Origin of the sequence: Marinobacter bryozoorum (assembly GCF_023156245.1) — a bacterium.
Taxonomy (GTDB): Bacteria; Pseudomonadota; Gammaproteobacteria; order Pseudomonadales; family Oleiphilaceae; genus Marinobacter; species Marinobacter bryozoorum.
The window spans coordinates 1-115343 of record NZ_JAKZAH010000004.1 but is presented as its reverse complement, the minus strand read 5'-3'; the positions used below and the strand labels follow the sequence as shown (position 1 = coordinate 115343).

101 protein-coding genes and 4 tRNA genes (1 of these 105 running past the window's edge) are annotated in these 115343 nt (G+C 60.4%); 39 read left to right on the top strand and 66 right to left on the bottom strand.

From position 1 onward, the window contains the following. From MLC59_RS03920 to apbC, 4 genes are all read right to left on the bottom strand, one after another. On the bottom strand, window positions 1-700 hold the 5' portion of the coding sequence (locus MLC59_RS03920) for a valine--pyruvate transaminase (protein WP_248231030.1). It extends 566 nt beyond the left edge of the window; the window shows 700 of its 1266 coding nt (coding positions 1-700); the start codon lies at window positions 698-700; the stop codon falls past the left edge of the window. A gap of 37 nt (window positions 701-737) precedes the next feature. Then, window positions 738-1352, bottom strand: coding sequence for a YjaG family protein (locus tag MLC59_RS03915; protein ID WP_248231029.1), 615 nt, complete (start codon window positions 1350-1352; stop codon window positions 738-740). Window positions 1353-1451: 99 nt separating this feature from the next. Beyond that, window positions 1452-2018: a dCTP deaminase gene (gene dcd, locus MLC59_RS03910; RefSeq protein WP_091848417.1), complete on the bottom strand. Its 567-nt coding sequence runs from the start codon at window positions 2016-2018 to the stop codon at window positions 1452-1454. 147 nt (window positions 2019-2165) lie between these two features. Further along, window positions 2166-3266: an iron-sulfur cluster carrier protein ApbC gene (gene apbC, locus MLC59_RS03905; protein ID WP_248231028.1), complete on the bottom strand. Its 1101-nt coding sequence runs from the start codon at window positions 3264-3266 to the stop codon at window positions 2166-2168. A gap of 161 nt (window positions 3267-3427) precedes the next feature. Here apbC and metG point away from each other — a divergent pair, with 161 nt between their 5' ends. The 8 genes from metG to nth are packed head-to-tail and all read left to right on the top strand — an operon-like array spanning window position 3428 to window position 11601. Then, entirely contained in the window at window positions 3428-5467 is a 2040-nt protein-coding gene (gene metG / locus MLC59_RS03900) for a methionine--tRNA ligase (RefSeq protein ID WP_248231027.1), read from the top strand. A gap of 33 nt (window positions 5468-5500) precedes the next feature. Next, window positions 5501-6082 carry an electron transport complex subunit RsxA gene (gene rsxA, locus MLC59_RS03895; protein WP_091848420.1) on the top strand — a complete coding sequence of 194 codons (582 nt, stop codon included), beginning with the start codon at window positions 5501-5503 and terminating at the stop codon, window positions 6080-6082. 14 nt (window positions 6083-6096) lie between these two features. Next, window positions 6097-6675, top strand: a complete 579-nt coding sequence (gene rsxB, locus MLC59_RS03890; RefSeq protein WP_248231026.1) for an electron transport complex subunit RsxB — start codon at window positions 6097-6099, stop codon at window positions 6673-6675. Then, window positions 6675-8483: an electron transport complex subunit RsxC gene (rsxC, locus tag MLC59_RS03885; RefSeq protein ID WP_248231024.1), complete on the top strand. Its 1809-nt coding sequence runs from the start codon at window positions 6675-6677 to the stop codon at window positions 8481-8483. The genes rsxB and rsxC overlap by 1 nt, the downstream gene beginning before the upstream one ends. After that, window positions 8480-9526 (top strand): electron transport complex subunit RsxD, encoded by a 1047-nt coding sequence (gene rsxD / locus MLC59_RS03880; RefSeq protein ID WP_248231021.1) that lies wholly within the window; start codon window positions 8480-8482, stop codon window positions 9524-9526. The genes rsxC and rsxD overlap by 4 nt, the downstream gene beginning before the upstream one ends. Window positions 9527-9530: 4 nt before the next feature. Further along, window positions 9531-10217 carry an electron transport complex subunit RsxG gene (gene rsxG, locus MLC59_RS03875; protein WP_248231018.1) on the top strand — a complete coding sequence of 229 codons (687 nt, stop codon included), beginning with the start codon at window positions 9531-9533 and terminating at the stop codon, window positions 10215-10217. A 1-nt stretch (window position 10218) separates the two neighbouring features. Next, window positions 10219-10935 carry an electron transport complex subunit E gene (locus MLC59_RS03870; RefSeq protein ID WP_248231016.1) on the top strand — a complete coding sequence of 239 codons (717 nt, stop codon included), beginning with the start codon at window positions 10219-10221 and terminating at the stop codon, window positions 10933-10935. 24 nt (window positions 10936-10959) lie between these two features. Then, window positions 10960-11601 (top strand): endonuclease III, encoded by a 642-nt coding sequence (gene nth, locus MLC59_RS03865; protein ID WP_248231013.1) that lies wholly within the window; start codon window positions 10960-10962, stop codon window positions 11599-11601. Window positions 11602-11655: 54 nt separating this feature from the next. Here the strand turns inward: nth and MLC59_RS03860 are convergent, their stop codons facing one another. From MLC59_RS03860 to MLC59_RS03780, 17 genes are all read right to left on the bottom strand, one after another. After that, window positions 11656-12228: a chalcone isomerase family protein gene (locus MLC59_RS03860; protein WP_248231012.1), complete on the bottom strand. Its 573-nt coding sequence runs from the start codon at window positions 12226-12228 to the stop codon at window positions 11656-11658. A 168-nt stretch (window positions 12229-12396) separates the two neighbouring features. Continuing rightward, complete coding sequence (gene rpoS, locus MLC59_RS03855) at window positions 12397-13311, bottom strand: RNA polymerase sigma factor RpoS (RefSeq protein ID WP_427901696.1); 915 nt, start codon at window positions 13309-13311, stop codon at window positions 12397-12399. A gap of 377 nt (window positions 13312-13688) precedes the next feature. Beyond that, a complete protein-coding gene (locus tag MLC59_RS03850; RefSeq protein WP_248231010.1) occupies window positions 13689-14459 on the bottom strand; it encodes a peptidoglycan DD-metalloendopeptidase family protein in 771 nt (256 codons plus the stop codon). 317 nt (window positions 14460-14776) lie between these two features. After that, complete coding sequence (locus MLC59_RS03845; RefSeq protein ID WP_427901695.1) at window positions 14777-15691, bottom strand: DUF368 domain-containing protein; 915 nt, start codon at window positions 15689-15691, stop codon at window positions 14777-14779. Window positions 15692-15729: 38 nt separating this feature from the next. Next, the gene (locus MLC59_RS03840) at window positions 15730-16383 is read right to left on the bottom strand and encodes a protein-L-isoaspartate(D-aspartate) O-methyltransferase (protein ID WP_427901693.1); all 654 of its coding nucleotides are present in this window, start codon (window positions 16381-16383) and stop codon (window positions 15730-15732) included. Then, window positions 16383-17132: a 5'/3'-nucleotidase SurE gene (gene surE / locus MLC59_RS03835; protein ID WP_248231155.1), complete on the bottom strand. Its 750-nt coding sequence runs from the start codon at window positions 17130-17132 to the stop codon at window positions 16383-16385. The genes MLC59_RS03840 and surE overlap by 1 nt, the downstream gene beginning before the upstream one ends. A gap of 140 nt (window positions 17133-17272) precedes the next feature. Next, window positions 17273-18319 (bottom strand): tRNA pseudouridine(13) synthase TruD, encoded by a 1047-nt coding sequence (truD, locus tag MLC59_RS03830; protein ID WP_248231008.1) that lies wholly within the window; start codon window positions 18317-18319, stop codon window positions 17273-17275. After that, window positions 18316-18795, bottom strand: a complete 480-nt coding sequence (gene ispF / locus MLC59_RS03825) for a 2-C-methyl-D-erythritol 2,4-cyclodiphosphate synthase (protein WP_248231007.1) — start codon at window positions 18793-18795, stop codon at window positions 18316-18318. The genes truD and ispF overlap by 4 nt, the downstream gene beginning before the upstream one ends. Before the next feature lie 25 nt (window positions 18796-18820). Further along, window positions 18821-19531, bottom strand: a complete 711-nt coding sequence (gene ispD / locus MLC59_RS03820; RefSeq protein WP_248231006.1) for a 2-C-methyl-D-erythritol 4-phosphate cytidylyltransferase — start codon at window positions 19529-19531, stop codon at window positions 18821-18823. A gap of 27 nt (window positions 19532-19558) precedes the next feature. After that, entirely contained in the window at window positions 19559-19831 is a 273-nt protein-coding gene (gene ftsB / locus MLC59_RS03815; RefSeq protein ID WP_248231005.1) for a cell division protein FtsB, read from the bottom strand. 138 nt (window positions 19832-19969) lie between these two features. Next, window positions 19970-21265: a phosphopyruvate hydratase gene (eno, locus tag MLC59_RS03810; RefSeq protein ID WP_248231002.1), complete on the bottom strand. Its 1296-nt coding sequence runs from the start codon at window positions 21263-21265 to the stop codon at window positions 19970-19972. Between the two features lie 70 nt (window positions 21266-21335). Next, window positions 21336-22181: a 3-deoxy-8-phosphooctulonate synthase gene (gene kdsA / locus MLC59_RS03805; RefSeq protein ID WP_248231001.1), complete on the bottom strand. Its 846-nt coding sequence runs from the start codon at window positions 22179-22181 to the stop codon at window positions 21336-21338. A 31-nt stretch (window positions 22182-22212) separates the two neighbouring features. Further along, window positions 22213-23838 (bottom strand): CTP synthase, encoded by a 1626-nt coding sequence (pyrG, locus tag MLC59_RS03800; RefSeq protein ID WP_248231000.1) that lies wholly within the window; start codon window positions 23836-23838, stop codon window positions 22213-22215. Between the two features lie 103 nt (window positions 23839-23941). After that, window positions 23942-25270 carry a tRNA lysidine(34) synthetase TilS gene (gene tilS / locus MLC59_RS03795; RefSeq protein ID WP_248230999.1) on the bottom strand — a complete coding sequence of 443 codons (1329 nt, stop codon included), beginning with the start codon at window positions 25268-25270 and terminating at the stop codon, window positions 23942-23944. Next, complete coding sequence (accA, locus tag MLC59_RS03790) at window positions 25254-26207, bottom strand: acetyl-CoA carboxylase carboxyl transferase subunit alpha (protein WP_248230998.1); 954 nt, start codon at window positions 26205-26207, stop codon at window positions 25254-25256. Before accA ends, tilS begins: the two co-directional genes overlap by 17 nt. A 161-nt stretch (window positions 26208-26368) precedes the next feature. Beyond that, window positions 26369-29851 carry a DNA polymerase III subunit alpha gene (gene dnaE, locus MLC59_RS03785; protein ID WP_248230996.1) on the bottom strand — a complete coding sequence of 1161 codons (3483 nt, stop codon included), beginning with the start codon at window positions 29849-29851 and terminating at the stop codon, window positions 26369-26371. Window positions 29852-29916: 65 nt separating this feature from the next. Next, window positions 29917-30387: a TlpA family protein disulfide reductase gene (locus MLC59_RS03780; RefSeq protein WP_248230995.1), complete on the bottom strand. Its 471-nt coding sequence runs from the start codon at window positions 30385-30387 to the stop codon at window positions 29917-29919. A 79-nt stretch (window positions 30388-30466) separates the two neighbouring features. Here MLC59_RS03780 and arsC point away from each other — a divergent pair, with 79 nt between their 5' ends. The 4 genes from arsC to tfpB are packed head-to-tail and all read left to right on the top strand — an operon-like array spanning window position 30467 to window position 33650. Next, window positions 30467-30823, top strand: coding sequence for an arsenate reductase (glutaredoxin) (gene arsC / locus MLC59_RS03775; RefSeq protein WP_248230993.1), 357 nt, complete (start codon window positions 30467-30469; stop codon window positions 30821-30823). Window positions 30824-30861: 38 nt separating this feature from the next. Further along, entirely contained in the window at window positions 30862-31467 is a 606-nt protein-coding gene (gene wrbA, locus MLC59_RS03770; protein ID WP_248230991.1) for an NAD(P)H:quinone oxidoreductase, read from the top strand. A 40-nt stretch (window positions 31468-31507) separates the two neighbouring features. Then, on the top strand, window positions 31508-31858 hold the full coding sequence (locus MLC59_RS03765; protein ID WP_248230990.1) for a DUF2069 domain-containing protein: 351 nt from the start codon (window positions 31508-31510) through the stop codon (window positions 31856-31858). 16 nt (window positions 31859-31874) lie between these two features. Further along, entirely contained in the window at window positions 31875-33650 is a 1776-nt protein-coding gene (tfpB, locus tag MLC59_RS03760; protein ID WP_248230987.1) for a type IV pilus assembly ATPase TfpB, read from the top strand. Window positions 33651-33662: 12 nt separating this feature from the next. Here tfpB and MLC59_RS03755 read toward each other — a convergent pair whose 3' ends face one another. The 6 genes from MLC59_RS03755 to smrA are packed head-to-tail and all read right to left on the bottom strand — an operon-like array spanning window position 33663 to window position 37443. Next, window positions 33663-34721, bottom strand: coding sequence for a DUF3080 domain-containing protein (locus MLC59_RS03755; protein WP_248230985.1), 1059 nt, complete (start codon window positions 34719-34721; stop codon window positions 33663-33665). Further along, window positions 34699-35394 (bottom strand): acireductone synthase, encoded by a 696-nt coding sequence (gene mtnC / locus MLC59_RS03750; protein ID WP_248230984.1) that lies wholly within the window; start codon window positions 35392-35394, stop codon window positions 34699-34701. The genes MLC59_RS03755 and mtnC overlap by 23 nt, the downstream gene beginning before the upstream one ends. Then, a complete protein-coding gene (locus tag MLC59_RS03745; protein ID WP_248230982.1) occupies window positions 35394-35951 on the bottom strand; it encodes a 1,2-dihydroxy-3-keto-5-methylthiopentene dioxygenase in 558 nt (185 codons plus the stop codon). Before MLC59_RS03745 ends, mtnC begins: the two co-directional genes overlap by 1 nt. Next, window positions 35948-36580: a methylthioribulose 1-phosphate dehydratase gene (locus MLC59_RS03740; RefSeq protein ID WP_248230980.1), complete on the bottom strand. Its 633-nt coding sequence runs from the start codon at window positions 36578-36580 to the stop codon at window positions 35948-35950. Before MLC59_RS03740 ends, MLC59_RS03745 begins: the two co-directional genes overlap by 4 nt. Continuing rightward, complete coding sequence (locus MLC59_RS03735) at window positions 36577-36816, bottom strand: membrane lipoprotein lipid attachment site-containing protein (protein ID WP_248230978.1); 240 nt, start codon at window positions 36814-36816, stop codon at window positions 36577-36579. Before MLC59_RS03735 ends, MLC59_RS03740 begins: the two co-directional genes overlap by 4 nt. A 45-nt stretch (window positions 36817-36861) precedes the next feature. Continuing rightward, window positions 36862-37443: a DNA endonuclease SmrA gene (smrA, locus tag MLC59_RS03730; RefSeq protein WP_248230976.1), complete on the bottom strand. Its 582-nt coding sequence runs from the start codon at window positions 37441-37443 to the stop codon at window positions 36862-36864. A 176-nt stretch (window positions 37444-37619) separates the two neighbouring features. Between smrA and MLC59_RS03725 the strand changes: the two genes are divergently transcribed. The 9 genes from MLC59_RS03725 (at window position 37620) to MLC59_RS03685 (ending at window position 50095) form a co-directional block, all read left to right on the top strand. Further along, window positions 37620-39533, top strand: a complete 1914-nt coding sequence (locus MLC59_RS03725; protein ID WP_248230975.1) for a putative nucleotidyltransferase substrate binding domain-containing protein — start codon at window positions 37620-37622, stop codon at window positions 39531-39533. Between the two features lie 12 nt (window positions 39534-39545). Continuing rightward, window positions 39546-40253, top strand: a complete 708-nt coding sequence (locus MLC59_RS03720) for a 3'-5' exonuclease (protein WP_248230971.1) — start codon at window positions 39546-39548, stop codon at window positions 40251-40253. 327 nt (window positions 40254-40580) lie between these two features. Further along, window positions 40581-40847, top strand: a complete 267-nt coding sequence (locus MLC59_RS03715) for a DUF4212 domain-containing protein (protein ID WP_248230970.1) — start codon at window positions 40581-40583, stop codon at window positions 40845-40847. Window positions 40848-40851: 4 nt separating this feature from the next. Further along, window positions 40852-42621 carry a sodium:solute symporter family protein gene (locus MLC59_RS03710; RefSeq protein ID WP_248230969.1) on the top strand — a complete coding sequence of 590 codons (1770 nt, stop codon included), beginning with the start codon at window positions 40852-40854 and terminating at the stop codon, window positions 42619-42621. A 154-nt stretch (window positions 42622-42775) separates the two neighbouring features. Next, window positions 42776-43279 carry a hypothetical protein gene (locus MLC59_RS03705; RefSeq protein WP_248230968.1) on the top strand — a complete coding sequence of 168 codons (504 nt, stop codon included), beginning with the start codon at window positions 42776-42778 and terminating at the stop codon, window positions 43277-43279. A 26-nt stretch (window positions 43280-43305) separates the two neighbouring features. Further along, window positions 43306-46818 (top strand): hybrid sensor histidine kinase/response regulator, encoded by a 3513-nt coding sequence (locus MLC59_RS03700; RefSeq protein WP_248230967.1) that lies wholly within the window; start codon window positions 43306-43308, stop codon window positions 46816-46818. Beyond that, the gene (locus MLC59_RS03695; RefSeq protein WP_248230963.1) at window positions 46815-48467 is read left to right on the top strand and encodes a response regulator; all 1653 of its coding nucleotides are present in this window, start codon (window positions 46815-46817) and stop codon (window positions 48465-48467) included. The genes MLC59_RS03700 and MLC59_RS03695 overlap by 4 nt, the downstream gene beginning before the upstream one ends. Then, complete coding sequence (locus MLC59_RS03690; protein ID WP_248230959.1) at window positions 48460-49176, top strand: sensor histidine kinase; 717 nt, start codon at window positions 48460-48462, stop codon at window positions 49174-49176. Before MLC59_RS03695 ends, MLC59_RS03690 begins: the two co-directional genes overlap by 8 nt. Before the next feature lie 175 nt (window positions 49177-49351). After that, a complete protein-coding gene (locus MLC59_RS03685) occupies window positions 49352-50095 on the top strand; it encodes a response regulator (protein WP_248230955.1) in 744 nt (247 codons plus the stop codon). Between the two features lie 23 nt (window positions 50096-50118). On the opposite strand, the gene ttcA is transcribed toward MLC59_RS03685, so the two are convergent. After that, window positions 50119-51030, bottom strand: coding sequence for a tRNA 2-thiocytidine(32) synthetase TtcA (gene ttcA, locus MLC59_RS03680; protein ID WP_248230953.1), 912 nt, complete (start codon window positions 51028-51030; stop codon window positions 50119-50121). 157 nt (window positions 51031-51187) lie between these two features. Between ttcA and MLC59_RS03675 the strand changes: the two genes are divergently transcribed. Together MLC59_RS03675 and MLC59_RS03670 are read left to right on the top strand one after the other, a co-directional pair. Next, a complete protein-coding gene (locus MLC59_RS03675) occupies window positions 51188-51892 on the top strand; it encodes a DNA-J related domain-containing protein (protein WP_248230952.1) in 705 nt (234 codons plus the stop codon). Continuing rightward, a complete protein-coding gene (locus tag MLC59_RS03670; RefSeq protein ID WP_248230950.1) occupies window positions 51886-52905 on the top strand; it encodes a polysaccharide deacetylase family protein in 1020 nt (339 codons plus the stop codon). Before MLC59_RS03675 ends, MLC59_RS03670 begins: the two co-directional genes overlap by 7 nt. Window positions 52906-52940: 35 nt before the next feature. On the opposite strand, the gene MLC59_RS03665 is transcribed toward MLC59_RS03670, so the two are convergent. Both MLC59_RS03665 and MLC59_RS03660 read right to left on the bottom strand, forming a co-directional pair. After that, entirely contained in the window at window positions 52941-54392 is a 1452-nt protein-coding gene (locus tag MLC59_RS03665) for an SLC13 family permease (protein ID WP_248230947.1), read from the bottom strand. 101 nt (window positions 54393-54493) lie between these two features. Then, window positions 54494-54823 carry a TraR/DksA family transcriptional regulator gene (locus tag MLC59_RS03660; protein WP_248230946.1) on the bottom strand — a complete coding sequence of 110 codons (330 nt, stop codon included), beginning with the start codon at window positions 54821-54823 and terminating at the stop codon, window positions 54494-54496. Window positions 54824-55069: 246 nt separating this feature from the next. Here MLC59_RS03660 and MLC59_RS03655 point away from each other — a divergent pair, with 246 nt between their 5' ends. From MLC59_RS03655 to MLC59_RS03645, 3 genes are all read left to right on the top strand, one after another. After that, entirely contained in the window at window positions 55070-56827 is a 1758-nt protein-coding gene (locus MLC59_RS03655) for a diguanylate cyclase domain-containing protein (RefSeq protein WP_248230944.1), read from the top strand. A 17-nt stretch (window positions 56828-56844) separates the two neighbouring features. Further along, entirely contained in the window at window positions 56845-57618 is a 774-nt protein-coding gene (locus MLC59_RS03650; protein ID WP_248230939.1) for an SDR family NAD(P)-dependent oxidoreductase, read from the top strand. Window positions 57619-57834: 216 nt separating this feature from the next. After that, on the top strand, window positions 57835-59085 hold the full coding sequence (locus MLC59_RS03645; RefSeq protein ID WP_248230938.1) for an ABC transporter substrate-binding protein: 1251 nt from the start codon (window positions 57835-57837) through the stop codon (window positions 59083-59085). A 21-nt stretch (window positions 59086-59106) separates the two neighbouring features. Here the strand turns inward: MLC59_RS03645 and glpK are convergent, their stop codons facing one another. Both glpK and edd read right to left on the bottom strand, forming a co-directional pair. Beyond that, window positions 59107-60588: a glycerol kinase GlpK gene (gene glpK, locus MLC59_RS03640; RefSeq protein ID WP_248230936.1), complete on the bottom strand. Its 1482-nt coding sequence runs from the start codon at window positions 60586-60588 to the stop codon at window positions 59107-59109. Window positions 60589-60629: 41 nt separating this feature from the next. Next, window positions 60630-62453 (bottom strand): phosphogluconate dehydratase, encoded by a 1824-nt coding sequence (gene edd / locus MLC59_RS03635; RefSeq protein ID WP_248230934.1) that lies wholly within the window; start codon window positions 62451-62453, stop codon window positions 60630-60632. Between the two features lie 95 nt (window positions 62454-62548). Here edd and pyk point away from each other — a divergent pair, with 95 nt between their 5' ends. Then, window positions 62549-64006: a pyruvate kinase gene (gene pyk / locus MLC59_RS03630; RefSeq protein ID WP_248230932.1), complete on the top strand. Its 1458-nt coding sequence runs from the start codon at window positions 62549-62551 to the stop codon at window positions 64004-64006. On the opposite strand, the gene MLC59_RS03625 is transcribed toward pyk, so the two are convergent. The 13 genes from MLC59_RS03625 to MLC59_RS03565 all read right to left on the bottom strand — a co-directional run bounded on the left by MLC59_RS03625 (window position 64003) and on the right by MLC59_RS03565 (window position 76448). Further along, window positions 64003-64674, bottom strand: coding sequence for a bifunctional 4-hydroxy-2-oxoglutarate aldolase/2-dehydro-3-deoxy-phosphogluconate aldolase (locus MLC59_RS03625; RefSeq protein WP_248230930.1), 672 nt, complete (start codon window positions 64672-64674; stop codon window positions 64003-64005). The two genes, pyk and MLC59_RS03625, sit on opposite strands and share 4 nt — an antisense overlap. Before the next feature lie 19 nt (window positions 64675-64693). Then, window positions 64694-65413 (bottom strand): 6-phosphogluconolactonase, encoded by a 720-nt coding sequence (gene pgl / locus MLC59_RS03620; RefSeq protein ID WP_248230929.1) that lies wholly within the window; start codon window positions 65411-65413, stop codon window positions 64694-64696. Further along, window positions 65400-66872, bottom strand: coding sequence for a glucose-6-phosphate dehydrogenase (zwf, locus tag MLC59_RS03615; RefSeq protein ID WP_248230924.1), 1473 nt, complete (start codon window positions 66870-66872; stop codon window positions 65400-65402). The genes pgl and zwf overlap by 14 nt, the downstream gene beginning before the upstream one ends. A 199-nt stretch (window positions 66873-67071) precedes the next feature. Further along, on the bottom strand, window positions 67072-68919 hold the full coding sequence (locus tag MLC59_RS03610; protein ID WP_248230922.1) for a SurA N-terminal domain-containing protein: 1848 nt from the start codon (window positions 68917-68919) through the stop codon (window positions 67072-67074). 235 nt (window positions 68920-69154) lie between these two features. Beyond that, on the bottom strand, window positions 69155-69448 hold the full coding sequence (locus MLC59_RS03605; RefSeq protein WP_282450838.1) for an HU family DNA-binding protein: 294 nt from the start codon (window positions 69446-69448) through the stop codon (window positions 69155-69157). A 216-nt stretch (window positions 69449-69664) separates the two neighbouring features. Next, window positions 69665-72079 carry an endopeptidase La gene (gene lon, locus MLC59_RS03600; RefSeq protein ID WP_248230921.1) on the bottom strand — a complete coding sequence of 805 codons (2415 nt, stop codon included), beginning with the start codon at window positions 72077-72079 and terminating at the stop codon, window positions 69665-69667. Window positions 72080-72277: 198 nt separating this feature from the next. Then, complete coding sequence (gene clpX, locus MLC59_RS03595; RefSeq protein WP_248230918.1) at window positions 72278-73561, bottom strand: ATP-dependent Clp protease ATP-binding subunit ClpX; 1284 nt, start codon at window positions 73559-73561, stop codon at window positions 72278-72280. A 113-nt stretch (window positions 73562-73674) separates the two neighbouring features. Next, complete coding sequence (clpP, locus tag MLC59_RS03590; protein ID WP_248230916.1) at window positions 73675-74310, bottom strand: ATP-dependent Clp endopeptidase proteolytic subunit ClpP; 636 nt, start codon at window positions 74308-74310, stop codon at window positions 73675-73677. 109 nt (window positions 74311-74419) lie between these two features. Beyond that, entirely contained in the window at window positions 74420-75727 is a 1308-nt protein-coding gene (gene tig / locus MLC59_RS03585; RefSeq protein WP_248230914.1) for a trigger factor, read from the bottom strand. Window positions 75728-75912: 185 nt separating this feature from the next. Further along, window positions 75913-75997 (bottom strand) — tRNA-Leu (locus MLC59_RS03580). Window positions 75998-76097: 100 nt separating this feature from the next. Beyond that, window positions 76098-76173: transfer RNA gene (locus tag MLC59_RS03575), tRNA-His, on the bottom strand. A gap of 86 nt (window positions 76174-76259) precedes the next feature. Then, a tRNA-Arg gene (locus tag MLC59_RS03570) sits at window positions 76260-76336 on the bottom strand. A gap of 35 nt (window positions 76337-76371) precedes the next feature. Further along, window positions 76372-76448 (bottom strand) — tRNA-Pro (locus tag MLC59_RS03565). Window positions 76449-76640: 192 nt separating this feature from the next. On the opposite strand from MLC59_RS03565, the gene folD reads away from it, so the two are divergent. Then, window positions 76641-77498, top strand: coding sequence for a bifunctional methylenetetrahydrofolate dehydrogenase/methenyltetrahydrofolate cyclohydrolase FolD (folD, locus tag MLC59_RS03560; protein ID WP_248230911.1), 858 nt, complete (start codon window positions 76641-76643; stop codon window positions 77496-77498). Window positions 77499-77860: 362 nt separating this feature from the next. Here the strand turns inward: folD and MLC59_RS03555 are convergent, their stop codons facing one another. The 3 genes from MLC59_RS03555 to MLC59_RS03545 form a co-directional block, all read right to left on the bottom strand. Further along, window positions 77861-80041: a malate synthase G gene (locus MLC59_RS03555; RefSeq protein ID WP_248230909.1), complete on the bottom strand. Its 2181-nt coding sequence runs from the start codon at window positions 80039-80041 to the stop codon at window positions 77861-77863. Window positions 80042-80176: 135 nt separating this feature from the next. Beyond that, window positions 80177-81559, bottom strand: coding sequence for a cysteine--tRNA ligase (cysS, locus tag MLC59_RS03550; RefSeq protein ID WP_248230906.1), 1383 nt, complete (start codon window positions 81557-81559; stop codon window positions 80177-80179). Between the two features lie 140 nt (window positions 81560-81699). Beyond that, window positions 81700-83376 (bottom strand): glutamine--tRNA ligase/YqeY domain fusion protein, encoded by a 1677-nt coding sequence (locus MLC59_RS03545; RefSeq protein WP_248230904.1) that lies wholly within the window; start codon window positions 83374-83376, stop codon window positions 81700-81702. 139 nt (window positions 83377-83515) lie between these two features. Here MLC59_RS03545 and MLC59_RS03540 point away from each other — a divergent pair, with 139 nt between their 5' ends. The 4 genes from MLC59_RS03540 to MLC59_RS03525 are packed head-to-tail and all read left to right on the top strand — an operon-like array spanning window position 83516 to window position 88430. Then, entirely contained in the window at window positions 83516-84025 is a 510-nt protein-coding gene (locus MLC59_RS03540; RefSeq protein WP_248230899.1) for a peptidylprolyl isomerase, read from the top strand. Next, window positions 84022-84747, top strand: a complete 726-nt coding sequence (gene lpxH, locus MLC59_RS03535; RefSeq protein WP_248230898.1) for a UDP-2,3-diacylglucosamine diphosphatase — start codon at window positions 84022-84024, stop codon at window positions 84745-84747. The genes MLC59_RS03540 and lpxH overlap by 4 nt, the downstream gene beginning before the upstream one ends. A gap of 30 nt (window positions 84748-84777) precedes the next feature. After that, entirely contained in the window at window positions 84778-86634 is a 1857-nt protein-coding gene (locus MLC59_RS03530; RefSeq protein ID WP_248230896.1) for an LTA synthase family protein, read from the top strand. Beyond that, window positions 86634-88430, top strand: coding sequence for a glycerophosphodiester phosphodiesterase (locus MLC59_RS03525; protein ID WP_248231154.1), 1797 nt, complete (start codon window positions 86634-86636; stop codon window positions 88428-88430). The genes MLC59_RS03530 and MLC59_RS03525 overlap by 1 nt, the downstream gene beginning before the upstream one ends. A 39-nt stretch (window positions 88431-88469) precedes the next feature. Here MLC59_RS03525 and MLC59_RS03520 read toward each other — a convergent pair whose 3' ends face one another. Then, window positions 88470-89336, bottom strand: a complete 867-nt coding sequence (locus MLC59_RS03520) for a hypothetical protein (protein WP_248230894.1) — start codon at window positions 89334-89336, stop codon at window positions 88470-88472. 153 nt (window positions 89337-89489) lie between these two features. Beyond that, entirely contained in the window at window positions 89490-90260 is a 771-nt protein-coding gene (locus MLC59_RS03515; protein WP_248230892.1) for a ferredoxin--NADP reductase, read from the bottom strand. A gap of 127 nt (window positions 90261-90387) precedes the next feature. Here MLC59_RS03515 and MLC59_RS03510 point away from each other — a divergent pair, with 127 nt between their 5' ends. Then, a complete protein-coding gene (locus MLC59_RS03510) occupies window positions 90388-91269 on the top strand; it encodes a LysR substrate-binding domain-containing protein (RefSeq protein ID WP_248230890.1) in 882 nt (293 codons plus the stop codon). 364 nt (window positions 91270-91633) lie between these two features. Here MLC59_RS03510 and MLC59_RS03505 read toward each other — a convergent pair whose 3' ends face one another. Next, complete coding sequence (locus MLC59_RS03505; RefSeq protein ID WP_248230884.1) at window positions 91634-92248, bottom strand: MiaE family protein; 615 nt, start codon at window positions 92246-92248, stop codon at window positions 91634-91636. A gap of 196 nt (window positions 92249-92444) precedes the next feature. On the opposite strand from MLC59_RS03505, the gene MLC59_RS03500 reads away from it, so the two are divergent. After that, entirely contained in the window at window positions 92445-95039 is a 2595-nt protein-coding gene (locus tag MLC59_RS03500; RefSeq protein ID WP_248230883.1) for a bifunctional aconitate hydratase 2/2-methylisocitrate dehydratase, read from the top strand. 252 nt (window positions 95040-95291) lie between these two features. On the opposite strand, the gene putP is transcribed toward MLC59_RS03500, so the two are convergent. The 11 genes from putP to MLC59_RS03445 form a co-directional block, all read right to left on the bottom strand. Continuing rightward, the gene (gene putP, locus MLC59_RS03495) at window positions 95292-96782 is read right to left on the bottom strand and encodes a sodium/proline symporter PutP (RefSeq protein WP_248230882.1); all 1491 of its coding nucleotides are present in this window, start codon (window positions 96780-96782) and stop codon (window positions 95292-95294) included. 384 nt (window positions 96783-97166) lie between these two features. Then, the gene (locus MLC59_RS03490) at window positions 97167-97940 is read right to left on the bottom strand and encodes a helix-turn-helix transcriptional regulator (protein WP_248230881.1); all 774 of its coding nucleotides are present in this window, start codon (window positions 97938-97940) and stop codon (window positions 97167-97169) included. A 43-nt stretch (window positions 97941-97983) separates the two neighbouring features. Further along, the gene (gene tmk, locus MLC59_RS03485) at window positions 97984-98607 is read right to left on the bottom strand and encodes a dTMP kinase (RefSeq protein ID WP_248230880.1); all 624 of its coding nucleotides are present in this window, start codon (window positions 98605-98607) and stop codon (window positions 97984-97986) included. After that, window positions 98604-99662, bottom strand: a complete 1059-nt coding sequence (mltG, locus tag MLC59_RS03480; RefSeq protein ID WP_248230879.1) for an endolytic transglycosylase MltG — start codon at window positions 99660-99662, stop codon at window positions 98604-98606. Before mltG ends, tmk begins: the two co-directional genes overlap by 4 nt. Continuing rightward, the gene (locus MLC59_RS03475; RefSeq protein WP_248230877.1) at window positions 99659-100492 is read right to left on the bottom strand and encodes an aminotransferase class IV; all 834 of its coding nucleotides are present in this window, start codon (window positions 100490-100492) and stop codon (window positions 99659-99661) included. The genes mltG and MLC59_RS03475 overlap by 4 nt, the downstream gene beginning before the upstream one ends. A 79-nt stretch (window positions 100493-100571) precedes the next feature. Further along, on the bottom strand, window positions 100572-100805 hold the full coding sequence (acpP, locus tag MLC59_RS03470) for an acyl carrier protein (RefSeq protein WP_091848505.1): 234 nt from the start codon (window positions 100803-100805) through the stop codon (window positions 100572-100574). Between the two features lie 115 nt (window positions 100806-100920). Next, complete coding sequence (gene fabG, locus MLC59_RS03465) at window positions 100921-101664, bottom strand: 3-oxoacyl-ACP reductase FabG (protein ID WP_248230876.1); 744 nt, start codon at window positions 101662-101664, stop codon at window positions 100921-100923. A 62-nt stretch (window positions 101665-101726) separates the two neighbouring features. Further along, window positions 101727-102665: an ACP S-malonyltransferase gene (gene fabD / locus MLC59_RS03460; protein WP_248230875.1), complete on the bottom strand. Its 939-nt coding sequence runs from the start codon at window positions 102663-102665 to the stop codon at window positions 101727-101729. A gap of 122 nt (window positions 102666-102787) precedes the next feature. Then, window positions 102788-103789, bottom strand: coding sequence for a phosphate acyltransferase PlsX (gene plsX / locus MLC59_RS03455; protein ID WP_345799745.1), 1002 nt, complete (start codon window positions 103787-103789; stop codon window positions 102788-102790). Between the two features lie 58 nt (window positions 103790-103847). After that, window positions 103848-104027, bottom strand: coding sequence for a 50S ribosomal protein L32 (rpmF, locus tag MLC59_RS03450; protein ID WP_248230872.1), 180 nt, complete (start codon window positions 104025-104027; stop codon window positions 103848-103850). A gap of 55 nt (window positions 104028-104082) precedes the next feature. After that, entirely contained in the window at window positions 104083-104649 is a 567-nt protein-coding gene (locus MLC59_RS03445; protein WP_248230869.1) for a YceD family protein, read from the bottom strand. A gap of 161 nt (window positions 104650-104810) precedes the next feature. Between MLC59_RS03445 and MLC59_RS03440 the strand changes: the two genes are divergently transcribed. Then, a complete protein-coding gene (locus MLC59_RS03440; RefSeq protein ID WP_248231149.1) occupies window positions 104811-105410 on the top strand; it encodes a Maf family protein in 600 nt (199 codons plus the stop codon). Here the strand turns inward: MLC59_RS03440 and MLC59_RS03435 are convergent. Genes MLC59_RS03435 through rluC form a run of 3 tightly spaced genes read right to left on the bottom strand, consistent with a single transcriptional unit; the run spans window position 105395 to window position 108129 of the window. Continuing rightward, window positions 105395-106423, bottom strand: coding sequence for a S49 family peptidase (locus tag MLC59_RS03435; protein WP_248230867.1), 1029 nt, complete (start codon window positions 106421-106423; stop codon window positions 105395-105397). The genes MLC59_RS03440 and MLC59_RS03435 overlap by 16 nt on opposite strands. A gap of 40 nt (window positions 106424-106463) precedes the next feature. After that, entirely contained in the window at window positions 106464-107111 is a 648-nt protein-coding gene (locus MLC59_RS03430) for an HAD family hydrolase (protein ID WP_248230865.1), read from the bottom strand. 22 nt (window positions 107112-107133) lie between these two features. After that, window positions 107134-108129 carry a 23S rRNA pseudouridine(955/2504/2580) synthase RluC gene (gene rluC / locus MLC59_RS03425; protein WP_282450835.1) on the bottom strand — a complete coding sequence of 332 codons (996 nt, stop codon included), beginning with the start codon at window positions 108127-108129 and terminating at the stop codon, window positions 107134-107136. Window positions 108130-108858: 729 nt separating this feature from the next. On the opposite strand from rluC, the gene rne reads away from it, so the two are divergent. Both rne and MLC59_RS03415 read left to right on the top strand, forming a co-directional pair. After that, window positions 108859-112242: a ribonuclease E gene (rne, locus tag MLC59_RS03420; protein ID WP_248230864.1), complete on the top strand. Its 3384-nt coding sequence runs from the start codon at window positions 108859-108861 to the stop codon at window positions 112240-112242. 93 nt (window positions 112243-112335) lie between these two features. Then, window positions 112336-112875 carry a YecA/YgfB family protein gene (locus tag MLC59_RS03415; RefSeq protein ID WP_248230863.1) on the top strand — a complete coding sequence of 180 codons (540 nt, stop codon included), beginning with the start codon at window positions 112336-112338 and terminating at the stop codon, window positions 112873-112875. A gap of 25 nt (window positions 112876-112900) precedes the next feature. Here MLC59_RS03415 and MLC59_RS03410 read toward each other — a convergent pair whose 3' ends face one another. After that, a complete protein-coding gene (locus MLC59_RS03410; RefSeq protein ID WP_248230862.1) occupies window positions 112901-113782 on the bottom strand; it encodes a PHP domain-containing protein in 882 nt (293 codons plus the stop codon). An 83-nt stretch (window positions 113783-113865) separates the two neighbouring features. On the opposite strand from MLC59_RS03410, the gene MLC59_RS03405 reads away from it, so the two are divergent. Together MLC59_RS03405 and MLC59_RS03400 are read left to right on the top strand one after the other, a co-directional pair. Further along, window positions 113866-114165 carry a YciI family protein gene (locus MLC59_RS03405; protein WP_248231145.1) on the top strand — a complete coding sequence of 100 codons (300 nt, stop codon included), beginning with the start codon at window positions 113866-113868 and terminating at the stop codon, window positions 114163-114165. Window positions 114166-114346: 181 nt separating this feature from the next. Next, window positions 114347-115054 (top strand): TIGR04211 family SH3 domain-containing protein, encoded by a 708-nt coding sequence (locus MLC59_RS03400; RefSeq protein WP_248230861.1) that lies wholly within the window; start codon window positions 114347-114349, stop codon window positions 115052-115054. Window positions 115055-115343 lie beyond the last annotated feature (289 nt).

Sequence of the window (115343 nt, the reverse complement as noted above, 5' to 3'; positions counted from 1 at the left end):
CCACATACAACAGGCTCGGGAACGGCGTGCCATAGGCACCGTCCACGATCAGCGGGATATCATGCTGGCGGGCAAGGGCTTCAAGGCGCTCCATTTCCTGGTCGGTCACCACGTTACCGGTGGGGTTGGTCGGCCTGGAAACGCAGATTGCACCGGTATCCGGCGTAACATCCACCGCGTCGAAGTCGACCCGGTATTTGAACTCATGGGGTCCGGTAAAAGTGATTTCCGGCTGCACCGCCCGGAACAGTTCCGGCGCGATGCCGGCATCGGCGTAGCCGATGTACTCCGGTGCCAGCGGCAACAGGATGTGCTTGTGGCTGCCGTCGCCAAAATCCCCGGCGAACATGTTGAACAGCATGAAGAATGCTGCCTGGCTGCCGTTGGTCAGCGCGATGTGGTCTTCGGTCAGCCCCCAGTCATACTCCCGGTTGAGCAGCTCCACCAGCGAGGCAATAAACCGCTTCTCCCCCTGGGGCGGGTCATAGATACCCACCAGCCGTTTCATGGCCTCCGGATCACGGGTCATATCCCCCAGCACTTCGGTGAGCCGTTCCTGGATGACCGGGACCTGGCCGGGGTTGCCGCCCCCCATCATGATCATGTCATCGCCGCTGGCGAGGGCATTGCCCAGGTCATCCATCAGGGAGGTAATGCCGGCATCGGCGGTGAACTTGCGTCCAAAAGCTGAGAGTTTCATGGCTGGGTCGTCTGCTATTCGATCGTTATGGGGGCCTTCAGGCCTCCGGTTCATCGTCCGCGAGGGTTATGCCGAGGTTGCTCACTCCGTCGTTGGCTGCCAGGACCTGGAGCTCTCCAATATAGCGCTCCTTGGGTACCCGCTGCCGCTTGAGGCTGAGAATCAGGTCCCGCTGGAACATCTTGTCTTCCTTCATCAGCGGATGGCTGTCCAGCAGCCTGACGAGTTCATCCTCGTCCAGGTCCTCACCCTCGGAGAAGGTAATGAAGTTCATCACCGTACCGGTAGCAATGCCCGATGCTTCCAGCGCCCGGTGCTTCGACGGATTCAGCCGGCTCAGCAGCGCCGCTTCCAGCAAGCGGCAGAAATCGAACGCGGGATAGACCCCGTAGGCATCGTAGGCATCCACTTCCGGGCTCAGGCTTTCGAGCTTGGCCAGCAACTGGGGAATATGGTTCTCGGTGGCCTTGTCTTCGAACAGGGCCCAGCCCGTGTCCAGCAACTGGCGCATCTTGCCACCAGCCTTGGCACCAATGGCTTCACTGAACAGGGCATAGTTGGGGAAGGCCCGCTCGGCGAGGGCCAGCAGGAAGGCGGTCTGGCGCCACCCCTGGAGCTGTTCGACCGCTTTCAGAAACTGGTTGGCGTTCACGTACGGCTCCTGCGTTTATTTCCGGTAAGGTCCATCGTGTGATGGGTCCGGCAACCAAAAAGCGGGACATGAGTGTCCCGCCTGTATGCACCCGACCTGTCAGGTCTTGGGCAGCGTCACCCCGGTCTGCCCCAGGTATTTGCCGCCCCGATCCTTGTAGCTGGTCTCACACTCCTCGTCGGATTCGAAGAACAACATCTGGGCAACACCCTCGTTGGCGTAGATCTTGGCCGGCAGGTTGGTGGTGTTGGAGAACTCCAGCGTCACCTGCCCTTCCCATTCCGGTTCCAGGGGGGTGACGTTCACAATGATACCGCAGCGGGCGTAGGTGGACTTGCCGAGACAGATGGTCAGCACCTGGCGTGGAATCCGGAAGTATTCCACCGTGCGGGCCAGGGCAAAGGAGTTCGGCGGGATAATGCAGACATCGCCGGTGTAGTTGACGAAGCTGTTTTCATCGAAGTTCTTCGGGTCCACCGTGGCCGAATGCACGTTGGTAAAGATCTTGAACTCGTTGCTGCAGCGCACGTCGTAACCGTAGCTGGAGGTACCGTAGGAGATCACACGGCCACGGGAGGTTTCCCGGACCTGGCCTGCTTCGAAGGGCTCGATCATGCCTTCCTGTTCCGCCATGCGGCGAATCCACTTGTCGGATTTGATGCTCATTGATGTGATCTCTCGTTGGTCCGTCGGCGCCGGTCGCGCACCGGGTTGAAAATCGGGGCGCCATAGTTTACCCGCGGCGAGCCATTGTCGCAAAGCCACCCGCCCTCCCGGCCGGGCTTTTGCGTAAACCAGGCCGGGTGGCGGTTTTCAGTCGTCGCTGATGGAGATACTGGGAATCGGGGCGCTGTCGTTGCGGGCCCGTGTAGACAGGCCTGCAGACAACCGTCGGGCAATGTCCCGATAACGACGTGCCACTTCCGAATCCGGCTCGGCAACCACGGTGGGATTGCCGCCGTCGGTCTGTTCGCGGATGGTCAGGTGCAGGGGCAGCTGGCCGAGCAGCTCGGTCTGATAGTCTTCCGCTACCCGCTCGCCGCCGCCCTCACCGAACAGGGGTTCCTCGTGGCCGCAGTTGCTGCAGATATGGATGCTCATGTTCTCCACCACCCCCAGGACCGGGATATCCACCTTACGGAACATCTCTATGCCTTTCTTGCAGTCCAGTAACGCAATGTCCTGGGGCGTGGTAACAATAACGGCACCGGTGACCGGCACCTTCTGGGCGAGGGTCAGCTGGATGTCCCCGGTACCCGGTGGCATATCCACCACCAGGTAATCCAGGTCATTCCACAGGGTCTGGGTAAGCAGCTGCTGGACCGCACCACTGACCATGGGACCGCGCCAGACCATGGGGGTCTTGTCAGTTACCAGGAAGGCCATGGACATGGCCTGGATGCCATGGGCCTCCACGGGAAGGAAATACTTGTTGCCCTCGGTTTTCGGGCGCTGGCCCTCGGGAATGCCCAGCATCATGCCCACACTGGGGCCATAGATATCGGCATCGAGGATACCCACCCGGGCCCCCTCGGCGGCCAGTGCCAGGGCCAGGTTCACGGCAGTGGTGGACTTGCCAACACCGCCCTTTCCGGAGGCCACGGCAATAATGTTCTTCACCCCACCCATGGACTCCAGGTCGCGCTGGGCCTTGTGGGCATGGATCTTCTGACTGACGGTTACCTCGGCGGCGGTCACCCCGTCCACGTTTTCGAGGCTGTTGCTGACGATCTGCCGCAGGGCTCCGGCAATGCCGGCGCTGGCATAGGGCAGCTGTACGCTGAGGCTGACCCGCCCCCGGGCATCCACGTCCAGGGCCTTGACGGCGTCCAGTTGGTACAGGTCCTTGTCCAGGTAGGGATCGCGGTATTCGCGCACGGCAGCCTCGAGGGCTGCCCGGGAAATCTCGGCCATGATTACTCCGTGAATCAGATATCGGGGAGAATACGGCAAAACGCCGTCCGGGAAGATGAAAAATATTGCCTTGGAAGGTATCATTTGTGCCCGTTTCTGACCATAAGGAGCTGCCCCGACGGCAGCCCCTCCGACAAGTTCACCGAGGTTCGGACATCACCATGACGCAAGCGAGCGACAAACAGCGCGATATTCTGGTTACCAGCGCCCTGCCCTACGCCAACGGCCCGATTCACCTGGGTCACCTGCTGGAATACATTCAGACGGATATCTGGGCGCGGTATCAGAAGATGCGTGGCCACAACTGTTACTACGTTTGCGCCGACGACGCCCATGGCACCGCCATCATGCTGCGGGCCGAGCGGGAAGGTATCTCCTCGGAACAGCTGATCGACCGCATCCGGGACGAGCACCAGGAGGACTTCGCGGGCTTCAACATCCGCTTTGACAACTATTACTCCACCCACTCCGAGGAGAACCAGCAGTTTTCCGAGTACATCTACCGCAAGATCAAGGAAAACGGCCACATCGCTACCCGCCAGATAACCCAGTTCTTCGACCCGGAAAAGGAGATGTTCCTGGCGGATCGTTTCATCAAGGGCACCTGCCCCAAATGCAAGGCGGAAGACCAGTACGGTGACAACTGCGAGGCCTGCGGTGCCACCTACACCCCGGCGGAACTGATCAACCCCCGTTCTGCCGTATCCGGCGCCACCCCCGTGGAGAAGCAGTCCGAGCACTATTTCTTCAAACTGCCGGATTTTGACGGTTTCCTGAAAGAGTGGACCCGCAGCGGCACCCTGCAGGAGCAGGTGGCCAACAAGCTGGCCGAGTGGTTGGACGCGGGCCTGCAGGAGTGGGATATCAGTCGCGACAAGCCCTACTTCGGCTTTGAGATCCCCGACGCCCCGGGCAAGTACTTCTATGTCTGGCTGGACGCCCCCATCGGCTACCTGGCCAGCTTCAAGAACCTGTGCAACCGGACCGATATCGATTTCGAGCATTTCTGGAAAGCGGATTCCACTGCCGAGGTCTATCACTTCATCGGCAAGGACATCATCAACTTCCACGCCCTGTTCTGGCCTGCCATGCTCCACGACGCCGGCTTCCGCACGCCGACGGCAGTCTGGGCCCATGGCTTCGTGACGGTTAACGGCAAGAAGATGTCCAAGTCCCGGGGCACCTTCATCATGGCCCGCACCTACCTGGATCATCTGAATCCGGAATACCTGCGTTATTACTTCGCCGCCAAGCTGACCGCCGGCGTGGACGACATGGACCTGAACCTGGAGGACTTCGCCGCCCGGGTGAACTCGGACCTGGTGGGCAAGGTGGTGAACATTGCCAGCCGCAGTGCCGGTTTTATCACCAAGCGCTTTGACGGGCGCCTCGGCCAGGTGACCGAGACCGACCGCCTCAACACCTTTATCGAGGCCGGCGAGGAAATCGCCGACTTCTACGAGGCCCGCGAATTCGGCCGCGCCATGCGTCGCATCATGGAGCTGGCGGATATTGCCAACCAGTATGTGAACGACGAGCAGCCCTGGGTCATTGCCAAGCAGGAAGGCCAGGACGAGAAACTCCAGGCCATCTGCACCAACGCCATCAACATGTTCCGCCTGCTGATGACCTACCTGGCGCCGGTACTGCCGAAGACCGCCGAAGGCGCCGAGAGTTTCCTGAATTTGCGGCTGGACTGGAACAACCGGGCCGAACTGCTCGAAGACCACCCCATCGATAAGTTCAAGCCCCTGATGAACCGGGTGGACATGGCCCAGATCGAGAAGATGATCGAAGCCTCAAAGGAAGAACTGCCGGCGGCTACCGGCCAAAAGGCTGAACAAGCCCCCGCTGCCGACCTGGAGCCCATCGCTGACGAGATCGAGTTCCCGGACTTCGCAAAGGTGGATCTGCGGGTGGTGAAGATCATCAAGGCAGAGCATGTGGAAGGCGCCGACAAGCTTCTTCGGCTCACTCTTGACGTAGGGCATGGCGAACGCAACGTGTTCGCGGGTATAAAGTCTGCCTACAAGCCGGAGGATCTTGAGGGCCGGCTGACCGTCATGGTGGCCAACCTCAAGCCGCGCAAGATGAAGTTCGGGCTTTCCGAGGGCATGGTCCTGGCCGCTGGCCCCGGGGGCAAGGATATCTTTATCCTCTCCCCTGACTCCGGCGCCACCCCCGGCATGCGGGTGATGTAACACCGCGCACCAACAATCGGAGCACGCGTACCGATGACGGAATACCTGCTGATCCTGGTCAGCACCATACTGGTCAACAACTTTGTGCTGGTGCAGTTTCTCGGCCTGTGCCCCTTCATGGGCGTGTCGGGGAAGCTGGAAACCGCCATGGGCATGTCCCTGGCCACCACCTTTGTGCTGACCCTGGCATCGGTATGCAGCTACCTGGCCTATACCTGGCTGCTGGAGCCGCTGGACCTGACCTTCCTGCGGACCATCACTTTTATCCTGGTGATCGCGGTGGTGGTCCAGTTCACCGAAATGGTGGTGCGTAAGACCAGCCCGCTGCTCTACCGGGTGCTGGGCATCTTCCTGCCCCTGATTACCACCAACTGCGCAGTGCTGGGTGTGGCGCTGCTCAACATCAACAAGAACAACAACTTCGTTGAATCAGTCCTGTACGGCTTCGGTGCCGCCGCCGGTTTCTCGCTGGTGCTGGTACTGTTCGCCGCCATGCGTGAGCGCATTGCCGTGGCCGACGTGCCGGTTGCCTTCCGGGGTGCGGCCATCGGCATGGTGACCGCCGGACTGATGTCACTGGCATTCCTGGGCTTTACCGGCCTGGTCAGCGTCTGACGGAGCTTGAAGCTATGTGGACAGGCATCCTGATTGCAGTCGCAGTCCTGCTGGCCCTTGCGGTGGTGTTCGGTGCCCTGCTGGGTTTCGCCGCCGAGCGTTTCCGCGTCGAAGGCAACCCGCTGGTGGACCAGATTGACTCGCTGTTACCTCAAACCCAGTGCGGCCAGTGCGGCTTCCCGGGGTGCCGCCCCTATGCCGAATCCATTGCCAATGGCGATGCCATCAACAAGTGTCCCCCAGGTGGCGAAGCCACCATCAAGGCCCTGGCCGACCTGCTGGACGTGGAACCCCAGCCCCTGGATGCCGAACATGGCGTGGAACAGGCCCGCCGCGTGGCCGTCATTCGCGAGGATGAATGCATCGGTTGCACCAAGTGCATCCAGGCCTGCCCCGTGGATGCCATCCTCGGTGCCGCCAAGCACATGCATACGGTAATCGAGAGCGAATGCACCGGCTGCGACCTGTGCGTGGAACCCTGCCCGGTGGACTGCATCGATATGGTTACCATCGAGCCCGACATTCGCCACTGGACCTGGCAGCCACCGCGCCCGTCCATCATCGCCACCGATCGCCAGGGGGCCAGTGCCTGATGACACAGCTGTGGAACTTCCCCGGTGGCGTCCATCCGCCTGAGAACAAGCACCAGTCCACCGCCCGCCCGATCCGCAAGGGGGGTATTCCCGAACGGCTGGTATTACCGCTGCAACAGCACATCGGAGCACCGGCGGAGCCCCTGGTGCAGCCGGGAGACAAGGTCCTCAAGGGCCAGAAGCTCGCCGATGTCACCTCCGGTATGGGCGTGCCGGTCCACGCCAGCACCTCCGGCACCATAGCGGGCATCGAGTTGCTCCCGGTCCCTCACCCTTCCGGCATGTCGGACTGGTGTATCGTGCTGGAGCCGGATGGTGATGATGCCTGGTGCGAGCTGTCACCCGTAGCGGATTACCGCAAGCTGCACCGCGATGACGTCCTGGACCTGATCCGGGAAGCCGGCATCAGCGGCATGGGCGGCGCCGGCTTTCCCACCAGTATCAAGCTCAGGCCCCCCAGTGACCGCAAGGTCAGTACCCTGATCATTAATGGCGCGGAATGCGAGCCCTACATCACCGCGGACGACATGGCGATGCGGGAGCGCGCCGACCAGATCCATGGCGGCATCAAGGTCATGTCGTGGATTCTGCGTCCGGAGCGTTGCGTGATCGCCATTGAGGACAACAAGCCGGAAGCCATCGAAGCCATGCGCAAGGCGTCCGAGGGCACCCAGGCAGAAGTGGTGGTGGTGCCCACCAAGTACCCCTCCGGCGGGGAGAAACAGCTGATCCAGATCCTTACCGGTATGGAAGTCCCCAGCGGCGGCATCCCCGCCGATATTGGCGTCATGTGCCAGAACGTGGGCACCGCCATGGCGGTTTACCAGGCGATCAACCGGGGCGAACCACTGGTTTCCCGCATTACCACGGTGACCGGCGCCGGTGTGGATGACCCGGGCAACTTTGAAACCCTGATCGGTACGCCGGCCCGGCACCTGCTGGACCAGGCCGGCTTCCACCCCGAGCGGATCAATCGCCTGATCCTCGGCGGGCCGATGATGGGCTACACCCTGGAAGACACATCGGTTCCGGTGATCAAGACCACCAACTGCCTAGTTGCCGCCACCGAGAACGAACTGCCCACGCCTCCGCCGGAACAACCCTGTATCCGCTGCGGTATGTGCGCCGAGGTGTGCCCCATGGAGCTTTTGCCGCAGCAGCTGTTCTGGCATGCCAAGGCCCAGGATTTTGATCGGGCAGAACACCTGAACCTGTTCGATTGTATCGAATGCGGGGCCTGCTCCTATGTGTGCCCCAGCTCGATTCCCCTTGTTCAGTACTATCGCTACGCCAAGGGTGAGATCCGCACCCAGAGGGCCGAACAGATCAAGGCAGACCGGGCCCGGGAACGTTTCGAGGCCCGCCAGGCTCGGCTGGAGCGTGAGCAGGAGGAGAAAGAACGCCGCCGCGAAGAAAGGGCCAGGGCAGCAGCCGAGGCCCAGAAGAAAAAAGAGGCAGAGGCAGAGAAAGCGGTTGCCGAAGGCGAAGCCACCGATGAGCGCTCTGCCCGGGCAGCCATGGTGCAACAGGCCCTGGAACGCAAGAAGGCCAAGCCGGCTGCGGCAGCCGCAGCCACATCGGCAACCACGACCGACAAGCCCGATATCGAGTCGCTGGAAAAACAGCTCAACCAGGCCAAGGGCAAACTCGAAACCATGGAGAGCATGCTAGACGACGCCAGGGCCGCCCAGGCCGATAATGTAGAGAAGCTGGAGCGCGCCGTTGCCAAGAACCTGGACCGGGTAAAACGCGCAGAAGATGCCCTCGCCGAGGCCCGCAAGCAGCTTGAGACGGAGGCCGGCCAATGAGCCTGGTACAGCAGTCCTCACCCCACGCCCATGGTGCGCGCCCCACCTCCCGGGTCATGCTGATCGTCATCCTGGCGACCCTGCCCGGCCTGTTGGCGCAAACCTGGTTCTTCGGCTGGGGCAACCTGATCAACGTGGTCTGGTGCGTACTGCTCGCCCTCGGCGCCGAGGCCGCCATGCTCAAACTCCGGCACAAGCCCGTTGCCTTCTTCCTGCGGGATAACACCGCCGCCGTTACCGGCCTGTTGCTGGGCCTGTCGCTGCCCCAGTTCGCCCCCTGGTGGGTATCGGCGGTTGCGGTCATTTCCGCCATTGTGTTGGCCAAGCAACTCTATGGTGGCCTGGGAGCCAACCCCTTCAACCCGGCCATGGTGGGCTATGCGCTGGTACTGGTCTCGTTTCCGGTGGCCATGACCACCAACTGGGCCGGTGCCGTGACACTGCCAGACGCTCCCGGGTTCGGCGAAACCCTCAGCACCATCTTCGGCGGCCCGCAGGCCGGCATCGACGGATGGACCATGGCCACCCCGCTGGATGAGTACAAGCACAAGGTTGCCAGCCACACGGCAATCGAGGTGCTGCAGCACCCCACCTTCGGTGCCGGTGTGGCGAAGGGCTGGGAATGGGTCAACGGCGCCTTCCTGCTGGGCGGACTGGCGCTGGTCGCCCTGCGCATTATCACCTGGCACACTCCGGTCAGCCTGCTGGCGGCGCTGGGCCTGATGAGCCTGGCCTTTGGCAGCAACCCGGACCAGTACGCACCGCTGTCACTGCACCTGCTGGCCGGCGGCACCATGCTGGGGGCCTTCTTTATCGCTACTGATCCGGTGTCAGCGGCGACCAGCCATCAGGGCAAGCTGATCTACGGCGCAGGCATCGGCGTGCTGATCTATACCATCCGCAGCTGGGGCAACTACCCGGACGCCGTGGCCTTCAGTGTGCTGCTGATGAACTTTGCGGTGCCCTTCATCGACCACTACACACCACCGCGTACCTACGGGCACCACAAGCCCCGGCGCGGTATTCCGGGCAAGACGGGGTAGACCTATGGCGGCACTGGCACAATCCATCCGGCGCAGCGCCATTGGCCTTGGGCTGTTTGCCGTTATCACCGGCGGCACCATCGCCTTCACCCAGCAACTGACGGCGGACCGTATTGAGGAGCAGCAGGCACGTGCCGAGGCCGCCGCCCTGTACCAGATCATTCCGGAAACAGAGCATGATAACGACCTGCTGAACGATATCGCCACCCTGCCCGCCAGCGACCGGATTGCCATCCAGGGACCGGTAACCGCGCGGGTCGCCCGCCGGGATGGGGAACCGGTGGGCCTGATCCTGCCGGCTGTGGCGCCTGATGGCTACTCCGGCGACATCCACCTTCTGGTAGGTATCGACCTGTCCGGCGAAGTGCTGGGGGTGCGGGTCACCAGTCACCGGGAGACGCCCGGGCTTGGCGACCGGATCGAGCTGAAGAAGTCCGACTGGGTGCTGTCCTTTGAGGGACGGTCGCTGGGCAATCCGGAACCCCGCAACTGGAACGTGAAGAAGAACGGCGGCGTGTTCGACCAGTTTACCGGCGCCACCATCACCCCCCGGGCCGTGGTGAAGGCGGTGCAGCATACGCTGATCTACTTCCGCCAGAACCGACCGGCAATCCTCGACGCCATCGGAGCTGATAGCACAAGTCAACGGCAAGGCCCTGGCCGCCGACAGCCCAACAGGGAGCAACGCTGACATGAGCACGAAGAGCAGCAGCGAGATCATCCGCGACGGCCTCTGGACCAACAACCCGGCCCTGGTCCAGGTGTTGGGCCTGTGCCCGTTGCTGGCCGTGACCAGTACCGTGGTGAACGCACTGGGCCTGGGCATCGCCACCCTGATGGTGCTGATGGGCTCCAACCTGGCGGTATCCCTGATCCGCAACTTTGTATCGGACTCGGTTCGCCTGCCCGCTTTCGTAATGATCATTGCCTCTTTCGTGACCTGCGCCGAACTGCTGATGCAGGCCTTCACCTACGAGCTTTACCAGATCCTGGGCATCTTCATTCCATTGATTGTCACCAACTGCGCCATTCTCGGGCGTGCCGATGCCTTTGCCTCCAAGACCGGTCCGGCCCCTGCCCTGCTGGATGGTGCCATGATGGGCCTGGGGTTCCTGGCGGTGCTCCTGGTGCTTGGTGGTATGAGGGAGCTGATCGGCCAGGGCACACTGTTCGCCGACATGCACCTGCTGCTGGGCCCGGTCGCCGCTGACTGGACCCTGCAGGTGTTCCGTGACTACCCGGACATGCTGTTCATGGTGCTGCCACCTGGCGCCTTCGTGGGGCTGGGGCTGCTTATCGCCCTGAAGAACGGCATCGACAGCCAACTGGAGGCCCGTCGGAAGGCAGGGTCTGCTGAGACCGTGACCGCTGGCAGCAAGCGGGTCCGGGTCACCGGCAACATTTCCTGATGACACAGCAACCAATCGGTCCCCATGAATAAACAGAAACGCATCGAGATTTTCAGCCGTCTGCGGGACGCCAACCCGGAGCCTACCACCGAGCTTAACTACAGCACCCCGTTTGAACTGCTGATTGCGGTGATTCTCTCGGCCCAGGCAACGGATGTGGGCGTCAACAAGGCCACCGCCAGGCTTTTTCCGGTCGCCAATACCCCGGAGGCCATCCTCGCTCTGGGTGTCGACGGACTCAAGGAGTACATCAAGACCATCGGCCTGTTCAACAGCAAGGCGGAGAATGTTATCAAGACCTGTCGCGCGCTGATCGAACAGCACGGCGGTGAGGTGCCGGATACCCGGGAGCAGCTCGAAGCACTACCCGGCGTGGGACGAAAAACCGCCAATGTGGTGCTCAACACCGCATTCCGGCAACCGGCCATGGCGGTTGATACCCATATCTTCCGGGTATCCAACCGCACCGGTATTGCCCCGGGCAAGAACGTGCTGGAAGTGGAAAAACGACTGATGCGGCTGGTGCCGAAGGAGTTCCTGATGGACGCCCATCACTGGCTGATCCTCCACGGGCGTTATACCTGCACTGCCCGCAAGCCCAAATGCGGATCCTGTATGATCGAGGACCTGTGTGAATTCAAACAGAAAAGGGATTACCTGGATTAGGGTATCAGACCCCTGGTGTCCCGCCCGGCAAGTCCGGGCGAGACACCAGGGAGCTCAGTCTCCCAGCATGTCATCCTTCAGACTACCCTGGGCGGGGTCATCGCCGATCCAGATACCGAACAGGGCTTCCTTGAAGGCCCGGTCGCCGATGGTGTCACCCAGCTGACCATTCTTGATGACCTGGACACCCTCTCCTGGCACATAGACCAGGTCGAACACGTCACCTTCATTGATTTCGTCCGCAAAAACCTGGAGCAGCTGATCCACTTCACCCTGAATCGGGGCCAGGTTGCCGTCGGTGGACTTCTCGAAGCCTTCAAGGGTGGCTTCGGTCATGTTGTCACTGTTGATACGGCCGGAGGTCACATGGAGGGCGATAGCCTGGTGTTCGTCCGCAGCAAGGATGGCCTGGTTGTCAGACGAGCTTTCAGGCAAGTACAAAGCCGCCACGTACAGCTCGATAAAAAACTTGGAACGCGTACCAGCGCCATTCAGTGTCAGCTGCTCACTGCCGGCTTCGAACGAATCCCTGACGTCGACACCGTCCACCTCGATGGCAGTCGCTGTGGCCGCCAGGGTCATGGCCACGCAGATTCCCATAACGGCACCCGCAACTCGCTTCAGCATTGAATACTCCTGTTTCTGGTTATTATCGCCCCACCTGTCGGGACTCCGAAATAGTACCGGAGAAAGCCGGCTTACGGGCAGCGCGGTTTCGGACCGGATCACACTTTACCGTAAACATGAAAAAGCCGACTACGGGAGCCGGCTGCTTCACAGGTATTTCCAGGCGGGTTACTTGAACAGCAGACCGCTGGACAGGCCTTCCTTCTCGAGGATCTCCCGCAGGCGACGCAGGGCCTCCACCTGGATCTGCCGTACCCGCTCGCGGGTAAGCCCAATTTCCTGGCCCACTTCTTCCAGGGTGCAGGTGGGATATCCCCGTAACCCGAAACGGCGCGCCAGGACTTCCTGTTGCTTGTCGCTGAGCTGGTCAATCCACTGTTCCAGGCAGGCACACAGGTTATCATCCTGCAGCAGGTCCGCGGGGTCCGTGGCGCCCTCGTCCGCTACGGTATCGAGCAGGGATTTCTCACCACCGGCACCGATGGGGGTATCCATGGAGGCCACCCGCTCATTGAGTCCCAGCATGCGCTCAACGTCACTGATCGGCTTGTCCACCATACGGGCGATTTCTTCTGCCGATGGCTCATGGTCCAGTTTCTGGGTCAGTTCCCGGGCCGCCCGCAGGTAGAGGTTCAGTTCCTTGACCACATGGATGGGCAGGCGGATGGTGCGGGTCTGGTTCATGATGGCCCGCTCGATGGTCTGACGGATCCACCAGGTGGCATAGGTGGAAAAGCGGAAGCCCCGCTCCGGGTCAAACTTCTCCACTGCGCGAATGAGGCCAAGGTTGCCTTCTTCGATCAGGTCCAGCAGGGTCAGGCCGCGATTAACGTAGCGCCGGGCAATTTTCACCACCAGCCGAAGGTTACTCTCGATCATACGCTTGCGTCCGGACTCCTCTCCCTTGCGGGCCAGACGCGCAAAATAGACCTCTTCTTCGGGGGTAAGCAACGGCGAAAAGCCGATCTCATTGAGGTAGAGCTGGGTGGCGTCCAGTTGTTTCTGGTTGCCGAAATACCGGTCGTGGGGGGTAAACCCCTGTGCTCCTGACACCTGCGCCGCCGCGCCTCCCGGAGTTTCCATAGCGGACGCCACCGGGGCCTCCACCTCCTCTTCCGCCTCTTCTACATCAGCAACACGATCGATGATCATCTCTTCTTCTGCAGACATAACTCTTGCCCCGCCTTTCAAATGATCCGGTCGGCACGCTCCGGGCTCAGGGGTCTGGACATCCCCGGGCCTTGCCGGATGTTTACCCACGATTATTCTTGTTGTGGGCTTCTCTTTTCTTGCTTGGGATTCAGGTCATTTCTGTTTCTGGCCAGTGCGATAATGACGGACCAGCTCACTTCTTCTTGTTATCAGAGTTCGACGTCGGTCTGATGACAGTGTGCCTTGTTTGGAAATTTTTTATGCCTCCCTGCTTTCTTTTACTGTGTTCCCGCTGAAAGGAACACTTCTCAGCGTCGTGGCAGGTACGGCATCGGGTCAACCGGGTTGCCATTCCTGCGTATCTCGAAGTGAAGCCTGTTGCCGTCGGTGCCGGTACTTCCCAGTTCCGCAATCGTCTGGCCCTGCTTCACGTCCTCCCCTTCTGCAACGAGGATGCGCCGGTTATGGGCATAGGCACTGAGATAGTGCTCGTTGTGGTTAATGATAATCAGGTTGCCATACCCCAGCAGCCCATTACCCGCATAGACCACGTTGCCATCGGCCGCGGCCCTTACCGGGTCGCCGGAATTTCCGGCAATATCAATACCTTTGTTCATTTTTCCGGATGTAGAAAATTTTGCAATTACCGTACCAATGTGTGGCCAGCGCCAGTTAATATCTGAAACAGTCTGGGTTTGCCGGGAAACATCAACATTGGTGTCCGGTTTGCGGGTAACCTTTGGTTCAGGTTTCGGGGCGGGTGTGGATTTCTTGCGCCCGGATTCCCGGGGAGGCTTCGGAGAGGACGCTACCCTGGTACCACCGGCCGGGGTCTTGCCTCGCCGGTCAAGGCGAATAACCTGCCCGGGGTAGATCCGGTAAGGGGGACCAATTCCGTTGGCATCACCGAGTTCCCGGTAGTCGCGGCCGTAACGCCAGGCGATGCTGTAGAGGGTGTCGCCGCGCTCAACCACGTGTCGCCCCCAGTAAACTGGCGGGTTGTAAGCCCCGTCGCCGTAGATCGCCGAAGTGTTACAGCCAACGAGGGCGGGGAGTATCAGCACCGCAAATAACAACAAAAGCAGCGGTTTTCCCCGACCCGGGCGGATCGGAGAACGGGGGACGAGACCCGTACCTTGCTGGCTGGAGCTATAATTCACGGATATATTGATATCGTTTTTATCTCGAAATTATCTTTTCAGCTTAACATGGATTAACGGTAAATCCTCTAACCCACTAATTTATTGCATCTTTTATTCACATATCCGGGTTACCCGGAGCCGCAGGGTGTTACCGTCGGAAACAAATAACCTCTGAAAAAGTAACATCCATCTCAGTACTGCTGTGATTAATCTCGCAATACTATGCGGTAATACCTCCGGTATTGGCCCTTCAGTCACATCTTTCCTGCGGCCAATTCCGCCCGAGAAGAGCGCCCCGCCAGCCATTCCCCCAGCAGCACAATAGCCAACCCCACTAGAAGGGCCACCACGGCTACCGGTACCTGGGCCGGCTCGCCGGTAACCTCGGTATAGCGCATCGGCGATACACTGACCTGCTCGAGGGGAACCCTGTCACCAATACTGTCGGTCCGCGAGCTGAGCACTTCCTGCCAGGGCCATACCCGATTCAGGGCGCCAATCATAAAACCGGTCAATAGCGCCAATACCCCATCGTGGGCCTTGCGTAATGCGAAACCGAGTAAGCGCGCAAAACTCAACAAACCCAGCACGCAGCCTGCCATGAAAAGGCTGATAATGGCCAGATCCAGCTCCTTTACCGCCGACAATACCGGCGCATACATACCCAGCACCAGCAGGATAAAGCTACCGGACAAGCCCGGCAGTATCATTGCGCAAATAGCGACTGCGCCGGACAGGAAGAACGCCAGGGCACCCGGGTCCACCTGGCCAGCGGCCAATGTCGTTACCCACCAGGCGAAGGCCGCACCCGCGACAACGGGAACCACCAACCAGCGACTGGGTGCTTTCACCTGCCCCAGTAGGTGCCAGACGGAGGCAAGAATCAGCCCGAAAAAGAAGCTCCACAAGGCGACCGGATAGGTATCCAGGCCCCAGGTAATCATATTGGCGAGCGTGCCTATACTCACCAGGATGCCGGCCAACAGACTGACCAGGAAGCTACCGTCAACCCGGTTCCAGAAGCGGCGTACCCGCCCCCGGAGCAGGTCGCTGAGTAGCGCTGACGGTACTGCGGCGATAGCCCCGAGCAGGCGGAAATAGATTCCTGTAATAAACGCTACCGTACCACCGGACACCCCCGGCACTACGTCTGCCGCCCCCATGGCCATACCCCGGAGAAAAACCCCGGTGTACTGAAGCAGTCCGTTCAACGAACAACCCCTCCCAACAACGGTACGAATCGCACCGCCTCAACATCCTCGGTATGGAACTGGTCGCCATCCCTGGTAATCTTTACAAGCATCTGGTGTTCCTCTCCAACGGGAATCACCATGACACCTCCGTCCGCCAACTGGCCCAGCAACTCCTGGGGAACCGTCCTGGGGGCCGCAGTCACGATAATTCCGTCAAAGGGTGCCTGCTCAGGCCAGCCCATGGGTCCATCCGCCAGCCGCATCATGACATTGCGCAGCTTCAGCAGATGCATGCGCTCCCGCGCCTTGTCCTGCAGTGGTTTGATGCGCTCGACGCTGTACACCTCGTCGCACAGACGGGCCAGGATGGCGGTCTGGTAACCGGACCCGGTACCGAGCTCGAGCACTTTTTTGGGGCTGGTGCCCATCAAAACCTCGGTCATCCGCGCGACAATATAGGGCTGGGAGAGGGTCTGGCTGTAACCAATGGGCAGCGCTGTGTCTTCGTAGGCCCGGTGGGCCAGGGCTTCGTCCAGGAAGATATGGCGGGGTATCTCCTCCATAACGCCGAGCACCCGCTCGTCCCGGATACCCGCTTCCCGGAGGCGCTGGATCAAACGCAGCCGGGTACGTCGGGAGGTCATTCCGATTCCATCAATAGCAACCATCAGCGTCCGGCCTCCACCCATTGCCTTAACGATGACAGGGCATCGTGCTTGGTCATATCAATATGGACCGGCGTGATGGACACGTAGTTCTGGCTGATGGCATGGAAATCCGTACCGGGCCCGGCATCAGCGCCCGCCCCGGCTGCGCCGATCCAGTAGCGGGACCTGCCCCTCGGGCACGTCATGGGAACGGCGCCCTGGGCCCGGGCGCGGTGGCCAAGGCGAGTCACCCGGAAACCGGCGATCTCACCCCAGGGGACATCCGGCACATTGACGTTGAGGATGCAGCGACTACCGAGATCCGGCAGGTCTTCCCGTTCCAGCAGCTCGCGTACTACCCGGGCCGCGGTTTCGTAATGGAAATGCCCCTCGTTCACCAGGGATACGGCAATGGCAGGCAGACCCAGGTGGCGACCTTCGGTGGCGGCTGCCACAGTGCCGGAATAGATAATGTCATCGCCAAGGTTAGCGTGGGTATTAATACCGGAAACAACCCGGTCAAAGGGCTCATCAAAGAGCCCGTTTACCGCCAGGTGAACGCAGTCGGTGGGGGTGCCGTCCACTGACTGAAAGCCCCCCGGGTGTTTTTCCACGGTTAATGGCCGGTTGAGGGTCAGGGAATTACTGGCACCACTGTGGTCCCGGTCCGGGGCAACCACCTCCAGGTCTGCCAGCCCTTCCAGGCCTGCGTGAAGCACCACCAGCCCCGGGGAATGCACTCCATCATCGTTCGACAGCAAGATACGCACGATTTCCAGTCTCTCCAAATCGGTCCTGGCGGTAACCCGCCATTTTTAAAAGCGATGAGGAATTCTAACGGATAAAGCGGGTTATTTCTGTCACGGCGCGGAAATTATGGCAACTGCCGCCATCGGAATAACGCAGGAAATCAGCGGGTGGCGTCTATTTCAATCACTGAGGAGAGCAAGGTGGTCGCGTATTGCCCGGGAGAAAGAGTGAACGACAGATCCAGCCAGTGGTTGTCACCGGACTGGTGGAAAGACCAGTCCAGGTCAGCAGGCAGGACCCTGAGTGGGCGACGATCCGGCGCCATGCGGGAGCTGGCAAACACCTGCGCCATTTCCGGATGACGTGCAACGACTTCCCGCTCGAGCCCTTCCTGCAAGCCGGTTGCCAGGGTGCCCCCATCACCCCACAGCGGACCGCTGGGCTCAGATGTCGGCTCACCTTCCAGCATTGAGTCCCAGTTTCCCTGGATAACCCGCTCGGCCAACACCTCATTGAACAGCCAGGAGCGGGCCGCGGAAAGGTACAGGCCTTCACGGTTACGGCCTCCCCGCCGTTTCCGACGGTTGCGGCCGGCATTCGCAGCCATCGAGATAGCCCGGTCCAGGTTACCGCCTTCGTGGCCAAAGCGTTGCGAACCGAAATAGTTCGGACAACCATGGTTGCGAATCGCCTGCAGACGCCCAGTGATTGCCCCGGAATCCCCGGTGAGATTGCGTAGCCTGACCTCGAATCGGTTAGCCCGATGCTCGCCGGTGCGAAGTTTACGCTCCCGACGGGCCACAGCCAGAACCTGCCACTGCGCCTGCATTCCTTGCACAGCCTGCAGGAACCCGGCATCGTCTGCCTCGAGTCCCGGGCGTTGCACACTGAACCATTGCCGGGTGACCGCATGCCGGTCCTTGAGGCCGCAGTAACCAACACCCCGGTCGCCACACCCAGCCAGCTTTCCAAGCTCACTGGCGACCCAGGACGTATTATCGCCGGTCTTTTCCAGGTAGATCAGCAGGTGTTCGCCCTGCCCGGGCACCGCCAGCTGCTCCGGTAGTGCCAACGGGGCGAGCTCAAGAACCGGCCCCCCAGTTTCCAGGATTTCCGTCACCCGAAAATCTTCCGGGCAGGATTTGAGCGTCCCGGAACCTGCCGGTTCACCATCAGCCCAGGGCCATTCCAGTCGCCAGCTGCTCATGGGCGCGCGTCATCCAGCAGGCAGGCCGCCTGGCAGGCAATACCTTCACCCCGCCCGGTGAAGCCGAGTTTTTCGGTCGTGGTCGCCTTGACGCTGACTCGATCCATGGAAATACCCAGGTCTTCGGCAATGTGCTGGCGCATGGCTGCTACGTGGGGCGCCATCTTCGGCGCCTGGGCGATGATGGTACTGTCTACGTTGACCACTTCCAGGCCGCGGTCAGCAATCTGCCGCCGCACTTCGCGCAGCAGTACCCGGCTGTCAGCCCCGGCCCACTCGTCACTGGTGTCCGGGAAAAGGTGGCCAATATCTCCCAGGGCGGCAGCACCCAACAGCGCATCGGCAATGGCGTGCAGCAGGACATCACCATCAGAGTGGGCCTTCAGAGCCTGGTTATGGGGGATAGTCACGCCGCCCAGAATTATTTCAGAGCCCTCACAGAAGGCGTGGACATCAAAGCCCTGTCCTATTCGCATAACACCAGCCTGTTGATCAGTGGTTTTATCCAGCAGCCTGACGGGTGAGGATAAACTCCGCCAGCGCCAGGTCTTCGGGAACGGTTATCTTGATGTTATCAGTGCGCCCGGGCACCACCCTCGGCTGCCAGCCCGCCAGCTCCATGGCAGAGGCTTCATCGGTAATGGCACCCTGATGCTCATGGATGCCTTGCTGCAATGCCGAGAACAAAGCCTGGTAGCGGAACATCTGGGGGGTGAAGGCCCTCCACAACGATTTCCGGTCACGGGTCGCCAGCACCTGGTCAGAGTCGGGGGCCACCTCCTTGATGGTGTCGGAAACCGGCGCTGCCAGCAATCCGCCACAAGGGTCGTCCGCAAGGGTGGCTCTGAGCCGGGCGATATCCTCCGGGTAAACACAGGGGCGGGCCACGTCATGTACCAGCACCCAGTCGGCATCACCAGCCCGGCCCTGAAGGTGTTCCAGGGCTGCCAGCACAGAGCCGGCGCGCTCTGCACCACCGGCACAGGGCTCGATTCGGGGGTCGCCTGAACTGGAGCTCACTGGCCACCAGCGGTCGTCCCGGTGAAGGGGAACCACGCAACCCGCCCAGGGCCCGCAGGATAGAAGGCGATCAAGGGTCACATCCAGCACAAAGCGGCCATTGAGGGTCAGGTACTGCTTGGGAAGGTCAGCCTGCATGCGCTGGCCAATGCCCGCAGCAGGTACGACAAGCCAGAAACGATGGGCGTTCATAGAGTGGTAATGGTAGCGGTCAGAAACTCAGGGCTCCACGACCAGGAAGAAGGTTTCGTCACGGTGAATCAGGCCCAGGTTCTTTCGGGCTCGCTCTTCAACGGCTCCCTGGCCGGAACCCAGGTTGCGGACCTCAGCATAGAGGCGCTCGTTACGGGCGGAAAGCTTTGCATTTTCCGCCCGTTGCTCGGCGATCGTATCACTCAGGCTCCAGACCTGGGCATAACTGCCTTCTCCCACCCACAGGCGTACCTGTAGCAGGACAATCAGTATTACCATGACGGACCAGAGCACTTTCATGACACGATTCCATTATTCCGTTTCGTGGCCAGACCACGATGCCGACGCCGCCTGAGGGCCGCCAGACCTGCCCTCACCGTTGGCCACCAGAGTCTAGCCCAGTCCGCGCCATGATGCACGGACTGGCTTTCAGGCCGGTCAGCCCTGACCCTTGATCTCCGACAGGCCGCGATACGGTGCCTTGCCATCCAGTGCCTCTTCAATACGCAGCAGCTGGTTGTACTTGGCCACGCGGTCAGAGCGACACAGGGAGCCCGTCTTGATCTGGCCGGCACAGGTGGCTACAGCCAGGTCGGCGATCGTGGTGTCTTCGGTCTCGCCGGAGCGATGGGAAATCACGGCGGTGTAGCCGGCGTCCTGGGCCATCTTGATGGCATCCAGGGTTTCCGTCAGGCTGCCGATCTGATTGAACTTGATCAGGATGGAGTTGGCAATACCCTTCTCGATACCTTCTTTCAGGATACGGGTGTTGGTCACAAACAGGTCGTCACCCACCAGCTGTACCTTGTCACCCAGCTTGTCGGTCAGCACCTTCCAGCCATCCCAGTCACCTTCATCCATGCCATCCTCGATGGAAACGATCGGGAACCGCTCGCACAGGCCGGCCAGGTAATCGGCGAAACCGGCGGAATCAAAGCTCTTGCCCTCACCGGACAACTGGTACTGGCCATCCTTGTAGAATTCAGACGAGGCACAATCCAGCGCCAGGGTGACGTCGGAACCCAGCTTGTAGCCTGCGCCTTCGACAGCTTCCTGGATAGCCGCAAGTGCCGCTTCATTGGACGGCAGGTTGGGCGCAAAGCCACCCTCGTCGCCGACCGCTGTGTTCAGGCCCTGGCCCTTCAGCACCTTCTTGAGGCTGTGGAAGATCTCCGCACCGATGCGCAGGGCTTCACCAAAGCTCCTGGCGGCTACCGGCTGTACCATGAACTCCTGGATATCCACGTTGTTGTCGGCGTGTTCACCACCGTTGAGGATATTCATCATGGGCACCGGCATGGAGTACTGGCCAGCGCTGCCATTAACGTCAGCGATGTGCTCGTACAGCGGCTTGCCGAGGGAGGTCGCTGCAGCCTTTGCGGCCGCCAGGGATACCGCCAGGATCGCGTTGGCGCCCAGGTTGGCCTTGTTCTCGGTGCCGTCCAGGTCAATCATGATCTGGTCGAGGGAACGCTGATCCGCGCTATCCTTGCCGACCAGGGCATTGCGGATATCACCATTCACCGCTGCAACAGCCTTGGTGACACCCTTGCCCAGATAACGGCCCTTGTCCTGGTCACGGAGTTCCAGGGCTTCCCGGGAGCCGGTGGAGGCTCCGGAAGGAGCGCAGGCGCGGCCCAGAGTCCCATCTTCGAGAATGACATCGGCTTCCACTGTCGGGTTACCGCGGGAATCCAGGACCTCACGGCCCTTGATATCAGCGATCTTGGTCATGCTTTTCTATCTCCGGATAGTGTCTGACTTGAAGAAACATTCCACAGTTCATGGCGTTGCCGGCTTAACTTCAGGCCGTGTCGAGGGGCGCAAAGCCTTTAACCAGGTCGTCCACCGCCTTTACCTGTCCCAGGAACGGCTCAAGCTGGTTCAGTCGCAGGGCACAGGGCCCGTCGCACAGGGCCTTGTCGGGGTCGGGATGGGCTTCCAGGAACAGGCCGGCCAGCCCCTGGGACATACCCGCCAGGGCCAGGTCCCCTACCTGGGCACGTCGGCCACCGGCGGAATCTGCACGGCCACCCGGCATTTGCAAGGCGTGGGTTACGTCGAAGAAAACCGGTACGCCCAGGTCTTTCATCTGGCGGAAACCGAGCATATCCACCACCAGGTTGTTGTAGCCAAAGCTGGTGCCCCGCTCGCAGAGGATGACCCGGTCATTACCGGCTTCCTCACATTTACGGATGATATGCGCCATTTCCCGGGGCGCCAGGAACTGGGCTTTCTTGATATTGATGACCGCGCCGGTTCTGGCCATCGCTACCACCAGGTCGGTCTGGCGACTGAGAAAGGCCGGTAACTGGATGATGTCACACACCTCGGCAGCGGGCTCCGCCTGCCAGGTCTCGTGTACATCGGAAATCACCGGAACCCCATACTTGTCCTTGATATCTGCCAGCAACTGCAAGCCCGCTTCCAGGCCAGGGCCGCGGAAGGAGTTGATGGAGGATCGGTTGGCCTTGTCGAACGAGGCCTTGAAGACGTAGGGAATTCCCAGGCGCCGGGTAATGTCCACGTAGGCGTCGGCCACTTCAAAGGCCAGCTCCCGGGATTCCAGCACGTTCATGCCACCGAACAGCACAAACGGCTGCTCGTTGGCGATAGTCAGGTCGGCAACGTTGAGGGTTGCTTGGGCCATGGCTGCGATGTCCTTTTTTATGGCCGGGCGATCAGTGCCCGGCGTGGTTCAGGGCAGCCTCCACGAAGCCGGTGAACAGCGGGTGGCCGTCACGGGGCGTGGATGTGAACTCGGGGTGGAACTGACAGGCCACGAACCAGGGGTGATTTGGCACTTCCACCACTTCAACCAGCTTGCCGTCGGTAGAGCGGCCGGCGACACGCAGGCCGGCCTGTTCCAGCTGGGGCACGAAATGGTTGTTGACCTCGTAGCGGTGACGGTGGCGCTCGCGAATCACTGACTTGCCGTAGCACTGGTTGATGGTGGTGCCTTCAGTCAGCACGCAGTCCTGGGCGCCCAGGCGCATGGTGCCGCCGATGTCGGATTCCTCGGTGCGCTCTTCCCGCTTGCCGCTGGCATCCAGCCACTCGGTGATCAGACCGACCACCGGTGCCGGGGAGTTCTCCCGGAATTCGGTGGAATGGGCCCCTTCGAGGCCGGCCACGTTGCGGGCGTATTCGATAACCGCCACCTGCATACCCAGGCAGATACCCAGGTAGGGCACCTTGTTTTCCCGGGCGTACTGAACGGTGCGAATCTTGCCTTCCACGCCCCGCTCGCCAAACCCACCGGGTACCAGGATGGCATGTGCCTTCTCCAGCGCACCGGTACCATTGCGCTCGATGTCCTCGGAGTCGATGTACTCGATATTGACCTTGGTGCGGGTCTTGATACCGGCATGGAGCAAGGATTCGATCAACGACTTGTAGGCGTCAAGCAACTCCATGTACTTGCCTACCATGGCTATGGTGATTTCCTGCTCGGGATTGGTGATGGCGTCGACCACCGCATCCCACTCGCCAAGGTCCGCCTCGCCGGCCTTGAGGCCAAAGCGCTCGATAATCAGCTGGTCCAGCCCGAAACCATGCAGCATACGGGGAATGGCGTAGATGGAACTGGCATCCTGCAGCGGGATGACAGCGCGCTCTTCCACGTTGGTGAACAGGGCAATCTTGCGGCGGGAGCTGGCATCCACTTCGTGCTCGGACCGGCACAGCAGGATGTCCGGCTGCAGGCCGATGGAGCGCATTTCTTTCACGGAATGCTGGGTGGGCTTGGTCTTGATTTCACCGGCGGTGGCAATGTACGGCACCAGGGTCAGGTGCATGAACAGTGCCCGGGTCGGCCCTACTTCCACCTTCAGCTGACGGCAGGCTTCCAGGAATGGCAGGGACTCGATATCACCCACGGTGCCACCGATTTCCACCAGCGCCACATCCACCCCGGCGGCGCCTTCCACCACCCGGCGCTTGATCTCGTCCGTGATATGGGGAATCACCTGCACGGTGCCACCGAGGTAATCACCCCGGCGTTCCTTGCGGATTACTTCCTCGTACACCCGGCCGGTAGTGAAGTTATTGCGGCGGGTCATGGGGGTGCGAATGAAGCGCTCGTAGTGCCCCAGGTCGAGGTCAGTCTCTGCACCGTCTTCGGTCACAAAGACCTCTCCGTGCTGGAACGGGCTCATAGTGCCCGGGTCCACATTGATATAGGGGTCGAGCTTCAGGATGGTGACCTTCAGGCCACGAGCTTCCAGGATGGCCGCCAGGGAGGCAGACGCGATCCCTTTCCCCAATGAGGACACAACACCGCCGGTGACGAAAATATAACGCGTCATGCAGATTCCGTGATTATCAGGTTCAGTAAGGAGGGAGATTGTCATCTCGAGATGGGACGCCAGATTACCAGAAAGCCCCCCATGGCTCAATCAGGACAGCCTGCTATTTACTGCCGCAGGTACTGCCCCTCCCCCGTCGTATATCGAGCTGCCAGCCTCCGGCTGTCGCGCACTCCAGCTCCGGTGACTGCCACAGATCCCCGACTGCCACCAACGCCTCACCCCGGAATATCAGTGGCAACCGCTCCCTTTCCCAGGGTGGCAGTCCCTGATCCTGCAGCCACTTCTTCAGCGGCCGGGATGGCCCGCCAGCGCGCTCCCGCAAACGCTCACCACCGCGACGATGGGTGAGCCGGAACCTCGCTGCCTCGTCAATCTCCGCCCTGCCCTGCAGGCAAATGGTGAATTCCCCATCACGCACAGACTGCCCGGGCACAAGCAACTGATCTGCGGCTTGCGGCGCAGGGTTCCGGGCAACCCGGTAAATATGGCCCCGGAAACGGCACAGGGCAAATCGGTGACCGAGGATTTCCGGCCTGGCGTCCGGGGCCGAGTTCACCAGGTCCTCCAATTCCGGGTCAGAAAGGGTTCGCCCGAGATCATCACCCAACCACCACTGGAGCAGGTTTCGCCGGGCTGATAACGGGAGCTGCCGAACCCCTCCGAGGAAAATCCGGTGAGGTCCATCCGCCAGTTGCTCAAAATGGGTGCGGGCCAGCAGGTCTGCGAGTTCACGGGATTCACTACAGGCCCTGGCGGTTGCTGCCAGCCGCTGCCTAAGACCAGGCCAGCGCTCAGCCAGCCGCGGGATAATTTCGTGGCGAAGGAAGTTGCGATCCACATCGGACACTGCATTGGTGGGATCTTCCTGCCACTGGATCCCTGCGGCCACGGCCTGACGATGCAGGCACTCCCTGCTCACACCCAGCAGCGGGCGAACCACGCGCCCCTTCCCCAGGGGGCGAGCAGCCGGGATTCCACCAAGACCGCGAACACCGGTACCACGAACAAAACGGAACAGCAGGGTTTCCGACTGGTCGTCACCATGATGGGCCATCAGCAACACATCCCCGGGCTCCATAAGCCGGGCAAATACCTGGTAACGGGCATCGCGGGCAGCGGTTTCCACGCTGGATTCCGCTGTGCTGACGCTCACCGGCACCACCTCCAGCGGGACGGAAAGCGCCTCGCAGGCGCTGATGCAGGCAGACTCAAAGTCCTGCGCTGCAGGTTGCAGCTGATGATTAACGTGAACGGCGGAGAGCTGGCCGGCCGGTTGGCCGAACACCTGGCGGGCAAGGTGAAGAAGAACCATGGAGTCCAGGCCGCCTGAAAGGGCGACCCGGACCTGGCCGGTGACTGTCAGCGCCTGCAAAGGCGCCAGCAGTTCCGGAAAGAAAGCATCCGGGCGCGGATTACCGCCCGGTGTCATAGCGGGTCAGGCGCTCATAGCGCCGCGCCACCAGTTCATCCTGGCTGAGGCTGCCATATTCGTGCAGGCCCTTGAGCAGTTCTTCTTTCAGTGAGTCCGCCATTTTTTGCGGGTCACGGTGGGCGCCACCCAACGGTTCTTTCACGACGGTATCCGCCACGCCCAGCTCCTTGAGTCGCTGGGCGGTCACACCCATGGCTTCCGCTGCCTGGGAGGCGTAGTCCGCGCTCTTCCAGAGGATGGAGGCGCAGCCTTCCGGCGAGATCACCGCGTAGGTGGAGTACTGGAGCATGTACAGGTGGTCACAAACACCAATGGCCAGCGCGCCACCGGAACCGCCCTCACCCACCACGGTGGAGAGAATCGGTGTCTTGAGCCGCGACATCACCGCCAGGTTGCGGGCGATAGCCTCGCTCTGCCCGCGCTCTTCGGCACCAATACCCGGGTAGGCACCGGGGGTGTCGATAAAGGTCAGTACCGGCATGCGGAAGCGCTCGGCCATCTCCATCAGACGCATGGCCTTGCGATAGCCTTCGGGGCGCGGCATGCCGAAGTTGCGGCGCACCTTGTCCCGGACTTCGCGGCCTTTCTGGTGGCCGATTACCATTACCGGCTGGTTATCCAGCCGTGCGGTACCGCCAACGATGGACAGATCGTCTGCGTAGGCCCGGTCGCCATGCAGTTCATCGAAGTCGTCAAACATCATTTCGACGTAGTCGAGGGTGTAGGGCCGGCGGGGGTGACGGGCAAGCCGGGCAACATCCCAGGAGGCCAGGTCCGAGAAAATGCTCTCGGTCAGACTGATACTCTTGGTACGCAGCCGGTTGATCTCGTCGGTGATGTTGATTTCGGTATCATTTCCCACCAGGCGAAGCTCTTCAATCTTGGCTTCCAGGTCGGCAATTGGCTGTTCGAAGTCCAGGTAATTAGGATTCATGGTATTCCATCAATTTGTGTCGGTTCCGCCGCCAACTTTTCCGATGATCAAAAAAGGGGCTGCAGGTTCAAATTTTGCCTAAAGATACCAATGCAAGGCTTTGTAAAAAAGCGGACCTTGGTATTAATGTGACCTGGCCTGATACTGCAACGGCGCTGCCATCAATCATAGACCAGTTCAACGCGGTTATCCCCCACCAGGTATCTCAGTTCCAGCAGCAGGTTGTCATCCGGTTGCACGCGCCAGTTCTCACCCAGCTCGATCCGGGTACTGGCGTCATCCCCCTGGTATTCGATCCATACCGGACTGCCCTGATTGCGGAAGGGGCGGAGCGTACTGTCCAGCTTGTCCAGCAGGCCGTTCTGCAACTGCCCGGCTTCCAGCCTCAGTTGCAGGCCACGGCTGAATGACTGCCGCGCAGTCGGCACATCCATCACCGAGCTCACCCGCATTTTCATCTGGCCGGAGTAGTCATCGTGGCTGACCTGCCCTTCGAGCACAATTACCTGGTCAGACTGGAGCAGTTCGCGGTTTTCGTTGAAGGCCTCAGAGAACAGGGTAGCCTCGATTCGACCGGAACGATCGTCCAGGGTGACAAAGCACATGGTGGATCCGGTACGGGTCTTCATGGTGCGCTGGGCAACAATCAATCCCGCGACCCGCTGGGGTGAACGGGATGGCTGCAGGTCAGCAATCGCCGAGCGCACAAACCGCCGCACTTCCTTCTCGTACTCGTCAAAGGGGTGACCGGTCAGGTACAGGCCGAGGGTGTCCTTTTCGCCCTTGAGACGGGCTTTCTCGGGCCATTCCCGAACATTCGCCACATCCGCAAACGGGTCTACCCCTTCGTCGCCGCCCAGCAGGTCGCCGAACATATCGGTCATGCCGGCGGACTCATTGCGGGATTGCTGGCCGGCCTGCTGTATGGCCTTGTCGATGCTGGCCATAAGCTGGGCCCGGCCGGGACCGAGCTTATCCATGGCGCCGGCGCGAATCATTGCCTCCAGGGCGCGCTTGTTGACCTTCTTGAGATCAACCCGGCAGCAGAAATCAAACAGGTCCTTGTAGGGACCGCCTTCCTGCCGACCCTCCACAATACTCTGGATCGGCCCCTCGCCCAGGCCCTTGATGGCACCCAGGCCATAGACGACCTGGCCTTCGTCGTTGACGGTGAAGGTGTATTCTGAGGTGCTCACATCCGGCAGCACCAGGTCCAGGCCCATGGCCCGGCACTCTTCTACCAGGGTCACGACTTTGTCGGTGTTCTGCATATCGGCGGTGAGTACCGCCGCCATGAACTCCGCCGGATAATGGGCCTTCAGCCAAAGGGTCTGGTAGGACACCAGGGCGTAGGCAGCCGAGTGGGACTTGTTGAAGCCGTAGCCGGCGAACTTTTCCACCAGGTCGAAGATGTTCTCCGCCAGGGTCTTGTCGATACCGTTATTGGCGCACCCTTCGAGGAAAATCTCTTTCTGCTTGGCCATTTCCTCGGGCTTTTTCTTGCCCATGGCCCGGCGCAGCATGTCGGCGCCACCCAGGGTATAGCCGGCCATCACCTGGGCGATCTGCATGACCTGCTCCTGGTACAGGATGACCCCGTAGGTGGGCTCCAGCACCGGCTTCAGGCCTTCATACTGATAGTCCGGATGGGGGAAGGACACCGGCTGCCGCCCGTGCTTCCGGTCAATAAAGTCATCCACCATGCCCGACTGCAGCGGCCCGGGCCGGAACAGGGCCACCAGGGCGATCATGTCTTCCAGGGAGTCCGGCTGCAGGCGGCGGATCAGGTCCTTCATGCCCCGGGATTCCAGCTGGAAAACCGCCGTAGTTTCGGCTTTCTTCAACATGGTAAACGAGGGCACGTCATCCAGCGGGATGTCGTTGATATCCAGTTCCGGTTCACCCCGCTTTTCCCGGCGGGGGTTAATCATCTTCAGCGCCCAGTCGATGATGGTGAGCGTCCGCAGCCCCAGGAAGTCAAACTTCACCAGGCCGGCGTCTTCCACATCACCCTTGTCAAACTGGGTGACCAGGCTGCCGCCCTCATCATCGCAGTACAGCGGTGAGAAATCGGTAATCTTGGTGGGTGCGATCACCACGCCACCGGCGTGCTTGCCGGCGTTCCGGCAGACGCCCTCAAGCTTGAGGGCCATTTCCCAGATTTCCTGGGCTTCTTCATCCTGTTCCAGGAAATCCCGCAGCTGCTCTTCCTGCTCTACCGCCTTTTCCAGGGTCATGCCCACTTCGAAGGGGATCATCTTGGACAAGCGGTCAGCGAGGCCGTACGACTTCCCCTGAACCCGCGCCACGTCCCGCACTACCGCCTTGGCCGCCATGGTGCCGAAGGTAATGATCTGGGAAACCGCCTCGCGGCCATACTTGTCGGCCACATAGTCAATCACCCGGTCACGGCCTTCCATGCAGAAGTCCACGTCAAAGTCAGGCATGGACACCCGTTCCGGGTTCAGGAAGCGTTCGAACAGCAGGTCATACTGAAGCGGATCCAGGTCGGTGATGAGCTGGGCGTAGGCTACCAGTGACCCGGCACCGGAACCCCGGCCCGGGCCCACCGGAACGCCGTTGTTCTTGGCCCACTTGATGAAGTCCATCACGATCAGGAAGTAGCCGGGGAACCCCATCTGGATGATGATATCCAGTTCGAAGTTCAGGCGCTTGAAGTAGGCGGCCCGCCTTTCCTCGTAGTCCGGGTCGTCCGGGCTGAGGATGGTTTTCAGGCGATCTTCCAGGCCCTCCTCGGACACCTTGCGGAAGTAATCGTCCATGGTCATGCCATCGGGGATGGGATAGTTGGGCAGGAAGTACTCACCCATACGCACCGGCACGCTGCAGCGGCGGGCGATTTCCACGGTGTTCTCGATGGCTTCCGGAATATCCTCGAACAGCTCGACCATTTCCTCGGCGCTGCGCAGGTACTGCTGGTCGCTGAAACGGCGCTCGCGGCGAGGGTCTGCCAGGGTCCGGCTCTCGCCGATGCAGACACGGGCCTCGTGGGCCTCGAAATCCTCCTGCTCCAGGAAGTGCACATCATTGGTGGCCACCACCGGGCAGCCGGTTTCCAGTGCCAGCTCCACATTGCCATGAACACAGTCTTCATCGCCGGCCCGACCGGTGCGTTGGAGTTCCAGGTAATAACTCTCCGGGTACAGGTCCAGCCAGTAACGCAACCGCTCCCGTGCCAGCTCCGGCTTGCCGGCCAGGATTGCCTTGCCCACATCCCCCATCCTGGCGCCGGAAAGCACAACCAGGCCGTCAGGTCGTGACTCCAGCCACTCCCGGGTAATAATGGGCTTGCCGTAGCGCTGGCCTTCGGTGTAGCCGAGGGAGATGATCTCTGTGAGGTTGAGGTAGCCTTTCTGGTTGCGGGCCAGCAAGGTCAGGCGAAAGGGGTTGTCGGGCTCATCGGGGTTTTCAAGCCACAGATCGGCGCCAGGGATGGGCTTGATGCCAGCGCCCATGGCTGCCTTGTAGAAGCGCACCAGCGAGCACATGTTGGATTGCTCGGTGAGGCCCACCGCTGGCATGCCCAGCTCCTTCACCCGGTTGATCAGCGGCTTTACCCGGATAAGGCCGTCCACCATGGAGTACTCGGAATGGACGCGGAGATGGACAAAGTTGCTGCTCATGGATCTCGAATTCCCGCCTGGTGCTGGTCAGTTCTGAACTGCGAATTCTACCTGAAAGGGGCGCCTCAGTCCTGCCCGATGGCTGCTTTCAGATCCGCCTCTGTCTGGGCGCCCATCAGGGTGTCACTCAGGGAACCGTCCGGCGCCACCACGAAGGTTGCGGGCAGGCCGCCTGGCACCTCCCAGCCCAGTTCAGGGGCAGGGTCGTTGGCCAGCATGGTGAAGCCGATACCCATACGGTCCCCCAGCTCAACCAGTGCCTCACCGGCAACGCCATCGTAGTTCACCCCGAGCACCGTCACATTTTCCAGCGAATCCACCTCGTTGAGCTCGGGGATTTCTTCAAGGCAGGGCTTGCACCATTCGGCCCAGTAATTCACCAGGACCCACCTTCCACGAAGGGAATCCCAGGGCAAGGTATCGCCGGAAGCGGTAGGGAATTCCTTCGCAGCCGGACTCGAAGACGACGTTGACTCGCCGCAACCGGCCAGCACGGCAGCAAAGGCCACTGCAACCACAACAGGGTACTTACCCATGGCACCTCCTGATAGACTTGTACCGCCCGCACGCCGGGCCCTGACCCATGACACTATTGGCAGAACCAACGAGACTCACATGGCCGACCAATCGACCCGCATCTACCACAACCCCCGTTGCTCCAAGTCCCGCCAGACCCTGGCCCTGCTGGAAGACAGGGGACTACAGCCAGACATCATAAAATACCTGGAAACACCGCCGACAGCAGAAGAACTGGCCGGCCTGGTAGTGGCCATGGGGTGTTCCGTGCGGGATATCATCCGGGCAAAGGAAAGTGAATACAAGGAACTGGGGCTGGACAACCCCGGGCTGGACGACGAGGCCTTGTTGCGGGCGCTGAGCGAGCACCCGAAACTGATTGAGCGCCCGATTGTTACCCACAACGGCAAGGCGGCCATGGGGCGACCGCCGGAAAACGTGCTCGATATTCTCTGAACCGGCCCAACCTTTCGACCTCAACCGGGGAACATTGCATGTCCGAACAAGAACCCTACGTTCTGATCCTCTATTACAGCCGCACAGGTCACACAGCGGCGTTGGCCAACCAGATTGCCCGTGGCGTTGCCCGGGTAGAGGGCATGACCGCCAGGGTCCGTGCGGTGCCACCAGTATCACCGGATACCGAGGCCTCGCAGCCCGCAGTGCCTGACGAAGGTGCGCCCTGGGCGACGAAGGATGACCTGGCGAACTGTACGGGACTGGCCATTGGCAGCCCTACCCGCTTTGGCAATATGGCCGCTCCCCTGAAGTACTTCCTGGACACTACCGGTGACCTCTGGCTGAACGGCACCCTGTCAGGCCGCCCGGCTGGCGCGTTCACGTCCACAGGCAGCCTCCACGGCGGCCAGGAGTCCACACTGCTGACCATGATGATGCCCCTGTTGCACCACGGCATGGTGCTCTGCGGCGTGCCCTACTCCGAACAGGCCCTGTCCGCAACACGCACTGGCGGCACGCCCTACGGCCCATCCCACTGGGGTGAAAGCGACACCGGCGGCAAGCTCAGTGACCACGAGAAAGCCATCTGCCAGACATTCGGTGAACGACTGGCCCGGTTAGCCATCAAACTCGCGGACTGACCAAGTCTGACACCCGAAAGTCACCTTTTCAGGAACCTCCATGCTGCATTCCGAAACCGCCAGAACCACCCGCACCATTACTGCGGCACTCTACTCACTTCTGCTGGCCATGCTGGTCGTCAACACCTTCTGGCCATCCCCGGTGGAAGGCGTTTCCATCGTACTGATGCTCACCGTCAAGCTGTTGCCCCTGTTGCCCTTCGCCTGGGTGGTTTTCCGCGGGCATAACCGCGGCTATATCTGGATGAGCTTCGTGGTGATTTTCTACTTCACACAGGCGGTAGTGACCGCCTGGCTCAGTGAGGGGCAGCCAGTCCCCGTGTTTATGGCGGTGCTCACCTTTGCGCTGTTCACCATTGCCATGGTCCACCTCAAAGCCAACCGGCCCTGACCGGCGGAGACACATCATGGCAGCCACCAATACCCGCCCGGATCATACGCTGACACTTCGCGAGCTTTGCAATGCCCTGGCAGATACCGGCGAAATAAACACAGAGGATGCCGAGCGGGTGCTGGCCGCCAATCTGGGGGCCGAGTCCCGCACCCGACACCCCCTTGAGGTCATCGCCATTGCCGGGCTCACGAGCCTGCGGGACGGCCGCACCCTGGACCTGGAGCGGCTCACCCGGTGGCTTGCCGAATGGTCAGGGCAGCCGTACTACCACATCGATCCGCTGAAAATCGACGCGCCGGCCATTGCCCGGGCCATGTCCTATGCCTTTGCCCAGCGCCACCATATCCTGGCGGTGGAACTGACAGACCAGGAAGCAGTGATCGCCAGCGCGGAACCTTTCAAGGCCGACTGGGAAGCCAACCTGCGCCACGTACTGCAACGCCCGCTGAAGCGCGTGGTCGCCAACCCCGAGTCCATCCGCCGCTTTACCGTGGAGTTCTACCAGCTCGCCAGTTCGGTGAGTAAGGCAGGCGGGCAACAGGGTCGCCCCGGCGGGAATCTCCACAACTTCGAGCAGCTGCTGGACCTCGGTCAGGGCACCAGCCACGACGCCAATGACCAGCATGTGGTCAAGATCGTCGACTGGTTGCTGCAGTACGCCTTCGAACAGCGGGCCAGCGATATCCATATCGAGCCCCGGCGGGAAGTCACACGGGTTCGCTTCCGCATCGACGGTGTCCTGCACAGCGTCTACGAATTCCCCGAACAGGTGGGCGTGGCTGTCACCAGCCGACTGAAGATCCTGGGGCGCCTGAACGTGGCGGAGAAGCGCCGCCCCCAGGACGGTCGCATCAAGACCCGCAAACCGGACAACAGCGAGGTGGAACTGCGCTTGGCCACCATGCCCACCGCCTTCGGCGAGAAAATGGTCCTGCGTATTTTCGACCCGGAAGTACTGCTCAAGACCTTTGAGCAGCTGGGCTTCTCTGCAGAAGACCAGGAGCGCTGGCACGCCATGACCGGACGCCCGCACGGGATTGTACTGGTTACCGGCCCCACCGGCTCCGGCAAGACCACCACGCTCTATTCGACACTGAAAAGCCTGGCCTCGCCGGACCTGAACATCTGCACCATCGAAGACCCCATTGAAATGGTGGAACCGGCCTTCAACCAGATGCAGGTGCAGCACAACATCGACCTGACCTTCGCCTCCGGCGTACGTGCCCTGCTCCGCCAGGATCCGGACATCATCATGATCGGCGAGATCCGCGACCTGGAAACCGCCGAGATGGCCGTACAGGCCGCCCTCACCGGTCACCTGGTGCTGTCCACCCTGCATACGAACGATGCCCCCAGTGCTTTCACCCGGCTACTGGAGCTGGGCATACCGCCCTACCTGATCCGAGCGACCGTTATTGGCGCCATGGCCCAGCGCCTGGTCAGGCTGCTGTGCCCTCACTGCAAAAAACCGACGGATGTGGAGGAGGAAGCCTGGGCCAGCCTCACCCGCCCCTGGAAAGCTCCGGTGCCCAAGCGCATCTATCAGCCGGTGGGCTGCCTGGAATGCCGAGACACCGGCTACCTGGGCCGCGCCGGTGTATACGAGATCCTTGGTCTGTCCCGCACCATCGCCGGTCAGATCAACGACCGCTGTGAGCTGGAACAGCTGCGACTGGACGCCTACAAGGACGGCATGAAATCCCTGCGCCTGAGCGGCGCACAAAAGGTGGCCGCCGGTCTGACCACGATTGAGGAAGTACTGCGGGTGACCCCGGAGAGCCAAAGGTAGCCGGGGAAAGGCTCACGTTCCGGGACGCAAGCCGCATTGCTCCAGCTGTTGCTGCCATAGCTCGATATGGCGCTGCTGGGAAGCGTCCAGCTCGGCCCAGAGCGAGCCCTCACCTTCCAGCTTCAGGTAACGGTTGTACCAGTCCCTGAACGTTTCAGGCATGACCTCCTTCTGCTGCTCTGCGAGGGCGGCCAGCGGCCGGACAAGGTCATCCCGGGCACGACGCACACTGGCCAGGTAGGGCTGGACCCGTTCGATAAATACACTGAAGAACATGCCCTGGACGATTTCAGACTGGTTATTGGGCTTGCCGTCCAGGCACAACGGCCGCTCCTGCAACCGGGCTTCGATAACATCGCTGGCATCGTCCAGGCGGACAGTCAGCATCCGGGCCGTCAGGATAAGTTGACCCGGGGCCTGATGGGCCTGCCATTGCTGGTGGATATCACCCAGGCCGGCGAGGCTGGTATCGGTTTGACCTTCCAGCAACGGCGCCATCATGGCATTCAGGCTGTTGAGGTCTGTGGCCAGGTTGCCGGTTCCGCCGCCCGGCTCCAGGGGATAGAGCCCTTCAGTGCGGGTAAACAGGCTTTCCATCTCTTCCACACCCCAGGTGGCATTCCAGACCGCAACCGGCAGCGACGCCCGCTTGCTGGTCACAGCTTGGGAAACCTCTTCCCCGAGTTCGTCGTCACCGATTTCCGGCAGGCAGTCTTCCGCAGCCTCGATAAAGCGGACTTCGTAGCGCAGGCGGTTAGCCGGCTGCATTACCCGGCCCAGGATCGACGCTTTCTCGCCCGCGACCACCTGCAGTTCGCAGCCGAACAGGGACAGGAAGTCCAGCATACCCAGCTCCACTTCGGGCATCTGCAGTACCCGGTCCCGGCGTCTGGGCAGCGGATCGGTGGCGGGGATGGCGCTCAGTTGATAGGGCTGGTCGAGTACGCGGGCAGTTCGTTCCACGTATTCGTCCATCATGGATTCGGGGGCGCTGAACGGGTTGCAGCCCGCCAGCGCCAGGGTCATAAGCAGCGCCGGGAGGCTGAGCTCAATGGCGCTGGAGCAGCGCATCAACCTCACGGAAGTCCCGGGCGACAGGCCGCTTGTCAGTTTCCGGAAGATCGCCTTCACGCACCAGCCAGCAAGTTCTCATGCCTACAGATTCAGCGGCCGACAACTCGGCTTCTACATCCGAGAGGAACAGAACCGTTCGTGGCTCGACGCCCAGTTCGTCCAGGATATTGCGGTAAGAGGCTGCGTCTTTCTTGCCACCCACATTGGTATCAAAGTAGCCGCTGAAAAAGGGCGTCAGGTCACCCTCACTGGAGAAGCCGAAAATCAGCTTCTGGGCTTTCACCGAGCCAGAAGAATACACGTAAAGGCGCAAGCCGCGGTCGTGCCAGAAACGCAAATACTCGGCGGCGTCGGGGTATACATGGCCATCAAAGGCGCCATGCTGATAGCCCTGCTCCCAGAGCATGCCCTGCAGGGTCTTGAGGGCCGTTTCCTTGCGGTCCTCGTCAATCCAGTCTTCAAGCACCCGTATCAGGCCTTCGGTATCTGACCGGTCACAGCCTGACTTTTCGGCAACGACATCCATCTGCTCCGCCACCACCAGGTCTTCGTGCTGCCAGTCGCGGACGAATTCGGCCATGTGCTCACGGGCATAGGGAAATAACACCTCGTGCACGAATGAGATGGAACTGGTCGTGCCCTCGATATCGGTCAGGATTACGCGAATCATCAGGCACCTCCGGCGAGTTGCTCGTACCGGGGCAGGCGGCCGGCGATATCTTCACCGGTAAACTCTGCCACCCACCCTTCGGGGTTGGTGAACAGGCGGATACAGGTGAATTCCGGCTCAGGCCCCATATCGAACCAGTGGCGAGTGCCACTGGGCACGCTAATCAGGTCGCACTGGCGACACATGACGGCATAGACCTTGTCACCCAGGTGCAGATAGAACAGGCCCTTGCCATGGACAAAGAAGCGCACCTCATCCTCGCTGTGGATGTGCTCATCCAGGAACTTCTGACGAAAGGCTGCCTTGTCAGGGTGGTCCGGTGTCAGGCTCACCACATCCGCCGTGGCGAAACCGCTCTCGTCCTTTAGGTGTGAAACCTCATCGGCATAGGCGTCCAGGATATCGTCGCTGGTGACACTTGCCGGCAGCGCCCGTGTGGGCCAGCGCTCATAGCGCACCCCCTGCTCCTTTAGCAGCCGGGCGATATCGGCAGGGTTTTCCACGACCTGTTCCGGCGACTCCGGCTTGTCCTGGTGAAAGATGCTCAAGGTGGTCATGGGCGGACCCTCATGGTTTCAAGTTCACATTCGAAAAGGAATTCAAAGGCTTCTACATGACGCAGGCACTCGTCCATGTTTCGCCCCCAGGTGTACAGGCCATGACCGCGAATCAGATAGCCCGGCGCCTCCGGGTTTTCCGCCAGCCATTGGCGAGTCTGACCGGCCAGCGCGGCGATGTCCTGGGTATTGGCAAACACCGGCACGGCGACCTGTGCTTCATGGGTTGTCACACCCTCGAAGGCTTTCTGTAACTCGTAGCCCTCCAGCATCAGCGCCTGCCCTTCCGCAATCAGCCGACTCAGTACCGTCGCCTTCACCGAATGGGTGTGAAGCACGGCGCCAACGCCTGGCCGGTCACGGTAAATAACCGTATGCAGCAGGGTTTCTGCAGATGGCCGGCAGTCGCTCTGTACCGGTTGGCCTTCCAGGTCTACGACCATGATATCCGATGCGGCCAGGCGCCCCTTGTGCCGGCCCGACACGGTAATGGCCACGTGCCCGCCATCAATACGCCGGGAATAGTTGCTGCTGGTGGCCGGTGACCAGCCATTTTGGTAGAGGAACTCACCCGCGGCGCAAATTTCCCGGGCAGCCTCACTGTAACGAACAAGATTGACGCTGCTCACTGGATTACCGGCTTGCCTTCACGATCGTTCCAGATCTTGCGATCCCGGGTATCAATCTTGCCGTTGGAATCCCAGATTTCCCGGTCACGGGTAGCCTCATCCATCATGCCCTTGTCATCCCAGACTTCACGGTCTTTGGTCGCCTCATCAAGCGAGCCATTCGGATTCCAGATAGTACGACCCTCACAACCTGCCAGGGTCAGGGCAGCCAGCACCGCAATAAACAGTTTCTTCATGGTCTATGCCTCATATTGATCCCATCAAATCGGGCACGGTGCGTGCTATCGCGTGCCGTGGATTTCGCGGTTGCGCTGCTTTTGCTGGTCGCTCTTGCGAATCATTACATACACTGCACCGGTGCCGCCATGGTGCTTCTGGGCAGAATGGAACGCCAGCACTTCGTCCAGCTCAGGTAGCCAGCGTGCCAGGTAGCTTTTGAGCTGGGCAATGCCATCGGGATTACGCTCGCCCTTGCCGTGAAGAATGATCACTGAACGCAGGCCGTAGCGAACACAATCCTTGACGAAGCCGAACACTTCCCTGCGGGCTTCTTCGACCGTCATCCGGTGCAGGTCAAGTCGCGCCTCGATAGGGTAATGCCCCAGCCGAAGCTTGCGGAACACTCCGTGCTGGATGCCCGGGCGTTGCCAGCAGAGAATGTCATGGGCCGTCAAAGGATCCACATCTGACGCGGTCAGCGGGTTGGCATCCCGGCTCGGTGCATCGACGGCGGCACGCTGACGCTCAAGGTGCCCCGGCGTCAACTCACGGGGGGTGGCCACCTCGGCGCGGTTCGGCCGGCGGATCCGCTGGACGTCTTTCATCTGCTCCAGGAATAACAGGCGCTCGTCTTTGGAAGTCATGGTACGTTTCGGGCTGAGCAGGGTTGAAACGGCACTTTACCACCGGCTATCACTGGCATAAAGCAGCAGGCACCGGTGCCGGACGGATTGGTCAATATACGACCAAAGACCGAAACCGGAGTGGCACCGCAATGGGTTACACTCTCAGTAATGACAACAACAAGAGAGCTTGGTTCATGACCCAGGAACAGGAAGCCACCCTGCCCCAGAATACCCGTTCCATCATGGCGTTTCTGCGGGAGCATGCGCCATTTTCGAGCATGGATGACGCCCACCTGGCACTGTTCGCCGAGCACGCCACCCTGCGATTCTACGCTGATGGTGACAAGGTAATTGCACCGGAGGATGGACCGGTCACCACCTTTAACGTGGTCAAGCAGGGGCGCATCCGTGGCGAACGTAACAACCCCAAGACCGGCGAGCCGGAAACCACCTTTGAAATCAGCCAGGGCGAATGCTTTCCTCTGGCCGCACTGGTGGGGGAACGACCGACGCAAACCCTGCACCGGGCCACCGGCGACACCTTCTGCCTGAGCCTGGACCACAAGGACTTCGTCACCCTGTTCTCGGAAAGCGACTCCTTCCGCGACTTCTGTCTGCGCGGGGTCAGCAGCCTGCTGGACCAGGTTAACCAGCGCATCCAGTCCGGTGCCATGGCGTCACTGGGTTCGTCCAATTCACTGGACACGCCGCTGGAACGCTACGCCCTGCGCAATCCCATTGTCTGCTCTCCGGATATGCCCGTGCGCAAGGCCGTGGCCAAGATGCACGACAACAGCGTGGGCAGCATTATCATCACCGACGACCAGCGCCATCCCAAGGGCATTTTTACCCTGCGTGACCTGCGCACCCTGGTGGCGGAGGAAACCTGTTCCCTGGAAACGCCCATCGCCCAGGTGATGACGACAGACCCCCATCACCTGCCGGCCACCGCTGACGCCTTCGAGGCCGCCATGCTGATGGCCGAGTATCACTTTGCCCATATCTGCGTGGTGGACGACGACAACCGGCTGATTGGCGTGGTGTCCGAGCGTGACCTGTTTGCCTTGCAACGGGTGGACCTGGTGCACCTTGCCCGGGCAATCGGCACCGCCACGCACCTGCAGACACTGGTTGCCCTGAGGGACGACGTATCCCGACTGGTGGACACCATGCTGGCCCACGGCGCCGACTCCGGGCAGGTGGTCAAGATCATCACCACCCTGAACGACATCACTGTACGCCGGGTGCTGGAGCTGAACCTGAAGAAAAACAATCCGGGCATTCCCTTCACCTGGCTGACCTTCGGCAGCGAGGGCCGGCAAGAGCAGACCCTGCTGACAGACCAGGACAACGGCATCCTGTTCACCACCCCCGAAGGTATGACACCGGACCAGGTACGTGAAAAATTGCTGCCCTTCGCAGAGACCATCAACAAGGAACTGGCGGAGTGCGGGTTCACCTGGTGCAAGGGCAACATCATGGCCAGCAACCCGAAGCTGTGCCTCAGCGGGGAGGAGTGGGATGAGTGGTTCCTGAGGTTCATTGACGCCTCTACGCCACAAAACCTGGTGTATTCGTCCATCTTCCTGGATATGAGAGCGGTGTTCGGGCCCATGGAGCCACTGCAGGAATTGCTGGAAACGGTCCTGACCCGCATCCGCAAGAACGCCCTGTTCCAGAAAATGCTGGCTGGTAATGCCCTCCAGCGGCGACCGCCCCTGAATATCTTTCGTGGCTTTCGCTACGCCCCCGATGGCGACCGCCACAGCCTGGACCTGAAGCGCCAGGGCCTGGCACCGTTCGTAGAGTCGGTACGGGTGTTCGCCCTCGCCAACGGAGTTGCCACGGCCAATACCCTGGAACGCATGGAAGAACTCGCCCGCAAGGGCGTGTTCGATGCCAAGGATGCCAACGCCTGGCAGGAAGCCTACAGCCTGATCCAGGCCATCCGTATGCGGGCACACCAGGACCAGCTGAAACAGGGCGACGAGTTGTCCAATTACATCAACCCGGACAACCTGAATCCGCTGGACCGCCGCATCCTGCGGGAGTCCTTCCGCCAGGCCCAGCGCCTCCAGCAGAAACTGGAAGTCACCTACCAGCTCTAGGAAACCATCACCATGCTGGATCAGTTTAAAGCCTGGATCAACGAAAAACTCACGGGCCCCGCAGAGCACCACGACCTTGCCCACGTGCCGAAGCCCAAAGCGGTGGGCGGCCAGCACCTGGACCATCTTCGCTTTATCGTACTGGACCTGGAAACCACCGGCCTGAACCCCGCCAAGGACAAGGTCATAGCCATTGGTGCCGTCGCCATCGACCGCATGGCTATCCCCCTGAGTGACCAGTTTGACCTGATCCTGAGACGGCCTGAGCTGGATATCCGCGAGACCGTGCTGATCCACGGCATCGGCCCCGAGGCCCTTACCAGGGGCCATGAAACCCGGGACGCGCTGTTAAGGCTGCTGGAATGGATGAACGGCGACCCGATACTGGCGTTTCACTCAGCGTTTGATCGTAAATTCCTGGAGAAGGCCCTGCGCCAGCAATTGAACTACACCCAGCCCCACACCTGGCTGGACGTAGCCGAGCTGATGCCAGCGCTCTTCCCCCGCGCCCTGGAAGGCAACAAACGGCTGGATAACTGGGCGGACCACTTTGGCCTGGAGATCTCCGCACGCCATCACGCAGCTGCCGATGCGCTGGCCACCGCCGAGCTGTCCCTCATTGCTTTCCGCGAAGCCCAGCAGCAGGACGTCAGGACCCTTGATGACCTTCACCAACGCCTCAAATACCACCACCGCCTGAAGACCATGCGCCAAATGTGACGAGCTTCCCATCGCGGTGAAAAGCCACGTCAGCCCAGCTCCGAGCCCCCATTTTGCCGCGCCTGGACGCGCCATTAAACAGCTTTTTACATTGTTGCAAAGCTCACTTAGACCTTTTGCCAATATCCACCAGCGCCGTGACAGGTAAAGTCAGAGATAGTAACCAGCAGGAGAAAAACCCGTGAATAACAATTTCCGATGGTTGCTTGACAAGGACAGCACTGGTCACTGCCCACCGTCTACCGGCAGGACCGTGACCAGGCTGGCTTTGCTTTTCTCCCACTTGAAAGCGTCTAAATCCTACAAAAACAAAACAGGAGACCTGTTATGTCTGACGCAAGCAGCAATGCTGTTCTGTACTGGAAGGCGAATCTGCGCCTGATACTGGGGTGCCTGATCGTATGGGCACTCGTATCCTACGGCTTTGCCATCCTGCTACGCCCCTTGCTTGCCGGTATACCGGTGGGCGGAACCGACCTCGGATTCTGGTTTGCCCAACAGGGCTCCATCCTGACCTTTATTGCCCTGATCTTCTTCTACGCCTGGCGTATGAACAAGCTCGACGAGCAATTCGGCCTGGCCGAGGAGGAATAATCCGATGAGTCAGTTTGCAATCAACCTCATATTTGTCGGGGGCTCATTCCTCCTGTATATCCTTATCGCTGTGTGGGCCAAGGCTGGCAGCACCAGTGATTTCTACGTGGCTGGTGGCGGTGTTCACCCCATCACCAACGGCGCCGCCATCGGCGCGGACTGGATGTCAGCGGCATCCTTTATTTCCATGGCGGGCCTGATTGCCGCCGGTGGTTACGCCAACTCCACCTTCCTGATGGGCTGGACTGGCGGTTACGTGTTGCTGGCCATGCTGCTGGCGCCCTACCTGCGGAAGTTCGGCAAGTTCACGGTACCCGAGTTCATCGGTGACCGTTTCTACAGCCGTAATGCCCGCCTGGTCGCGGTACTCTGCCTGATCGTTGCCTCGGTAACCTACGTAATCGGCCAGATGGCCGGTGCTGGTGTAGCCTTCTCCCGCTTCCTGGAGGTGGACGCAACCACAGGCCTTATCATTGCCGCAGTAGTGGTCTTTATCTACGCCGTACTCGGCGGCATGAAAGGCATCACCTACACCCAGGTGGCCCAATACTGCGTACTGATCATTGCCTACACGATTCCGGCGATCTTCATTGCCATCGAGCTGACCGGCAACCCGGTTCCGGCGCTGGCCATGTTCTCTGAGCATACCCAGTCCGGCATGCCGGTGCTGGAGAAGCTCAACCAGGTCATCACGGACCTCGGCTTTGGCTCCTACACGGCGGATGTGTCCAACAAACTGAACATGGTGCTGTTCACCCTCTCACTGATGATCGGTACCGCGGGCCTGCCCCACGTTATCATCCGGTTCTTCACGGTGCCCAAGGTCGCTGACGCTCGCTGGTCCGCCGGCTGGGCACTGGTGTTCATCGCCCTGCTGTACCTGACTGCCCCGGCCGTTGCTTCCATGGCGCGCCTGAACCTGATGACCACAATCTATCCGGAAGGCACAGCGGCCCAGCCCATCGAATACGATGAGCGTCCGCAGTGGATCCAGGAGTGGGAAGTCACCGGCCTGATCACCTATGAGGACAAGAACGGCGACGGACGCATCCAGTACTACAATGACGGCAACGCTGACTTCGCTGACGAAGCCGAGGCCCGCGGCTGGGCAGGCAACGAGTTCAACTATAACCGGGACATCCTGGTGCTGGCGAACCCGGAAATTGCCAGCCTGCCCGGCTGGGTCATCGGCCTGATCGCGGCGGGTGGTCTGGCGGCGGCCCTGTCCACGGCGGCGGGTCTGTTGCTGGCCATCTCGTCTGCCATCAGTCACGACTTGATCAAGGGTGCCATCAATCCCAATATCTCGGAGAAAGGCGAACTACTGGCGGCCCGTATCGCCATGGCTGTAGCGATAGCGGTGGCAACCTACCTGGGGGCCAATCCACCCGGGTTCGCGGCACAGGTTGTGGCACTGGCCTTCGGTATTGCGGCAGCCTCCCTGTTCCCGGCTCTGATGATGGGTATCTTCTCCAAGCGGGTGAACAACGTGGGCGCCATCAGCGGCATGCTGGCCGGCCTCATCTTCACCCTGGTGTACATCTTCGTGTACAAGGGCTGGTTCTTCATTCCGGGAACCGCCAACCTGCCTGACACCGTTGACGCCTGGGTACTGGGTATCTCCCCGCTGTCCATTGGCGCTGTCGGTGCCCTGGTGAACTTTATCGTGGCCTTCGTGGTGTCCAACGCCACCGAGGAGCCGCCGGTAGAGATCCAGGAACTCGTGGAAAGCGTTCGCTACCCGCGGGGTGCTGGCAAGGCAGTGGATCACTAAGACATAATACGCCCCGCATTCAGATGCGAATCTGAACGGGTTGATCCAGGACGGGCCTCCTTTTCAGGAGGCCCGTTTTTTTACCGAGCCTCTCAAAAAGTCCCGGAAGCCAAGGGCTTCCCCGATTTTTTCGGACGCTCCCAGAGGAAGTACTATGTTCTGGAACTTTGTCGCCACCATCGTGTGTGGTGTAGCCGCCGCAGGTATTGCCATGAGCATCCGCGCGGCAACCGCCAAGAAGGCCCCCCGTTGGCTGATTCCGGTGTTTGCTGGGTTGGGCATGATGGGCTATCAGATTTACATGGAATACAACTGGTACGACCAGATGACCGCACGCATGCCGGCAGAGTCGGTGGTGGTGGCTACCGAGTCACGGGCCGAATTCTGGCGCCCCTGGAGTTTCTTTGTTCCGCAGATCAACCGCATTACGGTGCTGGATACCGGCAGCATAGTGCGCAGCCCGGCGACCGGCGATACCGCCCGTTTCCAGCTCTATCACTTCCGGCAAACCTACGGTGGCCGAGTTTCCCAGGGCACCTGGCTGCTTAACTGCCCGAGCGGCGAGCTGGTTGCGCTGACCGACGACGGCAAACCCGATACCCGGGAGGCCCGACGCCTCAGTGCGGAAGACCCGCTGTTCAGGCAAGTCTGCGACTGAATCTGACCGTCAGGGAGTAACCGGAGATGATCAGTGTCTGGCTACTTGTAGTCATTTCCATCGCCTACATCTCCCTGCTGTTTGCCATCGCCTGGGCCGGTGACCGCCACCCGGGCCTTTACCGCAACAAACTGGCCCGCCCCCATATCTACGCCCTGTCGCTGGCAGTCTACTTTACCTCCTGGACATTCTATGGCGCTGTTGGCCGGGCTACCCAGGAGGGGTTCGGCTTCCTGCCGATCTACCTGGGCCCGCTGCTGGTGTTCCTGTTCGGCACCCCGCTGTTGCGTCGAATCATCTACATCAGCAAGCGCAGTAACAGCACCTCCATTGCCGACTTCATCGCTTCCCGTTACGGCAAGTCCCAGTCCCTAGCAGCACTGATCGCCGTATTCGCACTGATTGGCAGCGTTCCTTACATTGCCCTTCAGCTCAAGGCCATATCCCTGGGTTTCAGCGTTTTGTCGGAAAGTGGCTCCGGCACGTCACACCAGGCGGCCTGGAGCGATTCCGCCTGGTACATCACACTGGTCCTGGCGGTGTTTACCGTACTGTTCGGCACCCGCCACCTGGAATCCACCGAGCACCACCGGGGCATGATCCAGGCGGTAGCCTTCGAGTCCATGATCAAGCTGATTGCCTTTGTGGCCGTGGGGATCTTCGTGGGCTTTGGCATGTACGGTGGTTTTGGCGACTTGCTTGGCCGGGTCCAGGAAGCGGACCTGGTGGGCCAGTTAACATGGCAGGGGGTTGAAGCTCCGGCTTTCATCACCCAGACCATTGTGTCCATGCTGGCTATCCTGTGCCTGCCGCGGCAATTCCACGTCATGGTGGTTGAAAATGCCGAGTACCGGGACTTCAACACGGCCCGCTGGGCCATGCCCGCCTACCTGATCATCGCCAGTGCATTCGTGCTGCCCATCGCCGCCGCCGGCCTGCTGCACGGTGACGGTGACAGCGTGAATCCCGACATGCTGACGCTGACACTTCCCATCATGGAGGAACAGACCTGGCTGGCAGTGCTGGCGTTTCTGGGCGGCGGTTCAGCGGCCGCCGCCATGGTGATCGTCTGCTCTGTGGCTATCGCTACCATGGTCAGTAACGAAATCGTCATGCCCGGCCTGCTGAAGTTCTTCAGGCCCCGTATGAACCGTCAGCCGGACCTCAGCCGCCTCCTGCTCAGTATCCGCCGGGTCACCATTTTCCTCGTACTGCTGACGGCTTACGGGTTCTATCGACTGGCCGGGGCCGATTACAGCCTGACGGCCTTCGGGCTGTTGTCGTTTGCTGCGGCCGCACAGTTCGGCCCCTCCCTCATTGGCGGAACCCTGTGGCGTCGCGGCAATTACAACGGCGCTATCTGGGGCCTGGCCCTGGGTTTTGCCATGTGGTGTTATACCCTGCTGATCCCCGCGCTTGCCTCCACCGGCTGGCTCAGTGACACCCTGATCGACCAGGGGCTGTGGGGCCTGGGCTGGACCCGTCCTACGGCGCTGCTGGGCCTCGAACTGGATATGATCAGCCACGGCATTGTCTGGTCCCTGGGCATCAACACCCTGGTCTACGTAATACTGTCGCTGACAACCCGCCAGCGGGTGCGGGAAAAGATCCAGATTGCCTCTTTCTTCCATGACGCCAATCCCCGGACAGATACCTCCCATCAACAGGCCTGGCAGGGGGAAGTGCTCACCGCCGACCTGCAGGCCCTGGCAGAGCGCTTTATGGGCGAGGAGCGGGCCGAGGCACTTTTGACCAACTACGAACGCCGAAATGCCATGCGGCTGTCACCTCAGCGACCTGCCAGCAGCCACCTGATGCGCTATATCGAGCGACAACTGGCCTCGGTTATCGGTGCGTCAACGGCCAGGGTTGTGCTCGAGTCCACGCTCACCGGCCGTGACATGCAGATTGAGGACGTGGTGAGCATCGTCGATGAAGCCTCCCAGGCCATGACCTTCAGCCGGGAGCTGCTGCAATCAGCCATTGAGAACATCAGCCTGGGGGTATCGGTAGTCAATCACCAGCAGCAACTGGTGGTCTGGAACCGTCGCTACCTGGAGCTGTTCTCCTATCCCAAGGGCTATGTGCGGGCCGGACGCCCGATGCAGGACCTGATGCGATACAACCTCATCAATACCAACCTGCCAGCCCGGCGGGTAGACGAAATCATCAGTGATCGTTGCGAGGCCATGAAACAGGGCCGGCCCATGTCCTATGAACGGCACCGTCCCGATGGCACCGTGATCAAGGTCGAAGGCAGCCCGATTCCCGGCGGCGGCTATGTCACCACCTTCCAGGACATCACGACCATGCGCCGCACGGAACAGGCGCTCAAGGAAACCAACATCTACCTGGAGCAACGGGTCAAGGAACGTACCCAGGAGCTCCAGGTGATCAACGAACAAATGCTCAAGGCCAAGTCCGTCGCCGAGCAGGCCAACCAGAGCAAGACCCGCTTCCTGGCGTCCGCCAGCCATGACCTGTTGCAACCGCTCAATGCTGCGCGCCTGTTCGCGTCCGCCCTGCAAAACAAGGTCATTACGGACGAGACCCGGGAGCTCGCAAGCCACCTGGACAGCTCCCTCGGTGCGGCCGAGGAAATCATCAGCACGTTACTGGATATTTCCAAGCTGGATGCAGGGGCACTGGAACCGGATATCAGCAGCTTTCCGATCAACGACCTGCTGCGGCACCTGGCTACAGAGTTCAGTGCCATCGCGGCAGACCAGCAACTGGAACTCGAGGTGGTTCCAAGCTCGAGCTGGGTCACGTCCGATGCCAAGCTGTTACGGCGGGTGGTTCAGAACTTCCTGTCCAATGCCACGCGCTACACCGACAGTGGTGGCAGGATCCTGCTCGGCTGCCGTCGCCTGAAGGGCTATCTGAGGATCGAGGTCTGGGATACCGGGCCCGGCATTCCCGATGACCAGCTCAAATACATCTTCGAAGAGTTCCGTCGCCTGCGCCAGGGCCGGGACAAGAAAGGCCTGGGGCTTGGCCTGGCCATTGTGGACCGTATCAGTGGTATGCTGGGCCATCCGGTTAACGTTCACTCCCGGGTCGGGCGGGGCAGCACATTTACCATTACCGTGCCCCTTGCGAAGACGGAGTTACAATCTGTCTCCGCCAGCAGGCCACGCAGTAACAGTCGCGGGCTATCGACACTGAGAGGCCTTAAAGTACTGTGCATCGACAACGAGGCCCGCATCCTGGAAGGTATGGAGGCCTTGCTGAGCAACTGGCATTGCCAAACCATCACGGCGCTGAGCCTTGAAGATGCTCGTACCACACTGAACGGCGAACAGCCGGATATAATCCTCGCGGACTATCAGCTGGATGATGACCGAAATGGCCTGGATGCCATGGATGCCCTGCGGGAAGATTTTGACAACGACATACCGGGTGTGCTTATTACCGGCTATCTTGGAGAGGAAGTCCGGCAAGACGCTACAGACCGGGGCTACCATGTGCTCTATAAGCCGGTGAAACCTGCAGCCCTGCGGGCACTGGTCAACAAACTCATCAAGAAACGCTCATGATCAATACGTCCGGTGAACACAGCTACGCCACCAGCATCCGGAAACTGCGCTTTCTGGTAGTGGACGATTTCGAGAACTTCCGCAACTCCATGCGGCAGATGCTTCGCTCCCTCGGTGCTGAAAAGATCGAACTGGTACACAACGGGGCGGCAGCGGTTCAGCGATGCGCCTATGACCACTTCGATGTGCTGCTCTGTAACTACAACCTTGGTGAGGGCAAAAGCGGCCAGCACGTCCTGGAAGAGCTCCGACACCGAAAGCTGCTGCACCACTCATCGCTGTTCCTGATGGTCACGGCAGAAACCTCACGGGAAATGGTCATGGGGGCCAGGGAATATCACCCGGATGCCTACCTGACCAAGCCCATTAACCGGGCAATGCTGGAAAAACGCCTGGGTGCACTGGCCGAGCGCCGGGAAGCCCTGCTTCCCATTACCCGGGCGATGGACCTTGAAGACTACCCGGAAGCCATCAAGCAATGCCTCGCCCTGCTCCCCCAGCATCGCAGGCACCGTTCCTGGATCTACAAGACCCTGGCCGAGCTGTACATCCAGATCGGCGACTACGGCCAGGCGAGCAAGATCTACGATGATATCCTCAGCCAGCGTTCGCTATCATGGGCACGGCTTGGCAAGTCACGGGTCTTGTTGGCCGAGGGGCACCTGGACGAAGCCGTGACCGCCCTGCAGCTGCTTATCGAGGACCACCCGGATTACCTGGAAGCCTACGACCTGCTGGCAGAAACCCTTACACGCAACGGAAAGCCCGGACAGGCACAAAAGGTTCTTCTGAGGGCTGCAGAGTTGTCCCCGAATGCCCTGTTACGCCAGCGGGACCTGGCAAACCTGGCCACCCGAAACCAGGACATAGACACAGCAACCGAAGCGTGGCGCCGCACGGTCAACCTGGGAACCTGGTCCGTCCATGATAATCCGGACCATCACCTGGCCCTGGGGCGGTCCCTCACCGATCTCAGCGAAGGCGACCCCTCCGGTGAGGGCAAGGAATACGCTGAAGAGGCTGTTCGGGTGCTAAAGCAGCTGGAGCGTAAATTCCCGGAGGCGCCAGATATCGGACCTCGCACCATGCTGGTCCGGGCCAGGATCGTGGCGGCCCGGGGCAACCGCAACAAGGCCATGAAGTTCCTCGAGGAAGCCCGGGCAGCCCTGCCGGAGGACAAGCTTTCCGCCGACGCCGGGCTGGACCTTGCCAAGACGCTCTACCGGGTTGGCCAGAACCGGGAGGCGGAACAACTGCTCGCCTCCCTGGCCCAGAAATACGAGGGCGAAGCAGACACCATCGAGCAGATCGAAACCCTGATCGACGAACCCGTAGGGCTGCAACAGCGCCTGCAGGCGCGGACCCTGAACCGGGAAGGCATCCAGGCCTATGAAAAAGGTGGCCTGGCCGAAGCTGCCCGCTTTTTCGAGCAGGCACTGGACATCGTGCCAAACCACGCCGCGCTGAACCTTAACCTGGCACAGATCCGCATGAAGCAGCTGGAAGATAACGATGGCTCCGTGGTTCGCCAGCATGCCCTTGCCCAGTGCCGGCGCTGTCTCGAATCCCTGGAGCACCTGCCGCCCCAACACCGGCAATACCGCCGCTACCTGGCCATGAAGCGAAAAATGGAGCACCTGAATGACTGAACAGCAGCCAGCCCGCGACGACCGTCGGCAAATCGACACGCCGGACTTCTCCATGGTGATTGCCTCGGCGGTCCATGACATGAAGAATTCCCTCGGCATGCTGCTCAGCACCCTGGAAGACCTGCGCGAAGAGCAGCGAGGCGCGCTGGACGAAAACCCCCGTTTCAATACCCTGCAATACGAGGCCGAACGGGTCCACAGCGACCTGGTGCAGTTGCTGGGCATCTATCGCCTTGGTGAGCACACGCTTTCCGCCCACAGTGACGAACACTATGTGGCGGAGTTCCTGCAGGAACAGCTGGCCCGGCATGAGCAATTACTGGCGGGCTATGGCGTCAGCTATGAGATCAACGCTGACGAAGACACGGTTGGCTTTTTCGATGATGAACTGATCTCGGGCGTTATCGCCAGCACCCTGAACAATGCGATCCGTTACACCCGCAGCCGACTGCAACTGAACGCCCGTGAGGTGGACGGCTGGATGGTGCTGAGTATCGAGGACGACGGCAATGGCTACCCGCCCCATATGCGGGACGCCGGTGATGCGTTGCTGCGGGCTCCGGATTTCAGCACGGGCTCAACCAGCCTTGGACTTTACTTTGCGGCTGCCATTGCCCACCTGCACCAGAACAATGGCAAGCACGGCACCATTCGTCTCCAGAACGGAGGCAGTCTGGGCGGCGGGGTGTTCGAGATCTGGCTGCCCTGATAAGGCACCATGAAGGCAACACCGGGCAGATTCGCCAACCTGTGCCACACTTTGGCAACGGCTGACTTGAATTGGCCCCTGCCCGGGACTAACGTGGAGCGAGCCCTCAAGGATCGGTCAGCAACAGGTATGACCGCGGAAGGACGAGGGCCTTTGTCCAGACAGGGAGAACACCATGCCCCGTGGCAACGCACTCATCGTTGACGACTCCTCCACGGCGAGGATCATCCTCGCACGACTGCTCGAAAAGGCGGACCTCACCAGCAAGGGCGTCGGCTCCGCCGAGGATGCCCTCAGCCTGTTGCAACACGAGCATTTTGACCTGATCTTCCTTGATCACCTGTTGCCGGGCATGAATGGTTTCGACGCGCTGGAAAAGCTCAAGGCCCGGCCAGAGACCCGTGACATCCCGGTGTTCATGTATACCTCCCAGAACGCTGACCGCTACCTCCAGGACGCCAGGGCACGGGGCGCTGCAGGGGTCATTGGCAAGCAGGTCGAGCGGGAACAGCTGATCCAGATGATCGATGCCATCCTGGCGGACAATGACAGCCCGCCCGATTTCGAAGCGCCCGAACTGGGTCCTTATCAGACCGTAGCCGACCAGTCATACCTGCGGAAACTGACAGGCCGCCTGTCCACGCTCGAAATTGCCTATGAGGAAGCCAACGAAGACATTCGCGCAATGAAGCAACATATGGCCCGGGTTGATGCGCGGTTCCAGGAGGAACTCGAGGTCCGGGTGAGCAGGATACGGCGGTTGTGGATACTCTCTACCGTGGTATTCGTACTGGTAGCGCTGCTCCTGGGGCTTCAGGTCAACAGCGTGTCTGAAACCGTTGACGGCCTGAATACCCAGTTGGAGCTGATCACACAGATGATCGGTGGCCTGATGGAACTGGTCGGTGGCGGGGGATAGTTGCCCGCTCCGAACCCCGCGAGTCAGAGGTTCAGAACATCCAGCCGACCATAATCCGGCCCGGCTTCAACAGCCTGTACCTGTACTGCATTGCCCACGCGGGGGCGTCCCTCAGCAAAGTCATACAGGTTGGTGTCGGCCAGGTGAGACGGCTCCACATTACACATGGCCCGGAACATCGACTCGATCCGCCCCGGGTGCTGGCGGTCCCACTGCTGCAGCATATCCTTGACCACCTGCCGTTGCAGGTTCTCCTGGGAGCCACAAAGATTACATGGAATGATCGGGTATTCCCGCAGCGCCGCATAGCGGGCAATGTCTTTCTCACGGCTGTAGGCCAGCGGACGGATGACCGTATTGCGGCCATCATCACTGAACAGCTTGGGGGGCATGGACTTCATCTTGCCCCCATAGAACATGTTCAGGAACAGGGTTTCCAGCAGGTCGTCCCGGTGATGGCCCAGGGCGATCTTGGTAATACCATGCTCTTCGGCAAAGTTGTACAGGATGCCCCGGCGCAACCGTGAACACAGGCCACAGGTGGTCTTACCCTCAGGCACCTTCTCCTTGACGATGCTGTAGGTGTCTTTTTCGATAATGTGGTACTCAATGCCCAGACCGGAGAGATAGTCCGGCAGCACATGCTCCGGAAAGCCCGGCTGCTTCTGGTCCAGGTTCACCGCGATCAGTTCGAAAGGCACCGGCGCGCTTTTCTGGAGGTTCATCAGGATATCCAGCATGGTATAGGAATCCTTGCCTCCGGAAAGGCACACCATGACCCGGTCACCGGACTCGATCATGCGGAAATCCTGGATCGCCTGTCCCGCGTCCCGTCGCAGACGTTTCTGGAGTTTGTTGGTCTCCAGCTTCCGCTCGCGCTCCGCTTCACTGGCGGGTGTACCGGCTGCCGCTTCTGGCGTCACTACGTCTGACATAATCAACCTGTGGCCATGGTGAAATAGGGTAATTTAACAGGCGGCGATTATACCGGAGCCACGGCACCCAAGTCAGGCCCTGTCGCTGCGTACAAGCCACCATCACCAGGCCGGGCCCGGAGCGCCTCACCCTTCGGGGCTTGGGATACGGCCGCCGGTGACATACCATGGCACCATGAGTGAGGATGCGGCTTTCCAGACATCGTCCGATACGGGCGAGCTGACAGATCATCAGGGCCATGCGCGCCAGGCGCTGGAGCACCATGTACAGCTGCTTGCGGCCGCCGTGGAATCCTGCTTGCGAGAAGCGGGCAACCTCTCCGAACTGGAGCTGATCCGCCAGTTACAGGCCCCGCCGTGGCAGCTGATCGGCCCTGTGAACTACGCCGACCCGGCAGCCCTGTATCCGGTTCATTTCCTGCTGTTCCATGTGCTCTATCGCCTGCGTGACGACCTGGCCGCAAGCGGGGAATGCCTGACCATTTCACCCCTGACCATCAGCCTGACACGCGACGATGTGATTGCCGGTACCGGCCTTCCGGATTGCACGGATCCCCTGAGGGACTTCTACCTGGACCTGGACCAGTACCGCATGCCCGAAACCGACATCCATCGCATGGTTGATGACTTCTGGGCCGGCCGTGCCGGCCAGGGCCCGGGTGCCGAGTCTGCGGAAAAAGCCGCCAGGCTACTGGGTTTCGAGACCGTGCCTCCGGACTTTGCCACCGTCAAACACCGGTTCCGACGGGCAGTCATGCAGGCCCACCCGGATCGCGGGGGCGACACCAGCCGGGTCCAGCAGCTGAACGAAGCCTTCACTACGCTACGGCACCACTTCCGCCGGGGAGTTTCTCCATGCTGAACCGTATCCTGGCTACGGGCCTGATAGCACTGGCCCCTCTGACAGCCCGGGCCGACCTGGTGGTACTGCAGTATCACCATATCAGTGAGCAAACCCCGGCAAGCACCAGTACCACGCCCGAACTGTTCAGGTCACACCTTGCACGCATCGGCGAACTGGGACTGGAGGTGGTGCCACTGGAGTCCGCCACACGGGCCGCACTGGACGGCACACTGAACGACCAGGAACAGGTCGCCATCACTTTCGATGATGCCTACGCGTCCGTCTGGAGCACTGCAGCCCCGCTGCTTGACGAACTTGGCTTGCCCTACACTATCTTTGTAAACACTGAAGCAGTGGGCCGCGAGGGCTACATGACCTGGGCTCAACTGAAAGAAGCCAGGGCACGAACCGGCGTCACCATCGCCAACCACAGCCATGACCATGGGCACCTGGCCAGGCGCCCGGATGAATCACAGCAAGCCTGGCACCGGCGGGCCAGCGACAGCCTCGACCGTGCAAAGGCCATCCTCGACGACCGCCTCGGAGATACCGCAACGCTCTTCGCCTACCCCTACGGAGAATACGATTCAGCACTGGAAGAGATGTTGGACGAACGGAACTGGCTGGCCTACGGCCAACAGTCAGGCCCCATCGGCGAGGGCTCAGACGAAAGCCGGCTGCCCCGGTTTCCCATGGCAACCCCTTTCGGCCAGCTCAGCAGCTTGAATGACAAACTGCGCAGCCGTGCACTGCCGGTCGATACCGGTTCGCTGCCCGACGGAATCATCGACGACAACCCACCGACACTCATCCTGGAACTGCCCGAAGACTTGCGCCCCGGCGCTCTCACCTGTTTTGGCTCAGGCCAGGGACGCTTGCCCCTGGAAGCGGAACACCAGGCAGTCACGGTGCAGGCACCGGAGCCTTTCGGCAACCGGCGATTTCGCTATAACTGCACCTATCCGGCGGGCGAAGGACGTTACTACTGGTTCTCCCAGCAGTGGGTTGACCTTTCCAGGCCAGAAGACTGAAGCGGCCGGGCACCGGCCAGCCCGTCCTGACCTTCTCAGACCGAGAAGGCCACTCCCATAAGCAGGTACCCCACCAGCGTCACCAGCACAACGCCCACCAGGTTGAGCACGAAACCCGTGCGGATCATGTCGCTGATGGCCATATAGCCACTACCGAAAACGATGGCATTGGGAGGCGTAGCCACCGGCATCATAAACGCACAGCTGGCAGCAATGGCCGCCGGCACGGTCAGCAGCACCGGGGAGATGCCCTGCCCTACCGCCAGCGCTCCGAGCAGGGGCAGGAACGCCGCTGCGGTAGCGGTATTACTGGTCACCTCTGTGAGGAAGATGATTACCGCTACCACCAGTCCGACCATCAGCAGCAACGGCAGCGCATCCAGGGCTGACAGGCTCTCTGCAATGGCATCAGCCAGGCCAGAGCTGCTGATCACGCCAGCCAGCGCCAAACCACCACCAAACAGCAACAATACCCCCCAGGGCAGGTCCCGCGCACTTTCCCAGTCCATCAGGGCATTGCCATCCCGCTGGCCAGAACGGACCAGGAACAGCACTATGGCGGCCAATATGGCGATCACCGTATCACTCAGCCAGGGCAGCGTACCGGACAGTAACGGGCGGAATATCCAAGCTGCGGCAGTCAGGCCAAATATCAGGGCGACGCGCTTCTCGGCACTGCCCAGGTCACCAAGGTCACGCAGCTCATCGCGGATTGCCTCTGCGGCACCGCCGGACCCGTCAATTCCGAAATCCTTGCGAGTCAGCCACCACCAGATCACAAGCAACATCAGCAACGCCACCGGCACACCGATTACCATCCACTGTGCGAAGCCCAGGGGAATACCCTGCTCTCCCGCAAGGTACGCCGCCAGCAGGGCATTGGGCGGTGTACCAATCAACGTCGCTATACCGCCAACGCTTGCGGAATAGGCAATGGCGAGCAACAGGGCGACACCAAAGCGCTTGCGACTGTCCTCATCCGGCGCATGCACCATACTCAGAACAGACAGGCCAATAGGCAACATCATGATCGACGTTGCCGTATTGGAAACCCACATGCTGAGAAAGGCGGTCGCTACCATAAACCCGCCAATCTGTCGTTTGGGGCTGGTGCCGACCAATAGCAGGATGTGCAGTGCGATCCGCCGGTGAAGGTTCCAGCGCTGCATCGCCAGGCCCAGGGTAAAGCCCCCCAGGAACAGGAAAATAATGGGATTGGCATAGGGTGAAGTCGCATCCCTGACCGAGCCGAGACCCAGGGCCGGGATCAATACGATCGGCACCAGCGAGGTGGCCGGAATAGGAATCGCCTCTGTCGCCCACCAGGCTGCCATAAGCATCATCAGGCCCAGTGCCGACCAGGCCGCCACACCAAGGTCACCCGGCGGCGGTACGACCAGCGTGACGACCAGCAGGGCGAGGCCCGTAAACAGGCCGATAACCCGGCTCTTCGGCATCTTCCAGGACATATCGCCCGTCTGAGTCATGGTGTTCGGTCCTTAATCTTACGGCAGGAGACCGGTACTCCCGGAAACGGGAGCGACCGGCAGACAGTGAATGGTCAGTACGAACAGGGGCAGGAAAAGGGCTACTCGGCCGCTTCTGCACACCGAACACAGAGCGAAGCCCAGGGGAGAATTTTCAGGCGCTCCGGATTGATCTCGTTACCACAACGCTCACACACCTCGCCTTCCCCCTGCTCGATTCGTTCCAGGGCATGGATGACGTGGCGCAGTTCGTCGCGGACCTCGTGCTCCAGGGAGTCCACCACCTCGTCGTTCTGGCGTTGCACCGCCTGTTCCGAGAAATCCGCCTCCAGCTTGCCACCTTCCCGGTGCTGGTGCGCCTCGTAACGCTCAAGCCGACGGGTCAGCTCCTGTTTCAGACGCTGAAGTTCTTCGGTTCGGTTATTGGACATGGCGTTCCCACCTCCTCGGTGATATCTGGCTGGGGCAGCCTGTCATACTCGATCCTGACCTGTTGCGCCGGGGGGTAAGCAACCGGTCGCACACGTCGGACAAGGGGCAGACAGGCCAGAATGTAAAAAACCGTAAGCATATCGCAAAGAATGGCTGAGCAATTGACGTCCGTCAAAACCGGACCGTGACCGGCGGCAGACAATGTCAGATATACCTGCAAACCAATAAACATAACCGGAAGCACCATGGCCAACCACCTACCCATCGAGAGCATCATGCGCTCTGGCGTGCCCGTGCACTGCCCGCCGGAGATGCCATTGAACCGTGCCGCCCGGCTGATGGCTGACCATGGCTGCAGCTCCATTGTGGTCATGGACGATAAAGTACCGGTGGGCATCTGGACCGAACACGATGCGCTGCTGGTGGATTTCTCCGATCCGGACTCCCTCCACTGCCCGATTGCGGATGTCATGAGCGCACCGGTGGCGACGATCACTACCGGTACCAGTATCGCGGAGGCTGCCATGCGGTTCCGCCAGGAGCATCGGCGGCACTTCCTGGTGACCGACAGCCAGGATCGCATTGCTGGCATACTCAGCCAGAGCGACATCGCCATGAATCAGGGCCTTGAGCCCTACCTGCGACTGCGTGAAGTGCATTCAGCCCTGGGTCAGAACCCGCTGATGCTGCGCGGAGAACTCAAACTCTCCGCCGCCGCCCGGAAAATGCATGAAACCCACCATGATGCGGCACTGATCATCTGTGACGACCATGGCCCCGGCGTTCTGACGGAAAGGGACGTGTTGCATTTTATTGGCAATTACCCCGGGGACACTCCGGTCTCCGACCTGGCCAGCAGGCCACTGCAGACCATCGGCCTGAACGAGCCGCTGATCCGGGCCCGCGACCTGCTGCTGGAGAAACGAATACGTCACCTGGGTGTCACCAGCCAGGAGGGTGAGCTGATCGGCCTGCTTGGTTTCTCGGACCTGATTGCTGGCGCCGAACACATGTACCTGGAGGACCTGAGGGCTACCCTGGAACAGCGGGACGCCGCCCTTGCGCAGTCCCGTCGCCACCTGCAACTGGCAGAGCGGGTGATCGAGTCCTCGCTGGAAGGGATCATCATCACGGACCCCGGGCTGAAGATTCAGTTTGTGAACCCGGCCTTTACCCAGCTGACCGGCTATCAGCCCGAAGAGGTCATCGATCACACGCCGGCCATACTCTCCTCGGGCCGCCATGATTCTGCGTTTTACCGGGAGATGTGGGAGACCCTGAGCCTGACCGGACGCTGGCGCGGAGAAATCTGGAACCGGCGTAAAGGCGGGGAGCTTTACCTGGAGTTGCTCACCATTACCGCCATCCGTGATGATGACGGCAAGGTGACCCACTACGCCGGCCTGTTCACCGATATAACCCAGCACCGACTGAATGAAGAACGCATCCGCCAACTGGCCTATTACGATGCCCTGACCGGCCTGCCAAACCGCCGTCTGCTGGAAGATCGCCTGCAGCATGGCATCCGCCATGCCCACCGCAAGCAGCAGATGCTCGCGGTCATGTTCGTGGACCTTGATCATTTCAAGGCCGTCAACGATATTCACGGGCATGCAGCCGGTGACCACTTGCTGACAGAGATTGCAGCACGGTTGCAAAGTTGCCTGCGTGAAGACGACACACTGGCCCGCCTCGGCGGCGATGAGTTCATCGTGCTCTTGCCGGAGCTGGACAATTCCGAACACGCCACCAGGATTGCCCGACGCCTGATCGACGCCAACGCACGCCCCTATCGCTGTGGTGATGCCCTGCTCCGGGTTGGCTCCAGTATCGGTATCAGTCTGTACCCGCTTGATGGCGAAACCGCCGAATCCCTGATGGAAGCGGCCGACGAAGCGATGTACCAGGCAAAGGCTGCAGGACGAAACCAGTTCCGCCTCTCGGGGCTGGAACCTGACAATAACCAGGCGCAACCCGTGGCAACACCCCTGCCCCGCGCCTGAACCAGGAGGAAGGAATCATGGCAAGACTCAAAGACAAAGTTGCGATTATCACAGGCGGAAGTGGCGGCATCGGTAAGGTTACTGCCAGGCGATTCCTGGAGGAAGGCGCCAGCGTGGTATTGGTGGATCTCAAGGAGGAAGACCTGCAAGCCGCAGCCGGGGAACTCAAGGATGCCGGCAAGGTTGTTACAGTGGCCGCCGACGTGTCCCGCGAGGAAGATGTCGCCGGCTACGTGAAAAAGACCATGGATGAATTCGGACGTGTTGATATCTTTTTCAACAACGCAGGCATCGAAGGCAAGGTAGCCCCCATTACCGACCAGAAGATCCAGGATTTCGACAAAGTCATCGCGGTAAACGTACGCGGTGTGTTCCTGGGGCTGCACCATGTGCTCAGGGTCATGCAGCAACAGGGCTACGGCTCGGTGATCAACATGTCCTCGGTGGCTGGCCTGATGGGCAGCCCCGGTGTGGCCCCTTATGTCGCATCCAAGCACGCCGTAGTGGGTATCACCAAGTCAGCGGCCCTGGAAATGGGGCCCCATGGCGTACGGGTCAACTCGGTACACCCCTCGCCAGTGAATACCCGCATGATGCGCTCATTGGAAGAAGGCTTCCAGCCAGGCCACGGGGAGGAGGCAAAGGCCGCGCTCACCAAGGACATTCCCCTGGGTCGCTATGGCGAGTCTGACGATATCGCCAGCGTGGTGCTGTTCCTGGCATCCGACGAATCAGGCTTCGTGACCGGTGCCCAGTACCGAATCGATGGTGGTATGGGCGCCCACGGCTAATACCAGTGTCCCGCCTTTTTCTATTACCCGGCCAGGGAGTGGCCGGGTAATGTGCTTCTACGCCCTGTAAACGCCCCGCGACATTTTTAACCAAGGTCCAATTGCGGTTTTGTGCTGTAATGACAACACTTCCGGTGTTGTTTTCCTTTGCAACCTTTCATAACCACAACATAACCGGGCGGAAACCATTCGCCGTCTGACAGGAGAGCTTTATTCATGAGAATCCGCAAGCTTCTGATAGCGATAAGTCTGTCGCTTGTTTCCCTGACTGCCATCGCGGAGACGCTGAAGCTGGGGCTGAACTATCCCCAGTCAGGCCGGTATGAGGATCAGGGCCTGCAACAGCGACTGGGCGCGTTCCTGGCCGTGGAGGAGGTCAACCAGCAGGGCGGCATCCTGGGGCAGGAAGTGGAGCTGGTTATCCGGAACACCCGCAGCGACCCTGAGAGGAGTGTCCGCAATACCGCTGACCTGATCGACAACCACGACGTGCAAATGGTTTTTGGCGGAGTGTCCTCTGCCGTTGCCATTGCCGCGGGCAAGGCCGCAAAAGAGCGGGATCGGATCTACTTTGGCACCCTTACCTATTCCAACGCCACAACCGGCAGTGCCGGCCACACTCACATGTTCCGTGAACCATACAACGCCTGGATGTCTGCCAAGGCGCTGGGCAGGTATCTGAGCAAAGAGCATGGCGATAGCAACTACTACTTTGTTACAGCCGACTACACCTGGGGCTGGACGGTTGAGGAGTCCCTGCGGCAGTTCACCGGCACCACCGATACCAGCGCCCATCCTGGTGTTACCACGCCCTTCCCCACCGCCCTGACCAGCGATTTTCAGGCAGCCCTGAACGAAGCCGCAGAGAGCAATGCTGACGTGCTGGCACTGGTGCTCTTTGGCGACGATATGGTTCGGGCCATCAATATCGCCTACTCCATGGGACTCCATGAACGGATGCAGATCGTTGTGCCCAACATCACCCTGGGAATGGCGCGACAAGTGGGCCCGACCATTATGGAAGGTGTTATCGGCGCGGCTCCCTGGGTGTGGAACCTCCCGGTAGAACAGGGTTATGAACAAGGCGAAGCATTCGTAAAGGCGTTCTCGGACCAGTACAACATGCGCCCGTCCTCAGCGGCCGCCTCCGCCTACAGCATCGTGCACCAGTACAAGGATGCCGTCGAACGTGCTGGCACTACTCGTACGGACGCTGTCATTCGGGCCCTGGAAGGCCACCGCTACAGCCTGCTGAAAGACGAACAGGAGTGGCGGGCGTTTGACCACCAGAATGTGCAGTCCGTTCATGTCGTCAAACTGCGCCCCAGGGAACAGGTTCTCGCCGACGAGTATTCCGCTGACTACTTTGAGGTAGTCCACTCGCTGCCGGGCGCCGAAGCCGCCCGCACCCTGGAAGAGTGGCAGCAAGACCGGCGCCAGACCGGTATGCCCCTGACGCTTCAGTAAAATGCTACAGGCGCCTGCGGCTCAGCTTTGCTGCAGGCGCCGAACGGCTTCCAGCCAGCCGGCGTACAGCCGGTCCCGGTCTGCCTTGGCCATGCCTGGCTCGAAGCGGCGCTCACACCGCCAAAGTCCCTCGATTTCTCCCAGATCCCGATAGACCCCTGCCTGCAGACCCGCCAGGAAAGCTGCACCCAACGCTGTCGTCTCGATGACTTCCGGCCGGTCGACCGTGGCCCCGAGAATATCGGCCAGGAACTGCAACACCCAGTTATTCACCACCATGCCGCCGTCAACCCGAAGGGCAACCGGGCGAACGCCATCGTCTTCCATCGCCTTCTGCAGGTCCTTGGTCTGATAGCAGACCGACTGCAGCCCGGCAGTCACGATCTCCTTGATGCCGGTGTCCCGGGTCAGCCCGAACATGGCGCCCCTTGCCTTGGGGTCCCAATGGGGTGCGCCCAGCCCGGTGAAAGCCGGCACCAGATAGACACCGTGATCCACGGGAGTCTGTTCCGCCAGCATTTCGCACTCGTCCGCCATACGGATCAGGCTGAGCCCGTCCCGCAGCCACTGGATCGCCGCACCGGCGATGAAAATGCTGCCTTCCAGGGCGTAGGTGGTCTTGCCATCCAGGCGGTAGCCCACCGTGGTGAGCAGCCGGTTGGAGGACTTCAGTGCCCGATCACCGGTGTTAAGGATCAGGAAGCAGCCGGTGCCATAGGTGCTCTTGGCAGTGCCCTCGGCGAAACAGGTCTGACCGAACAGGGCCGCCTGTTGGTCACCGGCAATACCGCCGATGGTCACCCCTGCCGCGGGCAGTCCCTCGTCAATCGTGCCAAAATCCGAGGCACAGTCGCGGACTTCCGGTAGCAGGGATTCGGGAACACCAAACAGGTCCAGAAGTTCAGGGTCCCAGCACTGTTCATGGATATTGAACAACATGGTACGGGAGGCATTGGTGGCATCCGTCAGGAAAGAGCGCCCACCGGTCAGCCGCCAGAGCAGGAAGGTATCCACGGTACCAAAGGCAAGCTCTCCCTTTTCTGCACGCTCCCGGACACCCGGTACATTGTCCAGTATCCAGCGGATCTTGGTGGCGGAGAAATAGGGGTCGATCAGCAGTCCCGTGCGCTCGGTCACGGCCGGCTCATGGCCGTCGTCCTTGAGTTGCTGACACAGGCCGGCGGTGCGGCGGTCCTGCCAGACAATGGCATTGTGGACTGGCTTTCCGGTTTCCCGGTCCCAGAGAATGGTGGTTTCCCGCTGGTTGGTTATGCCCACTCCCAGTACCTGGTCCGCACTCACGTGGTTCCTGTCCATCACCGCTTTGCAGGTGGCTACCACCGTCTCCCAGATAGCCTCCGGATCGTGCTCCACCCAGCCGCTGTCGGGATAGATCTGGTCAAACTCCTGTTGCTCCACCGCGTGGATCTGCCCTTCGCGGGTAAACAGAATGGCCCGGGAACTGGTGGTGCCCTGGTCTATGGCCAGCAGATACTGTGTCATGGGTAGTTCTACTCCTTGTTATTGTTAACCCGGTTCGTGGTTCAGTCGCAATGTCCCTGGAAAAACAGGGTGGCGCCCTTCTCCGCTTCGGAGGCTCCCTGGCGGAACCAGCCGAAAAGCTCTCGCCCCCACCCGGCCTGGTTGCCGGAGAGATCCTCAATCGCCGGTTCACGGGAAGCCAGTTCTTCCTCACCCAGGGCAACGGCAAGCTCCCCCCGGGTGGCATCCACCCGAATCATATCACCATCGCGTACCCGCGACAGTGGCCCGCCCCGTGCCGCCTCCGGGTAAACATGGATGGCTGCGGGCACCTTGCCACTGGCCCCGGACATACGTCCGTCAGTGACCAGCGCCACCCGGTAGCCATGGTCCTGCAGGCTGCCCAGATATGGGGTCAGCTTGTGCAATTCCGGCATGCCATTGGCTGCCGGCCCCTGCCCGCGCAACACGACCACGACATCCGAGTTCAGTTCACCGCGTTCAAACGCCTGCGCCACCTGTAACTGATCATCGAAGACCCGGGCCGGAGCCTCTACCACCTGGTGTTCTGGTGCCACGGCCGAGGTCTTGATGATGCCACGGCCCAGGTTACCCTGGATCACCGTAAGCCCACCTTCTGAATCGAACGGCTCCGATACAGGTCTCAGTACGCTGACATCTGAACTTGCCGTCACGGCGGCCCGCCACTGAAGCTCGCCATCTTCGAGCACCGGTACCTGTGTATAAGCCCGCAAACCCTTGCCCATCACCGTCTCCACATCGTCATGGAGCAGCCCGGCATCGAGCAACTCACGGATCAGCAACGGTGTCCCCCCAGCCTGGTGGAAGTGGTTAACATCCGCGTCGCCATTGGGGTAGATCCGGGTCAGTAACGGAGTGACCGCGGACAGTTCAGCGTAGTCATCCCAGTCAATACGAATACCCGCTGCCCGGGCAATGGCCACCCAGTGCAGGGTGTGGTTGGTGGAGCCACCGGTGGCCAGGAGGGCAACCAGTGCGTTGACGATGCTTTTCTCGGAAACCACATGGGCCAGCCCGAGGTTGCCACCGTTAGGCCGGGAAAGCCTTATGACCTGTTCTGTTGCGGCGCGGGTCAGCGCATCCCGAAGAGGGGTGCCGGGGTTTACGAAGGCCGCGCCCGGCAAATGCAGCCCCATCACCTCAACCAGGACCTGGTTACTGTTGGCGGTGCCGTAGAACGTACAGGTGCCCGGGCTGTGGTAGGACTGACTTTCTGCCTCCAGCAACTGGTCACGCCCTACCTTGCCCTCGGCGTACAACTGCCGGACACGTTGCTTTTCCTTGTTGGGCAACCCCGAGGGCATGGGGCCGCCGGGCACCAGGACGGTGGGCAGGTATCCGAAGCTGAGTGCGCCGATCAGCAGGCCCGGCACGATCTTGTCACAAATCCCCAGCAGCACGGTGGCATCAAACATGTTGTGGCTCAGGGCCACCGCGGTACTCATAGCAATCACATCCCGGGACACCAGGCTCAGTTCCATGCCTGGCTGCCCCTGGGTGACACCATCACACATGGCCGGGGTACCACCGGCAAACTGGGCCACCGAACCCATGCCGTGGGCGGCCTGGCGGATCACATCGGGGAAGGTGGCGTAGGGTTGGTGGGCCGACAGCATGTCATTGTAGGCTGAGACGATCGCCACGTTGGCCTGGTTCATCAGCTTGAGGGTCTGCTTGTCGCCAGGCTGGCAGGCAGCGAACCCGTGGGCCAGGTTTCCGCAGGACAGTGAGGTCCGGTGGGGCGACTGGCGACCGAGGTCTTCCATGCGCCGAAGGTAGTCTTGCCGGCTGTCGCGACTGCGCCGGATAATCCGTTCAGTAACCCGGGTAACCGTGGGGTTCATGGAAGCGCTCCTTCACCATTCTGTTACACTCAGACAGTACCATGACTGCGGACTGCCCCATACGCACTGACGCCAAAAAAAGGAACCCGAACGCCATGCCAGAGCAGCTACGGCGCACCAAGATCGTTGCCACCCTTGGCCCCGCCACCGACGCCCCGGACGCCCTTGAGCGGATTATCCGCGCCGGCGTTGACGTCACTCGCCTGAACTTTTCCCACGGTAGCGCGGAGGAACATGGCGAGCGGGCCCGCCAGGTGCGGGAAGCCTCGGCCCGTGCTGGCCGTTTCGTGGCCGTTCTGGCAGACCTGCAGGGACCTAAACTGCGCATCGCTCGCTTTCGCGACAACAAGGTGACCCTCCGGGCCGGCCAGACCTTTGTGCTGGACGCCGCCATGGACAAGGATGCCGGCAATGACCAGGCCGTGGGCATTGACTACGAGCAACTGATCCGCGACGTCGTTCCCGGCGATATCCTGGTCCTGGACGATGGCCGTATCGAGATGGAAGTGACCGCAGTGGATGACCACAGCATCACCTCCACCGTACTGATCGGCGGCCCCCTGTCCAATAACAAGGGGTTGAACAAACGCGGTGGCGGCCTCTCTGCCGACGCCCTGACCAGCAAGGACCGGGATGACATCGTAACCGCCGCACAGCTGGGGGCAGACTATGTGGCCGTCTCCTTCGTCCGCACCGCTGACGATATGGACACCGCCCGATCGCTGCTACGGGAGGCTGGCTCCGGGGCGTCGCTGGTGGCCAAGATTGAACGGGCCGAACTGGCCCACGATACCGAAGCGCTGGACTCGGTGATCCTGGCCTCTGACGCCGTGATGGTCGCCCGGGGTGACCTGGCGGTGGAAATCGGCGATGCCGAGCTGGTCGCTGTCCAGAAGCACATCATCGCCCGGGCCCGCGCCCTGGACCGGGTTGTCATCACGGCCACCCAGATGATGGAATCAATGATCGACAACCCTATGCCGACCCGCGCCGAGGTATCCGACGTGGCCAACGCGGTAATGGACTACACCGACGCGGTCATGCTTTCCGCCGAGACCGCCGTGGGCGATTATCCGGTACAGGCAGTGGAAGCCATGGACCGCATCTGCAAGGGCGCCGAACGCCACCCCTCCATGCATCAGTCAGGCCACCGCATGCACGAGGAGATGGAGCGGGTGGACGAGGCCATCGCCCTGTCCGCCATGTACGCGGCTAACCACCTGCAGGGGGTAACCGCCATTATCTGTCTTACCGAAACCGGCGCCACGCCTCTGCTGATGTCCCGCATCAAGTCGGGGCTGCCCATCTTTGCCTTTTCCCGTCACTTCACCACCCAGCACAAGGTGGCGCTCTACCGGGGCGTGCAAACCGTGCCGTTTGACTCGGCCGAGGTTGCTCCCGACCAGACCAATGCCCTGGCCGTAAAACAACTGCAGGACCGGGGCATCGTCAACCCGGGCGACCTTGTGGTGGTGACCAAGGGCGATTACGTCAACGCCCAGGGCGGAACCAACACCATGAAAATCCTCCGGGTTGGGGACAATATCCGTTAAGGGTCTCCGTATTGACCTCTACAGCTGGCAAGGCTTTCCCTTGCCAGCCGGGACACCCCCGCCCAATCTCCCACGCTGACCTTTGACTCCGGCGTCAGCCAGGTGCCGCCTACCGCCTTGACATTGGAAAGGGCCAGGTAATCCCTTGCGGTATTCTGGCGTATGCCGCCAGTCGGACAGAAGGCCACATCCGGGAATGGCCCGGCGAAGGCCTCGAGGGCCTTCACGCCACCGGACACCTCTGCCGGGAAAAACTTGAACGACCGATAGCCCAGCTCATACCCCAGCATAAGTTCCGACACCGTAGCCACACCGGGCAACAAGGGCGCATTGGCCGTCAGGCCATAGTCCAGTAACCGCGGTGTAATACCGGGGCTGACCACAAAGCGGGCTCCAGCGTTCTCGGCGCGGCGGTAACCGGCCGGGTCCGTAACGGTACCCGCTCCCACCAGAACATCATCCGGCAACCGTTTGCTGAGCAGCTCGATAGCGGGCAGCGCCCGGGGGGTTCTCAGGGTAATCTCCAGCACCCTAATGCCCGCCCCTACCAATGCCTCTGCCAGCGGCACGGCGTCAGCCTCGCGCTGGAGGGAAATCACCGGAATCAGGGGGCCGGCCTCAAGCACAGCCATAATCCTTTGCCGCTGCTGGTCTGAAAGTCCTGTCATCGATGCTGCTCCCGTCCCGTCAGGGACACCAGAATACCTCCAGCGGCTGCCGGAAGAAGGCCCGTATCGGCGCCCCGTAAATGTTGGCCGGCTGCGCCAGGGCCGATTCCAGCGCTGTGTACTTGCCTTGCCCTCTCAGCAACAAGGCGGTACAGATCGCACCCACCAGCGCCGGAAGACTCAAGGATACCCGTGGGGTGCTTTGCGAAGCCGGACTGGTGGCTACGGCAAGCGGAGCATCAGGGGCTAGCGCGCCTTGCAACTCGGGGGCGTCGGGGAAAAGCGAGGCGGTATGACCATCTTCTCCCATCCCCAGCACGACAACCGTTGCCGGCCATGGCAGCGCCATCAGCCGGGAACTCGCCTCAACGGCAGCAGCCTGTGGATCCTCTTGCACCGCTGCAATCAGTTCATGAAAACTGGCAGCCGCAGCCTTCCGCCGTAACAGGGTCCCCCTGATCAGACGGCTGTTGCGGGCCGGGTCATTCTCTGCCACCCACCGCTCATCCGTGGGCAGGACATCCACTCGCGACCAGTCCAGGTCAGCCTCTGACAATTTCCTGAGGAACGGTTCCGGAGTGGTGCCGCCGGACACAACCAGCAGGGCCCGTTGTTGCCGGTCAAGCGCTTGGCGAAGCTGTTCGGCCACCCGCTGCGCCAACCGGCTGGCCAGTTCGTCCGGCTCAGCCGCCTGGTTAAACGTTACAGGCAGGTGCCCTGACGCATCAGGTATCTTCATACCAGCTCCTGCCATCCCGGGTAATCATGGCAATGGCGGCTACCGGCCCCCAGGTGCCCGCCGCATATCGCTTGGGATGGGCGCCACAATCGTCACAATTGGCCAGCAACTGATCCACCCAGCGCCAGGCGTGTTCCACCTCGTCACGACGGACGAAGAGGTACTGGTTACCTTTCATGGCTTCCAGCAGCAGGCGTTCATAGGCATCGGGAATGCGCTCGGTATCGAAAGTCTCGGCAAACGTCAGTTCCAGTGGGCCCTGGCGCAGCCTCATTCCCCGGCTCAGGCCCTGATCCTTGGTCAGTATTTGCAGGGACATGCCCTCATCAGGTTGCAGGCGGATAATAAGCTTGTTATTGGCCAGGTACTTCTGGTCCGGGTCAAAAATGTAATGAGGAGCCGGCTTGAAGTGGACGATGACCTCGGACCGCTTCTCCGGCAATCGCTTTCCGGTGCGGATGTAGAACGGTACACCTGCCCAGCGCCAGTTTTCGATTTCCACCTTGAGGGCCACAAAGGTTTCCGTATGACTGGCTCCCCCTGCGTCTTCTTCCTGCAGGTAGCCCGGCACCGGCACACCCTCGGCGGTTCCTGCCGTGTACTGGCCCCGAACCAGGTGGGTACTGATGCGCTCTGGTGTCAGGGGCGCCAGTGCTTTGAGCACCTTGACCTTTTCATCCCGGATACTGTCCGGTGAGAGATCCGATGGTGGGTCCATCGCCAGCAGGCACAGCAGTTGCAACAAATGGCTCTGCACCATGTCCCGCAGCTGGCCGGCGCTGTTGAAATAAGACCAGCGACCTTCTACCCCGACGCTTTCCGCAACGGTGATTTCTACGTGGGAAATATGGTTCTGGTCCCACTGGGAGGCAAACAGGTTGTTGGCAAAGCGCAGGGCGATCAGGTTCTGGACGGTTTCCTTGCCCAGGTAGTGGTCAATCCGGAAAATGTTCTCTTCACGAAAGGCCGTGGCGAGCTGGTCGTTCAGCTTCTGCGAAGAGGGCAGGTCCTGCCCGATAGGCTTTTCCACCACTACCCGTGCGCTGTCATCGCAGCAACCCGCGTCACACAGGTGGGCGGTGATCTGCCCATACAACCCGGGTGGTGTCGCAAAGTAGAGCACCAGCACATTGCCGTGCCCTCCTTGACGGTGCCATTCACCGAGTTGCTGGTAGCCTTCGGCATCCGAGAAGTCCATTTTCAGGTAGTCGACCCGGGCCAGGAACCCGTCCATTGCGTCGGCTTCCATGACCTCGGGTTCAAGGTATTCCTCCAGGCCCCTGGCGATCTGCTGGCGGGCCCCGGCTTTATTCAGGTCCCGCCTTGCCAGGGCCAGGATACGGCTCTGTTCCGGCAAAAGGCCGGCACGGTGCAGGTGATACAGCGCCGGGAAAAGTTTCTTGGTCGCCAGGTCCCCCATAGCCCCGAAAAGTACCAGGTCACAGGCCGGATTCCCCATTATGGTGCCTCCAGAGGGTCAGGTAGCTGCTTTATGGAACGTCATACAAAAAGCATGACAATACCGCAGCAGGATTGCCAGTTTTCGAGGCGCGATTGATTTCCGGGCGGTGCTGGCCAGTCCGCATATAAAAAAGGTCTGCCGCGAAGCATCGGGGCAGACCTTTCATCAGAGCACTGGCTGCAGGGCCGGGGCGGCGTCAGGGCCGTTCGATTTCTGCCTGCTCCCGGAGTGTACGAACGTAGGCACTGTATTCCTGCTGGCCATTCATCTGGGCGAGGAACTGCGCCATGTTACGGACCTGTTCGCTTTCGGAGTCCACCTCACCGTCGCTCACATCCGACAGCGCGATGATCACCAGGTCCGATCCGTCGGCAACGGTACCGAAACTGAAGCCATCCTCATCAGGCGTCGGCAGCGAAAATACCCGGGCCTGGATCGGGGCAGGCACCGCGGACTGGTTGCGCACCACGTCATCATAGACAGTCCAGTCGTCACCTTCAGGCGTCGCCTCTCCTGTCCGGAGCTGGCCCAGGAGCTCATCAGCGCGCTCCTGCAGCAAGGTAAGGGTCTGCTCGCGCTGGAGGCGCTCACGAATCTGGCCTGCCACTTCCTCCAGGGGTTGCGGAGCCTCGGGATGATGCTCCGTCACCCGCGCCACGACGGCGGTGGTCTGGTCTATATCGATCAGCTCGGTATTGAAGCCGTCTTCCAGCACGTCCGCAGAGAACAGCTGACGCACCAGTCCGGCATGCTCAAAGGGTGCCTCGTTACCTTCCCGGGTGACGCCGTTACGCGTCTTGACCTCGAGCCCGAATTGTTCGGCGGGCTCCTCCAGTGTCTCGGAGGAAAACGCCATGTCAGCCAGATCCGTCCGCTGACGGGCAAACTCGTCACCGGCGCGGGACTGTGCAATCTGGTCACGGATTCCCGGAGCCAACTCCTCGAAGGGAGCAGGCTCTGAGGTACGGATATCGAGCACCTTGATAAAGTGGGTGCCGTACTCGGTTTCCACCGGGCCGGATACCTCCCCCTCTTCCAGGGCCAGCATGGCTTCATCATAGGCACCGCCGAGATCTCCCTCTCTCAGGTAACCCAGGTCGCCGCCCTGCTCCGCCGACAGGGGGTCATCGGAGAATTCCCGCGCCAGCCCGGCAAAGTCGGCGCCGTCGTCCAGCTGCTGCTGGATGGTTTCAATACGGCTTTGCGCATCATCTCCATCTTCGACGAGGATGTGGGCAGAGCGGCGCTCTTCGTAGCTTTCTTCTGCCACCAGTTCATCGTACCGGTCGCGAACGTCCTGCTCGGGAACATCAACGGTTTCGGCAACCGTGTCCAGGGAAAGCTCGATCCAGGCCACGTCCACGGACTCAGGCCGCGTGAACTGCTGCTGGTTCTCGCTATACCACTGCTCAACGTCGGCGTCGGTTACCTCGACCTCATCGGCGACCGAGGTCGCGCCAAGGGTCAGGGTGCTGAAGTCCCGGGTCTGGCCCTGGATCGCCAGCACCTGGCGAGCGGCTTCCGCCGGTGCGACCCCGCCACGGATGACAGAGGTCCGAATCTGGTTGCTGATGTAGTCGCGCTTGAGCAACTCACGGAACTCGGCCACGCCCATACCCAGATTGCGAACGAACGAGGTAAAGTTCTGCTGGCTGAATTCGCCGTTGACCTGGAACTGGGGCATGCTGACGATCAACTGGTCAACACCCTGGTCAGTCAGTTCGAGTCCCTGGTTACCGGCGTCCTGGGCAAGAACCTCGGCCTGGATCATGCTTTCCAGCACCTCCTGGCGAATACGGTCTTCATCCAGCAGGGTAGGGTCCGGGTTTTCCATTTCGCTCAGCCGCTGCTGGCTGGCGATCTGCACCATCCGCAGGTACTCCCGCTCGGTAATATCCTCGCCGTTAACAGTGGCGACTTCAGGTTCACCGCGGAAGCCGCCGACTATGGCGTCCATACCCCAGATTGACAGGGAAACGATCAATACAGCGATGATAATCTTGGCGATGGTGCCCTGGGCATTGTCCCGAATATCTTGAAGCATGTTCCTCCCGGATCGCTTGCCCCCTTTCGTGCCGTCCGGATGGCACCGGGTTCAGCGTCAGGCCTCGATCAGTGTTGCTCTGGAATAACAGTCAGCAGGCTCGCCCGGAACAGCGGGGCCGGGACTTTATACACTGACTGAACGTAAAAAGGCGCACCCGGAATGGAATGCGCCTTGAATTCGAGCAGGGCGGCACAGGTGACTCGATACCGGCACCGCCTGCCGAAGGAGTCCGTTACTTGACGGCGTCCTTCAGAGCCTTACCTGCCTTGAACCCGGGCACCTTGGAGGCCGGGATCTTGATCTCGGCACCAGTCTGCGGGTTACGGCCAGTGCGTGCGGCGCGCTCCTTGACAGAGAAGGTACCAAAGCCGATCAGGGTGACCTGATCGCCTTTCTGGAGAGCGCCGGTGATGGAGTTGGTCATCGCATCCAGGGCACGGCCAGCGGCTGCCTTGGAGATATCGGCGGACTCTGCAATTGCATCGATAAGTTCGGACTTGTTCACACTAAACCCCTTCGATTTCAGGTTGGAGAAGTTCTCGGTCTGTTTATTTTTCTCGGACGTTTCCGACTATCGCATAAGCAGTCGGAGAATTCCATTCTTCACTTTTTTTATTCCCTGCGGCTGTTAACCGGTCCACGGAATAGGTCTTGATCGCGCGGGAGCCCTTGGTATTGGCTGCTTCACGGCGAAACAGTTATACCAACGGGCTCTCCGGCATGTCAACAAAGCACTCAGCTTTTAATGTGTGTTGATCCGCTCTCCGGCATCACCTTCGTCATCCCGGGTACCACCAGGCTGGGCCGCGGTGGAAGACGTCTCGGCCAGCGGCTCCGGAGTGTACTCCAGGGCGATATCGAGCACCTCGTCGATCCACTTCACCGGACGAATCTCCAGGGACTCCTTGATGTTATCCGGTATCTCCTTGAGATCACGAACATTTTCATCCGGAATAACGACTGTCTTGATGCCGCCACGATGGGCTGCCAGCAGCTTTTCCTTAAGGCCGCCAATGGCCAGCACGCGGCCCCGCAGGGTGATTTCGCCGGTCATTGCCACGTCTGCGCGAACCGGGATACCGGTTAGCGAGGACACCAGTGCCGTACACATTCCGATGCCGGCACTGGGGCCGTCTTTCGGGGTTGCGCCTTCCGGCACATGGACGTGCAGATCATGTTTTTCGTGAAAGTCGTCACGTATTCCAAGACCGGGGGCCCTGCTACGGACCACCGTCAGCGCAGCCTGGATAGACTCCTGCATCACATCCCCGAGGGAACCGGTCTTGACCACGCGACCCTTACCGGAGGTAACAGCGGTCTCTATAGTCAGCAATTCGCCGCCAACAGAGGTCCAGGCCAGGCCGGTCACCGAGCCTACCTGGTTCTTTTCTTCCGCCAGGCCATAGGTGAACTTGCGCACGCCGGAGTAGTCTTCCAGCTTTTCAGGTGTCAGCTCGAGGGCCGTTTTCTCTCCTTGCTCCACGTGCTCACGGACCACCTTGCGACAGATCTTGGCCAGTTCCCGCTCCAGCCCCCTGACGCCGGCCTCACGGGTGTAATAGCGAACGAGGTCCCGCAGGGTCTGGTCGGGAATCACCAACTCGTCCTTTTTCAGGCCATTGGCCTTGAGCTGCTTGGGCAGCAGGTACTTGAGGGCGATATTGACCTTCTCGTCCTCGGTGTACCCCGGAATACGGATGATTTCCATCCGGTCCAGCAACGCCGGCGGAATGTTCATGGAGTTGGATGTGCACACGAACATGACGTCAGACAGGTCGTAGTCCACTTCCAGGTAATGGTCGTTGAATGTATGGTTCTGTTCCGGGTCCAGCACTTCCAGCAGTGCGGAGGCGGGATCGCCACGGTGGTCCATCCCCATCTTGTCGATCTCGTCGAACAGGAACAGGGGGTTCTTCACGCCGACCTTGGACAATTTTTGCAGCAACTTGCCCGGCAAGGCGCCAATATAGGTCTTGCGGTGACCGCGGATCTCGGCTTCGTCACGCACGCCCCCCAGGGCCATGCGGGTATACTTGCGATTGGTCGCACGGGCGATGGACTGCCCCAGGGAGGTCTTGCCCACACCGGGAGGACCCACCAGGCAGAGCACCGGCCCCTTCACCTTCTTGACACGGCTTTGTACGGCCAGGTATTCAAGGATGCGGGTCTTCACCTCATCCAGGCCGTAGTGGTCCTCGTCCAGGATCTCGCGGGCCTTCTCGATATCATGCCGGACCCGGCTGCGCTTTTTCCAGGGGATGGACAGCATCCACTCGATATAGCCCCGGACAACGGTGGCCTCAGCAGACATGGGTGACATCATCTTGAGCTTGCTGAGTTCCGCCTCGGTCTTCTTGCGGGCCTCTTCCGGGAGCCCGGCCTCCTCGATTTTCTGCTCAAGGTCCTCGAAGTCACCGCCACCCTCGCCCAGTGAGCCCATCTCCTTCTGGATGGCCTTCATCTGTTCGTTAAGGTAATACTCCCGCTGGCTCTTCTCCATCTGCTTCTTGACCCGGCCGCGGATTCGTTTTTCCACTTCGATCAGGTCTATCTCGCTGTCCAGCCGGCCCAGCAGGAGCTCAACGCGGTTACGGATATCCAGGGCTTCCAGCAATTCCTGCTTCTCTGGCACCTTGAGCTCAAGGTGGGCGGCCATGGTGTCCGCAAGCCGCTCCACCTCATTGATGCCCTGCAATGCGCTGGACACTTCAGAGGGTACCTTGCGGGACATTTTCACATACTTCTCGAACTCCTCCGTGAGGGTGCGTACCAGCACATCTTCTTCCCGCTCCGGCAGTGAGTCTGTCTCAAGTAGCGTAGCGGTGGCAGTCAGGTATTCATCTTCAGCCACGGCGTCCAGCCTGGCACGGGCGTTACCTTCCACCAGCACCTTTACCGTACCATCAGGCAGGCGCAGCATCTGCAGGACGGTTGCAAGGGTGCCCACATCAAATACATCGGAAGGACCGGGATCATCGGTGCCGGCATCCCGCTGTGAAACCAGCAGGATTTCCTTGCTACCCTCCATGGCCGCTTCCAGGGCCTGGATAGACTTTTCACGCCCCACAAACAGCGGAACTACCATGTGAGGGAAAACAACCACGTCCCGAAGGGGAAGCATAGGGTATTCGGTACGGGTTTCTGGAGTCGGGGTCATAAGGAATCCTCTGACGACATTTCTTTCAGCATACCACCGAACATTGGGGTTATTCGCGGGATTGCAATGATTTTACAGAGCCTTTCTCCCACAGAAACCTGTCCGTGAGGAAATACCCTGAAATGGTGGGTGACGGACACAAAAAAAGGGCGTTGCCGCCCTTTTCTTGTGTCCTGGCACATCCCGGCAATGACGATCTCAGTCTTCCGGCACCGCCTTTGCGTGATCACTGCTGGCGTAGATCTTGAACGGCTCGGAATCACCCTCGATCACGCTCTCGTCAATCACAACCTTGGTGACGTCAGGCTCAGACGGGATCTGATACATGGTGTCGAGCAGCGTGGCCTCCATGATAGAGCGCAACCCCCTGGCACCGGTCTTTCGTATCATGGCCTTGCGAGCAACGGCGCGCAGTGCATCATCACGGAAGTCCAGCTCCACCCCTTCCATATCAAACAGCTTCTGGTACTGCTTGGTCAGGGCATTCTTGGGCTCGGTCAGGATCTCGACCAGCGCCTCTTCATCCAGCTCCGTCAGGGTTGCCACAACGGGCAGACGACCGACGAACTCCGGGATCAGGCCATACTTAACCAGGTCCTCGGTCTCGACGTTACGAATTACGTCACCGGTGGACTTTGTATCATCCTGACTGGCGACAGACGCCGAGAAACCGATACTGTTCTTTTCCGTACGCTCGCGGATAACCTTGTCCAGGCCGGCGAAAGCGCCGCCACAGATGAACAGCATATTGCCGGTATCTACCTGCAGGAACTCCTGCTGCGGATGCTTGCGACCACCCTGGGGGGGTACCGATGCAACCGTGCCTTCAATCAACTTCAGCAGCGCCTGCTGCACACCCTCACCGGAGACATCCCTGGTGATTGACGGATTGTCGGACTTGCGGGAAATCTTGTCGATTTCATCGATGTAAACGATACCCCGCTGCGCCTTGTCAACATCGTAATCGCACTTCTGCAGCAGCTTCTGGATGATGTTCTCGACATCTTCCCCCACGTAACCGGCTTCGGTCAGCGTGGTGGCATCGGCGATCGTGAAAGGCACGTTCAGCATGCGTGCCAGGGTCTCTGCCAGCAGGGTCTTACCACTACCGGTGGGGCCGATCAGCAGGATGTTACTCTTGCCAAGCTCCACCTCGGCCTTGCCTTCACCGTAGCGCAGGCGCTTGTAGTGGTTATAGACAGCCACTGACAACACCACCTTGGCGCGGTCCTGGCCAATCACATACTCGTTAAGGGTATTGCGGATCTCCGCTGGTGTCGGCAGGCGGTCACTGGCCTCTTCCTGTGCACTCTCCTGGATTTCCTCCCGGATGATGTCGTTACACAGGTCGACACACTCGTCGCAGATGAATACCGACGGCCCTGCAATGAGCTTACGGACTTCATGCTGGCTTTTTCCGCAAAACGAGCAGTACAGCAACTTGCCGTTATCGTCGCCCCTGCCGTTTCTTTCATCTGCCATTGAATTACCTCTGGTCTGGTTTTCGGTGCCAATGTGCGGCCTGGTATGCACCGTTACCGCCTGGAACCCTCAATAGAGTACGCAGCCGCACACCGATTCGACTACCGTCAGTATTATGTATTCGGGACGCGCTTATCAAGTACGGTATCGATAAGCCCGTACTCCTTCGCCTGATGCGGATCCATGAAGTTATCCCGGTCCGTATCCCTGGCGATGGTCTCCAGGTCCTGCCCGGTATGTTCTGCCAGGATACGATTCAGCGTATCGCGGATCTTGAGAATTTCCTTTGTGTGGATCTCGATATCCGTCGCCTGGCCCTGGTAACCACCCAGGGGCTGGTGAATCATGACCCGGGAATTCGGCAGGCACGCACGCTTGCCGGCGGCACCACCGGCCAACAGGAATGCGCCCATACTGGCAGCCTGGCCGACACAAAGGGTCGCCACATCGGGCTTGATAAACTGCATGGTGTCGTAGATGGACATACCAGCCGTGACCGAACCACCAGGGCTGTTGATGTACAGGTGAATGTCCTTGTCCGGATTTTCGGACTCCAGGAACAGCATCTGAGCGACGATCAGGTTGGCCATGTGGTCTTCCACCGGACCCACCATGAAGATGACCCGCTCTTTCAGGAGCCGTGAGTAAATGTCGAAAGACCGCTCACCACGAGAGGTCTGCTCGATAACCATCGGGATCAATGCCGCATTGGCGTCCATGGAGGAACCATCAAAAGGTTTCTGGGACATGTGTGCCTGCACTCCTTATCGGATTCGGACTGAATGATTCTTGACAAAGAAACAGCCGGTCAAGCCGGCTGTTTCTCCGGGCGCTCAGCCCGGGGTAAGTGCCGGGCACTTATCCCCGCTGTTGCTGGGCTGCCTGGATGACGTCGTCGTACTTGACCTTCTTTTCATTAACTTTGGCCTGATCGAGGACAAAGTCAACTACCGCGTCTTCCAGCACAACCGACTCAATCTGCGCCTTCTGCTCCGGATTGCTGTTGAAGTGCGTAACCACCTCTTCCGGCTGCTCGTAGGTAGACGCAATCTCGCGGATCTTCTCGTCCACCTTCTCGTCTTCAGCCTTCAGGTCGTTAGTCTTGACGACTTCCTGGAACAGCAGGCCAGTCTTGACGCGACGGGCAGCCTGGTCCTGGAAGATTTCCTTGGGCAGCTGCTGCGGATCCATCTGACCACCGAAACGTTGTACGGCGTCATTACGCAGACGATCAATTTCCTGGTCAATCAGTGCCTGGGGAATCTCTACTTCGGTCGTTTCCAGCAGACCGTCAACCACGTCGTTCTTCACCTTGGCGGACATGGCCTGTTTGAGCTCCCGCTCCATGTTTTTCTTCACTTCCTCGCGGAAGGCTTCCTCGGAGTCAGCCTCAATCCCGAAGCGCTGGAAGAACTCCTCATTCAGCTCAGGCAGCTGGGGCTCTTCGACTTTCTTGACGCTGATCTCGAATTTCGCAGGCTTACCCTTGAGATCCTCGCTGTGATAGTCCTCGGGGAAGGTCACTTCGACCTCGATGTCTTCACCGGTCTTGGCACCTACGATGCCCTTCTCGAAACCGGGAATCATCTGGCCGGAGCCCAGCTCAAGGCGGTGATCCTGGGCTTCGCCGCCCTCAAAGACCTCGCCATCGACATACCCTTTGAAGTCAATGGTGACGGTGTCCTTGTTCTTGGACTTGCGCTTGACTTCCTTCATGGTGGCCTGCTGACGACGCAGGTTATCGATCATCTTGTCGATATCCTTGTCAGTTACCTCGGCAACCATCTTTTCGACTTCGATCTTGCTCAGGTCGCCCAGTTCGATTTCCGGCAGTACCTCGAAAACGGCAACGAACTCGAGGTCCTTGCCTTCTTCCATGGTCTTCGGCTCGAAACGGGGCCAGCCCGCCGGGGACACATCACTTTCTTCCAGTGCCTTGACGTAACTGTCGCGCATGACTTCGCCAACGATTTCCTGGCGTACACTGTCACCGAAACGACGCTTGACGACCTTGTAGGGCACCTTGCCGGGACGGAAGCCATTCAGACGGACGGTGCGCGCGGTTTCCTGAAGACGCTTTTCAACCGCCTTGTCGATTTCCTGGGCGGGCACACCAATCGTCATGCGACGCTCGATGTTTGACGTCGTTTCAACAGACACTTGCATGGAAGTTCCTCAAATTACCGAATCAGTTAAGTGGATTTGGGTTTGGTTAAAAGGCGTAGTCTATCACGGAACAAACAATGGAGAGAATCACCTGGAACGCAGGAAATCGGGCATCACACGGCAGGAAAGCAATTTTGTGACCGGAATTGGAAAGATGATGACAAACTGCCCGGCTAACCGGTAAATGGTGCGAGAGGAGAGACTCGAACTCTCACGGGTTGCCCCACTGGAACCTAAATCCAGCGCGTCTACCAGTTCCGCCACTCTCGCAAACGATGTGACCGCGTCCTGCAACCTTCACCCAGCCTGAAACAGGCGCCAAACCAGGTACGGGGATCAAAGCAGAACAGATCAGAAACCAAGAGGGAAATGGGGTGGACGAAGGGGTTCGAACCCTCGACCGCAGGAGTCACAATCCTGAGCTCTACCAACTGAGCTACGTCCACCATAATCACTTCTGACCCTGCAACCGGACGGCGCCGATTTGCAGCAACTTCGCCAACACTGTGCCTGAGTCTGCCTGAACGGCTATTGGCGCGCCCGGCAGGACTCGAACCTGCGACCACCCGCTTAGAAGGCGGGTGCTCTATCCAGCTGAGCTACGGGCGCTTGACCGTGTGCCCACCTGAACATCCAGTGTGGGTTGGTCGGGGTAGAGAGATTCGAACTCCCGACATCCTGCTCCCAAAGCAGGCGCGCTACCAGACTGCGCTATACCCCGTAACCAGAACAACATCTGCCTCAGCAAAGTTGGCGCGCATATTACCGGCGGATCCGGGGGGCGTCAACCGGCACATCATCATTTTTCTCCAGAAACTTCCGCAACACAAGCACCTGTGCCGCACCACCAATTGGCGCGGAGCCGGTTACATGCGAGAATGGCCGCCTTCATTTTCACCTGACAGATATTCCCATGACCGCAGAACTCATAAACGGAAAAGAGATCGCCGCGGGCATCCGCCAGCAAGTTGCTGCCGGCGTTGAGGCCCGGCGCCAGAAAGGGCTTCGCGCACCTGGCCTCGCCGTGGTACTGGTCGGCAGTGACCCGGCTTCGCAGGTCTATGTCGGCAACAAGCGTAAAGCCTGTGAAGCCGCCGGCATCCACTCCCTTTCCTACGACCTTCCTGCCGACACCTCCCAGGAAGCACTGGAAGCGCTGGTGGATGAGCTGAATGAAAACCCGGAGGTAGACGGCATCCTCGTGCAACTGCCCCTCCCGGACCACCTGGACGACGACCCCATCCTGGTGCGTATCCGCCCGGACAAGGACGTGGACGGCTTCCACCCCTACAACATCGGCCGCCTGGTCCAACGCCAGCCGGCGCTTCGTCCCTGCACTCCCCGGGGCATCATTACCCTGCTGGACCATATCGGCACCCCCTACAAGGGCCAGCACGCCGTGATCGTAGGCGCCTCCAACATTGTCGGCCGCCCGATGTCCATGGAACTCCTGCTCAAGGGTGCTACAACCACCGTCGCCCATCGCTTTACCCGGGACCTGGAAAAGTTTGTTGGTGAGGCGGATATCCTGATCGCAGCCGCCGGCAAGCCCGGCCTGATCAAGGGGGAGTGGATCAAACCCGGCGCCACCGTCATTGATGTCGGCATTAACCGGATGGAAGATGGCAAGCTGCGCGGAGACGTGGACTTTGAAGCCGCCTCAAAGCGCGCCGGCTATATCACGCCGGTACCTGGCGGTGTGGGCCCTATGACCATTGCCACGCTGCTTCAGAACACGCTTTACGCGGCGAACGTGCTGCACGACGGCTGATAAGACGGATCTGGCAGCGCCCTTCGACAGGCTCAGGGCGAACGAAATAAAGCAGCCCTGAGTCCTGCCATGAGGACCGTTCACCGTAAGCCCCATAAGGACCTTCGCCTGCCCCCCATAAGGACCGTTGCCCCATGAGTCCTGCCATGAGGACCGTTCGCACTGAATCCCCCATGAGGACCGTTCGCCATTCGTCCTGCCATAAGGACCGTTAGTCCTGCCCCCATAAGGACCGTTCGCCATTAGTCCTGCCTTAAGGACCGTTCGCCCTGAGCCTGTCGAAGGGCGACTGTCGAAGGGCCAGTCCAATAAAAAACCCCGCAAGGCATAGACCGAGCGGGGTTTTTTGTCAGTTCAGACAATTACTGCCCGAACTTCGCCTTGGCCTTGAGGCGGTAGGCGTGCAGGAGCGGCTCGGTATAGCCGTTCGGCTGCTCACGGCCCTTCAGAACCAGGTCCAGGGCAGCCTGGAAGGCCACGCTGTCATCAAAGTTCGGCGCCATGTTGCGGTACGCCGGATCACCTTCGTTCTGGCGATCAACCACCGCCGCCATGCGCTGCATGGTGCTCACAACCTGCTCTTCTGTGCAGATGCCATGGTACAGCCAGTTGCACAGCAGCTGGGAGGAGATACGCAGGGTGGCGCGGTCTTCCATCAGGCCCACATCGTTGATGTCCGGCACCTTGGAGCAACCCACACCCTGGTCGATCCAGCGAACCACGTAGCCGAGGATACCCTGGGCGTTATTGTCCAGCTCTTCCTGGATCTCGCCTTCGGACAGTGACTTGGGATCATCCATTACCGGCACGGTGAGGATGTCTTCCAGTGCCGCGCGCTGACGGCTCTCAAGCTGCTTCTGCACATCCGCCACATTCACCTGGTGGTAGTGGGTGGCGTGCAGGGTAGCGGCCGTAGGGGAAGGAACCCAGGCGGTGTTGGCGCCGGCCTTCGGGTGACCGATCTTGGCCTCCAGCATGCCCGCCATCAGATCCGGCATGGCCCACATACCCTTACCGATCTGGGCAACGCCACGGAAACCGGTTTCCAGCCCAATGTCCACGTTCCACTGCTCGTAGGCCTGGATCCAGGCTGCCTGCTTCATCGGCCCCTTGCGGATAAACGGACCCAACTCCATGGAGGTGTGAATCTCGTCACCGGTGCGGTCGAGGAAGCCGGTGTTAATGAACACGGCACGCTCTTTTGCCGCGTGGATGCAGGACTTGAGGTTAACCGTGGTGCGGCGCTCCTCGTCCATGATGCCCACTTTCAGGGTAAAGCGCGGCAGGCCCAGTGCATCTTCCACCTTGCCGAAGAATTCGTTGGTGAAGGCCACTTCTTCAGGGCCGTGCATCTTCGGTTTAACGATGTAAACAGAGCCGGTGGTGCTGTTCTGGTGCTGGCCGTCGCCCTTCAGGTCATGGATGGCGATCAGGGACGTGACCAGGCCGTCCATCAGCCCTTCCGGCACTTCGCTGCCGTCTTTCAGCAGGATAGCCGGGTTGGTCATCAGGTGTCCGACGTTCCGCACAAACATCAGGCTGCGACCCTTGAGGCTCACCTCACTGCCATCGGCACAGGTATAGGTGCGGTCAGCGTGCATGCGACGGGTCATCATCTCACCGCCCTTCTGGAAGCTCTCTTCCAGGTCGCCCTTCATCAGGCCCAGCCAGTTGCGATAGGCCAGCGCCTTGTCATCGGCATCGACGGCTGCAACGGAGTCTTCGCAGTCCATGATGGTGGTCAGGGCAGATTCCATCAGCACGTCTTTCACGTGGGCGCCATCGTCCTGGCCGATGGGATGGCTGGCATCGATCTGGATTTCGAAGTGCATGCCGTTCTTCACCAGCAGGATGCCGGTAGGCTCGCTCTCGGAGCCGGTGTAGCCGACAAAGCCGGACTCGTCTTGCAGGCCAGTGGTCTCGCCGTTCTGCAGCTTCACCACCAGCTTGCCACCCTCAACCTGGTATTTTGCGGCATCCTTGTGGCTGCCGGAAGCCAACGGGGCTGAGTTGTCCAGCAGGTTGCGGGCAAATTCGATAACCCTGTCACCACGCACCGGGTTGTAACCGGGCCCCTTCTGGGCACCACCTTCCTCGGAAATCGCGTCGGTACCGTAGAGCGCATCGTACAGGCTGCCCCAACGGGCATTGGCAGCGTTCAGGGCGAAGCGACCGTTCATTACCGGCACAACCAGCTGCGGGCCGGCCATGGTGGCAATTTCCGGATCCACATTGGAAGTGGAGATCTTGAACTCATCCGGCTCGTCGACCAGGTAGCCAATTTCCTTCAGGAAGGACTTGTACTCGTCCATATTGAACGGCTGGCCCTTGTGGTTGCGGTACCAGCCATCCATTTTTTCCTGGATATCGTCACGCTTGGCAAGCAGCTCCTTGTTACGGGGCGCCAGTTCATGGACGATCTTGTCAAATTCCGCCCAGAATTTGTCAGCGTCGACACCGGTTCCCGGGATCGCTTCGTTGTTCACGAAATCGAACAGGTTCTTAGCGACCTGCAGGCCGCCGACTTGCACGCGTTCAGTCATCGTTGTCTGCCTCAGTGTTGTCTGTATTCCCTGAGAGACAGGGCGGATCCGATGTCCACATTCTGCCTCTCCCTCATACCTCGGGGCGCGATAGTTTACGCCATCTCCCCGGTTATTTCATACTGGCGTTCGATTTCACCCCCGTCGCCAGCTGGTGCCCTCACGGCTGTCATCCAGGATAATGCCCTTTTCCTGCAGCTCGTCGCGGATGCGATCCGCTTCGGCGAAGTTCTTCGACTTGCGGGCGTCGGCACGGGCCTGGATCATGGCCTCGATCTGCTCCGCCGTCAGGTCACCCGCCACACCTGCCTTGAAGAATGCTTCCGGGTCCTGCTGCAGGATACCCAGCACCGCCCCCAGGCGCACCAGCACCGCCGCCAGCTCGGCCACCCTGCCATCATCGCCGTCCCTGCGGGCCTGGTTCAGCTCACTGGCTACACCATGCAGCACGCTGATGGCGCCAGCAGTGTTGAAGTCATCATCCATCGCCTGGTAGAACTGGTGATCGAACTCGCCTTCCGGCACTTTCTTCGTTGGCACTACACCCCGCAACGCATGGTACAGCCGCTCCAGGGTGCGCCCGGCTTCCGCCAGGTTGTCCTCGGAGTAGTCCACCTGGCTGCGGTAATGGCTGGACACCAGGAAGTAACGCACCACTTCCGCGGGGTACTTGTCGAGGATCTCGCGAATGGTGAAGAAGTTGCCCAGGGACTTGGACATCTTCTCCTTGTTCACGCGGATGGCGCCGGCATGCAACCAGGTATTCACAAAATGATGCCCGGTGGCACACTCGGACTGGGCAATCTCGTTTTCATGGTGCGGGAACAGCAGGTCCGGGCCGCCCCCGTGGATATCAAAGGTATCCCCGAGGCACCGGGTAGACATGGCGGAACACTCGATGTGCCAGCCCGGACGACCATCGCCCCAAGGCGACTGCCAGCTCACCTCACCGGGCTTGGCCGCCTTCCAGAGAGCAAAGTCCGCCGGGCTTTTCTTGGCCTGCTCCACATCCACGCGGGCACCGGCCAGCAGGTCTTCCAGCTTCTTCTTGCTGAGCTTGCCGTAACCGTCAAAGCTGTTAACCGCAAAGTATACGTCGCCGTTATCTGCCGCGTAGGCGTGGTCCTTCGAGATCAGCACCCGGATCATGGCGATAATCTCATCAATATAGTCGGTCGCCCGGGGCTCCTCGGTAGGCGCCAGCACCCTCAGCTTCTGCTCGTCCTCGTGCATGGCCCGGATCATACGTTTCGTCAGGGCATCAAACGGCTCGCCATTCTCGTCCGCACGGCGCAGGATCTTATCGTCGATATCGGTGATATTGCGCACATAGTGGACGTCATAGCCCCGGTGACGCAGGTATCGGGTAATCACGTCAAACGCCACCAGCACCCGGGCATGCCCCAGGTGACAGTAGTCGTACACCGTCATACCACAGACGTACATGCGCACCTTGCCCGGCTGGATGGGCTGGAAGTCTTCTTTCTGCTGGGTGAGGGTGTTGTATATTCTGATCACGCGGTAAGCATCCGAATCATGCAATGAGTTTAGTTTGGACTACACGCCCGTCGCTGGCAGGGCGGGAGCCTCCAGGGACGGATTCACGGCGTGCCCCGGAATGTCTGAGCGGCGTACGGCCCTAGTCCGACCTTTTCGGGTCAGGCCTTACCTTTTCCCCAGGAATCTCTCAGGGTAACCGTCCGGTTGAATACCAGCCGACCGGACTCGGAGGCCTCCTCATCGAAGAAAAAGTACCCCTCCCGCTCAAACTGGTAAGGCAGGTCGCTCCGGGGTTGACCCAGGCTCTTCTCGGCGCGGACCTTTTCCAGGCGCACCAGGGACTCCTGGTTGACATGGTCGACAAAGTCGCCCTCCTTGTCGCTGTCCGGGCTCTCGTGGTTGAACAGGCGGTCATAGAAGTTGATGTCCGCCTCTACTGAATCCGTCGCCGATACCCAGTGGATCACCCCGTTAGGCTTGTAGCCCTCAGGGTTAACGCCCAGTGTGTTCGGATCGTATTCGCAGCGCAGTTCAACGATCTCGCCGCTGTCGTCCCGGATAACCTCACGACAGGTCATCACGTAACCACCCCGCAGGCGGACAGCCTGCTCAGGGGCCAGCCGCTTCCACTTGCGGGGCGGCTCCTCGACAAAGTCTTCCCGGTCGATATACAGCTCGCGGGTCCAGGGCACTTCACGGGTGCCCATGTCCGGGTTCTGGGGATGCACTGGCAGCTCCAGGGTTTCCGACTTGTCTTCCGGGTAGTTGGTCAGCACCACCTTCAGCGGGCGCATCACGCACATGGCCCGGGGGGCACGGGTGTTGAGATCCTCCCGGATAGCATGCTCCAGCATACCGACATCCACGGTACCGCCGGCCTTGTTCACGCCGATCATGTCGCAGAAGGTGCGGATGGACTGGGGCGTATAACCCCTGCGACGCATGCCGGAGATGGTGGGCATACGGGGGTCGTCCCAGCCATCCACAAAGCCTTCGTCCACAAGGCGCTTGAGCTTGCGCTTGCTGGTGACCGTGTAGTTCAGGTTCAGCCGGGCAAACTCGATCTGCCGGGGCTTGCAGGGGGCCGAGATGTTGTCGATTACCCAGTCGTACAGGGGCCGGTGATCCTCGAACTCCAGGGTGCACAGGGAGTGAGTAATACCCTCCATGGCATCGGAAATCGGGTGCGTAAAGTCATACATCGGGTAGATGCACCACTTGTTGCCGGTCTGGTGATGCTCGGCGTACCGGATGCGATAGAGAATGGGGTCCCGCAGGTTGATATTGGGCGATGCCATATCGATCTTTGCCCGCAGCACCAGCTCACCGTTGCCGAACTTGCCCTCACGCATGTCCCGGAACAACAGCAGGTTCTCCTCCACCGACCGGTCACGGTACGGGCTGTTGCGACCCGGCTCTTTGAGGGTACCGCGATATTCGGTCATTTCCTCGGCGGACAGGGAGCAGACATAGGCCTTGCCCTTCTCGATCAGCTCCACTGCGAAATCGTGGATGGCATCGAAATAGTCGGAGGCAAAGCGGACCTCTCCGACCCAGTCATACCCCAGCCACTTGACGTCACGCTTGATGGCGTCGATGTACTCCTGCTCTTCCTTTTCCGGATTGGTGTCGTCAAAGCGCAGGTTACACTCGCCGCCAAAGGTCTCGGCAATACCGAAATTCAGGCAGATGGACTTGGCATGACCGATGTGCAGGTAACCATTGGGCTCCGGCGGGAAACGGGTTACCACCTTGCCGGTGTGCTCCCCCTTGGAAATAGCTTCTTCGATCAGGCTCTGGATAAAGTTGTGGGCTTTCTTCGACTCGGCGCTCATAGTGTCCCGGAATGAAAGAAGTGGATCTGAAACCGCCTATTATACGCATAAATCGTGGCGGGACTCATGCATGGCTGACAAGTCTTGCGTACAATAAACCCCTGTACACATGGCTGATCCTTCACTACAGGAAATTTCAATGATTCTGCTGCACACCACACATGGCGACATCAAGCTGGAACTGGACTACGAAAAAGCCCCGGAAACTGCCAGGAACTTCGAACAATATGTTCGTGACGGCTTCTACGACGGCCTGATTTTTCACCGTGTGATCAGCAACTTCATGGTTCAGGGCGGCGGATTCGAGCCGGGCATGCAGCCCCGCAAGACCCGCGATCCCATCCAGAACGAGGCCGATAACGGCCTGAGCAACATGCAGGGCACCGTGGCCATGGCTCGCACCATGGACCCGCACTCCGCCACCGCCCAGTTCTTCATCAATGTCGAAAACAATGGCTTCCTCGACCACACCGCCAAGAACGCCGAGGGCTGGGGTTATTGCGTGTTCGGACGAGTGGTGGAAGGCATGGACACGGTTAACCGCATCCGTGCCGTACGCACCGAGACCCAGGGCTTCCACGATGACGTACCCTCCGAAAATGTGATGATCGAGAAGGCCGAGGTGCTGGAGGACGGAGGCGAGGCGTGACCATCCGCTTCATTTCCGACCTGCACCTGGAAGAGTCCCGCCCGGATATCACGGACGCCTTCCTGGCCTTCCTCAAGGACAAGGCCATGGGCATCGAAGCCCTCTACATCCTCGGAGATTTCTTCGAGGCCTGGATCGGCGATGATGAGAAAACACCGTTGCAGAACCAGGTGGCGGAAGCCCTGCGGGACGTCAGTGACAGCGGCACCGCCCTGTACCTGATGCACGGCAACCGGGATTTCCTGATCGGCGAGGACTTCTGTAATCGCTGCGGTGCCGAGCTACTGCCCGACCCCACCGTCGTTGACCTGTATGGCACCCCCACCCTTCTGATGCACGGTGACAGCCTGTGCACGGCGGACGTGGAATACCAGAAGTTCCGCGCCAACATGCGCAACGAGCAATGGCAGCAGATGTTCCTGCAGCGCCCCCTGGCCGACCGTCAGATGGTCGCTCGTCAGCTGCGGGAAATCAGCATGGCCAAGAATCAGGGCAAGGCAGAAACCATCATGGACGTGACACCGGAAGAAGTGGTCCGGGAAATGGAGCACCATGGCGTGCAACGACTGATTCACGGCCACACTCACCGCCCGGCGATGCACGAGCTTACGGCGAATGGCGCGCAGGCATTCCGTATTGTGCTGGGTGACTGGGACACCCACGCCTGGTGGCTGGACGTCACCGGTGACGGAGAACCCACGCTGCACAAGCGGCCGCTCTAGGCGGTCTCACAGGCCTGCGACGGGGGTTCCATGTCGGTTTACAGGGCGCTACAGGACCAGCGGCTCGGGCTTACCGTGTTGCTGGCCTTTGCCTGGCTTTTGTCCGTCCGGTTCTGCTTTTACCTGCAAAGTGGTGTCTGGCCGGAAACCGGCCTGCTACTCCTCAGTGACGTCGCCGGTGCGATAACGGTAGCCGGCCTGTTGATGCTGGCGCGCGCCTTCTGGATGAGGGCAATACTGGTCATAGCCCTGGGCTGCCTGATGACGGTCTCCGCCATGCACCTGGCGGCCCACGGCACCTATCCCCGGCTGTCCATGATCAGCAAGGGTGCGGACCCGGTGTTCCTGGCCTCATCGGTCTTCAACACCCAGTTGCTGATGCTGCCCCTTTACCTGGGTCTGGCCTGGCTGCTGGTCCGTATCTATCGTTGGCTGGTCCCGATCCCGCCGCGCCGGATTACCTTTGCTGCCCTGCTGGTGGTAGCGTCTACCGGCGCCTACCTGGTCGCTTCCCATAGCCTGACCACATCCCGCAACAACGTGGTAACCGGCTTCCTGGCCCAGGTTCCCACCGCCATCCTGGCCCCCGCTGGAGCCTTGCTGCGGGATGAAGTCGCCAGGGAAACCGCAGTCGACCGCTCGGAAGCCGAGGCGGAGTTCTTCGAAACAGAGGTTGCCCACCCGGAGATCCAGACCCCACCCAACGTCCTGCTGATCCTGGTCGAGGGCCTGTCCTCCGGCTACTTTCCTTCCATCAGCGAATACCACGGACTGGCACCGGTGGTATCGCTACCCGAGCTGGAAAACAAGCTTGCCGAGACCGGCTTCCGCCTGTACCGCAACACCCTGAGCATGGAGCGACAGACTGACCGGGGCACCTTTGCCATCCTCTGTGGCCAGTACCCGGATTTTCAGCGCCTTTCGACAAAGATGGAGGACGTCGCCAACGGTGAAGCCTTCCCCCTGTGTATGCCTGAACTCCTGCGGGCAAACGGTTACACCACCGCCTACTGGCAGGCAGCGCCACTACGCTATATGAGCAAGGACCGCTTTATGCCCCGGGCCGGTTTCACCCGGGTGACCGGCTCGGAAGTTTTCCAACAGGGTGGAGAAAGCCCGGAGGGCTGGGGCCCGCCAGACCCCGTCTATTTCGCCAACGTAGCGGAGCGACTGAAGGCACTGGACCAGGAGGTCCCCCGGTGGATGGTCACTTTACTCAATGTTGGCACACACCATCCCTTTGACACCGGCGGTGAATACACAAGCACCGGGGAGGATAACGAGCCCCTTCCTACCGAACCGCTCAAGGCCAGGCGTAACGCGATGCGGGTAATGGAACAAAGCCTGATCGGATTCCTCGACGATATGGAAGCGTCCGGCGCCCTGGACAACACCCTGGTTATCCTGACATCCGACGAATCCGGGGGCTTTGTCCGCCAGGACCAGGACTCTTTCCCGCTCAACGGCAACACAGGCGTCATGGCTGTACGACCTCCACAGCCAGGGGGCCTTGACCAATACGCTGACCGGGACCGGATAGTGGCGCAACTGGATATTCCATTGACCATCCTCGATGCCACCGGGGCCAGCGATCCCTCCCTCGCCATGACCGGTCGCAGCCTGCTGAGCCAGGACACCTCTGACCCCCGGGACCTGTTGCTGGCTGATACCTATACCGGTATGAAGTTCTTCCTGCGGGAGAGCGGCGAATTGCTGGCCTGCACCGAAAGCCTGTTACGCTGTGAAACTTGGGCATTTGAACCCGGCCGCCTGTTCGGTACCCTGACACCAACCGAAAGCGAGCCTTTCCTGACCCTGGCGCAACGGCTGCGGCTGTTCGGCGAATCCGCCCGACTGCCTACAGGGCCGACCGCTGACAGTGAGTGATGCGACCATTTATCGATTCTCTGGGAATACTGCGACGACACCGTCGTAGCCTGCTCCTGTACCATCTGTTCTTTACCGGGCTGACCCTTGCCCTGCTTGGCCCGGTACTGGGCACCATGCTCTCCGCGCTGGAGCCAGTAACCGGCGAAGGCGCTATCAGCACGGGCGGTATTGCCGCCTTCCTGCTGTCACCAGGAGGGCTTGTGTGGATGGCGGCCACCCTCACCGCCCTGACCGCCACCCTGACCTTGGAACAGGCCGGCATGACCGTCATTGCCTCCTCCGTGGAGCGTACGGGGGAATACCGGCTCACCCTGGCGGCACTCTGGCAAATGGCACGGCGTTCCGGCAAGTTGCTATGGCTGACCGTACTCCAGGTTCTCGGTCACATGGTCGTCGCCCTGCCTTTCCTGTTCGTCATAGCCTTCGCCTGGTGGGGACTGCTCTCTTCCTATGAGATCTATTTCATCCGGGTCACCCGCCCAGCTGAACTCTGGTGGTTCCTTGCTGTCGCAGGACTGGCCACTGGGGCAATGGCTGTCTGTAATGGCTGGCTGTTTTTGCGCTGGAGCCTGGCAGAGCCGATTGCCACACTGGAGCGCACCAGCGCAGTCGGGGCGCTGGCGACCAGCAGTGAACGGATTCATGGCAGTAAAGGCAAGCTGGTCACACCCCTGGTGGCCGGCGCGGCGTTGCTGTTTACGTTGCCGGTCCTGTTTACCTGGCTATTCCAGGTTCTGGGCACCCCCTACCTGGCGCTGATGCCGAACAGTCCGCGCGCGCTGCTGCCAGCCATTACCGCTTATATCGCGTTTTACCTGCTGCTGATGGTTGCGGTGACGTTTATCCTGTCAGCCGGCTATAGCGTGTTGATCTACCGTGTGTACCTGGCCACCAGTGGCCACTCCAGGCAGCACCACGTGACTACTCCGCCATCCACAGCGGGCAGGCGAGCCTGGCTGGTGGAAGGTGCCCTTGTCATCATGGTACTGGTGCAGGCAAGTCTGATCGTCAGCGCATTCGACTCGGGGGACCAGGTCAGCATTACTGCCCACCGGGGCAACGCCTTTGCAGCACCCGAAAACTCTGCCAGTGCAATAGAACGGGCGATCAGGGACGGCGCAGATTATCTCGAAGTAGATGTGCGCATGACCCGGGACGGGCAACTGGTACTCTGGCACGATGCCAACCTTGAACGGCTTCTGGGGCGCCCGGACCGCATTTCCGCGCTGAGATGGGACGATATCCGGGAGCTTGACGCCGGCAGCTGGTTTTCGGAGGCCTATTCAGGAGAACCCATCCTGACCCTCCCGGAACTGATCAACCTGGCCAGGGACAGGGCAAAGCTTTTCCTGGACCTGAAACCGGACCACAATAGCCGAGACCTCACACGCAAGGTGGTGGAATTACTGCAAAGGGAAGACGCGGTAGAAGGCACTGTCATTGCCGCCGCCGAACGCCATGTCCTCAGGGATGCCATGACCATGGAACCGCGACTGCGCACAGCACTGCTGGCACAGTTCGTGATTGGCCCGCTGGACAATGAAGGATTCGATATCCTGGGCCTGCGTTATAACCAGGCAAATGCCGCTGCCGTAGCCCGCGCCCGTCAACTGGGCTACGAACTTCATGTATGGACGGTCAACCAGCCGACGGAGATGTCTCGCATGATCGATATGGGGGTCGACAACATTATTACCGACCGGCCAGACGTCCTGGCCAGGCTGTTGGCGGAACGGGCCGAACTGAGCGATGGTGAACGCCTGGCGCTGAAGTTGCGGAACTGGCTGAGGTAGGCTGGCTGACCCGGGCAATCCGGTCCGGGCCAGGTGCGCTCAAGATTCGGGCTGCCGGTAGGTTTTCACCCGGTTCAGCCAGCCCGGCAGCCATTGCTCACGCTCAATGGGGTTCCCGGCCCTTTTAGCCCGGGACGTCAGCACCTCGGCGGCCGCCTGCCGGAAGGCCGGCAACGCCCCTGCCCGGGAACGCGGTGCCTCCATGGTTTCGAGCACCTGCAGCAGTCCCCAGCCCACCCCCCCATACCGCTCGGATTCGGCCAGCCCTTCGCCTTTGAAGTTGACATAGTCGATCAGGGCATAGGCACCACCGGGGGTTTCACTCAACAACCGGATCTTGCGACGGGTTGTTACGGGGTCACCTGAGGCGGATGCAACCCGTTCGAGGGCGCCCCGCGCTCGCTGCAGCAGGAACGCCGTCTGTGCGGCCTGCTCCCGCTCGAGCAGTTGACGCAACTCCTCCACCCGCTCATCACTGCCCTCGGCACGAAGAAAGCCGTCCCGGGTAACCCATGGTGCCCCATGACGGATCGCCTCAGGCAGCCAGGCTGGCAACGCCACGCCCCGTTCCGCGAGGAACTCCACCATCGACGGAAAGCTCTCCACATAGGGACCTTCAACACCCACCGGATACCAGATGAAATGTCCGATACCCAGGGAAGGGAAAACTTCCCCCTGGTTCCAGTGAACCAGGCACGAGCGACGGGAGGCGCACTCATTGCGATAAACCTGGCGACCAATCCACGTGAGCTGTTGGTCAGAAAGGTCCAGCCGCAGCAGCTCATGGGATGCTTCCGACGTATTCCCTACAGTACAGCCGGTAGCGAACATCGACGTAAGAAGTATTGCCGCCCAGACCCTGCCAACGGCAACAATGTGGTTACAACAGTCTTTTAGCGGGTGCATCGGCGTTCCTGTGGGACTGGGTCAATGGCAAGCGAAAAAGCTAACCAATACCTGGACCGGGAGCAAGAGTCCGGTTGATACACAGGCTTTTCTTCCACATATACAAAAACCCCGGCCAGGGGGCCGGGGTAAACAGCGAGGGGCTGGAAGTATTTACTGCTCCACGAACGCGCGCTCGATGACGTAATGACCCAGGTCACCGGCCCGGGCTTCACGGAAACCCATACCATCGAGGATTCGGCAGGTGTCCTTGAGCATGCTGGGGCTGCCACAGACCATGAAACGGTCATTTTCAATGTCCAGCTCCGGCAAGCCCAGGTCACGGGTCAGCTTGCCACTCTGCATGGCATCGGTGAGACGGCCTTCATTGCGGAAAGGCTCGCGGGTAACTGTAGGGTAATAGAGGAGTTTTCCATCAACCATTTCGCCGAAATATTCATTCTTCGGCAGGCCTTCAATCTCGTCCTGGTAGGCCAGCTCGGAGCTGTAGCGCACACCATGGGTCAGGATTACCTTGTCAAAGGCCTCGTAGACCTCCGGGTCCTTGATGATGCTCATAAACGGCGCCAGGCCGGTACCCGTGCTGATTAACCAGAGGTTCTTACCCGGCAGCAGGTTATCGAGAATCAGCGTTCCGGTGGGCTTGCGACTGACCAGGATCTCGTCACCTACCCGGATCTTCTGCAGGCGGGAAGTCAGCGGACCATCAGGCACCTTGATGGAGAAGAACTCCAGCTCTTCCTCATAGTTGGCACTGGCGATACTGTAGGCACGCATCAGCGGCTTGCCGTCAGTTTCCAACCCGATCATGGTGAAATGACCGTTCTTGAACCGAAACCCGGGGTCACGGCTGGTCGTAAAGCTGAACAGGGTATCGTTCCAGTGCTTTACGCTGGTTACCGTCTCTACGTTCATCTTGCTCATGGTCGTCAATCCACCTGAATATCTGAATGCCCTGTGAAAAGGTTAACTGCATTGTGTGCATGGTAACCGACGTGTAACCTATCGATGAAATGGGATATTTTCATAACGTTATTCGGGAAAACCGATTATGAAGTACACCTTCCGTCAACTTGAGGTATTCCTCGCCGCGGCCCACTTCCAGAACATCACCCGCGCCGCCGAGTCCCTGGCCATGTCACAATCTGCCGCCAGCAGCGCCCTGAAAGAACTGGAAAACCAGTTTGATATCAAACTGTTCGACCGGGTCGGCAAGCGCCTGCAACTGAACGAACTGGGCCGCCTTTACCGACCCAAGGTCGAAAGCCTGCTGGCCCAGGCGGGTGAACTGGAACAGGCGTTCAACCACCATACGGAAGTTGGCGCGCTGAAGGTCGGCGCCACCCTTACCATAGGTAACTATCTGGCCGTTGGGGTCATGGCCCAATACATGAATTCCCCTACACAGCCCCGGGTTTCACTGGAAGTGGCCAACACCAGCACCATTGCCCGACGGGTTTCGGACTTTGAACTGGATATCGGGCTAATCGAGGGCGAGCTCCAGGCACCGGAGCTGGAGGTCATCCCGTGGCGTAACGACGAACTGGTGATTTTCTGTTCCCCGGATCACCCCCTGGCCAGCAAGCGGGGCCTGGTGGACGACGACCTGGTATCCGCCACCTGGATTGCCCGGGAACCCGGATCCGGCACCCGCCAGACCTTCGAGCGGGGTATGCATGGCCTGTTACCGAAACTGAACATCCTGCTGGAGCTGGAGCACACCGAGGCCATCAAACGGGCGGTGGAGGCCAACCTGGGTATCGGGTGTCTGTCGAAGGTGTGCCTGGAAGATGCTTTCCGGCGAGGCTCGCTCGTGCCACTGCAGGCTGCAGCCCACCGTCGGTTTGACCGGCAGTTCTACTTCATCCTGCATAAGCAGAAGTATAAAAGTGCCGGTATTGATCGATGGATGGACCTTTGTCGGGAGTTGTAGGGATTTTTTGCCACGGAATCGACGGCCCTTCGACAGGCTCCCTTCGACAGGCTCCCTTCGACAGGCTCAGGGCGAGCGGAAGGGTACGGGAAAGCCAAGAGAAGAAGACTGTTTTGCCACGGAATCCACGGAATCCACGGAAGGACACGGAAGAAGGAACAAAAACAATCCCGTTCCGCAGCAGATAACTCAACTGTCAGCTCGGGTCCGGGGTGGGGTGTCTTTTCTGCAGGGAAAAGGTGTCTGAGCGAAGCGAGTTCTTTTCCCGGAAGAAAAGATGCCCCATCGCGGGGCCAGGCACATAGTCCGCAAACATTCACGGCTGTTTGGGTCTTTTTTCCGTGTCCTTCCGTGGATTCCGTGGCTAATTCACTGGTCCGGAATGAAACCGGAACTCACTGTCCACTTCTTCTATCAGGCGGCGTTCCACCGCCAGAAACTCCCCTACCCGCTCATCCACTGACCCGCCATTGGCCTGCTCCGCCAGCTTCAGATAATCCTGGTAATGCCGGGCCTCGGATTTCAGCAGGCCGTTATAGAACTCCGCCAGCTTGTCGTCCAGGAACGGCGCCAGCGCCGCAAATCGTTCACAGGAGCGCGCCTCGATAATCGCGCCGACAATTAACACATCCACCAGCCGGCCGGGGTCCTCGGTGCGTACCAGCGACCGTAGCCCTGCAGCATAGCGCGCCGGCGACAGGTGGCCGTACTCCACTCCGCGTTTCTTCATGATCGACAGCACCTGCTCAAAGTGCCGCAACTCCTCCCGGGCCAGGCGGGACATCTTGTTCAGCAGGTCGGTGTTGTCCACGTAACGGTACATCAGGCTCAGTGCCGTCGACGCCGCCTTCTTCTCGCAATGGGCGTGGTCAATCAGCATCAGGTCCTGGTTCGCCAGGGCGTTGTCGATCCACTGTTGAGGGGTGCGACACGGCAGGAAATCATGAATCTCGGCGAGGGCGGCGCTGGTATCAGACATAATGGAATCCGGCTGGAGGTTTGATGGGCGTGGGGAGTATACAACAGGACATGTTCCGTCTCCGACCATAGGCCAGCTTAACTTTACCCCCTGATTCCTATAGAATGCAGCGCCGATTCGTGGCCTTTTCCACACAACAACGCCCGCCAGCTCTCCATGCCCGCGCGGGTCTCCCCAACTGATGAGGGTCTATATCGTGTTAGAAGCATATCGTGAACACGTTGCAGAGCGCGAAGCTCTGGGCATTCCCCCCAAGCCTTTGAACGCCGAGCAGACCGCCGAGCTGGTGGAACTGCTGAAAAACCCGCCCAAAGGCGAGGAAGAGTTCCTGGTTTACCTGCTGGAAAACCGTATTCCGCCGGGCGTTGATGAAGCCGCCTACGTGAAGGCCGGTTTCCTGTCCGCCATTGCCAAGGGCGAGGCCACCAGCCCGCTGCTGAACAAGGAAAAAGCGGTTGAGCTGCTGGGCATGATGCAGGGCGGCTATAACATCGCCACCCTGGTTGAGCTGCTGGACAACGATGAGCTGGCCAAGCTTTCCGGTGAGCAGCTGAAAAGAACCCTGCTGATGTTCGACGCCTTCAACGACGTGAAGGAAAAGATGGACGCCGGCAATGCCGTCGCCAAAGAGGTGATTGAATCCTGGGCCAACGCCGAGTGGTTCACCAACAAGAAGAAGGTTCCCGAAAGCACCAAGATGGTGGTGTTCAAAGTTACCGGCGAAACCAACACCGACGACCTGTCCCCTGCCCCGGATGCCTGGTCCCGCCCGGACATCCCCCTGCACGCCCGCGCCGCCTACAAAATGGAGCGTGATGGCCTGAAGCCGGAAGAGCCCGGCGTTACTGGCCCGATGAGCCAGATCGATGAAATCAAGTCCAAGGGCCTGCCGGTTGCCTTCGTGGGTGACGTAGTAGGTACCGGTTCTTCCCGTAAGTCCGCCACCAACTCGGTACTGTGGTTCTTCGGTGAGGATATCCCGGGCGTTCCCAACAAGCGTGCCGGCGGTGTCTGTATTGGTAACAAGGTTGCCCCGATCTTCTTCAACACCATGGAAGACGCCGGCGCCCTGGTTTTCGAGGCGCCTGTCGACAACATGAACATGGGCGACGTGATCGAGATCCGTCCCTATGAAGGCAAGATCCTGAACGAGGCTGGCGAGACCATCTCCGAGTTCAACTTCAAGTCTGACGTGATCCTGGACGAGGTACAGGCCGGTGGCCGTATCCCGCTGATCATCGGTCGTGGCCTGACTACCAAGGCGCGCGCGGCACTTGGCCTGGGCGCCACCGATATCTTCCGCCTGCCGAAGGACCCGGAAGCCGGCACCAAGGGCTTCACCCTGGGTCAGAAGATGGTCGGCAAGGCCTGTGGCCTGGAAGAAGGCCAGGGCGTTCGTCCGGGCACTTACTGCGAGCCCCACATGACCACTGTTGGCTCCCAGGACACCACCGGCCCGATGACCCGGGACGAGCTGAAAGACCTGGCGTGTCTGGGCTTCCAGGCTGACCTGGTCATGCAATCCTTCTGTCACACCGCGGCGTATCCCAAGCCGGTTGACGTGGAAATGCAGCACACCCTGCCAGACTTTATCCGCACCCGTGGCGGCGTATCCCTGCGTCCGGGCGACGGCATCATCCACTCCTGGCTGAACCGTATGCTGCTGCCGGACACCGTGGGCACCGGTGGTGACTCCCATACCCGTTTCCCGATGGGCATCTCCTTCCCGGCCGGTTCCGGCCTGGTAGCCTTTGCCGCAGCCACCGGTGTTATGCCGCTGGATATGCCGGAGTCTGTTCTGGTTCGCTTCAAGGGCGAAATGCAGCCGGGCATTACCCTGCGTGACCTGGTGCACGCCATTCCGTTGTATGGCATCAAACAGGGCATGCTGACCGTCGAGAAGAAAGGCAAGATCAACGAGTTCTCCGGCCGTATCCTGGAAATTGAAGGCCTGGAGCACCTGACCGTTGAGCAGGCGTTCGAGCTGTCTGACGCCTCTGCCGAGCGCTCCGCTGCTGGTTGTACCATCAACCTGTCCGAGGAGTCCGTGGCCGAGTACCTGCGTTCCAACATCACCATGCTGCGCTGGATGATTGCCGAAGGTTACGGTGACCCCCGTACCCTGGAGCGTCGCGCCCAGCAGATGGAAGAGTGGCTGAAGGATCCGAAGCTGATGCGCGCCGACAAGGACGCAGAGTACGCCCACGTGGTGGAAATCGACCTGGCCGACATCAAGGAGCCCATCGTCTGCTGTCCCAACGACCCGGACGATGCCAAGTTCCTGTCTGAAGTCGCAGGCGACAAGGTGGACGAGGTGTTCATCGGCTCCTGCATGACCAACATCGGTCACTTCCGCGCTGCCGGCAAGCTGCTGGAGCAGAACAAGGAGCCCCTGAAGACACGTCTGTGGATGTCTCCGCCCACCAAGATGGATCAGCAGCAGCTGATGGACGAGGGTTACTTCAACACCTACGGCACCGCCGGTGTTCGCACCGAGATGCCGGGTTGCTCCCTGTGCATGGGTAACCAGGCACGTGTGGCGGCCAAGTCCACGGTTCTGTCCACCTCGACCCGTAACTTCCCGAACCGCCTGGGCGATGGTGCCAATGTGTACCTGACCTCTGCGGAACTGGCGGCTGTGGGTGCGGTCCTGGGCAAGCTGCCGAGCCCGGCGGAGTACATGGAGTACGCCAAGGACCTGAACAGCATGTCCAAAGAGATCTACAAGTATCTCAACTTCGACCAGATGGAAGACTACACCAAGAAGGCATCCGAGGCTTCCGTAGCCTGATCGCCTTTGAGGTAGTTAACCTCTGATCTGAAAACGCCAGCCTTCGGGTTGGCGTTTTTTTTGGCCTTGAATTACGGAGTATGGCCGGCTGCGGGGAGCCCGGTTTTCTTCTGGTCGAGTAACTCGCTTCGCTCAGACATCCTCTCCCGGCAGAAAACCGCCCCCCCCCACACCCGTCTTGCGAACCAGGTTCGCGGACTATAAAAAAGGGCTCCCGCAGGAGCCCTCGTTCAGGTCAACTCAGGTGAATGATCACCGTTCGATATGCTGGTACTCGCCGGCATCCGAAGTAGCCAGGCTGACCGCCATGATGGCAATCCAGGCAGCGATAAAGCCGGGGATGATCTCATAGACACCAGGACCGCCCATAAACGAGCCGTTCCAGCCCAGGGAGATCCAGATCATCACCGTTGCGGCACCGACCACCAGGCCAGCAATGGCACCTGCACCGTTGGTGCGCGGCCACATCAGCGACAGGATGATCAGCGGCCCGAAGGCAGCACCAAAGCCGGCCCAGGCGTTACTCACCAGGCCCAGCACCTGGGAGTCCGGGTCGGAAGCGATCATCGCGGCCACCAGGCCCACGGCAACGACACAGGCGCGGCCCACATTGACACACTCACGGTCCGTCGCCTCCTTGCGCAGGAACAGGCGATAGAAGTCCTCGGTCAGTGATGAGGAAGACACCAGCAGCTGGCTGGAAATGGTACTCATCACCGCCGCCAGCAACGCTGCATAGAGGAAGCCGGTAATCAGCGGATGGAACAGCAGGTCCGCCAGGATAATGAAGATGGTTTCCGAGTCGGCGACATCCAACCCGTTACGCACCGCGTAGGCCCGGCCGAAGACGCCCAGTGAGATCGCGCCGATCAGCGAGATACCCATCCAGGTCATACCGATGTTACGGGCAATGGGTACATCCTTCAGGGTTCGGATCGCCATGAACCGAACGATGATGTGAGGCTGCCCGAAGTAGCCCAGCCCCCAGGTCACCGCCGACAACCAGCCGATCAGGGTAAGCCCCTCAGTCCAGGACAACAGGGTCGGATCTACCTCATTGAGAGTCTCGGAAGCCTGGGCAAAGCCTCCACCGCCTTCGCCGAAGAGCACAACGGCAGGCATGATAACCAGGGCCAGCATCATGATGCAGCCCTGCACAAAGTCCGTCATGCTCACCGCAAGGAAGCCGCCCACAACCGTATAGGCCAGTACAACACCCAGGGTGATCAGGATGCCGACTCCGTAATCGCTCATGCCAGGTACATTGATGATTTCAGAGAACGCACTCTCGAACAGCTTGCCACCGGCAACCAGGCCCGAGGCCGTGTAGACGGCGAAGAAAACCACGATAACGATCGCCGATACCGTTCGCAGCGATAACGCCTGGGTTGGAAAGCGGTTCGCCAGGAAGGCAGGAATGGTGATGGCATTCCCGTAATGGACCGTCTGCTCCCGCAGTCGTGGGGCAACGATCACCCAGTTGATAAACGCGCCCACAAACAGGCCGATGCCGATCCAGGCAGACGCCAGCCCCGAGACGAACAATGCCCCCGGCAGACCCAGCAGCAACCAGCCGCTCATATCCGACGCACCGGCAGACAGGGCTGCCACTTTCGGGCTCAATGCCCGGCCTCCCAGCATGTAGTCTTCCGAGGACGATGTCGACGTGCGCATCGCATAGAGGCCGATGACAATCATCAGACCAAAGTAGACAAAGAGACTAATCCATACACCCGTAGCCATGTAGTTCCTCCAGTTTGTTGATACGGCCGTTGGTGGAGACCGTCAGGCAAGCCGCGAGCCGTGGGACGGACAAACGGGCAATACCTGTTATTTTTATTGCTTCGTGGCCAATTCCCTTTGCCTTGTTCCTCTTGATCCGCGGCGCAGGGCCCAAACGACACCCCGGCGGGATGAATCATTACTGTTCAGTATAGATGCTCAACGAAAAATGCCACTTGCACCTTGTTGGAAACACGCTTTTAACGTGGTCACCTGTAGAAACCGAACAGAAAGCCTGGCTGCGGATTAATAATCGTTTAATTTAGCCTTACACTGATTGTGAGACTTCCGAATTCCTTCGGAGACTTTACAAATTCCTACGATGTTTCACCAAATCAGGCAGTTTCAGTCGTGGCTACGAAGCTGGGTCGGCGTAAGGCCGCGGTGTTTACGCAAGGCGGTGGTGAGAGCGGACTGACTGGAAAACCCGGTTTGGGCGCTGATATCCGCCACCGGGAGGGACGTGGTACGTAGCATCTGACAGGCCTGGTCAAGGCGGGTGTTAAGCAGAAACCGGTAGGGGCTGGTAGCCATGGTCTGACGGAACAGCTCGTGAAACCGGCTCTGACTCAGGCAGGCCTGGGCGGCCAGGTCCTCGACGGTAATGCGCTGATTGAGATTCTCGAGAACAAACTGCCGCAACTTTTCCGGGTCAAGCCCCGGCCGCCGCAGAGGTACGGTCTCCGCCCCCCGGGCAAGCCGGTCGGATAACGCAAGCAGAATGGCCGAGGCAAGATGGTTGCGGATACCCAGTTCAGCGCCGGGCCGCCGTATCTCGGTGGCAGAGACCTGCACCAGCTGTTGCAGATGGGCATCAAGACCGATGACCACGGTCTTGCTGAACAGTCGCCTGACGGCAGCAAAGTCCCGGAAATGTGCTTCCCCGGGCTGGGGAGGCCAGGCATCCACATTGATCACCAGTACCTGGTTTTCAGGACCACCGGAAAATTCGTGGGGTATCCGGGCCGGCACCAGGCAGGCTCGCCAGGTATCCAGGCGGCCTTCCCGCCCGGCAACGTTCACTTCCGCCCGCCCGTAGACACCGATCACTGCCTGATCGTGGTCATGGGTGTGCTGGCGGGTGAATTCAGGCAGTGTCTGGAGTCGCACTGACAACATGGTGGGTTCTCTTTTGCCTGCCGGTAAGGAAGTTGCGGCGGCGTCAGACCAGCAGGTCCGTTATCAGCCCCGACACCTGGCGGCTGACATCCGCAAGGGGCTGCGCCGCATCCACCACATGGTAGCGCAGCGGCTGTAGCCGCGCTCGTTCCAGGTAGCAATCGCGGATACGCTGAAAGAACGCTGCCTGTTCCCGTTCGAACCGATCCGGCGCACTGCGGCTGCGTGCCCGGGCCATACCTACCTCTACCGGGGCGTCGAGCAGTATGACATGGTCGGGCCGCAGATCGCCCTGGACCAGCTGCTCCAGCGCCGCAATCTGCTGCTGCGGGACGCCACGGCCACCGCCCTGATAGGCGTATGTGGCATCCGTAAAGCGGTCACACAGCACCCATGTGCCCTGCTCCAGTGTGGGGACGATGCGTTCATGGAGATGCTGGGCCCGGGCGGCGAACATCAGCAGCAGCTCGGTCATGGAATTGACCGACTCCTGCCTTGGTGCCAGCAGCAGTTCACGGATCGCTTCCGCCATGGGCGTCCCACCGGGCTCCCGGGTCACCAGCACCTCGATGCCGGCTGCCTCCAGGGCTGACCGGGCGGTTTCCAGCTGGGTGGATTTGCCAACCCCCTCGGTGCCCTCAAACGTAATAAAGCGACCGCGGCTCATTGACCGGACTCACTGTTGGCCGCGGGCGCCGGAGACGATCGGTAATCCTCCCGACGGTTCAGCTGGTACTCCCTGACCGCCCGCTGGTGGTCTTCGAGTGTCCGTGAAAACTGGTGACTGCCATCGCCCTTGGCCACAAAGAACAAGGCATCCCCCTCTGCCGGATTGACAGCGGCGTGGATCGCTGCGCGACCAGGCAAGGCAATGGGCGTTGGGGGCAGGCCGGAGATGCGATAGGTGTTATAGGGTGTGTGAGTACGCAGGTCACGCCGGGTGATACGTCCCTGGTAGCTGTCACCCATGCCATAGATCACCGTGGGATCCGTCTGCAGGCGCATCCCCCGTTCCAGCCGGCGAACGAAGACACCCGCTATGTCCGGCCGCTCTTCGGGAACCCCGGTTTCGCGCTCGATGATCGACGCCATGATCAGAGCCTCATAGGGATTCTCATAGGGCAGGTCATCCGCCCGGTTGGCCCACTCCTCGGCCAGCACCTGGTTCATTTTCTCGTAGGCCCGCCGCAGGATATCCAGGTCGGAGTCACCCCGGTTATAGGCATAGGTATCAGGGAAGAACCGGCCCTCCGGGTGGGCGCCCTGGTCACCCAGTTCCTCCATGATCCGCTCCGCTGACCAGTCCGCTGTCTCCTGTTCAAGATGCTCGGCACGGGCCAGTGCTGCGCGGGCGTCCACGAACCGGCGGCCTTCGATGAACTGTACCGTACGGACCTTGGTCTTTCCGCTGACCATCAGCAGCACCATGTCACGGGCCGACATCCCCGGCTGGAACTCATACTCACCCGCGCGGATGGTCGTCAGTTCCGGCTCTACCCGGGCCAGCAACTTGAGCCAGAGTGCCTTATCCACGAGACCCAGCTCTTCCAGGTCACCGGCGACCGCATTGAAGGAGGTCCCGCGGGGAACCACGTACAGCATCGACTCTTCAAGCCCGGCATCGGCTTCCAATGACTCGAGGCCCTGCCAGCCCCACAATCCGGCGCCAGCAACAGCCACCAACACCGACGCGACAACGGCAACAAGGAATGACTTGATCAACGGAACTCCTCAGGTTGTTTGGCAAGGCTGGTGATTGTCGCAAGCTGTCCGGGGCGAGGCAACTCGCGGCCATCCAGAGTTTGAACCGGCACGGCTCCGACAATACTGTTCACCAGTACCAGCCCGCCGAATTCCGGCCGCTGGCACTGCTCCGGGAAAAGTGGAGCCTCGGTGATTTTCACACCCTCCCGTGCAAGTCCCCGCTCGATATGGGCCAGCATGACGCTGCGCACGGCAACCTGTTCACGGGGCGGTGTCCGCCACTGCCCCTCCCAGAGATAGAGCAGTGCCGTGCGGGTGCCTTCCCGGAGATCTCCCTGATCACCGGGCATCAATGCCTCATAGCAGTCCTCGGGCATGGCGCGGCTGGCCATCACCTGCTCCAGGCGATTAAGGGACTTGATACCCGCAAATACGGGATTCACGGTAAGGGGGATGTCTGAAATAACGGTTCCGACACCGCTGTCCGGCGTTGCCGGAGGTGCTGCCATCAGGGACAGGATCAGCCGTGGCTCGGGGCTCGGAGGCGGACGGTATCCGCGACCACCACTGCCCCGGGTCAGCACCAGCTTGAGCACCTGGTATCCAGGTACCTCGGAGGCCTGTGCCCGTGCACGGTCCACGGCTTTTACCAGGTCGGCCTCGCAAGCCGGGATTCCCAGCCGCCGGGCCCCATCCAGCATTCGCCGGCAGTGGGCCTGCAACAGCTGGGGCTCGCCGTCACGCACAAGGATGGTTTCGAACAGGCCATCCCCATAGGCCAGGCCCCGGTCATTTACCGGCACCGACACCGCTTCCGGGTGATTTTCAGGGACGATAATGGTGATCATGGCGTTACCCTGCCCCGGCCAGACACAAAAAAGCCGTCCTGCCCGGGAGCAGAACGGCTTTTGCCTGGCTTACAGACGATCAGCTATGCGCGTTGATGTAATCAATCGCATCCTGAACGCTGGTCAGCTTCTCGGCTTCCTCGTCAGGAATCTCGGTTTCGAATTCCTCTTCGAGAGCCATGACCAGCTCAACAGTGTCCAGTGAGTCAGCGCCCAGGTCCTCTACAAAAGAAGAAGAGTTCTGAACTTCGGACTCCTTGACGCCCAGCTGTTCACAAACAATCTTCTTAACGCGCTCTTCAACTGTACTCATAATTTCCTCACTTTTTGTCAACCAGGCAATGAAAGATTGCCAGTTTATGGTAAACCCCACCTGCAGACAAGCAGGGACGAAGATAAAAGCTGTTCGGGTACCAGGGCGAAAGCCCTTACCCCATGTACATGCCACCGTTTACATTGACGGTGTCGCCGGTCACGTAACCGGCAGCATCGGATGCCAGGAAAGCGACGACCGCAGCGACTTCTTCCGGAGCCCCGAAACGACCTGCCGGGATGTTCTCCAGCATGGCACCACGCTGGCCCTCGTCCAGCTGACGGGTCATGTCAGTGTCAATAAAGCCGGGCGCCACGCAGTTGGCCGTAATGCCACGGTTGGACATCTCCTTCGCCAGGCTGCGGGTAAAGCCTTCAACACCAGCCTTGGCCGCGCAGTAGTTGCCCTGCCCGGCGTTACCCATACCGGCCACCACCGAGCTGATATTGATGATGCGCCCCCAGCGGGCCTTGGCCATGCCACGAAGTACCGCCTTGCTCAAACGGTAGACGCTGGAGAGGTTGGTGTCGATAACGGCCGACCAGTCATCTTCCTTCAGGCGGAGCAGCAGGTTATCCCGGGTGATACCAGCGTTGTTGACCAGGATCACCGGTGCGCCAACTTCGTCGGCGATCTTCTTGAGTCCGGCTTCGACACTGCTGGCATCAGACACATCCATCACCAGGCCGAAACCCTGGATACCGGCATCCTTGAGATTGGCGGAAATGGTCTCTGCGCCACCTGCTGAAGTCGCAGTACCTACGACGGTAGCGCCCTGCTTGCCGAGGGCTTCGGCAATGGCCTTGCCAATACCACGGGTAGCACCGGTTACCAGTGCGATCTTGCCATCAAGAGACATGGAATGCTCCCTTCCATCAATGTGGGATGACGCCGGCCGGACCGGCCGGCGTACCTTCTGAATCAGTCTTTGCGAAATGCCTCCAGGGCATTTTCCAGACCTTCCGGGGACTCGAGGCTGAATACCTTGAGACTGCGGTCAATGCGCTTGGCCAGGCCGGCCAGTACCTTGCCGGCGCCACACTCTGCGCCGACCGCTACATTCTCTTCAACCAGCAGGCGCATGGAGTCTGTCCAGCGCACCGGGGAATACAGCTGCTGCACCAGGTTAGCCTTGAGTTGGTCTGCATCCTGGACCAGTTCTGCACTGACATTCTGAACTACGGGCGTGAGAGCGTTCCCGAAGCTCACCTCGTTCAGTGCCTTGGCCAGCTCTTCCGCCGCGCCTTTCATCAGCGCACAGTGGGACGGCACACTCACCGGCAGCGGCATGGCTTTGCGGGCACCCTTGTCGCTGCAGACCGCGATAGCCCGCTCAACGGCGGCCTTGCTGCCGGCGATGACCACCTGGCCGGGAGCATTGAAATTGACCGCAGATACAACATCCCCTTCAGCGGCCTCGTCACAGGCAGCCATGACCTGGTCATCCTCCAGGCCGAGGATGGCAGCCATACTGCCCTCACCGGCCGGTACCGCAGTCTGCATCAGTTCACCACGCAGACGCACCAGCCGGATAGCATCGGAAAAATCCAGGCTTTCAGCGGCCACCAGGGCGCTATACTCTCCCAGGCTGTGACCCGCAAGGTAGTCAGGCTCCGGGCCGCCGGCAATAAACCACTGGCGCCACAGGGCGATGCTTGCAGTGAGCAGGGCCGGCTGGGTAACCATGGTCTGGTTCAGTTCCTCCGCCGGACCATTCTGGCAGAGCTCCCACAGGTCATACCCCAGCACATTGGAGGCCTCGGTAAAGGTCTGCTCGATCACCGGCCAGGCTTCGGAAGCGGCCTTGAGCATTCCCACTGACTGAGACCCTTGTCCAGGAAAGATAAAAGCTGTTTTCATGACGAAAATTTTACCGTGGTTAGTGGTTCAGTAAGATTAGCCAATAGTACAAGCAATCGGCCGCAAGGACCATTAAGGCGCCGTGACGAACATCCACTTGCAGGAAAGTACCGCCAGGCCTTTTACAGTACCAGGTCGTCCAGTCGCTCATTGATTCGGCGGGGCACTTCCAGCTGTACCTCGCGTACTGCTTGCCGGATAGCCGCTTTCATGGCAACCTCATTGGCATTGCCATGGCTCTTGATAACGACCCCCTGCAAGCCGAGCAAACTTGCGCCATTGTGCCGCGTAGGATCCACGTCTCGCAGCAAACGGCCAATAACAGGCTTGGCAAGGAAGCCCACCACCCGGCTGTAAAGGTTGCGGGTAAAAGCCTGCTCAAGCAGCTCGATGAGCAATCCGGCTACCCCCTCACCGGTCTTCAGGGCAACATTACCAACAAAGCCATCGCAAACCACGACATCCGCCACGTCACGGAACAGGTCACTGCCTTCCACGTACCCGATATAGTTCAGCGTCTCGCACTGCGCCAGCATGTGAGAGGCAAGCCGCACCTGCTCATTGCCCTTGATCTCCTCTTCCCCCACGTTCAGTAACGCCACCCGGGGCTCGGGTATGCCACTGACTGCCGAAGCCATCAGCGACCCCATCAGGGCGAACTGATAGAGGTTTTCCGCAGAGGCATCCACGTTGGCGCCCAGATCCAGCACATGGCACTGGCCGCGCAATGAGGGAATCAGCTTGGTGATGGCCGGGCGCTCAATACCGGGATACATTTTCAGAAATGAACGCCCGAATGCCATCAGTGCGCCGGTATTCCCGGCGCTGACGCACCCCTGTGCCTCGCCGTCACGGACCAGGCGCAGGGCGACAGCCATGGACGCATTCTGTTTGTGGCGCAGGGCGTGGGAGGGGCGTTCGTTCATTCGCACCACGTCCGCCGCCGGCTCTACCCGGATACGCGGATGCCCGGAACGCAACAAGGCCTTGAGCTGCGCCTGGTTTCCCACCAGGATCAGCGTCAAGGCCTCGTTTTCAGCAACCGCCTCGAGGGCTGCTGCTACGGCAACCTCCGGACCACGATCACCGCTCATGGCATCGATCGCAAGTGTTACGGAAGTCACCGGTCTATCTCACCTGTGCATGAGTCGGAATGCCGTTCAGGGCGCCCCGACATCATACTTACTCGTCGCGAGCTTCGATAACCTGCTTACCACGGTAGAAGCCGTCCGGAGACACGTGGTGACGACGATGGATTTCGCCGGTGGTGGAATCTGTCGACAGGGTCGGTTTGCTCAGGGCATCGTGTGAACGACGCATTCCACGCTTGGAGCGGGTTTTACGGTTTTGCTGGACAGCCATGACTGTACTCCTGACCTTTTAACTGTGTGTGCCAACAGGCACGTGAAAATAAATCCTAGTGCTTTGTCTTCTTCAACCCTTCAAGCACCTTGAACGGGTTATCACGCTGTTCGCCGGCACCCGGGCCTGCCTCCTTACCTGCGTCGGCTGTTTCCGTTCCCGGCTCCAGGGCCTCCAGTTCGGAGGTCGCCGGGCAATCCTCGCGCTCGTGGAGCGGATAGGCCGGCAGCGCCAGCAGCAGCTCGTCTTCCACCAGGGTCCAGAGTTCCGCTGAGTCCTCTCCGGTAATGAAAGGCTCCAGCTCGGACGGCAACTGCCTGGCGCGATCCTCAGTGGACACCAGCCCCAGCTCAAAGGACGAAGTTAGGGCTGCGCCCATACCACCCAGGCAGCGCTGACACTCAAGTTCCACATCCGCTTTCAGTTCGCCCCGGACAATGCGGCGGCGCTGGCTGTCCAAACTGAACACCAGGTGCACCCGGCAAACACCACCCTCGGGAATAGCCAATACCGCAGACCGGAAACGGGTCAGCTTCGCCAGGGGGATGGTTCCCGTCAGCTCGGCTCCGGTTTCCGCCATGCGGTGTGGGTCGACAGACCTGGGCAATTCGGCGTTTGACATAGGCGCGTAATTCTAGGGGCGCAAGCGCGCCCTGTCAAAGACTTCCTTACATTCATGGGCCTGCAAAGGACCATGATCACGGAAACTGCTCATATAGACCCTCCTCCGGCAAACCGCTAAGGTTCACTCAGTCACCTTGAAGGAGTCCGTATATGGAACCCATGCCGCCACTGGTGCTGGCCTCGTCTTCACCCTGGCGCAGAGCATTGCTGCAACGCCTTGGCCTGCCCTTTGAGTGCGCTTCACCGGATATTGACGAGTCACCATTACCCGGCGAGAGTGGCCCGACCCTGGTAGAGCGCCTTGCCCGGACCAAGGCCACGGCCCTCGCTGACCGATTCCCTGCGCACCTGATTATCGGCTCGGACCAGGTGGCAACACTGGACGATGGCACCATTCTGGGCAAGCCTGGCAGCCATGAAAACGCCTGCCGGCAACTGGCAAGCTGCAGCGGCAAGACAGTGACCTTCCATACCGGCCTCGCCCTGCACGATTCCCGCACCGACAGTACCGACAGCACCTGCGAACCCTTCCACGTGCACTTCAGGCCACTGACCGGGGACGACATTGAACAGTACCTGAGGGCTGAACAGCCCTACCAGTGCGCCGGGAGTTTCCAGATGGAAGGGCTGGGCATAGTCCTTTTCGAGCGACTGGAGGGTCGCGACCCCAACGCCCTGATCGGCCTGCCGCTGATGGCGCTGACCGATATGCTCAGGGCATCCGGGATCAATGTACTGACGCTTCAGCGCAGATCGTAGCGGGACTCCACCATCTGCGTACGAAGCGCACTGACAATGGATACGCCGAGCGCATCCGTAAACTGACGGAAGGCCGATGGCTGTGGCGTATAGTCCACGATATCCTCGGCTCCCACCAACTCCCGTGCGACCCAGGACGTGCTGCCAAGGCCATCGACAAGGCCCAGCTCCAACGCCTGCTCACCGGTCCACACCAGTCCACTGAACAGCCTTTCATCGTCCGCCAGGCGGTCGCCCCTGCCCTTGCGGACATACTCGATAAACTGATCGTGCGTGTTTTCCAGGACACTTTCCCAGAACGCCACCTCACCCGGCTCCTCCGGTGAGAAGGGGTCCAGGAAAGCCTTGTTTTCGCCGGCCGTATAAAGCCGCCGCTCGACACCCGCCTTGTCCATCAGCCCCGTAAAGCCAAACCCGCCGGATACTACGCCAATCGAACCTACCAGGCTGGCCCGGTTAGCGTAGATTTCGTCAGCGGCCGCGGCAATGTAGTAGGCCCCGGATGCGCCAATATCACTGATGACGGCATAAACCTTCTTATCCGGATTTTCTTCCCGCAGCCGAACGATTTCGTCATAGACATAGCCAGCCTGGACCGGGCTGCCGCCGGGACTGTTGATGCGCAGCACCACCGCCCGGGCGTTCTCCGCCTCGAAGGCACGGCGCAGCGCCCCAACCAGGTTATCGGCACTGGCATGGGTATCCGAGGCGATCGCCCCGGCCACCTCCACCACAGCGGTATGTGTCGCGGCCTTGTCTCCGTCAAGCCCGCCGATCAGCGGCCCACGGAGCAGGAACAACAGGGCGAACAGATAGACAAAGGTCAGAACCTTGAAGAAGATGCCCCACCGGCGACTCCGCCGCTGCTCCGCCGTCAGGGCGCCCACCAGCTTCTCCAGGACGCGGGAGTCCGTGGCCGCTGGCGCGGGAGCCGCCGCCTGCCGGGCCGATTCACGCTCAGGGGCCGGCCTCGCAGGATCATTCCAGTCTCCGGACGAATTCCATTCTGACATGCACTACCTCACTGTTGCTGTTCGCTTCCAGGACAAGCCCTTACAGCCCAAGAGCCTCCCGGAGCTCATCGACACTACTGGTTACACGGACGGGGTCGTACTTTCCGAGTTCATCCCGCTTATGGACGCCCCATTCCACTCCGATTGACGGCATACCGATGCGACGGGCCATATCCAGGTCATAGCGGGTATCACCGATCATAACGGCCTCAGAAGGCTCAGCCTCGAAATGCTCAAGGATTTCCAAAAGCATACGCGGGTCCGGCTTGGAACGGGTTTCGTCGGCACAGCGAGTCACATCAAAATGAGGCCCGAGACCACTTGAAACCAGGGCGGGATCCAGCCCGCGACGACTCTTGCCAGTGGCCACTGCCACCAGCCGGCGATCAAGCTTCAGGTCCGCCACCACATCCGCCATACCGTCAAACACATTCTGGGGCATGGTCTTTCTGGCAAAGAAATAGCGGGCATAGCCTTCCCGGATGGCCTGCATTTCATCCCGGGACAAGCCGGGATACAGTGCCTCAAGCGCCTCCACCATGCCCAGGCCGATAATGTCCCGGTAGGCCTCTCGCTCCCGGGCAGGAAAGCCCAGCTCGACCGCTGCCTGGTGCAGGCTGCCGGCAATGTGTTCCACAGAGTCAACCAGTGTTCCGTCCCAGTCGAATATCACCACCTTATAAGACATTGTCACTGCTCTCCTCACTGCATCAGCGGGCCAGCCTTCCCAGCACCTGGCTGAATGCCTCGTCATAGGGGGCCTCAAGGCGAAGCCACTCATCACCGCCTGGCAGGCGAAACTCAAGGGCACGGGCGTGGAGCATCAGCCTGCTTCCACCCAGGCTGCGGAACGCCCTTAACCCGGCCGCATCCATATATTTATCATCACCGGCTATGGGGTGCCCCGTGCTGGCGCAATGAACCCGGATCTGATGGGTACGCCCGGTCACCGGCGAGGCTTCAACCAGGCTGTAACCCTGCCAGGCGTCCAGGACACGGTACCGGGTCAGCGAAGCCTTGCCACCATCATCCACCTTTACCCGCCGCTCTCCATTGGGCATTTCATAGCGCAACAGGGGTTCACTGACCTCAGTAACAGAGCCAGGCCAGTGGCCGCTGACCAGGGCATGGTAATGTTTACGAACCTGGCGCTGACGCAGTTCATCCTGCAGGAAACGGAGCGCCGATCGCTTACGGGCGATCATCACCAACCCGGAGGTATCCCTATCCAGGCGGTGTACCAGCTCCAGAAACCGTGCATCCGGGCGCGCCGCCCGCAATACCTCGATCAGGCCGAAACTGAGGCCACTACCGCCGTGCACAGCAATACCTGAAGGTTTGTTGACCACCAGCAGGTCATCGTTCTCGAAGATCACAGCATTTTCCATCACCGCCTGCACCCGGTCGCCCGGCACGGCACTGACTGGTTTCTCCGGACGAACCACCGGCGGAATACGCACCTCATCCCCGGCCTCGAGCCGTGTATCTGGCCGCACCCTGCCCTTGTTCACCCGCACCTCGCCCTTACGGACTATGCGGTAGATCTTGCTCCTGGGCACGCCTCGCAGGCGCGCCATGAGAAAGTTGTCCAACCGCTGGCCAGCCATGTCCGGATCAACGGTTATCCATTGCACACCTGCAGAGGCGCTGGATGACCCCGGGCGCGACCGGGAGACCGGAGACTGACTGCGCTTGGTAGATGCCATAGGAGGGACAGATTCCTGAAGGATGCGGGATTGATGCTACGGGGCTTTGCTGCTATATTCCGGAATGCTTTTCCGTTTGTCTACGGCCCGGCCAACATGCCGACCGCCGGAGCGGTTGAAGTATACAGAGACTGGCCGGGAGTTTGAATGCCCGATGCCCTGACAACCGGGCATTCCCACGGGCAACCTACACGGCAGAAGCAGACAGAGAAATCCGGGTGCTCGCCAGGCAGCAATTCTTGCCTTGCAGACCAACACCCGCCACCCGATCGAACCAGGCTATCAAGTCGATCGGGCATCTTGGTAATACCAGGCCCGGAGCGCGCGCCGCAATACGGCATGCCACCTGCACCGGTACCCGCATACGGTACCGGGAATCTCACAGGTCCAGACCGGGCATATGACAGTAACCACGCAGGAAACCCTGCGGGAAACGCGAAGATTTTACCACCACGCAGGGCCGGGCCGTCATCTGACTAATACGACGTGAGACCCAGGCACCCGTGTGAACCGAAAGATATGTAGCATGCGTCCACAGAGACTGATTCCATATTGCCCTCCCCTGTCCGAGTACAGGGCGGGCATATGCAGTGGCCTGGAAGGACCGGGACACAGGCCGGCGCTCAAGGCCTGACCCGCCAACGCCGGGGCTTGCCCGGCCGTTGGCAGCTGCGCTTCGTGACAACCCGCGGTTTCCTGTCTAACTAATTGACAGGAATCGTCTTTTCCATGAAAAGAATGCTCATTAATGCAACTCACCCTGAAGAGTTGCGCGTCGCGCTGGTCGATGGCCAGCGTCTGTTTGACCTCGATATCGAATCCTCCACCCGGGAGCAGAAGAAAGCCAACATCTACAAGGGCCGGATCACGCGGGTCGAGCCGAGCCTTGAAGCTGCCTTCGTTGACTTTGGCGCCGAGCGCCACGGCTTCCTCCCCCTGAAAGAAATCTCGAAGGATTACTTCCGCAAGCCCCCCGGGCAGATCGAAGGCAAGATCAACATCAAGGAAGTCGTTTCTGAAGGCCAGGAAGTTATCATCCAGGTCGACAAGGAAGAGCGCGGCAACAAGGGCGCTGCCCTCACGACGTTTATCTCCCTTGCCGGTCGCTACCTGGTATTGATGCCCAACAACCCGCGTGCGGGTGGCATCTCCCGACGCATCGAGGGTGAAGAGCGGGCCCAGCTCAAGGAAGCCCTGAACAACGTGGATGTACCCAAGGCCATGGGTACCATCGTCCGCACCGCCGGCATTGGCCGCACCGCCGAAGAACTTCAATGGGACCTCAACTACCTGGTCGCGACCTGGGAGGCCATTACCGGCGCCGCCAATGAGCACAAGGCGCCCCGCCTGCTGCACCAGGAAAGCAACGTTATCATCCGCGCGGTGCGTGACTACCTTCGCCAGGACATCGGTGAAGTACTGATTGACTCCGCCGAGGTCTATGAGAACGTGCTCGGCTTCGTACGCCAGGTGATGCCTACGTTTGAGAACAAGATCAAACTCTACGAAGACGAAATCCCGCTGTTCAGCCGCTACCAGATCGAAGCGCAGATCGAGACAGCCTTCCAGCGCGAAGTGAAGCTGCCTTCCGGTGGTTCCATTGTGATTGACCCCACCGAAGCGCTGGTCTCCATCGACATCAACTCCTCCCGGGCCACCAAGGGCCAGGATATCGAGGAAACCGCCGTTCAGACCAACCTCGAAGCTGCTGACGAGATTGCACGCCAGCTGCGCCTGCGGGATATGGGCGGCCTGATTGTTATCGACTTTATCGATATGACCCCTGCCCGAAACCAGCGGGAAGTGGAACAGCGCATGCGCCAGGCCCTTGAGCTGGACCGCGCCCGGGTCCAGGTGGGCAAGATTTCCCGCTTCGGCCTGCTGGAAATGTCACGTCAGCGCCTGCGCCCCTCCCTGGGTGAGACCCGCAGTGAAGTCTGCCCCCGTTGCAGTGGCCAGGGCACCATCCGTGGCATCGAGTCTCTGGCACTGAGCATCATGCGCCTCATTTTCGAGGAAGCCTCCAAGGACAAGACCGGTGAAGTCCGTGCCATAGTGCCGGTTTCGGTAGCCACCTTCCTGCTAAACGAAAAGCGCAAGCAGCTGGCTGACATCGAGGCCCGGCAACAGGTGGAAATCCTGGTTGTACCGGCGGCTCATATGGAGACGCCGCACTTCGAGATCCTTCGGGTTCGTGACGACGAAGCCGGCGACAAGGTAACCAGCTACAAAATGGCGGAAGAGTACGCCGCGCAGGAAGAGGAGCAGGCGGAAGTACACGTCACTCGCGAAGCTCCGCCCCGGGAAGAAGCAGCCGTGAAATCGGTTCGCCCCGCGGCCCCGGCCCCGACTCCGGCAGCACCGGCAGCCAGCGCCAAGCCTGCAGCCAGTGCAAAGAGCGAGGAAGCGACCGACGAAGGGATGTTCCGCAAGCTGTCCCGCAAGCTGGCAAGCTTTTTCGGCAACGACACCGCCGAGGAAACTTCAGGGCGCGACAAGCAGCAGCGAAGCCAGGGCTCGAGTGGCAACCGCACCCAGCAGGGGCGCCAGGATCGCCGCAAGACCCGGGTAGCACGTGATGACCGCAGCAGTCCGGACAATCGCCAGGGCAGTGATCGTCGCGACACCTCCGGCCAGAACAGGGACGATGACAACCGCGGCGGACGCAGCCGTAACAATCGCAGCAATCGTGGCGGACGCAACCGTCGGTCCGGCGATAATCGCCAGGGCCAGCAGGATAACCCGTCCCGCTCCGATAACCGCGACAACGCCCAGAAAGACAACGGCAAGCCGGATAACCGCCGTAGCGGTCAGGGCCAGAAAGGCGGAAAAGGCAAGGATGACGACAAGGGGGGCAAGCCCCAGGATCGTCAGAGCCAGAATGACACCAACGGAAGTAACAAGCCGGCAGACAAGGCCCAGGACAAAGGACCGGACAAATCCCAGGACGCAAAGCCGTCCAGGCCCAGGCGTGCCCGCCGTCCCCGTAACCGGGACGGATCACCTGCGGATAGCCCGGAAAGCACTCCGGCGACCCGCAAGGCCGAACGCACAGAGAAGCACCAGGGCGAACTGGCTGACCGTGAAACCGGACAGGATACGAAGGTAGCCAAGGCAACTTCCCCGGCAGCAGCAGAGCAAGCACCTGCTCCCGAGCCGAAGAAGCCGGAGACAACCACCGCTGCCCCGGCTTCGCAGACCACTTCCAGCCCGGAAGCAAAAGAGGGGGAAACGGAAACGGCGGCTGCAGATAGCCAGCCTGCTCCTGGCCAGGCCGCGGCTTCTGACAGTGATGACACAAGCCGCAAGGGCCGCGATGACCAGTCATCCGGCAAGGGCCGCAACCGGGGTCGCAAGCCCCGCAGTGCCAGCAAGGATGACAGCAGCAAACCGGCAAGCTCCGAAGCAGCACCCGGAAAGGACGCGGCAGAGCCCCGCGCCAGCAAGCAGGAGGCAGCGCCTGGCCCGGAGCACGACGCGAAGCCGGAGAGTGCCGCTTCAGATGCCGATAGCAGCAAGGTTTCAGCTACGGCGACAAGTGCTTCCGAAGGAACCGGTGCGAAGAAGCCGGAAACCGGCTCTGCCGACACCTCCGAGGCTCTCGCTGAAAAAGCACCGGAGGCCGACAAGGGCCACCAGGCCGGGAACCAGAAATCCGATGGGACCTCGTCTGACGCCGTGAAAGAGGCAAAGGAAGCCACGCCGACAGAGGCCAAGCCCCCGGAACAGACCACGTCCACGCAGACCGATACGGACAAGGCCAACGAAACCGGGAGCGCGGAAACGACTGCCCCGGGCAAGGCTCCGGAGTCCGGCTCGACGACTGGAGACTCTGGCAGTGACGACCAGGCGAGCAAGGGCGAAGCGCCCGCCGCCGACAGCCAGAAAACCGGAAGCGCCGAACCGGTAAAAGCGGCCGAGGCCACTGAGGACAAGGCCTCAGCCGAGGTCCCGGTAACACCGGGCCGCGCCTATAATGACCCGCGGGAGGTGCGCAAGCGCCGGCGGGCGGCAGAAGCGGCACGGAAGGCTGCGCCCAGCGAAGGCGCCACATCTGCCAAAGAAGGCAGTGACGATGCCGGCGACTCCGGTCAGCAGGGATCTGAACAGTAAAATTCGTTCAGATTCCAAAGCGTTGCAAGATTCACGGGTACGCCTCAGTGTACCCGTGATACCCCACCATGGCCTCGTGCCAGGAGCAGTTGAATGCTGAACAACGATGAAATTGAAGTACTGGAAGACATCCTCTTCGCAGAACCCTGGGGAGAGGAGTCACTGGACTTCTTTGGGCTCCACGGCGTGGTTTGCGCCAGCGTGGTAGGCCCACGATCCCTGGATGCCTCCGAGATATTCCGCCTTGCAACCGGGCAGGACTCGGTTGCACCGACAGATGTGCCAGGGGAGTTTGCCCGCCTGACCGGACAACTGGCCCAGGGCCTCGCTCACTCACTGGATATGGGCCAGGCCCTCGAGCTTCCCGAGCCGGAAGACGGCGACCCGATGAACGCCCTTGAAAACTGGTGCGCCGGGTTCGTGGACAGCTTCCTGGAAGATGAAGAAGAATGGCTGCAGGCTGACGAGGCAGGCACCGCAGAACTGCTGGTACCCATGCTGACCCTGTCCGGCCTGTTTGACGATGAGGACTTCCGAAAAGCCCGGGAAGACGAAAAGGTCTCCAGTGAGATGGCCGAAGCCATTCCGGACGCGCTCACAGACCTTTACCTGCACTTCCACGCGCCCGACTGATTGCTCTAACGCCGATCTCGCGGTTTCAGCCTGTCAGGCTCAAGGGGGCCCGAAAACGCTCCCATACGGGCGTCAGGCCCTCGGGTAACGGCGGAATCCGGCCAAGCTCGCACCAGCTGGCTCCTGGAAAGTGAAAATCACTTCCACGGGAGGCCAGCAATGAGTGCCGGCGACAAAGTTCCGCAAGAAATCCCAGGTCACCACTGGATTGTCCGGAGGTGACGACCTCGATGCCCTCTCCCCCTGCCTCCATGAAGTCGGCCACCAGCGCCCGCAACCGGGTAGCCGTCAGCTTGTACTTGCGAGGATGGGCCAGCACGGCGATACCGCCGGCATCGGTAATCCAGCCAACCACCTCTTCCAGCTCTGGCCAGAAAGCCTTTACGTCTCCGGGCTTGCCGCTACCCAGGTACTTTCTGAACGCCTGGGCCTGGTCCTTGACCAGCCCTGCTTCCACCAGTGCCTTTGCGAAATGGGGACGGCCCGGCACATCCCCGCCAGCCTGTGCCGTGGCCTGGTCGAAAATCGTACGCTCGCAGCCGGTTACATGCCGCACGAGCTTGTCCGCAATGGCACCCGCCCGCTTCCAGCGGTTCGCCTGCTGTGTAGCCACCCGCTCGGCGAAACCGGTATCTCCCTCGCGCATATCAAGCCCCACTACATGGATCGTGAGCTTGCGCCAGACGCAGGACAGCTCGATGCCGTTAATCAGGGTAAGCCCATGACGTGCCGCCGCTTCCCGGGCTGCAGCGGTGCCCTCGAGGGTGTCATGGTCCGTCAGCGCAAGGTGCGTAACACCCTGCCCCGACGCCCTGGCGATCAGTTCACCAGGACTGAGAGCGCCATCAGACGCGGTGCTATGGCAATGGAGATCAATGCATTGGGGGATTGGCTGGGGTATAGTCACGGCATATCCTGAACGGGTTCAAAGCGTTGGCTGCCAGTCTAACACGTTCCCGTATGCCCGATATCCAAGAGGACGCCTGCGCCATGTACTACGCCATCATAAGCGAAGATATCGAAAACAGCCTGCCCCTGCGTGCCGCCGCACGCCCGGCGCACCTTGCTCGGCTGGAGATCCTGAGGGATCAGGGCCGCCTGCTGGTAGCCGGGCCCCACCCTGCGCTTGATACCCCGGAACCCGGGGACGCCGGATTTACCGGTAGCCTGGTCATTGCCGAATTTGACACCCTCGATGACGCACGCAACTGGGCCGATGCCGACCCCTATGTTGAAGCCGGGGTGTACCGCAAGGTCACGGTCAAACCCTTCAAGGCTGTCTTGCCATGAGCCGGCGCCAGGTCCCACGCTGACTCTATGAGCGTTTTGTAATAGCGAGTGACTTGATCCACTCTAATGATGTGACAAAATTGCCGGCTAACCGACTGTGGGTAATGAATCCGCTTCCATGGATTTCCCATTGCCGCTTCGATACTGATCCTATCCTTCAACTGCCAGGATTAACGATGTGATGGCTCGAGCTGTAAACTCTTCCCGTGTGTTCACCGGTTTTCGCGTGCTGGTGCTGCCACTGGTGGCATTGCTTCTGGTAAGCGGGCTGGCCCACGCCAGAACCGTCTATATTGATGACACGCTGTACGCGCCGGTGCGCAGCGGACAAGGCACCCAATTCCGCATTCTCCATAACGGGCTACGCAGTGGCACCGCGGTCACCCTCCTCGAGCAGTCCGGGGACTCCGGTTACAGCAAGATACGAACCAGCCAGGGTATAGAGGGCTGGGTACCAACCCGCTACCTGACCAACCAGCCCATTGCCCGGGATCGCCTCGATGCTGCCAACAGTGAGCTGGAGCAGGCCCGCAATGAGTTGGAAGAACTGCAGAACCGTATGAGCGAAGTTTCCGGCGAACGTGACCAGCTCTCCTCCCGTGAGCAACAGCTCCAGAACCGGGTAGACGAGCTTAGTAACGAGCTGGAGGAAATCCGTTCGGTCTCGGCCAATGCCCTCAACCTCGACCGTCGCAACCGGGAACTCCAGGAGAGCAACCAGAGGCTGAAAAACGAAGTGGAAGTCCTCACCGCTGAAGTGGAACGCCTTGAAGCCCGCAAAGAATCGGACTTCATGCTACTCGGTGCCGGCCTGCTGATTCTGGGCATGTTTATCGCCGTGGTGTTGCCATGGCTGAAGCCCAGCAAGAAAAATGATACCTGGGCCTGACACCCGTACGGCCATTTTCAACACCCCCGATCCGGTCGTGTAACCTGTATACCTTCAATACACTGGATCTGGGGGCCGGTTCACTTTCCCGCTATAAAATATATGGTTCTATAGGCTGGTTATGACGTCAGGTTCTTTGACCAATCAACGCATAACGACTAAAAGGACTTATAGAAGTCTGGCAAATCTACAGCCTTCATGGCCAAAAAGGGGGGTCTTCCCCAATCATGGTGGGTAATCATTGACGGATTCCAGCCGGATACAGCTGAAGACCGCCGAGGTGGAAGTA

Coding starts and splice junctions, on each gene's coding strand:
- mtnC (WP_248230984.1), bottom strand. CDS start 35,394: ATGATTCGCGTAATCCTGACCGATATCGAGGGCACGACCAGTTCCATC.
- ttcA (WP_248230953.1), bottom strand. CDS start 51,030: ATGTCAGACGTAGTGACGCCAGAAGCGGCAGCCGGTACACCCGCCAGT.
- fabD (WP_248230875.1), bottom strand. CDS start 102,665: ATGAAAACAGCTTTTATCTTTCCTGGACAAGGGTCTCAGTCAGTGGGA.
- eno (WP_248231002.1), bottom strand. CDS start 21,265: ATGACCAAGATCGCTGATATCAAGGGCCGTGAGGTCCTGGATTCCCGC.
- rne (WP_248230864.1), top strand. CDS start 108,859: ATGAAAAGAATGCTCATTAATGCAACTCACCCTGAAGAGTTGCGCGTC.
- MLC59_RS03505 (WP_248230884.1), bottom strand. CDS start 92,248: ATGTCTGATACCAGCGCCGCCCTCGCCGAGATTCATGATTTCCTGCCG.
- smrA (WP_248230976.1), bottom strand. CDS start 37,443: ATGACTTCCAAAGACGAGCGCCTGTTATTCCTGGAGCAGATGAAAGAC.
- MLC59_RS03645 (WP_248230938.1), top strand. CDS start 57,835: ATGAGAATCCGCAAGCTTCTGATAGCGATAAGTCTGTCGCTTGTTTCC.
- MLC59_RS03490 (WP_248230881.1), bottom strand. CDS start 97,940: ATGTTGTCAGTGCGACTCCAGACACTGCCTGAATTCACCCGCCAGCAC.
- MLC59_RS03840 (WP_427901693.1), bottom strand. CDS start 16,383: ATGGTTGCTATTGATGGAATCGGAATGACCTCCCGACGTACCCGGCTG.
- clpX (WP_248230918.1), bottom strand. CDS start 73,561: ATGGCAGATGAAAGAAACGGCAGGGGCGACGATAACGGCAAGTTGCTG.
- zwf (WP_248230924.1), bottom strand. CDS start 66,872: ATGGGGAATCCGGCCTGTGACCTGGTACTTTTCGGGGCTATGGGGGAC.
- MLC59_RS03700 (WP_248230967.1), top strand. CDS start 43,306: ATGATCAGTGTCTGGCTACTTGTAGTCATTTCCATCGCCTACATCTCC.
- rsxB (WP_248231026.1), top strand. CDS start 6,097: ATGTGGACAGGCATCCTGATTGCAGTCGCAGTCCTGCTGGCCCTTGCG.
- accA (WP_248230998.1), bottom strand. CDS start 26,207: ATGAATCCTAATTACCTGGACTTCGAACAGCCAATTGCCGACCTGGAA.
- MLC59_RS03520 (WP_248230894.1), bottom strand. CDS start 89,336: ATGCACCCGCTAAAAGACTGTTGTAACCACATTGTTGCCGTTGGCAGG.
- folD (WP_248230911.1), top strand. CDS start 76,641: ATGACCGCAGAACTCATAAACGGAAAAGAGATCGCCGCGGGCATCCGC.
- MLC59_RS03735 (WP_248230978.1), bottom strand. CDS start 36,816: ATGAAGAAACTGTTTATTGCGGTGCTGGCTGCCCTGACCCTGGCAGGT.
- MLC59_RS03440 (WP_248231149.1), top strand. CDS start 104,811: ATGCCGCCACTGGTGCTGGCCTCGTCTTCACCCTGGCGCAGAGCATTG.
- MLC59_RS03780 (WP_248230995.1), bottom strand. CDS start 30,387: ATGGGTAAGTACCCTGTTGTGGTTGCAGTGGCCTTTGCTGCCGTGCTG.
- tfpB (WP_248230987.1), top strand. CDS start 31,875: ATGGCAGCCACCAATACCCGCCCGGATCATACGCTGACACTTCGCGAG.
- MLC59_RS03610 (WP_248230922.1), bottom strand. CDS start 68,919: ATGCTTCAAGATATTCGGGACAATGCCCAGGGCACCATCGCCAAGATT.
- MLC59_RS03670 (WP_248230950.1), top strand. CDS start 51,886: ATGCTGAACCGTATCCTGGCTACGGGCCTGATAGCACTGGCCCCTCTG.
- lon (WP_248230921.1), bottom strand. CDS start 72,079: ATGACCCCGACTCCAGAAACCCGTACCGAATACCCTATGCTTCCCCTT.
- MLC59_RS03720 (WP_248230971.1), top strand. CDS start 39,546: ATGCTGGATCAGTTTAAAGCCTGGATCAACGAAAAACTCACGGGCCCC.
- pyrG (WP_248231000.1), bottom strand. CDS start 23,838: ATGACGCGTTATATTTTCGTCACCGGCGGTGTTGTGTCCTCATTGGGG.
- apbC (WP_248231028.1), bottom strand. CDS start 3,266: ATGGCCGAGATTTCCCGGGCAGCCCTCGAGGCTGCCGTGCGCGAATAC.
- MLC59_RS03435 (WP_248230867.1), bottom strand. CDS start 106,423: ATGTCAGAATGGAATTCGTCCGGAGACTGGAATGATCCTGCGAGGCCG.
- MLC59_RS03660 (WP_248230946.1), bottom strand. CDS start 54,823: ATGTCCAATAACCGAACCGAAGAACTTCAGCGTCTGAAACAGGAGCTG.
- pgl (WP_248230929.1), bottom strand. CDS start 65,413: ATGAAGATACCTGATGCGTCAGGGCACCTGCCTGTAACGTTTAACCAG.
- MLC59_RS03870 (WP_248231016.1), top strand. CDS start 10,219: ATGAGCACGAAGAGCAGCAGCGAGATCATCCGCGACGGCCTCTGGACC.
- rpmF (WP_248230872.1), bottom strand. CDS start 104,027: ATGGCTGTCCAGCAAAACCGTAAAACCCGCTCCAAGCGTGGAATGCGT.
- MLC59_RS03515 (WP_248230892.1), bottom strand. CDS start 90,260: ATGAGCAAGATGAACGTAGAGACGGTAACCAGCGTAAAGCACTGGAAC.
- clpP (WP_248230916.1), bottom strand. CDS start 74,310: ATGTCCCAGAAACCTTTTGATGGTTCCTCCATGGACGCCAATGCGGCA.
- MLC59_RS03655 (WP_248230944.1), top strand. CDS start 55,070: ATGGCCAACCACCTACCCATCGAGAGCATCATGCGCTCTGGCGTGCCC.
- rsxC (WP_248231024.1), top strand. CDS start 6,675: ATGACACAGCTGTGGAACTTCCCCGGTGGCGTCCATCCGCCTGAGAAC.
- MLC59_RS03545 (WP_248230904.1), bottom strand. CDS start 83,376: ATGAGCGCCGAGTCGAAGAAAGCCCACAACTTTATCCAGAGCCTGATC.
- MLC59_RS03405 (WP_248231145.1), top strand. CDS start 113,866: ATGTACTACGCCATCATAAGCGAAGATATCGAAAACAGCCTGCCCCTG.
- MLC59_RS03555 (WP_248230909.1), bottom strand. CDS start 80,041: ATGACTGAACGCGTGCAAGTCGGCGGCCTGCAGGTCGCTAAGAACCTG.
- MLC59_RS03445 (WP_248230869.1), bottom strand. CDS start 104,649: ATGTCAAACGCCGAATTGCCCAGGTCTGTCGACCCACACCGCATGGCG.
- fabG (WP_248230876.1), bottom strand. CDS start 101,664: ATGTCTCTTGATGGCAAGATCGCACTGGTAACCGGTGCTACCCGTGGT.
- kdsA (WP_248231001.1), bottom strand. CDS start 22,181: ATGGCCCAAGCAACCCTCAACGTTGCCGACCTGACTATCGCCAACGAG.
- MLC59_RS03400 (WP_248230861.1), top strand. CDS start 114,347: ATGGCTCGAGCTGTAAACTCTTCCCGTGTGTTCACCGGTTTTCGCGTG.
- truD (WP_248231008.1), bottom strand. CDS start 18,319: ATGAGCAGCTGGCGACTGGAATGGCCCTGGGCTGATGGTGAACCGGCA.
- MLC59_RS03540 (WP_248230899.1), top strand. CDS start 83,516: ATGATTCTGCTGCACACCACACATGGCGACATCAAGCTGGAACTGGAC.
- wrbA (WP_248230991.1), top strand. CDS start 30,862: ATGTCCGAACAAGAACCCTACGTTCTGATCCTCTATTACAGCCGCACA.
- tig (WP_248230914.1), bottom strand. CDS start 75,727: ATGCAAGTGTCTGTTGAAACGACGTCAAACATCGAGCGTCGCATGACG.
- dnaE (WP_248230996.1), bottom strand. CDS start 29,851: ATGAGCAGCAACTTTGTCCATCTCCGCGTCCATTCCGAGTACTCCATG.
- tmk (WP_248230880.1), bottom strand. CDS start 98,607: ATGAGCCGCGGTCGCTTTATTACGTTTGAGGGCACCGAGGGGGTTGGC.
- MLC59_RS03755 (WP_248230985.1), bottom strand. CDS start 34,721: ATGCGCTGCTCCAGCGCCATTGAGCTCAGCCTCCCGGCGCTGCTTATG.
- ispF (WP_248231007.1), bottom strand. CDS start 18,795: ATGCGAATAGGACAGGGCTTTGATGTCCACGCCTTCTGTGAGGGCTCT.
- ispD (WP_248231006.1), bottom strand. CDS start 19,531: ATGAACGCCCATCGTTTCTGGCTTGTCGTACCTGCTGCGGGCATTGGC.
- MLC59_RS03475 (WP_248230877.1), bottom strand. CDS start 100,492: ATGATCACCATTATCGTCCCTGAAAATCACCCGGAAGCGGTGTCGGTG.
- glpK (WP_248230936.1), bottom strand. CDS start 60,588: ATGACACAGTATCTGCTGGCCATAGACCAGGGCACCACCAGTTCCCGG.
- MLC59_RS03860 (WP_248231012.1), bottom strand. CDS start 12,228: ATGCTGAAGCGAGTTGCGGGTGCCGTTATGGGAATCTGCGTGGCCATG.
- MLC59_RS03690 (WP_248230959.1), top strand. CDS start 48,460: ATGACTGAACAGCAGCCAGCCCGCGACGACCGTCGGCAAATCGACACG.
- MLC59_RS03715 (WP_248230970.1), top strand. CDS start 40,581: ATGTCTGACGCAAGCAGCAATGCTGTTCTGTACTGGAAGGCGAATCTG.
- MLC59_RS03745 (WP_248230982.1), bottom strand. CDS start 35,951: ATGACCACCTTGAGCATCTTTCACCAGGACAAGCCGGAGTCGCCGGAA.
- rpoS (WP_427901696.1), bottom strand. CDS start 13,311: ATGGAAACTCCGGGAGGCGCGGCGGCGCAGGTGTCAGGAGCACAGGGG.
- MLC59_RS03845 (WP_427901695.1), bottom strand. CDS start 15,691: ATGGCCATGGGGGCGGCAGACGTAGTGCCGGGGGTGTCCGGTGGTACG.
- MLC59_RS03695 (WP_248230963.1), top strand. CDS start 46,815: ATGATCAATACGTCCGGTGAACACAGCTACGCCACCAGCATCCGGAAA.
- metG (WP_248231027.1), top strand. CDS start 3,428: ATGACGCAAGCGAGCGACAAACAGCGCGATATTCTGGTTACCAGCGCC.
- putP (WP_248230882.1), bottom strand. CDS start 96,782: ATGGCTACGGGTGTATGGATTAGTCTCTTTGTCTACTTTGGTCTGATG.
- MLC59_RS03765 (WP_248230990.1), top strand. CDS start 31,508: ATGCTGCATTCCGAAACCGCCAGAACCACCCGCACCATTACTGCGGCA.
- MLC59_RS03710 (WP_248230969.1), top strand. CDS start 40,852: ATGAGTCAGTTTGCAATCAACCTCATATTTGTCGGGGGCTCATTCCTC.
- ftsB (WP_248231005.1), bottom strand. CDS start 19,831: ATGAAAGTGCTCTGGTCCGTCATGGTAATACTGATTGTCCTGCTACAG.
- pyk (WP_248230932.1), top strand. CDS start 62,549: ATGCCAGAGCAGCTACGGCGCACCAAGATCGTTGCCACCCTTGGCCCC.
- rsxA (WP_091848420.1), top strand. CDS start 5,501: ATGACGGAATACCTGCTGATCCTGGTCAGCACCATACTGGTCAACAAC.
- MLC59_RS03510 (WP_248230890.1), top strand. CDS start 90,388: ATGAAGTACACCTTCCGTCAACTTGAGGTATTCCTCGCCGCGGCCCAC.
- tilS (WP_248230999.1), bottom strand. CDS start 25,270: ATGACACCGGGCGGTAATCCGCGCCCGGATGCTTTCTTTCCGGAACTG.
- MLC59_RS03525 (WP_248231154.1), top strand. CDS start 86,634: ATGCGACCATTTATCGATTCTCTGGGAATACTGCGACGACACCGTCGT.
- rluC (WP_282450835.1), bottom strand. CDS start 108,129: ATGGCATCTACCAAGCGCAGTCAGTCTCCGGTCTCCCGGTCGCGCCCG.
- MLC59_RS03705 (WP_248230968.1), top strand. CDS start 42,776: ATGTTCTGGAACTTTGTCGCCACCATCGTGTGTGGTGTAGCCGCCGCA.
- MLC59_RS03530 (WP_248230896.1), top strand. CDS start 84,778: ATGTCGGTTTACAGGGCGCTACAGGACCAGCGGCTCGGGCTTACCGTG.
- arsC (WP_248230993.1), top strand. CDS start 30,467: ATGGCCGACCAATCGACCCGCATCTACCACAACCCCCGTTGCTCCAAG.
- MLC59_RS03415 (WP_248230863.1), top strand. CDS start 112,336: ATGCTGAACAACGATGAAATTGAAGTACTGGAAGACATCCTCTTCGCA.
- dcd (WP_091848417.1), bottom strand. CDS start 2,018: ATGAGCATCAAATCCGACAAGTGGATTCGCCGCATGGCGGAACAGGAA.
- edd (WP_248230934.1), bottom strand. CDS start 62,453: ATGAACCCCACGGTTACCCGGGTTACTGAACGGATTATCCGGCGCAGT.
- MLC59_RS03685 (WP_248230955.1), top strand. CDS start 49,352: ATGCCCCGTGGCAACGCACTCATCGTTGACGACTCCTCCACGGCGAGG.
- MLC59_RS03650 (WP_248230939.1), top strand. CDS start 56,845: ATGGCAAGACTCAAAGACAAAGTTGCGATTATCACAGGCGGAAGTGGC.
- MLC59_RS03725 (WP_248230975.1), top strand. CDS start 37,620: ATGACCCAGGAACAGGAAGCCACCCTGCCCCAGAATACCCGTTCCATC.
- MLC59_RS03430 (WP_248230865.1), bottom strand. CDS start 107,111: ATGTCTTATAAGGTGGTGATATTCGACTGGGACGGAACACTGGTTGAC.
- nth (WP_248231013.1), top strand. CDS start 10,960: ATGAATAAACAGAAACGCATCGAGATTTTCAGCCGTCTGCGGGACGCC.
- rsxG (WP_248231018.1), top strand. CDS start 9,531: ATGGCGGCACTGGCACAATCCATCCGGCGCAGCGCCATTGGCCTTGGG.
- acpP (WP_091848505.1), bottom strand. CDS start 100,805: ATGAGTACAGTTGAAGAGCGCGTTAAGAAGATTGTTTGTGAACAGCTG.
- MLC59_RS03625 (WP_248230930.1), bottom strand. CDS start 64,674: ATGACAGGACTTTCAGACCAGCAGCGGCAAAGGATTATGGCTGTGCTT.
- MLC59_RS03665 (WP_248230947.1), bottom strand. CDS start 54,392: ATGACTCAGACGGGCGATATGTCCTGGAAGATGCCGAAGAGCCGGGTT.
- rsxD (WP_248231021.1), top strand. CDS start 8,480: ATGAGCCTGGTACAGCAGTCCTCACCCCACGCCCATGGTGCGCGCCCC.